Genomic DNA, 115,343 nt, shown 5'->3' on the forward strand with positions numbered 1-115,343 from the left:
CAAATCAGCGGTGCCGGTCCAGCATATCGGGAGCTGGCGGCGTGTGACTGCCCGGCAAGTTCGGCACGGATTATCGCCTTCGCCTCGGCCACGGATGGTGCTTCGGATTCGGCTACGATGTCATCGCCCACAGCGGGCACCGGAATCACGCGGGCAGATGGGTCGAAATCGGCGTGGTGCAACACCGGGGTCAACAGCACGAATGGCAACCCATAATGTGCGGCCACGTGCGGGTAAGTCATCGTGGTCAGCGATTTGCCGATGAGCAGCAGACGCGGGCCGGATTGATTGGTGGAATCCGACGAATCAGCAGCGTCCCTACCGACATTATCGTTGGAGTATTCGCCGGACTGATTTCCGCGCACTGGCTCCACCCACCCGTCAATCGCCTGATTGAGCACCGGAATCACTGTGGACAAATCATCGGAAGCATTGCGTACGTTCATGCGATCGACACGCCACCCGGCCTCGACCAAGGCTTGTGCAGACCAGTACAGCAGCGGACGGTCGCAGTTGTAGCCAGTGCCTGGCATGAGCAGTACGCGGCCGTATTCCTGACCGAACTTGACGACGTTCTTTTTCCATGAGGTGATGCTGACTTCGACGGCCGGTTTCACTGCGCGACTTCCTTCCGCGGCACTCTCTGCGCGTTCCTGTATATGTATTGCCGCAGTCAGTCTACCCCGGCCTGTTCACGTTACCTCCACAAGCTATAATCGGCCACGGTTCTGATTGGATGCGTAGCGCCTGACGTGCGTTGGGCAGGTCAATCAGGGCGAGTCGCAATTCTCGCCGGGGCCAACCGGGTCACCCACAGGTGGCATATGGCCTCGCACAACCCAAGGAAGTAGAGAGTATATGGAGAAGTTCTTCCATTTGAAGGAAAACGGCACGACCGTCTCGACTGAGATTCTGGCCGGTCTGACCACGTTCTTCGCAATGGCCTACATCATCGTCGTCAACCCGCAGATTCTGTCGCAGACCGGTATGCCATGGGGCGGCGTGTTCCTGGCCACTATCATCGCGGCCATCATCGGCACCCTGGTCATGGGCCTGTTCGCCAATGTGCCGTACGCGCAGGCCGCCGGCATGGGCCTCAACGCATTCTTCACCTACACCGTGTGCTTCGGCCTCGGCTTCAGCTGGCAGCAGACCATGTGCATGGTATTCCTGTGCGGCTTGATCAACATCATCATCACCGTCACCAAGATCCGCAAGATGATCATCATGGCCATCCCGGAGTCCCTGCAGCACGCCATCGGCGGCGGCATCGGTCTGTTCGTGGCCTACGTAGGCATGCTGAATGTCGGCTTAATCAAGTTCACTCCCGGCGATCCTAAGGCCGCCGCTAAGGGCGGTGCCGTGGCCGCAACCCCGGGCCTGGCCAACTTCAATGACAAGGTACTGTGGGTATTCCTCATCGGCCTCGTGCTGGCCATCGTATTCACCGTGATGAAGGTCAAGGGCGGCATGCTGCTGGCCATCGCCGTCACCACCGTGATCGGCATCCCGTTCGGCGTGACCACCTGGTCCGACTCCCAGTCTCTCGGTCAGACCTTCTCCGAACTGCCGCAGACCTTCGGGGCGATCTTCTCCGCCGAAGGCTTCCCGGCCTTGTTCTCCGACCCGGCCAAGCTGCCGCTGGTCATCGTGACCATCTTCGCCTTCTCCATGTCCGACACCTTCGACACCCTGGGCACTTTCATCGGCACCGGCCGTCGTACCGGCATCTTCTCCGCTGAGGACGAGAAGGCCCTCGAGAACGGCCACGGCTTCTCCTCCAAGATGGATAAGGCCCTGTTCGCCGACTCCATCGCCACCTCCATCGGCGCCATCTGCGGTACTTCAAACACCACTACTTACGTGGAGTCCTCCGCCGGTATCGCCGCTGGTGGTCGTACCGGCCTGACTTCCGTGGTCGTGGCGATCTGCTTCGCCCTATCCGTGTTCTTCGCCCCGGTGATTTCCGCCGTGCCGTCCGCCGCGACTGCTGGCGTGCTGGTCATCGTCGGCTGCATGATGGCCGCCTCCCTGAAGGAAGTCAAGTGGAACGATATCGCCGAGGCCATCCCGGCATTCTTCGCCGCCGTGTTCATGGCCTTCTCCTACTCCATCTCCTACGGCATCGCCGGTGGCTTCATCATGTACTGCATCGTGAAGACCTGCAAGGGCAAGGCCAAGGAAGTGCACCCGATCATCTGGATCGTATCCGCACTGTTCATCCTGGACTTCGTGTGCATGGCGATTCTGTGATGTTGGTTTGATGACGGCGGTGAATCACGTCGTTCTAGGCTGATTTGCCGTAAGCCGTAACTTATCTAGGGCCGGGCTCGAAATGAGTCCGGCCTTTGTTATTGCAGATATTTAGGTACTAGTTAGCAGCGTTGCAGGTATAAAGGAACTTCTTAGAGCCGTATTTGCCTCCTTCATAGGCCCGAAATACCTGCAATCTACTTAATGTCGTCTTTATACCTGCAAATTCGCGTCATAAATCGACCTGAGATACCTACAAATCTTATGGATTATGGCGGATGGCCGATATTCGCCCTGCAAATAGACCCAAAATGCCTGCAACCTATTTATGATTAGGCAACCCGAAAATCCATTGCAGGTATTTTGGCACTATTTGGCACTATTTAGGATAGTATGCAGGAAATCTCGATACGAAAAGTCCCGGTAAGCAGCTTGCCTACTGAGACTTTCGACAAATAACGGGGCTCTCTGGCCCAACAACAAACAAAAAAGACCCACCTTACGACGGGTCTTACTGTTTTTTCTACGCACAAACCACTACGCTGCGCGCAAGGAACAAATCTTCTCCGGTCCAGCAATTTCGAACCGGCCGGAGGCCGGACTCAAACCTTCGCTCAGCTATCGCTTCGCTCACGGATCAGCCAAAACGACCGGAGATGTAGCGCTCGGCTTCTTCGTTCTGCGGGTTGTTGAACATCGTGGTGGTGTCCGCGAAGTACTCGAGGTGGCCGGGCTGGCCCACAGCCTTCAGGTTGAAGAAGGCGGTGTAGTCGGCGATACGGGCGGCCTGCTGCATGTTGTGGGTCACGATCACGATGGTGTAGTCGCTCTTAAGCTCGTTGATCAGATCCTCGACAGCCAGGGTCGAAATCGGGTCAAGGGCGGAGCAGGGCTCGTCCATGAGCAGCACCTGCGGGTGGACGGCCACGGCGCGAGCGATGCACAGACGCTGCTGCTGGCCACCGGACAGACCGATGCCGGGGTTGTCAAGACGATCCTTGACCTCTTCCCAGAGGTTGGCACCGCGCAGAGCCCACTCGACCAGATCATCGGCGTCGGACTTGGCCAGGTGGTGGTTGTTCAGGCGCACACCAGCCAGCACATTCTCGCGGATGGACATGGTCGGGAACGGATTCGGGCGCTGGAAGACCATGCCGACGTCGCGGCGCACGGCCACCGGATCCACATCCTTGTCGTACAGGTTCTTGCCCTCGAGCAGCACCTCGCCCTCGACATGTGCGCCGGGGATGATCTCGTGCATACGGTCCAAGGTGCGCAGCACGGTGGACTTGCCGCAGCCGGACGGGCCGATGAAGGCGGTGACCTTGTTCGGCTCGATGTTGATATTCACATCCTCCACGGCCAGGAAGTCGCCGTAGTAGATGTTCTCGTGGTTGACGTCAATACGTTGTCCCATGATGTTTCCTTATATTTCCTTGTATCTTTAAGTCTAACGGCTCGCTCAGCGATCGGTCTTCACGGCGAAGACCTTCGCCACGATTCGACCAATGAGGTTCAGCAGCAGCACGACAATGATCAGCACTAGAGCGGCGGCCCACGCACGTTCCATAGGAATCGTGGTCACGCAGGTGGAGGCAGCGTTAGGCGGGCAGTTGGCGCTCAGCTTCGAGTACTCCTGATAGACGAACACCGGAAGGGTGGTCATCTGGCCGGAGAACAGGTTCACATTGGTGTTGACAATGTAACCGGCGGTCATGAGCAGAGGGGCGGTCTCACCAATCACGCGGGCGATGGCCAGAATGGCACCGGAAACGATGCCCGGCAAAGCGGTACGCAGCACGATTTTGGTGATGGTGCGCTGCTTGGTGACGCCCAAGGCCAGGGATGCCTCACGCAGGTCATTCGGCACGATCTTGAGCATTTCCTCGCTGGACTTAACCACGGTAGGCAGCATCAGCAGGGAGAGGGCCACCGAGCCTTCAAAACCGTTGATAGTACCGGGACCGAGCAAAATCGTAAACATCGAGAAGGCGAACAGGCCGGCCACAATGGACGGGATGCCGCTCATCACGTCGACGAGCAGGGAAATCGTGGTGGCAAGCTTGCTGCGGTTCGCGTACTCGACCAGGTACACGGCGCACATCAGGCCAATCGGGATGGAGATGACCATGGCACCCGCGGTGATTTCCAGCGTACCGATAATGGCGTGCAGCACACCGCCGTAACCACCGGATGGAGTCTGGCTGCCACCAACCACACCGGTCATGTTGTAGGTCAGGAAGTTGAGGTTCAGACGCTTGATGCCGTTGACGATAGTGGTCCACAACAGGGAAACCAGCGGCACACAGGCGATAATGAACGCCAGCGCGATAAGCACCCACATGAAGATATCCATGCTCTTGCGGCGCTGCACGGAGGAACGGGTGGGGCGGAAACGATCGAAATCGATCTTGGGAGCACCGTCCATCGGAGTCTTTTCAGTATTCTCAGCAGCAGTCATCACGCAGTCGCTTTCTCGGTGATCTTGCGGGCAATGAAGTTGACCACAAAGGTGATGAGGAACAGAATCAGACCGGTTCCAATCAGCGTGGAGACGCCCAGCTCGTTGGCTTCAGGATACTGTGCGGCAATGTTCGCAGCGATGGTCTGATTCTGCGAGGCCTGCAGCAGTTTGATGGAGTAATTGAGTCCCGGGGACAGAATCATCAACACGGCCATGGTCTCGCCAAGCGCACGGCCAAGGGCCAGCATGGAGGCGGACACAATGCCGGACTTGCCGAACGGCAGCACAGCCAGGCGAATCATCTCCCACTTGGTGGCGCCAAGCGCCAGAGCGGCTTCCTCATGCAGACGCGGAGTCTGCATGAAAATGTCGCGGGACATGGAAGTAATAATCGGCAGAATCATCACGGCGAGCACCACGGCCACCGTGGCCACGGTACGCGACGGGTTCGCAGCAGGGCCGGCGAACAGCGGGATGAAGCCCAGATGATTGGCGACCCAATTCCAGAACGGGTAGATGGCCGGCACCAAAATCAGGCCACCCCACAGACCGTAGATAACAGAAGGAATGGCGGCAAGCAAATCGACCACATAGCTCAGTGCGGTGGCGAGCTTCTTAGGCGCATAGTGCGAGATGAACAGCGCGATGCCGATGGAGACGAAGAAGGCAATAATCAGAGCCAGCACAGAGACCAGCACCGTGCCGAACAGCAACGGCAGCACATAGCCCCAAAAATTGTTGGCCTTACCGCCGGTGAAGCTGGACACGGTCTTGCTGTTGGCAACCTGATCGCCGCCAATCAACGGCCAGGCACGGAAGAACAGGAACAGGAACACAGCGGCAAGAACAACCAGAATCAGGATGCCGCAGGCGTATGCCACACCGCGGAACACCTTATCGGCGGTTTTGCCGCCGACTGGCTGCACAGCCGTTTTGTCTTGCGAACTCACGGATTCTCCTTATATAGGATGGTTATCAAGTATTCAAGTGGCACGGTTTTCGTCGTCAAACCGTTCGGCCCCTGACCCGCTTTAAGCCGCAGCCGTATGTGTTTACGACTGCGGCTTAAAGATTTCGGGCTATTACAATTTCAATAGTCTTGTATTCAATTATCGTTTCAGGTCAGTGGTTCAGCAACCCTTTGCGGGTCGGCCGCTCACTTGGTCTTGATGGCCTTGATGGACTTGGTGATCTCGGACTTCAGGGAGGAGGGCAGCGGAGCGGTGCCGGCGGCATCCTGAGCGGCCTTCTGGCCTTCGTCGGAGGTCACGTAGGTCAGCCAAGCCTTGGCGAACTCAGCCTGCTTGGTGTCCTTGTATGCCGGGCAGACGATGTCGTAGGATACCAGGACGATCGGGTAAGCGCCCTTGGCTTCGGTGGCGTGGTTGATCTTGATGACGATGCGGTTGTCGCCCTTCACAGTGTCGTCCTGCTTGGAGTCCTCGATGACCTTGGAGCCGGCCTCAGCGGAGATCTCGTTGTAGGAGTCGCCGACCTTGACGGCCACGGTGCCCAGGTCGCCGACCTGGGAGAAGTCGGCGTAACCGATGGTGCCATCGGCCTGCTTGACGGTGGAGACCACACCAGAGGTGCCCTTGGCGCCCTGGCCAACCTCGTTCGGCCAGTTCTCGGACAGGTCGTAGGTCCAGGAGTCAGGAGCCTGATCCTTGAAGTAGGAGACGAAGTTCTGGGTGGTGCCAGACTTGTCGGAACGGTGAACCACGGTGATCGCGGTGTCAGGCAGGGTCAGGTCCTTGTTCTGATCGGCGATGGCCGGATCGTTCCACTTGGTGATCTTGCCGTCGAAAATCTTGGCGATGGTGTCAGCATCCATGTTGATGTGCTTGCCAGCGTCGGAGACACCCTTGAGGTTGAAGATCACGGCGATCGGGGAGACGTAGACCGGCACGTCGAAAGCAGTGCCATCGGCGCACACGGACTTGGACTGCTCGACCTCGTCATCGGCGAGGGCCTTGTCGGAACCGGCCCATGCGGTGGCACCGGTCAGGAAGGTCTGCACGCCAGCGCCAGAACCGGACGGGTTGTAGGCGATCTTGGCGTCCGGGTTGGCGCCCTGGAAGCCGGCAATCCAAGCTTCGACGGCGGACTGCTGGGAGGAAGCGCCAGCGCCCTGGAAGTTACCGGAAATCGGAGCGGTCTTGGAAGCGGAATCAGTGGAGGAGCTGTCGGTCGTGGAAGCGGTGTTATCGCCGCAGGCGGCCACGGAAGCAAGCATCACAATGCCGGACAGGGCGGCAATGGAGCGAATGAGGATGTTCTTCTGCATGATTATTTCTTAATCCCTCTATCAACTATTCGCGGGCGGCTCTTGCTGCCCGGTCAACTCATGACAACTACAAGATTATTGGTGGTTTTGGGGTCTCGAAACCGAAATCAGTAAACAGAAGATGAACAGTTGGATGTTTGTGGGTCACCTAACCGCTACGTAGTTTTTATCACCCTGACCCTTCGCGGGAAAGAGGCCATCATACGAAAAGGCGACCTCGAAAGGTCGCCTTTCATCATCCGGCAAACGCCCTTTACTCCACCGGGGCGTCGATCTTGTAGCCAAGCCCGCGCACGGTGGTCAAATACTTGGGGTGTGCCGGGTCTTCCTCGATTTTGGAGCGCACGCGCTTGACGTGCACATCGAGCGTCTTGGTATCGCCCACATAATCCGATCCCCAAATGCGGTCAATCAGCTGATGCCGGGTCATCACACGGCCCTTGTTCTGCATCAGGTATTCGAGCAGCTCGAATTCCTTCAGCGGGAAGAACACGGTTTCGCCGCGCACCGTGACCTGGTGCTGGCCGACCTGCATGGCAATGTCGCCGCACACCAGCGGAATATCGTCGTCCACCGTGCCGGAAGCCTGCGCCGTGGCCTGATTGCGGCGCATCACCGCACGGATACGAGCCAGCAGCTCGCGGAACGAATACGGCTTGGTCACATAATCATCGGCGCCAATCTCCAGGCCTACGACCTTATCAATCTCCGCACTTTTGGCGGTGAGCATGATAATCGGCACGCGGCTTTGCTCGCGGATACGGCGGCACAGTGCGGTGCCGTCGATGCCCGGCAGCATCAGATCAAGCAGCACCAAGTCAATGCCTCCCTTGGTGAACAGCTCCAGACCTTCCTCACCGGTGGCAGCAGCGGACACGTCATACCCCTCGCGTGTGAGCTGGTACACCAGCGGCTCGCGGTAGGATTCCTCGTCTTCGACGATGAGAATGCGCGTCATAGTGGCCTTTCTTGGATATGTTCCCGTACGCATCGGTGCAAAAGTATCAGACACTATCGTAACCATGAGTTCTCCATTACCCTGTTGTTTCCTGGAAGTACGTAATTGCGGATACGCGCTACGCGCCCTGCACGGCGGTAGGTTCCTCATCTGCAGGAGCGGCCGGCAGCTCGATGGTGAACGTGGAGCCCTCGCCCTTGCGTGACCACACCGAGATCCGGCCACCATTCTCCTGCACGCAATGTTTGGTAATGGCCAGGCCCAAGCCCGAGCCACCGGTTTCTCGCGAGCGGGCTGGGTCAACGCGGTAGAACCGTTCAAAAACGCGATCCAATGACTTCTCGGGAATGCCAATACCCTGATCGACCACGCGAATGGTCACTTTGCCATCGCGCTCCCCCACACCGACCGCCACAGTCGTGTGCTCAGGCGAGTAGTGAATGGCATTCTCGACCAGATTCTTGACAGCGGTTTGCATGGCATCCGCATCAGCCATAATCATCAGCTCTGTTTCGCTCGGCTCATCATCGCCTTCGCCAGCCGAAATCGGCACGGGTTTGCCGTTGACATTAAGACGAATATCAATATAGCGGGCATCGGCCTGCACCTGATTGTCATTGATGGCCGCGCGGGCTACAGCAAGCGCGGAAATGCGCTTGACATCAATCACGCTACCTTCGGAAGATTGCGCCTTCTGCAAATCGATGAGGCGACGCACCAATTCGGTCAAACGCGCGGATTCCTTGGAAATACGACCGGAGAAATAGCGCACGGCGTCCGGATCGTCGGCGGCATCGGTCACAGTCTCGGCAAGCAGCGAGATCGCGCCGGCCGGAGTTTTCAGCTCGTGGGACACGTTGGTAACAAAGTCGCGCCGAACCGCCTCGAACCGACGCTGTTCGGACATGTCATTGATAAAGATGGCGTACAGGTCATCGCCAATATCGCCAATGCGCACGCGCAAATACAGCATGTTGGATGGCATCGACTGCCCCGCTTCAAGCCCCCGGCCGTTTGAGGAGGGGAAGACGCTACGATTGACCGGCATCTGCACTTCGCGCTCTCGCACACCGCCGTCGGTGGCGGCTTGGGTCAGAATATCTTCCACTTCGCGAGAGTTGAGCCGGTTGCCGGAAACCAAGCCAAACGGCACCGAACCGGGGCTGGCATATTGCACTCGACCATTACGGTCGGTGACAATTAACGCTTCGGGCAGCACTTCAACCAATCGACGCTCCGTAGGACGTACGGGAACATCGTCGCCAAACAGACACAGTGCGGTCTCGTCAGATGCTGCAGCTTGTTCGGCGGACACACGCCCGGAAACACGGCCCTTGTTATAAGCGATAATGGCCACCCACGCCACTACCAGCGCGGCAAGCACCACAAACACGATGATCTGCCAGATATCCATGGTTTCCAGAGTAAAACGTGCAAGACGTAGCTTAGTGCCCAAACTACGTAAGTTCGCCTATTGTTCATTTTTGGCAGGGCGAATATAGCAAAGCTCCCGCTGACGGGAGCCAGCGGGAGCACAACATCGGGAGCAATTTACAGCTCGTAGTCCTTGTCCTTGCCTTCCTTGATCAGGAACAGAGCAAGCAGGGCGAGAGCCGCCATGATGGCCATGTACCAACCCACACCGGCAACGCCGAACTTGGAGTTGACCAGCGCCTGGGCGATGGTCGGGGCGAACGCGCCACCGAAGATGGCGGCGAGGTTGTAGCTCAGGCCAGCGCCGGAGTAACGCACGTGGACCGGGAACAGCTCAGGCAGGTAAGCACCGCAAGGTCCGAACAGACCGCCCATGAGCACGAAGCCGATGCAGAGGAACACGAGAATATGTGCGGCGGAGTGCACCAGCAGGAACGGGGTGAAGAAGCTGAACACCAGCGTGGCGGCAGTCACGGCAAGAAGCACCTTCTTGCGGCCCACCTTGTCGGCGTACACGCAGGAAACCACGATGAAGATGGCGAAGAACACCACGGAGACCATTTGCAGCAGCAGGTATTCGCTCTGCTGGAAGCCCAAACCCTTAACGCCGTAAGACAGCGACCAAGTACCAAGCACGTAGAACAGCGTGTAGGTGATGCCCATGGCCACAGTGCCAAGCACGACTTCCTTCCAGTACGGCAGCAGGTCGCGCAGCGGGTGCTTGGAGGTGCGCTTTTCTTCGGAAGCCTTCTGGAACACCGGAGTCTCAGACATACGAGCACGCACGTAGAGGCCGATGATGACCAGCACAACGGAAGCAAGGAACGGAATACGCCAGCCCCAGGCGCCCATCTGCTCCTGACCAAGATGAGTGGTGAGCAGCAGGTTCAGGCCGTACGCGCAGAAGAAGCCGATCGGGGCGCCGAGGTTCGGGAAGGAACCGTAAAGGGCGCGCTTGGAAGCCGGAGCGTTCTCGGTGGCCACCAGAGCGGCGCCGGACCATTCGCCGGCGAGGCCCACACCCTGGCATGCACGGCACACACACAGGATGACAACAGACACGCCGCCGACCTGCTCATAACCGGGCAGGCAGCCCACCAGGAAGGTGGCGATACCCATGGTCAGCAAAGCAATCACCAGCGTCTTCTTGCGGCCCATCTTGTCACCGAAGTGACCGAACAGCATGGAGCCGAACGGACGAGCCAGGAAGGAGACAGCGAATGTGGTGAACGCCATAATCTGAGCCAGTGCCGGATTGGTGACGTTGGCGAAGAAGATCGCGCCGAAGTAGCTGGCGGCTGCGATGGAGTAACAGTAGTTGTCATAGAACTCGATGGCAGTACCCACCATCGAAGCGGCGATGATCTCAGGAACCGAATCCTTCTTCACGGGTTCCGTCACGGCCGCAGTTGTACTTGCAGGCATAATCCTTTTTCTCTCCTCACGCTGCGCATAAACCTCAACGCAGCACATGCATTGCATGTTCAACGCTTCGCGACAGTGTTGCCATCGCTCAAAGAATTGAGCACAGCGACCGGCATGCGGGAGAAAGACTGGTTATGACTTGTGGCCCCAGCGATGAACCCCCACACATCGCTGTGCCGCACACTGAGTATGGCTCAGCTGATGAGCCGAGGGCTTGAGAGCGTTCACATAGTGAACGCGTCTTATGGGTCGGACTGCCTAACGCCCCTACAGACGCTTGACGATATCGACGGCGAGACGGGCGGCGGTATCGGCATATTCGGAGATGTCGAATTCCTTGAACACCTCATAGTCGGTGTCGGCATTGTCAGAAAGCGCGCGAACCACCAGAGCAGGCACGTCATTGCGGGCGGCCACCTGGGCCACTGCGGCACCTTCCATTTCCACGGCATCAGCACCGGTAAGACGGACGACTTCCTCGACCTTTTCAGGCGTGTCCACAAAGTAATTGCCGGAGGCGATGATACCCACGATGTGGGTGATGCCGGCCTCGGCAAGCGCCGCGTCAGCAACCTCCAGCAGGTGGTCGTCGGAGTGGAATTCCTCAACCGGGGCATCGGCAGTGCCGGGCTTCCACTGGCCCACGAGTCGCATGTCGGTGTCGAGGTAGCGCAAGGTGCCGCCGAGCACCACGTCATTGATATGCAGATGGGTGTTGAGGTTGCCGGCAATGCCGGTGAAAATCACGGCATCCGGAGCGAACTCGTCAATCAGCAGCTGCGTGGTGGCGGCTGCATTGACCAGCCCCATACCGCCTACCGTTGCGGCGACCTTAATCACGTCGGATCCAAAAGAATCCACGGTGCCGGAGACGATGTCAAGGCTGCCCTTGGCGGTGTGGGTCACGTGCGTGAGCGATTTGGCAATCAGCGCCACTTCCTCGTCCAGCGCGCCGATAATAGCCACGGTCTTCATACCCATACGTAAGTTCCTTTCATACAGGCTCCCGCTGGCGGGGGCTGTCGACGTAGTCGACTGGGGTGGTCGTTAAGGTGTCTCGCTCAAACCACCCCCAGTCTCGCTTCGCGAGCCAGCCCCCGCTAGCGGGGGCATAAATGGCTCAGTGCCACCGCCGCGTCGCCACGGCTTCGGCAAGTTCGCGCAGTAGCGCCTCGGTGTCCGGCCAGCTAATGCATTTGTCGGTAATCGACTTGCCGTACACCAGCTGGTCCAGTGGCGCGGCCTTCTGATTGCCGCCCTCAATGAAGCTTTCCATCATGATACCGGTGATGCCTTGTTCCCCAGCCGCAATTCGACCGGCGATATTGCGCACTACTTCGGCCTGTCGATGCTCATCCTTGCCGGAATTGCCATGCGAGCAATCGATGATAAGGCCATGGGACGCAGCCGATTCGGCGGGCATTTCGGCACGCACGTCACCCATGGCCTTAGCCACGGATTCGGCATCGTAGTTCGGGCCGTACGCGGAACCACGCAACACCACATGGCAATCCGGGTTGCCGAGTGTCTCGACTGCACAGGCACGGCCCAAGTGGTCAATGCCGAAGAACGTGTGCTGTTGGGCAGCGGCGAAGCAACCGTTCACGGCGGCCTTGACCGAGCCATCAGTGGCGTTCTTGAAGCCCACCGGCATGGACAGGCCGCTGGCTAGCTGTCGGTGAATCTGGCTTTCCGTGTTGCGCGCGCCGATGGCACCCCAGCTCACCGCGTCCGAGATGAACTGCGGGCTAGTAGGCTCCAGAAATTCCGTGGCAGCGGCCAAGCCCTCATCCAATACGCCGAGCAAAGTCTTGCGCGCCAGCAACAGGCCCTTCTTGATGTTGTGGCTGCCGTCGATATCCGGATCGTTGATCAGGCCCTTCCACCCGACGGTGGTACGTGGCTTTTCAAAGTACACGCGCATGACGATAAGCAGCTGCTCGCCGAGCTCATCCTTCAGCGCAGCCAATCGATGAGCATAGTCAAGCGCCGCCTGCGGGTCATGAACCGAGCAAGGGCCAACGATGACCAGCAGCCGGTCATCTTGACCGTACAGACATGCACGAATTTCGTCGCGCGAATAGGCGACAATCTCCTGAGCCTTATCGGTCAGAGGAAGTTCGGCAAGTACCTGAGCCGGCGTGGGCAGCGGCTCAAGCTCCAGCACCCTGCGGTTGATGATGCGGCTGACACCTACCTGGTCCTCCCAGCGCGGCACGTCCGTGGCGATGAGCGGGTTCTTGCCCTCTCCCATGGCCTGACGAATCGCGCGAAGCTCCTCCGGCGTATTCAACGGCTGCGGGCCGACCTGCAACGGGTGCGTGGCCGTGGCGCTGCCATCCTGCTGCTGCATAACATCTCTCCTTGGATTATTATCTTTCCCAAGGATAGGGTGTCACGGGAACAAACCCAGATTGTCAGCGATGGAGCGCGCGGCGAGTCGTGACGGCGTCGGCCAGCGTGCGCAAAAGCTCGTTGGTGCGATCCCACGGCACGCAGGAATCGGTGACGGACTGACCGTACACCAGTTGATCGAGCGGGGCCGGCTTCTGATGGCCTCCCACCAGGAAGCTTTCCATCATCACACCGGTGATGCCCTGTTCGCCGGCCGCCAAACGTTCGGCAATCTCTTCGATGACCCCGGCTTCACGATTCTCATCCTTGCCGCAGTTGCCATGGGCGGCATCAATGACGAGGCCATGCTGGCTGGGGCCGGACGCCTTGGATGCCTTCAGATCCTCGAGCGCCTGACGCACGGATGCGGCATCATAGTTCGGACCATGGCTGGAGCCGCGCAGCACCAGATGGCAGTCCGGGTTACCTTTGGTCTCGGCGGAAATCACACGGCCATCAAGATTGATGGATAGGAAGTGGTGCTCAAATCCTGCGGCATAGCAAGAATCAGCGGCGGCCTTGATGGAGCCGTCGGTGGAGTTCTTGAAGCCCACCGGCATGGATAGGCCAGAAGCGAGTTCGCGGTGAACCTGGCTTTCGGTATTGCGCGCGCCGATGGCACCCCAGCTGATCGCGTCGCAGATGTACTGCGGAGTGATGGGATCGAGCCATTCAGTGGCCGTGGGCAGACCGAGGCTCAGCACGTCGGTGAGCACCTTGCGGGCCAACCACATGCCTTTGCGAATATTGAAGCGGCCATCCAGATCAGGATCGTTGATCAAGCCCTTCCAACCGATGGTGGTACGCGGCTTCTCGAAGTACACGCGCATCACGATGACGAGACGGTCTTCGAGCTCACGCTTGACGGCGGCAAGCTTTTCGGCGTATTCGTGCGCGGCCTTGGGATCATGAATAGAGCAGGGGCCCACAATGACCAGCAAGCGGTCGTCGCGACCATTGAGCACGTCACGAATCTCCTGACGGGAGTGAAGCACGAGCTCGCTCATCTCATCGGTGAGCGGCTGCTCCTTGAGGAAGGCGCGAGGTGCGGGAATGGGGTCGAGCTGGCGAATATTGACATCCACTGTCTCGGGAAAGACCGCTTGCTCCCCCAAACGACGTTCGTCCTCTGAACTATCAGGGCCACGCAGTGCTGCCATTGCTCGACTCCTTTCTTCTTCTACGACTATAAGTTAGGCCTCCGTGCGTGTTGCACGAAGGCCTAACTATAGCAGTTTGTTTATGCTCGCGCTCTCCGAGCCCCACAATTACGGACTCGCCTTTCAGCTCCGTCCTGCTGGCCGAGAAGCCGGGAAAACAGTCCACTGGACAGTTTTCTATTTCCGGCTTCTCACATTGGCCGCCGCCCGCTTCGCGTGCTACTTGGCCAATGCGCCCATCGGATCCCAAGCCGGAAGCATGGTGGCGGGCTCTTCTAAAGCCTTCTGGTATTCGGCTGGGAGCATGCTCTTCGGGACGGCGACCTCGTAGACGTACTCAGTGAACCAGTCGTCGGACATGGTGAAGTAGCCCTTGTCGGCGATCTTGGCGCCCCAGGAGTTCTCCACGCGCCAGCGGCGGGTGGTGCCATCGTCGGCAACGTCCACGCCGGCGAATGCCATGGCGTGGTTCATGGCGGAATCGCCGAAGCGTACGCGGGCTTCCTTATCGAGGTCGAAGTCTACGTCGTATACCTTGCCGTACTCGAACAGATCGGTGGCCCAAGCGCCGGATTCACGATCCATGAACGGGTGGCAGTCGGCACCGAACCACACCGGAATGCCCTGCTCGACCAGAATCTGCTTGACGCAGTCCTTCATGAACTGGTTCGGCACGTTGAGGTACTCGGTGGCGTCGCCGCCGGCCACGTTGCCGAGGTGCTCAATACCGATCTTCTTGCCCTTGGCGTGCTCGGCGCGCGGGTCATCCACCAGGCACACGTAGTCCTCAAGACCGGCAGGCCCCACGTACTTCTTCCAGAACTCGACCGGCGTAATCTCGCCGTCGCGGTGGAATTCGCCGTCCGCGTCAGTCCACTCCCAGTCGAAGGAGACCGGCGGCTCGCCCAGGTGGATGGTCAGGATACGGTGGCCAGCAGCAGTGGTCTCGGCAATGATCTGCTCGACCTTGGCGGTGTCGCCTTCGGCAGCGTACATGTGCGCCACGGCGGTGTGCAGCAGGTGACGAAGCTGGGTGTTCATCTCGCCGGTGTTCTTGGAGGATTCGGTCTCCGGGAACAGATCCTTGGGCACGGCACCGTACTTCTTGTACACGTTCATGGCCATGGTCCACTGGCCGCCGTCGCCCATCACGTCGGCGAGCAGGTGCTGGATCAGGCGGGAGTCAGCAGGATCGCCGGCCTCCACCAGAGCTGCCACATCCTTGAGGAAGTAGTTGACGCGCTCCAGCTTGTCGTAGTACATCGCGTAGTTCTGGGAGAACTCGAACTCCTTCAAGTTCATGTTCTTCTTGGCGATGAAGCGGGCCACGTTCAGGGAACTGAACAACCAGCAGCGGCCGGAACGATCCTGATGGGTGGCCTCGCCGTTATCCACAGTGGTGGAGAAGCGACGCTGCAGCAGACGGGCGCGATCATAGTTGCGGGCCACCTTGTCGATTCCAGCGGCGGTCACCGCGTTCATGGCCAGGCGGCTGGTGCCGTCGGCGTCAAATTCGCTGCGCAGAGTGTTCAGCGCTTCGCCAGTCAAAGGCGTCAATTCACTCATGTCTATTCCTTCTTTGGGTTCGGTACGCTTGTGGCGCAATGTTCACAACGATTACGGCACCTGGCGCAGAGCACAGGTGCCGTATATCTTGCCGTTAGTAGTCTAATCGATGGCTTGTCATTCAGTCTCGGGCTCAGACGGTTCCGACTGGCCGGCCTCGTCGCCCTGTTCGGCGCTTTGTCCATCGGTTTCGGCGCCATCAGGCTGCGCCTGTTCGTCATCCGATTCCTGCTGCTGTTCCGGAACCGGGTTGACCACCGGCAGCGAGGCAGCGGCATCGCCAGAATTATCGGCGCTGAGACCGAAGCCGGAGAATGCCTGGGCGAACATCGCACGCAGTTCGGAAACGCGCTGGGTAATAGTGGCCTCACGCGACTGCAATTCGGCAATGCGCTTGGCCAGCCCGTCAAGCTCGCTTTGAGCCGCGTTACGACGCTCCTGAATCTGATTGTCGGCGTCCTCACCTGCCTTGCGCACGATCTCAGCCGCCTGTTCGTCGGCCTCCTTACGCTTATCGGCCGCATAGGAGTCGGCCTCTTCACGGGTGTTCTTCGCCTGGCCAACCAGTTCATCGGCCTCCTGCTTGGCGGCAGTACGGCGCTCCTCGAGGTTGGCGAGCAACTCGTTGACTTTCTTGGTGGCCTCATCCTGCTGAGCGGCAATGTCGGCACGAATCTGTTCGACCTCGGCAGTGACCTGGCTCATCGTGTTGGTGCGGTTGACCTCGGCCTCGTCGGTGATCTCCTGAGCCTTGGCCTTGGCAGTATCGGTGATCTCGCCGGCCTTGCGCTGGGCCTCGGTCATCATCTTGGACACCTGCTCGCGTACATCGGCCAGCTTCTTGTTGGCATCGGCGAGCGCCGCTTCGATCTGGTCATTGGAATCGGACTTGAGCTTGGCGATTTCCTCGTTGGCGTTCTTGCGCAGCTCGGCGGTCTGCCTGGCCGCTTCGGCCCTCATCTCGGCGATTTCGCGCTCTTGCGTAGAGCGTTCGGAGGCAAGCTTCTTATCGTGTTCCTCACGGGTGTTGCTGAGCTCAAGTTCAACGGTCTGACGCTGCTCGGTGACGTTCTTGGCGGTCTCAGCGCGCAGCTGGGCGGCATCCTCGTTGGCGGCAGTGGTGATTGATTCAGCCTGATTGTTGGCATCCTGCAGGATGGAAGCAGCCTTGGCATTGGCATCATCCACAATGTGCTGCGCGTCCAACTTAGCGTTGTTAATCAACGTCTCGGCTTGAGCTTGCGCGGTCATGCGCGTGGAGGAGGCGTCCTGCTTGGCGCGTTCGAGCAGCTCGGAACTGGTCTGCTCGGCGGAAGCAAGCATCTGCTGAGCGTTGGCGCCGAGCGACGCGAACGTGTTGCCCTGCGACTTCTTATTGCGCTCCTCCTGCAATTGGGCCTGCAATTGCAGAATGCGATCATCATCCGCGGCAATCTGCTCTCGCATGTTGGCCAGCGTGCGATGGGCCTCGTTCACGCTATCTTGGGCAACCTCGAATGCCGCGTCCACCTTCTCTTTATCGTATCCTCGCAGCACCACCGGGAAACGGTCCACCATGTCTGTCCGTCCTTTCACATACGCAACTTGGCTCGTCCTCAAGCACTGTAGCGCATGGAAGCATGCCGAAGCTGGGGACGGCGAACATCGTTACAATGCGTGCGAAACGTGTTCGGTTTTGGTGCGTCGGGGTGAGACTCAGGCAATGAGGATATCGGAGCTGGAGGGCTTGAGATAGTAGCGCACAGCCTCGCGCACCACGTCTCGCCCAGCGGCAATCTGCTGTTCCAGCGGCAATCCGTTCTGGCTGGAATGCGCCGGCCCTACCAATGGGAAGCTCACGAATCCTCCCAGCACACGTTCCTGAGTGGCGGTCCAATTGAGCAAATTGTAGAACAGCGAGTTGCATACGAATGTGCCGGCATCAGAGCTTAAGGTGGCCGGAATCGAATCGTCGGCAAAGTCATTCAAAATCGAGCGCAATGGCAGACGCGTCCAGTAAGCGGCCGGGCCGTCGGGATCGATGGGCTCGCGACGCGGAGTCACATTGTCGGCGTCAGGTTTGGCCGTATCCATCAAATTGGTGGCGCAGCGTTCCAGCATCACACCACGGGCCGAATGCTTGAGCCCAGTGGCGATGACAATGTCAGGCCTCGTGGCCTCGATGGTCTCTTTGAGTGTGGGCCAGGCTTTGGCGAAACTCACCGGAATGCTGACCACATGAATGGTCACCTCAACCTGATCCAACGGGTCGTCCGGACTGGAGGCAGGCCCCAAACCCTGCTCGGCAATGGCCTTGGGCACCTCGATAGCCGGATTAACGTCCACACCGTCATAGTGGTCGAATCCGGAAATCACAACATTGAGTTCACGCATATTGGTAAGTCTAATATCTCTTCACGGGTTTGGGGAGGTCAGCGCATCTGACCTGCGGCTTGGGCGAGGAGCGCATGCATGCGGGCGCGCGCCTCTTCCTTGGGATCGCGTCCCTGAATTTCCTCGGCGATATGTTCGGCGGTGGGCACATCTTCCAGCGTGGTGATTTTGAGATTCGTCTCGCTGCCGGACACGATGGCAACCGGCTCGTCAGGCAGATAGTCGACCACTACCCGAGTGTCATCGGTGGGGTGGAAATCCGGGTCGGATGCGGCCAGTTCGTATGCACGGCGAATCGTGGCGAATCGGAACGACTGCGGTGTCTGCGCACGGAACGTGTTCGGGCGGTCCGGCACCGATTTGACCACTTTCACATCGCCGAGATCCTCGGTCAGCAGCACTGTATCAGTGGAAGCATATGCCACTGTTGCGGCGGTGAACTGGTCGAGCGCGTCAATCGACCCCTCGATGGAGGACTGCTCCACAAACGGTCGGACGGCATCATGAATCAGGATCTTGGCATCATCGGGAATACCGGCGGCCGCCAACGTGTCAAGCGCGGCGGCGGTGCTGTCCACACGTTCGGCGCCACCGTCGATAATCACGCGCACTTTGGTGTATCCCATATCGTCAATCAGTGATTCGACCGCCGAACGTACCTTGGGATTGACCACCACCACGATGTCACTGACACGCCCGCAATGCTCGAACGCCTCGATGCTCCAGCACACGATGGGCTTGCCGCCCACAGAGACAAGCTGCTTGGGGTTGTCGGGGTCAAAGCGGGTACCGAAGCCGGCCGCCAGCACCACGGCCACCACCGGCGCGGTCTGTGCGGGTCGGGCGGCTGCGGTTTCAGGAATATCGGAGTCTCTCTCAGTCATAGCCACCACCGTAAGGGGAGGTCCGGCCGTTCGTGACCTGCCTCACAGCTTTCTCCACGGAATGTGCCCGCTATTGCCGCACGATGAGAGCCAGCAAGCGGCCTTCATGGGCTTTGTTGGCAAGCGAGGCACGGCGGTGGGAGTACCATAGCGGATTCTCGAGCGTGCACATACTGTGGTTGATGTTGCCGATGCGCTCCGCAAGCTCGGCCGGCCCCTCACCGTCGGTGCGGCACAGTTCAGCAAGTTCAGGATCCGCCTCGAGGTATTCGGTCGCAGCATGGACGCGCGGCATGGAATCAACCACCTGATGGACACCGGCAAAGGCGAGGTCAATCATTGCGGCTTCGGCGATATCAATGCCGGCACCGCCGAAGCGTGTCTGCGTTTTGGTCAACGGGAAACGCTTGACGAACTGGTCGGCGACCTCATCGCCCACCTCGTAGCAATCACCGCAGATACGCGGGCCGAGTGTAGCAATGATGTTCGTCGGATCGGCCCCCTTGAGCTTCATCAGTTCCACGGTGGATTCGATGATGCCGCGTTCAAGGCCACGCCGTCCGCAATGAGCCGCGCCGATGACGCCGGTGACCGGGTCAGCGAGGAGCACCGGCAGGCAGTCAGCCGCGAACATACCCAGGGCGATGCCGGATTGTGAGGTGACTTGCCCGTCTGCCTCGATGACCTGCGACACATTCTCAGCTGACCCAGTGGGTTCGGTCGGCTCGTGCTTACGACCATCGGCATCGGTCTCCATGCCACGACCCGTCTGATATTCCTCCACACTCCGGTGGGTGCCGGATACATCGAAACCAAATGGGGTGTTGACAACGAAGGAATCATCCACATCCACAGCCACGCCGGAATGCACCTGCGAGACCAGCGACAGGCGTGCATGCACTGCTTCAGACAAGGCAATGCGGTTCGACATCACGGCCTGTGGATTGTCGCCGGATTTGCCACCGAGGTTCAGATTGCCGTAATCACCGGCGCTCAGCCCTCCCAGCCGCGTGGTGTAAACCACCGTGATACCGGGAGCTAGCGCAATCGGAATAGTCACCGGAATCGGGCGACCCTCCTTATCAGTGGAGCTGATCTGGTTGGAGTCGAGAATTTCGTCACTATATTCAGGCATGTTCGTTCCTTTATTCGGCTTTGAGGGTGGGCTTCTTGGTACGCGAACGGATGGCGGCGTTGATGGGCACCTGATGCGGGCAAGGCATCGAAAACACATGCGCCGGATTATTGATGGCGGGCACCGGTGTGCCGTCTGCATCACGCAGACCGTCTTCCGGCACAATGTATGCCAGCGGACGCTCACCGGGCAGGAGGAATTCGACTTGCTGGCCGGGTTCGATTTTGTTGCGGCTCATCAGTGTGACGCGGCCGCCTTCGTCTGCACTCCAGCTGAGCACTTCTCCGACTACCAGCCAGGAACGGAAATAGGCGGAGCGGTCAGTGTTCTGCGTGACTTTGTGCTCGGGGTAGTAGAAGCCGGTGGAGTAGTCGCGGTGCGCCACTTTGTCGGTTTCTTCGAGCAGCCATTCGGGCAGTTCGACGTGCGGGGCCGGGCGGACGGCGGCATGCTTCCAGTCGGTCTCAATCTGTTCGATTGCGGTGTTGGATTTGCGCCGCGTGGAACGGGCATGCGAACTCATGCCGTCGGGCTCCGGCGCATCGGTCGTGTTGTATCCCTCATCGGCCACACCGGCGAATGCGGCGTCGGCATTGCGCATTACCTGATCTTCGGTTCCCTGGCCGTAATCAGGGTCGGACGGGCGGATCACGCGGTCGTGGAACGGCAGCAAGATATTGCCGTCAGCATCTTCAAAACCGCGCTGAATCATGTATTCGTTGACGGCGGTCTTGTAGGCGTTGGTCATCGCGGCGATGTAGTAGGCGCTTTTCGCACGGCCTTCGATTTTGAGGCTGGTGGCGCCGGAATCGATCAGATCGTCGAGGTGGCCCAACATGTTCATGTCCTGTGAGTTGAACAGGTAGGCGCCGTTTTCTGTCTGCTCGATCGGGAAGTACTGTCCGGGGCGTTTCTCCTCCACAATCGAGTACTTCCAGCGGCAGGGCTGGGCGCATTCGCCGTGGTTGCCGTCACGGCCGGTCAGGTAGTTGGAGAACAGGCACCGACCGGAGAACGCCATGCACATGGCGCCGTGCACGAAGCATTCAATGTCAAGGTCATCGGGAATGTTGGCGCGGATATCGCGCACAGCCTGCAAGTCCATCTCGCGGGCCAGCACCACACGGCGAGCACCGAGCTCATAGAACGCGTTGGCGGCCTGGTAGTTGGTCACACCCGCTTGGGTGGAAACATGCAGTTCGAGGTTCGGAGCCACTTGGCGGGCCATCATCATTACGCCGATATCGGAGACGATGAGCGCATCCACGCCGGTGTCTTTGAGCTGGCCGATGTATCCGCGCATGGCTTCGATCTCGTTGTTACGTGGCAGCACATTGCACGTCACATACACGCGGGCGCCGCGCTCATGGGCGTAGCGCGAGCCCTCCTCGAAGTCCTCAAGACTCAGGTTTTTGGGGGCCGAGCGCATGCCGAACGCTTTGCCGCCGCAGTAGACGGCGTCGGCACCATAATCGACCGCAGTTTTCAGGCCGCGCAAGTTGCCGGCCGGAGACAGCACTTCGGGCTTCTTGCGTGTGGGGATTCTCATCGTCGTATTCATCACCGCAATAGTGTAGTGGTGGCCGTGTAATGCGGGCGGGGCTACCGTTAGGCTGGGGAACATGAAAATCGATATCGTGAGCGTGTTTCCCGAGTATTTTGAGGTGATGAACCTGAGCCTGATGGGCAAGGCCCAGGCCAAGGGGCTGTTGGAGATCAAGGCGCACAATCTGCGCGACTGGACCCACGACGTGCATCATTCGGTGGACGATACGCCGGTGGGCGGCGGCGCCGGCATGGTGATGAAGCCCGAAGTGTGGGGCGAATGTCTGGATGAGCTGCTGGGACTTTCGCAGCAGTCTGACTCGGTCCCAGCTCCAGGTATTGCAGCTGACTCTGACGCCGATACGAACCAATCCGACGATCCGGTCTCCGCTGCCAACACGCAATCGGCATCCGTCAACGTTCCCGTTTCTTCTGACGGCTCTCCTGCCGAAAGTGACATGTCCGCCCAGCTAAGCGCACCAGTGCTCATCTTCCCGAACCCGTCGGCCCCGCTGTTCACTCAGCGCGACGCCACGGAACTCAGTCATGCCAAGCATCTGCTGTTCGGCTGCGGCCGGTACGAGGGGTACGATGCGCGCATTCCCGACTACTACCGTTCGCAGGGCATCGATGTGCGCGAGTATTCCATTGGCGATTATGTGCTCAACGGCGGCGAAGTAGCGGTTTCGGTGATGCTGGAGGCCATTACCCGCCTTATGCCGGGCTTCATGGGCAACCCGGATTCCATTGTCGAAGAGTCCTACACCGGCGAGGGTGCGCTGTTGGAACACCATCAGTACACCAAGCCGGCCGTATGGCGCGATATCGCCGTACCGAATGTGCTGCTTTCCGGAGATCATGGCAAGGTGAATCGCTACCGCCGCGATGAGGCGCTGGCCCGCACCGCCGAGATTCGCCCGGATTTGATTGCGGCGCTGGATTGCAAGGCGTTGGATAAGGCCGACCGCAAGACCCTGATGGCTTTGGGTTGGGAGGTCTCCGCCGCCCACCCGCGCAAGTTGGAGTAGGCTACGCCTCCGGCTCAATCGCCTCAATATAGAACACAGCGGTTTCGCCGTAGTTGCGACTTTCGGTGATTTTCCAACCCTCAGGGGCCTGCGGATCCTCCGATCGCACCGAACGTTCGAGCATAATCACCGTGTTGGTGTTAGTGGCGCTGCCCGCCGCCAAGTCGGCCAGAAGCTGGTTGCATTCGTCGGTTCCGTAAGCGTAGGGCGGGTCGATAAAAATCACATCGAACGGCTCGCCAAAACCGCCAGTCACCTGCTCGGCCTTTTTAGTGAGCACACGGGCTTTCAGCGAGGCGTCCCAAGAACGGTTTTTCTGCAGTTGCGCGAACGTCTTGGCGATAAGCGCCGCCGCAGGTCGGGAACTTTCCACGGCCACCAGTTCACGTGCGCCGCGGCTCAATGCCTCGATGCCCAGTGCGCCCGTACCGGCGAACAAATCCAGCACACGGGCGTCGCCCAGCACACCCCATGAATCAAGATGGGAGAAAATCGCCTCTTTGGTGCGATCCGTGGTGGGCCGGGTGCCGGTTTTCGGGGTGGCGAGTGCCGCACCCTTGAATCGTCCAGAAATAACGCGCATGTCTACCAGCCTAGCGGCTGCTCGGAACCATCGAACTCGTTAATACGGCCTTTGCAATATTCTGACTGACGGCCGGCTTCCCCGCGGATCTCTCATAATTGAGGCAATCAAGGCACAACAATCGTCAATCTGGCCTTCGAGGGGCTGATTGGGGCATTTCAGGAGGTCTATCTCCGTTTCAAGGGGCTCCTCAAGCACGAAACATCGAGTATAAACGGTCTAACGATAACGTCATTCCGCCGTTTTGTGTCCATGTCTACTCAGCCACCAGCCCCTTGAAACGGAGATAGACTTCCGGGCAACCGGTGTATCTGCCCCTCGAAACCGAGAAGGCCTCAGCTGGAAGTCAAAAACGTCTCGTTGCCTCGGGTAAAGTCGAGGACCGCTCCGGCAAGCTGGACTTCGCCGGCCAGTTCGGGGTCGGCTTCGAGCAGCTGCTCAGCACGGGTACGAGCGTCGGCGATCATGTCGGCGTCCTTGACCACGCGCAACAGCTTCAGACTGGACTTGCCACCGGATTGGGCATCTCCCAACACGTCGCCGGCACCGCGGAATTCCAAGTCGGCCTGTGCGATTTCGACCCCATCAAGCGAATTGTGGATGACCTCAAGGCGCTGCTCGGCGGGCGAGCCCGGCTCGGCACGGGAGATGAGGAATGCCCACGAATTGGTGCCACCGCGCCCCACACGACCACGCAGTTGGTGCAACTGGGACAGGCCATACCGGTCAGCATCGAAAATGACTATGCAGCTGGCCTGCTTGACGTCCACGCCAACTTCAATCACCGTGGTCGAGACCAGAATCGGAGTCTCGCCGCTGGCGAAGTCAGCCATGACTTGGGTTTTGACATCATCCTTGTCTCGACCGGTCAATGTGGCGAAACGGATGCCGGCAAACTGCGGGAGCTTCTGCAATCGATCTGCGATTTCGGCTACCGAGTGCAACGGCGGGCGGACTACCGTCTCACCATTGTCGTCGAAAGTCTCATACGGATCATCAATGCCAATGTCATCGGCCGATGCGCGGGATGTCCGCGAAGAAGCCGCCCGACTGGATCGCCCGCTTGAACCCGCTGAAAGCCCTCGCGAACGCCGCGCGGAATCCGCTGCCGACACGCCGCCGTCATCTTCATCATCCGTATCGATGCGCGGGCAGATGATATAGGCCCGCTCCCCTGCATCTACACGCGCACGGATATGCGCGAACATACGCCCCATCGTGCCCGCGTCAGCTTCGTTAACCACCACCGTGCGAATCGGTTTGCGGCCACCAGGCAGCTCAGTGAGCCAGGAAATATCAAGATCGCCGAACCAAGTCATGGCGGCGGTGCGCGGAATAGGCGTTGCGGTCATCACCAGCAGATGCGGCGTGGTGCCGTCATCGGTTTTGGCATTGAGACTTTCGCGCTGTTCCACACCGAATCGGTGCTGCTCATCAATGACCACCAAAGCCAGATGTGGTGCTTGGAACGTCTTGGAGAACGCCGCATGCGTAGCCACGATAATGCCCGGCTCGCCACTGGCCGCAGCAGCAAGAGCCTTACGCCGGGCTGCGAGTTTCATGCCGCCCGTTAGCAACGTGACAGGAACATTGAGGTCAGCGACCATCTTGCCAATAGTCTCAAAATGCTGTTCGGCGAGCACCTGAGTAGGAGCCACAAGCACCGCCTGATACCCCGCGCCGACCACTTGCAGCATGGCGGCGAGCGCCACCACGGTTTTGCCGGATCCGACTTCACCCTGCAACAGGCGTTGCATAGGCCAGTCACGAGCCAAGTCAGCGGCAATATCTTCAACTACCTGATGCTGACCAGCAGTCAGTTCAAATGGCAAGGATGCGATGAACCGATCACGCAAATTAGTTACGTCCATCGTGCTGGCTGCGCCGGTTTCATTATCGCCGTTCAACAGGCACGGATGAGCAGACGACTTATGAGCATGTTGGCGGGCCTTCAGTAGCGAGGCCTGAGAGACGAACGCCTCCTCGTAGCGCAACGTCTCAATGGCCTCTTTGAATCGCACGGTGGAGTCCGGGTCATGAATGGCCAAGAACGCCTCCGCCCTGTGAAGCAGGCCCTTGGCCGCGCGTATGGATTTAGGCAGAATATCCGGGATGGACTGGGCGAGTGTGGCAACCTTGGACTCGGATTCCTCGCCGTCCTGCACCGCGATGTTGTCGATGGAGGGCGCGACGAGCTCGGCGGGCATGCTTTGGCTTTCAGGCACAGATGATGTGCGCGCACCCATCATCCACAGCAGTCCCAGAATCGTCTCGTGAATATGTTCGGACGAGATGCGTGAGCTGGCGTGGTAGATCGGCCGGGGACGGCAGACGCGAGTCAGGGCATCGGGCACGGTATCGGCATCGTATTTGAGCGTCGGAGCGGACTGAGATGAAGCGCCAGCGTATGGGGCGCCACCACCTGCCCGTGCAGTCGATGCGGTTGGGGGATCTCCTCTCCCGGTCACTGCCACTGTGCCGGATGCAGCAGGTGCAACGGTGAGCAAGTCCGGATGGGTGAACTGCAGCTGCCCCATATATTCGCTGGGCATACCGGAGACCACCACGGTCGTGCCAGCACGCAATCGCGTGCTCACCCAATCGACGTACGATTTGCGATAGGAGAAGAATGTGAGCCGGGCAAGACCGCCAGCCATATTGCGCGACCGGGCGAAGGCAGCATCATCGACCGTGGCCTCAAGACGATAACCCCGGCGAGCGTTCATTGGTATTACGCGCATATCCCGTATGGTGGCAGCGAATGCCATAGTCTGGCCGGGAACAGCCTCGCGAATCGTGCGCAGCGGCACAGGCTCAGTGACGCGGAAAGGATAATAGGTGAGCGCTTCACCCACAGTGGTGACGCCCAGCGATTTGAGCGCGGACACGCGGCGCTTGTTAGGAACCAACGAAGCGAGTGCGGTGTCCATGGTGATACTCATAGCGCTCCATTCTATCCGTAAGCCCTCGAACGGCATCACCTACAACAAAAACCCGCCGAGCCGAAGCTCAAGCGGGTTTTGCAGACGTTAGTACGTTAGTACGCGATTCACGCGGCCACGCGCTGAACCTTGCCGGCCTTGAGGCATTTGCCGCACACGCGCAGGCGAGTGTTCTCGCCGTCGATCGTGGTGCGCACGGACTGCAGGTTCGGGCGGAAGCTACGCTTGGTACGACGGTGCGAATGGGAAACGGTGAAACCGGTCTGCGGTCCCTTGCCGCACACTGCGCAACGAGCTGCCATGATGGACTCCCTTAAACCTTGATGTGTCAAGTCTTTCACGTATCCGGTCGCTGGTTTTACCCGGCAGGCCGAACACACAACTTCACAAATATATAGCTCAATACCGACAACCGCAACTCTTGCGTGTATCATAGCCCGACTCATCATCGCGGCAAGCTCTGTATCAGGCTCGTATGAAGCCTCTATTCGCCGCCATCCCGCGCGCTACGCCGTCCGCGAATCGCCGGCAGAACAGTCATATTATCCAATACAACACGCCACCTTGTCTATTCCCCATCCAGCAAACTCCCATATAATTTCGGTATAAGAGATGGCACGGGAACGAAGGGGGTTCCCCGTATTCGCGGCATACGCATTGCCATTGCTACGACTACGACCGCAACTCACAACGAAGGAGGTTGTCATGTTGAATCTCAGGCGAGGCATCGGCACTCATGAGCCAAGCGTGATCTCGTTGGGCCAAGTGTGGGTAGACATCATGCTGGATGTGGACGAGATACCGGAACAGGGCGGATTCGCTGTGGCCGACCATCCGAAGCCCACCATCGGAGGCAGCTACCGAGTGCTGCAAGCGGCCAGCCGCATGGGTGTGCCGACCGAGCATGCCGGCATTTTGGGCAACGGCCTGTGGGCGCACTTCATTCGTCAGTCGTTCCAAGACAACGGCATCACGCATATCGGTCAGGATCGACTTGATGAGGATTCCGGCTTCCGTGTGGTGCTGACCTCCGGTTCCCCGAAGAAGACCTTCATCGCCTCCTATGGCGCCGAAGCGCACGGTGACGCCGATACGTTCAGCACACTCGAGCCGCAGGCTAAGGACGTGGTACATATCAGCGGCAACACGCTGATGGACCACACAGCCACCGGCGTGGACGGATTCCTGCTGAAGGCCGGCACCGATCCCGCCAAGCGCGATTACACGCTGGTCATCAACCCCACCAATACGCTGCGCCTGGTCAATGACCACATGCTCGAAGATCTGGTGCTTGCGCGCCCAGTCTGGTCCTGCAACCGTCAGGAAGCCATGACGTTGGCCGAGCGCTTGGGCGCTCCGATCGACGACAGCAAGGTGACCATCGGCGGCGGTCTTGACGATTTCATGCATCAGTTGTGCGATGGTCTGGGCGCCACGTTGCGCGCGCCATTGGTGGTGCGCGTCGGCGCTCGCGGCGCCTGGATACGCGAGCCGGGCGGCGAGACGACACACATTGAAGGCTACCCCACCAAGGCCATTCATACTCGATCGGCCGGCGGCTGCCATACCGGTGTGATGTGTGCGATGTTGGCGGAGGGCCATAGCTTGGCCGAATCGGTCAAAATCGCGAACGCAGCGGCTTCAATTGCCATTCAGCACAGCGTCAACGGTGTGCCGCAGTGCCCTGATTATGATGAGGCCATTGCACTGATTGGAGAATAGTGTTTCTCTGGCTCCCCTCAGTCACCTGCGGCTGAGGGGAGTTTTTCGTACGGGCCTTGCCCAGCATTATTCACGTACCGTTCAGCTGAATGGGCCCTCTACCGCTTTGAGCACTCCTACGATAGATTGAGTTGAATACTGCCGAGGAGTGACATGACCAATTCCACGAATATCCACGAGCCCACCGGGGCCGAGAGCCAATCCACCGTGCCGCCAAACGGCAAGTTGACCGCCCGCGAGAAGAAGTGGATCGTCTACGATGTCGGCAACTCGGCATTCGTGCTGCTCTCCACTGCAGTCATCCCCATCTACGCCAAATCACTCATGCCGGCGGACGGCAACATCGTGTCCGCCTGGGGTTATGCGCAAACCATCGCATCGCTGGTCATCGCGCTGCTTATGCCGCTGCTCGGTTCCATCGCCGACGTGCAAGGCATGAAAATCAAGTTCTTCCTCGGTTTCTTCGGCACCGGAGTGGTTACCTGCTGCGCGATGGCCCTACCGCTGACCTGGCTGCCGTTCCTCATCGTCTACATTCTGGCGACCATCGGCCTGAACGGCTCGCTCACGTTCTATGATTCGATGCTTATCGACACCACCTCGAACGAGCGCATGGACAAGGTCTCCTCGCACGGCTACGGCTGGGGCTACATCGGCTCCACCGTGCCGTTCATCTTCTGCATCGCGCTGATCTTCGGCGGCCCGTCGCTCTTCGGCTGGTCCACGGTGGCTTGCACGCGCGCCTCGTTCATCATCACCGCCATCTGGTGGGTGGCATTCACCATCCCGCTGCTTACCAGCTACCGCCAAGTGCACTATCGCGCCACCCGTGACCAGCTGGGCTCGGCCGTGCGCGGCACGTTCAGCGAGCTGGCGGGCACATTCGGCAAGATCGTGAAGAACAAGCCGTTGTGGATGTTCATGATCGCGTTCTTCTTCTACATCGACGCCGTGAACACGGTGATTTCGATGAGTACCTCCTACGGTGCCGAGCTTGGCATCGACTCCACCCAGCTGGTGGTGGCGCTGCTGGTCACGCAGTTCGTGGCCTTCCCCTGCGCGATTCTGTACGGCCGACTGTCCGGCCGGTTCGGCAGCAAGACGATGATCACGGCCGCAGTCGTGGCATACATGTGCATCGTGTTCTTTGCCGCGTTCTTTCTGAAGTCGGCCGCGGAGTTCTGGATTCTGGCGATTCTGGTCGGCATGTTCCAGGGCGGCATCCAAGCGCTCTCCCGCTCGTACTACGGCAAGATCATTCCCAAGGATCACGCCAACGAGTACTACGGCTTCTACGATATCTTCGGCAAGACCGCGAGCATCCTGGGCACGTTCCTCGTGGCCACCACCACGTCGATCACCGGCAACGCCTCCCTCGGCGTGCTTTCCATCGCCATCCTGCTGGTGTTGGCGTTCGTGTTCCTCCTCCTGCAGAAGGACCCAACGCAAGCGTAATGTCACCCATCAATCAGCAACAGGAACGCCGAAGCAGCAATAAAACGGCAGATCCTACCGCCCGAGCCGCGACCTGAAACAATTTAGCCCTGCACAACGCACATATTTTGACAGGGCGGTAGTTGTTGCAAATTCTGCGACAACTACCGTTGGTGAATCGAACGCTATAATCAGAAACTTTCAGATGCTGAGTTCCATGCAGTGCCCCCTGTGACCGCAATGCGGGCAGGTAAGCTTGCGTGTCTTGGGCGTGTGTGCGGCGAATACGAACTCTCGCATACCCGGCTGGAAGGTCTCATGGCAAGCCGGACATAGGTACTGCACGCGGGAGCGATAGTACTTCGTCGCCGCAACGGCGAGCGCAATCGCCAGCAGAACGGCGACCGGCAGCGGCCACCATACGTCTGTCATCACACCGATGACGAGGCATGCAATTTGCAACAAAGTCGCGGGCAATGCGATTGCCAGCATGACCAAATATGTGGTGCGCAGGGAATGAGTGGTTGTGGTGTTCATAACGGTTGCCATGTCGGTTAATGTTGACGATACGAAGTCAGACGCCGAGACCGTCAGTGCTTTGCGCAGCTGCAAGCAGTCATCAAGACGTTGCTTCTGCTCGGCGATACCCGACTGCAAGGATGCCGTCTGCTGATCCAGCAAATCAACCAGCACCCGTTCCGGCCGCTCGTCCGACAGAATCGAGCGAATCCGCTCCAGCTTGAAGCCGAGTCCTTTGAGAAAAAGGATGACCCGCATCCGCTCGACCTCTGCAGCCCCATACAGCCTTCGGCCGCCGTCGCTGATCTCATTGGGAATCAACAGACCTTTGGCGTCGTAGTACTGCACGGTTCGCACACTCACACCAGTGAGTTTGGCGATGTCCCCTGTGGTGTATCGGCTGTCCGTTTCATCGTCCATCGACATGGCCTAACCTCCTTTCACCAAGCAATATGCCGCATTACGCAACGTCACAAGCAACATATGACGCAACGTCGACCACAAAACCTTCACATATAAGCAGACTGTAGAAAGACATCCGACCATCGCAATTGCGCACTGGTTCACAGTGAGCACCCCGAACCAGTTAGACGGCAGAACAGCATTACAGCCACACCTGTTCTTCAGGCTTTACCTCGCCGACCGCATTGGCCACACGTATGGCATCATTCCGACTCAATCTACCGGTGAATCCCTGTAGATCCGACCGGAGGAACCGCACTAGCTGCGCGCAGCGAGCGGTCGTCAGATGGATAAGCCCGGCATGCTCATACTCGGGCAGTTGCACATCGCCCGCCCTATGCCAGGTTGGATTGCTGGTCAGTTTCACAGCCACTCCACCGTCGTCGTCGGCTTGTATGACGATGGCGGCCACATAATGGTTGCGTGATTTCGTCGGATCATCATCGAACCGCACCTGCATGCGATACACGTCGAAGACATGCAATTGCTCCGGAACCGGCATCAATTCCGGAATATCATGATTATTCGCCATCGCGCCACGCCTTGGGCAGTACGGCAACACCATCGGCGCCCCGGCTTGGATTCAACACCATGGCGTTCGGCACTTCGACCACCGGATATCCCCGTTCGTCGACCCCACGGTACGTAACTCCATTGGCGGCAACATGTCCCGCGCGAGGCAGCACGGGTTCAGGCGCCTTCACCTCGAACGGAATACGACGCTGCGACACCAACTGCACGCTGGCCATATTCACGAACGTATTGAAATTCAATCCCATGGAATCAAGAATGGCGTTCACTTCAGCTTTGAGATCATCATCCATGCGAACAGTGGTAGTGCTCATAATGAATCCTTTCCAAAGCCAATTGTATTACTAATGACTTCTTTTCTCAATATAATCCGTAGGATGCTTAACGCTTTTGCATCATGACCTTGACATCGGGACAATCCCGCGTGAAACCAATCTCTGCCTTTGCGCTCATCAGCTGGGGAGCTCACGGTCACACTCATGCGTCGCAGACCACGAGCCTCACGCGCCTCCTCATTCCACATCTGTGTTAACAACATGTGTTAATCGCATGCATCGCCACCATGATTCCCCAATGATTTCGAGGGTTCCCCGGTCTCACTATTGTTTCTTCCCTAAGACCGCCTCAATCATCGGCACCTTCCTGGTAGCCACCACCACGTCCCTGACCGGCAACGCCTCGTTCGGCGTGCTCTCCATCGCCGTCCTGCTCGTCGCGGCGCTGGTCTTCCTGCTGCTGCAGAAAGACCCGACGCGAAACTAACTAATTTGCGACGCGCAATCAGCGCTCGCGATAATCCTTGAACAGTTGGATGGCGGTGGCCGCGATTCCGCACAGCACGCCGCCGATAGGCCATGCGACCCAGAACATGCTTGTAACGCCGGTCGACCAATCACCGCGCAGAGCAGCTGGGCTCAGGAACAGCAAGCACAGGCCAATCAGCGTGGCTATCATCATGATGATGCCGCATACCGCGCCGGTCAGTTTGGCGTAGAAATCCTGCTCGCCCGCATGCTCCTTGCGGTCGTCCTCGGCCGCTTTGTTGTATGCGTTGATATTGAGCAGACTGTATCTCATGCCGCAGTAGACAAACCCGAAAACACCGGGCGCACAGAGCAGCAGAAAAATTGCGTTGGGCCAGCCATCGGAGACGCCGAGCATGTCATCGGCATACACCGTCACCGCAATGCCAATCAGAATAGCCGAGATGCCACCGACGATGCCGATTACCAGCAGCCGCAATTCTCGGCTGCGGTCCTCCCCGGTGTAGAAATCTTCTACGTATGGGTGACGCCGTTTGAAGTCAGTACGCGACAGACCTCCTGGAATCAGCATCGCCAGCCCCGCAATCACACCCACACAGACGCACAGAAACGTCAGAAAATCGTTGAGCGGCGTCGCTCCGAGAATGGAATTGCTGGAATCGAACAGGTTGCCGATGCCAACCCCGGCGATAATCGCCGCGACACCGCCGGCAATCAGCAGCGCGAATCGGCGGCGATGTTCATCATAGCCAGTGATATCCTGCGCAAGCTCCGCGATAGGAGCGATTATGCCCGCCGTTTTGGAAGAAGCGGCTAAAGGCGATGCCGCCTCAGCCGAGGAGTCAACATTCGACGAACCGGCCGCAGAAGCCGACGCGGCAGGCCGACTCACATCGCCAAGTACCAGATCATCAAGCGTGCAGCCGAACAGGTCGCAGATCATAAGCAGCTTGTCCATCTCGGGATAGGCCTTTTCGGATTCCCATTTCGAAATGGCCTGACGCGAGACGCCAAGCAACATGGCCAATCGTTCCTGGGTCAGGTTGCGTTGCGCACGTAGGTACTGCAGGTTAGCGCGAAAACTCATTGGAATGTCCCTTCATACGTAATCTTTATCATGTCATGTTCGGCCGATGGGCTCACTATGGCATGCCGTCCATGTCACCCGCCACCATCTTTGGGTTGCAATCGCCGGTTATTCGAGCGCAACCACAAGTTGCATCGGCGGAATTCCGCCATTCCGTTGACCTGAGCAGCTTTAACATCGCGCTCCACGAGACCGAAGCTTTTCCAGCCATGCGAGGGCAGCTTGTCTCACCTGCCACCACGAATCCGCTTCGACCCACGTACACATCTGTGTACAGCAGCGCTCGCAATCGGTTACCTACGACCCATATGATTTGCTGAGCGACCGCAAAACACGCAATAGCCGAGACAACACCGTCAGCGTTAAAGCTTAAGGCGACTACTTGCCCAATAGTCCGGAAATCTGGCCGATGATGCCAGCGGGCAGTCCTGCTTGTTCGGCAATGGATCCGAGGTCCAGATTGGCACCCTGCTCCTGAATTGCGCCAGCGACCTGACTGATCTGGTCGGCGGAGATGTTTTCCTCCGCCAGCGCCTGCAGCTCGTCAAGTCGGTCGGCGTTCAAATGGTCGCCAACGACCTGTTGATTTCACCCAACTGATCGGCATTGAAATGCTCACCGATTACCGCCGGCAAATCACCAATCGAACCGAGATTGAAATCCCCGCCAAGCACATTGCCTAGATTGTCTGCGGCAGAATTTTTCAGGCTATCGAACAGTCCCACATGTGCCGCTGGTACTGCTTGTTCAGCAACTGCTGCAGAGCATCGCACAGACCCTGCATCAATCGCCGCTCTTCGGCAGACAAGTCCCGCGTCTTACGCATCACAGCCCACGCCATCAGCCGCCGAAAAACTGGCATTGGTATCAGCTGAAGCCGCCGCTTCCACGTGCGTTGATTCTCAACCATGCCCATCAATTCGTCGCGAGCCTCTTGACCCATATCCCGAGCCAGCGAACACGTATTGGACAGCACCAGTCCCTCGATGCGTTCGGGATGGAACTTCGCCACGATTTGCGCGATCACGCCACCCAGCGACTGCCCAACCAGCCACACATGCTCATCCAACCCGTCCAGCAGGCTAGCGACGGCCCGCGCAAGCTTGGCGTTCATGGTGAACTGCTCCTGATAATCAAACGTAATGACCGAATAATGCTCGGCGAATCGCTCGAAATGCAGATAGAACAGGTCGGGCAGCCCGATGCCGCCTGGCAACAGCACAACCGTAGCGCGGGCGACGGGATTGCGATAGTACCGATATGAGAATTCCGCGCCGCCCGGCAATTGCATGGTTTGTTGCGAGTATCGCGCGCAGAACGAGGCAAGATTACTCATTGCCGATATCCCTTTCGATTGGGGCCTCACACAAAATCGCGTCTCTCGCTAATTGCGTGAGCCAACATGACTCCGATTGCGGGAGCGCAACACCGGTAGCGCCACTAATGCAGACATAGGCGTCCGGCAAATGGGCCAGATGGGCAAATGAGCACAACAAAAAAACTCAGCGTACGTTCTTCCAGACATCGCCGAAAATAGTCCGGGAAATCGTACGTTGAGGGACCGAATGCCCAAGGGGAAGCAAAAACGCTCGCAGTATATAGCTAGCGAGCGCGAATCTCAGGTGGGCGATGTAGGAATCGAACCTACGACCCCTTCGGTGTGAACGAAGTGCGCTAGCCGCTGCGCCAATCGCCCGAGGCAGTGATGAAAAAACCGGCAGTCACCTGCCGGCAATCCATCAAGTGGGCGATACAAGATTCGAACTTGTGACCCCTTCCGTGTCAGGGAAGTGCGCTACCACTGCGCCAACCGCCCGGGTCATTCTCCAGCCGAATCAATCGCGATTAATTGGCCTTTCGAGAGCGGACAACGGGACTCGAACCCGCGGTCTCAACCTTGGCAAGGTTGCGCTTTACCAACTAAGCTATGTCCGCATTCGTCACCCTTACAGGCAACAGATGTTAAAGATACGCGCTCCGTTGGAGAAATGCACCTGCCCTGCGTGTCCCGCGGGTTTTCGGGCTTTGCGGCCAATCACCGAGTCCGCCCATGAACGTAGTTCGCCGTAGCCGCATACAGCAGCCATGCGGCGGGCATGGTCAGCATGGACAACGGATAGAACCATTGGATCGGCGCATTGCCGTACAGCAGTCCGCCAACAATCGGCCCCAATGACATGCCCAAATCGATGCCGGCGTAATACGTGCTGTTGGCGATGCCGCTGCACGCAAACAAGTGGCCAAATGCGACGTTGGCCACGATTCACTGAGTAATGAGCGTGTTCCACGCCCGCAGCCACCGATTCTTCGCTTAAGGCGAAGTGGTTGTCAGCGCGGCAACTGCACAATGAGAACGTTACCAACAACCAATGCAAACCCGCCGGCAGCCGTAGCCTCCGCCCGCAAGGCCGTGGTTGAGGCCGACGGCGTGTGGATCTTCTCCCCCGAATACAACTACAGCTACCCGGGCGTGCTCAAGAACCTGCTCGACTGGCTGTCCCCGCCCGCTGGAGCCGTTCCCGGCCGAGTCCGCTTCCGTGATGGTCGGCAAGAAGGTCGCCCTGTCCGCTGCCGCCGGTCAGTCCGCCGGCGCCGGCACGCTCGCCAAGCTCAACGAGGTGCTGGGCTTTGGCAAGACCGAACTGCTGCCCACCGACAAGCAGGTCGGAGTGGCTCTGGCTCCCGAGGCTTGGGGCACCGGCAAGCTCACCCTGTCCGATGAAGACGAGGCGCGTCTGGCTGCCGAGGCTGACGCCTTCCTCGCGCTCGTTGCAGAGTAGTTCATACTCGCAATAGCCGAGCCCAATAATCTTTCAGAACGTAAAAATCTCTCCGGTTCCTCTGACCGGAGAGATTTCTTATACGTCATCGATTACGCATAGATTCAATGGCGGCAATGTCACCGCCGCCAAGGGTTAGCTCATGCGATAATCAATACCCTCCGAGACAGTGACGCCCAATCACGACGTGAAATTGCGAGTTTTTCTTTAGCGAGAGACATCTCAGCCTGATCAAGCGACTGGACACATGCCCATCTTCGTTCAAAGAGGTACATTTGAGACTTTGCAGAAAGCTATCTGCCTTCAAAGGGGTATTGAAACTCTGATATCGCAAGTATGAGCGTTGATATTCCAACGAAGATACTCGCGGTCTCGCGGTCTAGGTACCCCTTTGAAAGCAGATGACATTCTGCAACTTCTTTGGAAAGCTGATTTAGAGGTCTGAAAATATCTATCTCCATTTCGAGAGGCGGATGCGAACCGTTCCGAAGGTCTAATTCCATTTCGAGGGGCTGATTTGAACCGTCCCGAAGGTCTATCTCCGTTTCAAGGGGCTGATCATCCTATGCACCACGAGTATCAATGGCATAACGTCAACGCCATTCCGCCGTTTTTGCGTCTTGTCTACTTGGGCAACAACCCCTTGAAACGGAAGTAGACTTCCGGCGAATGTCAAATCTGCCCCTTGAAGTGCGAGAAGCCCCTCCTTCACGGAGGGGCTTCTCGCACTTTGTTAATTTTTATCTCACTGAGGCTGTGTCAGTGAGAAAAATATGCGAGGCAGCTCCCCTCAACCGAGGGAAGCCAGGGGATATCAGGCCTCGTAGTAGCCGTCGGCACCGAGACGGGCGTCCGGGTTGAGGAGCATGGACTTTTCGACCTCATGGTGGTCGTAGCCGCGGTGATCCTCGTGGAAGCGACGGTTATCGATCGGCTCGTAGAGCGCGGCGCGACCCATCATGCCTTCCTCGAGGTGACGCTGGCCTGCAGCCAAGCGCGCGTTGGCACGCTCACGCCAGGCTTCCAGCGCGGCCTCGCCATCGGCCTTGGCCACGGCGGCCTCGAAGGCACCGGGGTGAACCAGCGCCACGAAGCCGGAGACGTGTCCGAAGCCGAGCGAGGTGGCCAGACCGGCCTTGACCGGGCGACCAGCGGTCTCACGACCGAACTCGTCCTCGCCGCCGCCGATGCGCAGGGGCTTCCTGACCCAGACCATATGGTCGTCGCGCTGGAGTTTCGGATCCACGCAGTCGAGCGACGCGTTCGCCGGAATCACGCCGGACTTGAACAGCTGCGTCAGACCGTTGACCTGGAAGATGCAGGCACCACCCTTGGCGTGGCCGGTAAGCGTCTTCTGCGAGATCACGAACAGCGGGTTGCCGTCGGTGCGGCCGATGGCGTGGGCCAGCGTGTTGTGCAGCTCGGATTCGTTCGGGTCGTTGGCGTTGGTGGACGTGTCGTGCTTGGAGACCACGGCGATGTCGTCGGCTGAGACGCCGAGCTTAGCCAGGTCGTGCACGAGCTTGGAGTCCTTGCCACCGAGTCCGGCAGCCAGGGCACCGAGGCCCGGAGCCGGAATCGAGGTGTGAGCGCCATCCGCGTAGGAGTGGATGAAGCCGACCACGGCCGCAACCGGCAGGCCGAGCTTTTCGGCGATGTCACCACGGGTCACAAGGATCGTGCCGCCGCCCTGGGATTCCAGGAAGCCACCACGGCGACGATCGTTCGCGCGGCTGAAGAAGCGCGCGTCGATGCCCTTGCCGTACATTTCCTCCGAGTTGGCGGTGGCGTTCATGTTGCCGAAGCCGATCACGGATTCCACGCCGATGTCGTCGATCGCACCGGTGACCACGAAGTCGGCCTTGCCGAGGGCGATCTTGTCGACGCCCTCTTCAAGGGAGACGGCCGCGGTGGCGCAGGCGGAGACCGGCTGGATCATGTTGCCGTAACCGCCGATGTAGGACTGCATCACGTGAGCCGCGACCACATTCGGCAGGGCCTCCTGCAGGATGTCGGTCGGAATCTCGTGATTGAGGAAGCGGTCGAGGTACAGCTTGCGCATCGACATCATGCCGCCGAAGCCAGTGCCCTGGGTCGAAGCCACCAGCGAGGGGTGGATGGACTCGAGGATTTCGGCCGGGGTGAAGCCGGCGCCCAGATAGGCGTCCACGGTGGTGACGATGTTCCACAGGGCGATCTTGTCGACATCGCCGACCATCGAAGCGGGGATGCCCCAACGGGTCGGGTCGAAGCCCTTCGGGAACTGGCCGCCGACCGTGCGGGTCATGGTGGCGCGGCGCGGCACGCGGATCATCGAGCCGGCGTGGCGGGTCACGTTCCATTCGCCGGATTCCTCATCCGGGGCGATGGTGGTGTGCGCCTCGTCCAGCTTGACGTATTCGGCGGCGACATCGCGGGTCGGCACGGAGAAGGTGACGTCGTGGTCCAGGAAGACCTCGGCTTCTTCTTCATCGGCGCCGTCCTTGTAGTCGTCGCCCATGCCTTCCTCGAACGGGCGGATGCCGGAGCGGGCCACGACCTCGTCGTGGTAGCGCTCGGCGATGTCCTCTTCGGGCACCAGGTTGCCGTCGGTGTCGTACCAGCCGGGCTTCGGGCTGTCGGCCCAAGTCAGCAGGCCCATGTTCCATGCAAGTTCGAGCACTGCGCCGGCAGACAGATCAACGGTGCCGTCCGGGTGGATGCCGAGTTCGGCCTGGGTGCGCGTACGACCGGAACCCCACGGGCCCAGCTCGCCAACGGAGACGATGACGATCTCGTCTTTCGGCTTGGCGGTGACGTTCTGCCAATCGGCAAGGTCGACCGAGGCCTGCTTGGTGACAATTGGGGTGGGCAGAGCCTTGAGAGTGGAGCCTGCGGCGCCGCCCTCCGGCTTCTCTCCCTCAATCGCAACCTTCTCAGAGGAAGCTTCCTTCTCCGCATCGGCCATGGCCTCCGCGCGCAACGCCTTGATGTCGATGGGCTCGGAGCCGAGGCCACCGGTCAGATCCACGTCGAGCGGAGCCTTGAGGGCCTGCTCGCGCGATTCGGTGGTGCACAGGTCGAGCAGTTTGGCCGCAATCTGCGCGGTGGAGTAGGTGTGAATGCCGTGGCGCTCGACGACGGCGACCAGCGGGTCGTTGCCGCCCATAAGGCCGGTGCCACGCACCCAGCCAATCTTCGGGTGAGCGAAAGTGACGCGGCTCGACCACACCTTTTCGGCGCGGGCGCGGTTGACGATGGCGTCGAAGGCGCTCTTGACCTCGCCGTAGGCACCGTCGCCGCCGAACACGCCGCGGTTCGGGGAACCGGGCAGCACCACATGCAGCTTGTGCTGCACGTTGGTGTCGGCACCGATGTGGCTGAAGCCGGCGATGGCGCGTTCCACGCCCCACAGCATCAGTCGGGCCTGCGACTCGAACAGGTCGCCGGAGTCGGCAAGCGTGCCGTGAACCGGCGGTGCGGCGAACGGGAAGAACAGGGTCGGCTCCCACGCGGGCTTCAAGATCGTGGTGGTGGCACCAGAGGTCTTCTTCTGCTCGTGGCCCACCCAGTCGACCAGCGCGTCAACGTCGCGATAGCTGGAGAGGTTGGCCGGAACCAGCCACAGCTTGGCGTTGCCGGTGGCGTGCTCGCGGTACGCCTGCTTCGCCCAAGCCTTGATGGACGGCTTGAAGCTGTGCGAGGTGGCCACCACGGTGGCGCCGCCCGCGAGCAGGCCTTCGACCACCTGAGCGGCGATGGAGTTCGGGCTCACACCGGTGACAATGGCGATGTCGTTCGCGTAGCGGGAGGCGTTTTTGTCGGAAGTAACGGATTCGAGGGCTTCAGAAGCGGCCTTCTGGAAGGCGTCCTTGAGCTCATCGTTGTCCGACTTGTCGGCGAACCACTGGGCTTCGGCGGCGATGGTCTTGCCAAGGCCAATGAAGCTGCCGTTCAGAGCGGCGGGGTCGTTGTCGTAGTAGGCGCGGGCGAGGTCTTCGCGGGCGGAGGCCCAACGGTCATCGAAGAGGATGGCCTTGTTGGCATCAAAGCGTGGAGCGACCTGCTTGGGCCAGTCGGAGCCGAGCTCGGCTTCGACCGCGGCCACCACGGCGGCATTCTCGTCCTCGGATTCCTCCGGAGCCGGAGCGGCCACGCCGAGCTCGTTCAGCACGAAGCGGGCGGTGGCGGCAAGCACGCCGTTGGAACCGGTGACCTTCTCGGCGAAGGCGTCGAGTGCGGCGGAATCGACCACGGCACCGCCAGCGGCACCACCGGCGGACGGCAGAGCCACGGCAACGCCCTTAAGCTGGGCGACCACTTCAACAGCGGCGTCGATCAGCTTGTCGGCTTCCGGCTTGTTCTGCACGGCAGCGGTCGGCAGCTTGGCCAGGTCACCGCCACGGGAGCTGGAGCCCTCGCGGGTATCGAGCAGCAGTGCGGCAAGCACGCTGGCCACCCAGCCTTCGCCGAGCTGCCACACGTTGGCCACACGGTCGCGGATGTACTGCTGCTTGACGCCGGCGGCACCGAACAGCGAGCGCAGACGATCGCGCAGTGCCTCGGAGAGCACGGCACCGAACGGCTTGTAGTTCGGGGCAGCCTTGTTGACGATTTGGGCGAGCTTGTCGAGCGTCGCCTCGGCGGCACCGTCCACGCTGGCCACGCCCAGCTCGGAGCTGATGTCCATGAGCAACTGGTTACGGCGAGAGGAAACGCCGTTGGTCAAGGTATCGGTGGTGTCGTTGCTGCCGATCTGGTCAAGACGAACCTTGGCGGCGTATGCCATGAGGACGCCGATGCCATCGGAGGCTTTGAAGGGCAGGTCGGCGACGGCGGCACCGGACGGGGCGCCGGCGGGAGCGGCAGAAACCGGAGCGGCCGGTGCGGGAGCAGCGGCAGCAGCCGGCGCTGCGTCAGCGGCTGCGCTCGAGCCAAGCTTGGCGACGGCGGAACCGCCGGCGGGAGCGGTTTCGACCGGAGCCGCGGTCTCTTCCGGCTCGTCGTCGGGAACCAGCGAATCGGTGTCGGTCATGTAGACGCGGCCCTCATCGCGGCCGACGTTGTAGACCACCGTGTTGTTGCCGGCGAACTCGGGCAGACGCAGGGTCTTGGCACCGAGGTTGGCGAGCGTCGGGGCGTTGCCGAGGCCGACTTCGACGTACTCTTCGACGCCGAGGCCGCCCTGTTCACGCTTGCCGAACAGCAGTGCCTGGGTTTCGATCCAACGCACCGGGGAGGCGAATTGCCAGGAGAGCAACTCAGTGAGCAGCAGTCGGCCGAGCTTCTGGTCATCGGCGGCGTAGGAATCCCACACGGCCGGGTCGTCCAGTGCGGCCTTGATACGCTCGGAAGGCACGACTTCGAGGATCTTGGCGGCGAATTCCTTTGTCATCTCGAACGGCGAAGCCACGAGGTTCGGGATGTAGCGGTCCACCAGACGGCCACGGTAGTCGATGTAAGCGGGAAGCAGCGCGTCGAGCTTGTCGCGGAATTCCGGCACGCCCTTGCGCAGCAGCGTGGAGTGGAACGGCACATCAATGCCGGGCACCAGCATGAACGCGGGCTTGCCGCCGAATGCGGCCACGCGGCGGGCGGAATCGGCCTTCAGGGCCTTGAGTCCGGCGATCGTGCCAGCGATGGCGTACTGCTGGCCGGCGAGGTTGTAGTTCACGATCTCCAGGAATTCGCCGGAGGCCTTGGCCACGGATTCCACGTATTCCTTGACGTGAGCGTCGTCCACACCGAACTGGTTCGGGCGCAGGGCACCCATGCGGTAGTTGGAGCGGCCCTGGGCGTCACGCTCGATGAGGTGGTGCATGGTGGAACCACGGTGGAACACGAGCTCCAGTACGGTTTCCAGCGGAATCACGTCGGCGAATGCGGACAGCGCGTTGTACTCGCCGAGCGAGTGGCCGGCGAAGTAGGCGGGCCAGACGTCGGCGCCGGCTTCGCGCAGGCGCGCGGTCTGGGCAAAAGCAACCGTCGCGAGCGCCACCTGCGTGAACTGCGTCAGGTTGAGCAGGCCTTCGGGGTGACGGTAGGTCACGCCGTTGGCGGTGAGCTCCTTCGGGTTATCGCGCACAAGACCCAGGATCGAGAAGCCGAGCTTGGCGCGGGTGAGCTTGTCGGCGCGCTCCCACACGTCGCGGGCGGCGGCGGACTTGGCGCGCTCGTCCAGAACCATGCCCTGCTTCTGAATGCCCTGGCCGGGGTAGACGAAGGCGGCGCGAGGCGCGCGGACCAGTGCAGTACCGCGGGAGACTAGCTGGCCGTCGATACGGCAGGTGACTTCGAGGGTCATGCCGCCGTGGCGCACCTTGCCGACGCGCTCCACGGAGATCTCGACGGTGTCGTCGAGCTGGACCATGCCGTACATGTTGTAGGTCCAGCCGGCGATCTCGTAGCGGGCGCCCTTCTCGTCCAGTGCCTGCACGGCGTGCTGGGCGGTGGCGGACAGCCACATGCCGTGCACAAGCGGGGCGGCCAGACCGGAGATGCGGGCGCCGCGCGTGGAGGTGTGAATCGGGTTGAAGTCGCCGGAAGTGCGAGCGAAGGCGGTCATGTCGTGCGGAGCGACGACCTTCACACGGCGCAGCAAGCGGCGCGGCGTCGGAGCGACTTCCGCGTGCTCGGCATCGCCGAATTCAGGAGCGTCAGCCGGCAGAGCGTCAGAGTAGACGCGGCCACGAATGGCGAAACGCTCGGTTTCGCGGGCGAGCAGCGTGCCATCGGCAGCGGTATGAGTCACGTGAATCGTGACCACACGGCCGGAGGCGGACTCGAAGTAGTCCTCAGCCCAAGACTTCAGCGTGATGGTTTCGCCAGTGTGCTTGAGCAGGTCCTCCTCGTTCACCTCAAGTTCGATGAGGTGGTCGAGGTGGACGGCGTTGAGCAGGCCTTCGATAACCGGGTAGCCCTTGACGTACACGGAACCGAGCGCCGTGTAGATCGCCGGCCAGGCCGGGCCGACCAGTGCGTCGGGAGCGATGCGGCTGGGCTGCAATGCGGCAGGCAGAGCGGCACCAGTAGCTGCCTCATGGTCAAAGCCGAGGTTGGCGGACAAGGTGTAGGTGGCAGTGGCGGTACCGAACGGCCTGTTCTGAGCGGTCTCTCCCTCAGTCACGGCATTCGCCGTGACAGCTCCCTCGTCAGAGGGAACAGACAGGGTGGGCATCGCGGTGAGCTTGTCGCCGGTGATGGCGGTATTGCCAATGCCGGCGGTGGCGGCGAGCATTGCGTACACGTCCGGAATCAGACGCTCGCGATCCACGACCGGCACTCGGCCAGGCTCGGTTCCTTCCACGATGAGCGGAATGACGATGTCACGAACGGCGTGCTTGGAGGTGCCGCCGTCCGGATCGTTGTCCCAGTAGGTGTCGAGGTGGATATCCAGATCGTACTTGCCGGCTGCGGCGTCAAATGCGCGAATCTCGTAGTACTGGTCGCCCAGAGCGGTGCCGTAGGCGGGATTGTCGGCGATGTGGCCCACCCAGGAGATGTTCGGAGACTTGCGGATGAAGTCCTCGGCAGAAACGGCCTCGCCGAGAGCAGCGAAGTCATTGCTTTCAGAGGCATTCTGCTCGGCCTTCACGCGCTCGATAGCGGCGTTCTCGAAACGACCGAGGATGTCTGCGATCGGCTCGTCCACGGTGGTGATGCCGGCCACGGAAATCGGGCCGGGGATGGCGCGCACGGAATCGGCGGAATAACGCTGATCCTCGGACTGCCAGAGCTGGTCCTGCCCCCACCAACGCAGCAGATCGTTGTCGATGACCGGCACGAACGGCATGGGTTTGGGGTATTCGCGCACGAGCACCGGGAACCAGGCCACATCGGCCGGGACCACCTTGAGTTCGGCGGTCTGCGGGTAGGCCAGAGCGAGCTTTTCCAGCGCGGGGGCAGGATCGGCGAGAATGCCGTCGCGGGTCAGCAGGCCGGCGGCAGCGGCCTCATCGGCAGAAACGCCGTCGGCGGCGAACAGCTTGGAGGTGAACTCGCCGGAGTCGGTGTCGTTCGCACGGGCTTCGATGCGCTGCAGCAGGTGCTGGAATCGGTCGGCGTAAGTCGGGTCGGCCCATGGGAAGGCGAGTTCGGCGAAGCGCTGTGCCCACTCGAGGTAGGTCATGGAGGCCAGATCGCCGAAGTAGGGCTTGGCGGTCTTGTTCAGGGCCTCGATGATTTCCTTACGGCGGGAGTCGAGCTCCTCAGGATGCTTCATGACGCGTACAAGCAGGCGGCCGCATTCGGCGGAGTCGTTCTCGAGCTCATAGATGTCAGCGTGCAGGTGGCTCAGGCCTGAGGACATGCCACCGACCGACTTGCCGGACGGCACCCAGTGGGCGGCCTGCGGGGCGAACACATCATCGGACTTGGCGTCGGCCGGAATGCCGGGCGTCTTGACGAGCATCTGCTTGACTTCGGGGCTGGTGTGGGCTTCCTTGGCGGTCATCGCAGCGGTGCCGATAAGCACGCCGTCGACCGGCATGTCCGGCAGACCGTAGGCGTGGGCCCACTGGCCGGAGATGTAGTCGGCCGCGCGTTCGGGGGTGCCGATGCCGCCGCCGGCGACCAGCACGAGGTTGTCGCAGGCGCGCACTTCGGCGTAGGTGGCGGCGAGCAGGTCATCCAGGGCTTCCCAGCTGTGGTGGCCGCCGGCCTCGCCGCCTTCGACCTGAATCATGATGGTGGTGGGGGCCACGGCCTTGGCGATGCGCACGACCTGACGAATCTGGTCGACGGTGCCGGGCTTGAAGCTCACGTACGGCAGACCATCGGCCTGCAGGTTCTTGATGAGTTCCACGGCCTCGTCCAGCTCGGGGATGCCGGCGGAAACGACCACGCCGTCAATCGGAGCGCCGGAAGCACGCTTCTTGGGCACGATGCGGGAGGAGCCGAACTGCAGGTTCCACAGGTAGCGGTCCATGAACATCGCGTTGAATTCAACCGTGCGGCCTTCCTCAAGCTCGTCTTCGAGGGCGGCGATGTGGCGGTCGAACACTTCGGCGGTCACCTGGCCGCCGCCGGCGAGCTCGGCCCAGTAGCCGGCGTTGGCGGCTGCGGCCACGATTTCCGGCTCCACGGTGGTGGGGGTCATGCCGGGCAGCAGCACCGGCGGCTTGCCGGTGAGCTTGGAGAACTTGGTGACCAGCTTGGCGCCGGCCGGGGTTTCGATGACGCGCGGCGCGAGTGCCTTCCAGTTCTGGGTGCGCTCGGGCTCGCTTTCCAAAGTGGAGAGAGCGGAGCGCTCGGCCAACGTGGTGGCTTCGACCACGCCGATGCCGGTGCCCTGCACCACGTTGCCGATCAGCTTGCCAAGCGTGTTGCCAGGGCCGAGGTCCACAATCCACAGCTTGGCCGGGTCGGCGGCGTTAAACAGCGCCTTGACGCGGGCATTCCAGTCCACATGGTTGAGCAGCACTTCCTCAGCGAGTGCGCGGGTGCGATCCTGGTCAAAGCCGCAGGCGCCAGCCCAAGACACGGTCTGCTCAACAGCTTCGGCCATGAGCGGAGAATGGAAGGGCAGGGTGACTTCGAGGTATTCGAGAGTGGGGTTGAACACAGTGCCGCCGTGGAGCTTCTGTTCACGCAGCTTGGCCTGGTGCTTGTGCTCGCGCTCGGTTTCGAAGGCGAGTGCTGCCAGGTCTTCCGGGTAGCCGGAAAGCACGTGGTGGTTGTCGGAGTTGGTGACGGCGATGGAGATCGGGCCTCGGGCGTTGTTCACGCGCTTGACCAGAGCCTCAACCTGTTCGCGGGTGGCGCCCTTGACGGAGAGCATCGGGCTGGCCTCGCCGTACTTGGGGTTCAGGCCCAGTTCGCGCACGCGGCGAGTGCCGGCTGCACCGATCAGGGCGGCGACGGCCAGAATCTCGTCGAGGGTCTTGCCGGCGGCTTCGATGGAGCCGGCGGCCTCGATGGCACGGGTCATGTGCACGGCGAGCACGCCCTGGGAGTGGCCGAGCACGGCAACCGGCTTGGCGGCGGCCACACTGTAGCCAAGGTGTTCCAAGTCGAGCAGGGCGCCGAGCTGGGTCAGGGCCACGCCTTCCACGGATGCGGTGGCGTCGGCTGCAGCGCTGAGGTGGGCCGGGTTCGGGGTGAAGCCGAACAGGTCGACCGGACGACCGGTGGTGGCCAGCAGGTCAGCGGCGGCCGGGGAGAGCAGTCGGTTGGCTGCGGCGACGTGGCCACGCAGGGCCTCGTCAAGACTGGGATCGGTGGTCTGGTCTGCCAAGGCGACCGGCCACGGGGTGGACTGGCCGGCGAAAGCGAGCGCATGAGGCTCGGTGGTCAGGCGGTTGAGGAAGAAGGTGGACATTACTTTCCTTACTTGTGTTTTGGTTGACGTCTTCAAAAATCAAAGTGGCTGGTTGCCGTGGTGTTTGGTGGTGCGCTTGATGCGGCGCTTGGTAGCAAGCGTGGCCAGCGATTCGACGATCACTTCACGGGTTTGTTCGGGGTCGATCATGCCGTCGATCTGCCCGATTTCCAGCGAGAGGTTCGCGTTGACGGTGCTGGTCTCGTACTCCTTGATGTACTTGGCCCGCAGCGCATCGACGTCCTGTCCGGAGGCTTTGGCCTTGGCCAGGTCATGGCGGTGGATGATGTTCACCGCGCCGGCCGCACCGAGCACCGCGATCTGGGAGGAGGGCCACGCGAAGTTCAGGTCCGCGCCGATGGCTTTGGATCCCATCACGATGTACGCGCCGCCGAACGCCTTGCGCAGCACCACGGTCACCATCGGCACTTGCGCGTTGGCGTAGGCGTAGATCACCTTGGCGCCGCGGCGGATGATGCCGGCGTGCTCCTGGTCGGAGCCGGGCTTGTAGCCGGGCACGTCCACGAGGGTGACCACGGGCAGGTTGAACGCGTCACACAGTCGCACGAATCGGGCGACCTTCTCGGACGAGTCGACGTCCAGGATGCCGGCGAGCACGTTCGGCTGGTTCGCCACGATGCCGACCGGCTTGCCGTCGATGCAGGCGAAGCCGACGAGCGCGGAGGCGCCGAACAGTTCCTGCACCTGCACGAATTCGCCGTAATCGACGATGCAACGGATCACTTCGAGCATGTCGTACGGCTGGCGTTCGTTGGCGGGCACGATGGTGGCGAGTCGCTTGGCGGTTTCGCGTTCGGCGCGGGTGGCGGCGTAGGCGTAGACCGGCGGCTTGCTTTCGCTGTTGGACGGCAAGTAGGCGAGCACGGTGCGCGCGTAGTCGATGGCATCCGATTCGTCCTCGCCGAGGTAGTGGGCCACGCCGGACACCCGGTTATGCACTTCGCCGCCGCCGAGGTCGGCCATGGAGATGGTCTCGCCGGTCGAGGCTTTGACCACGTCCGGTCCGGTGACGAACATGTTCGAGTTCTCGCGAGTCATGATGATGAGGTCCGTCAGTGCCGGGCAATAGACGGCGCCACCGGCGCAGGGGCCGAGGATCAGGCTCAGCTGGGGCACGAAGCCGCTGGCCTCGCAGGTCTTGCGGAAGATGCGGCCGTACTGGGTCAGGGCGGCCACGCCTTCCTGGATGCGGGCGCCACCGGAGTCCACGATGGCCACGATCGGCACTTTGAGGTCGATGGCCATGTCCATCAGTCGGCAGATCTTCTCGCCTTCGGCGGTGCCGAGGGTACCGCCCTTGACGGAGAAGTCCTGGGCGTAGACGGCGACTTTGCGGCCGTAGACCTGGCCGAAGCCGGTGATGACGGCCGCACCGGCGTTGCCGCCGGCGATGTTGCCGCCCTGGAAGCGGCCGATCTCCTCAAACGTGCCAGTGTCGAAGAGCAGGTCAAGGCGTTCGCGCGCGGTTTTCTTGCCTTTGGCGTGCTGTTTGTCGCGGGCGCGCTCTTCGGCGGCGCGAGCCAGTTCGGCGGCCTTGACCACGGCGGTGCGCAGCGGCTGGTGAGCCGGAGGCTGGGAGGCGTTGGTCGCCGAGGTAGCAGTCACGGCATTGACGGCCGGCGAATCCATAATGTCAGTCATTGCCGCCCTCCTTCTTGGAGTCCTCGGCCTTGGCCACATCCAGCGTGACCAACGTGTCGCCGGCTTCCACACCATCGGCTGGACCGACGAAGATCTTCTTCACTTCGCCTGCGGCCGGCGCGTACACGTAGTTCTCCATCTTCATGGATTCGAGCACCACCAGCAGGTCGCCCTTGGCCACCTGCTGACCTTCGGACACGTTGATGCGCGTGACCACGGCCTGCATCGGGGACGCGATGACGCCGGATTTGGCGCCATCGTTCGCCTTGGCGGCGCCGGAGGCCACATTGTGCAGGCCTGCGCCGCGCAACGGCTGAGTGGGTCGCTTGGCACCGCGGGCGCGGGCCGATCCGGTGATGTTCTCCACGATGTCGAGTGGCACGGTGAGCTTGACGCGGCGGTTGTTCATCTCGATGACAAAGGTTTCGGACGTGGACTTGTCGGGCGCGGCAGGAGCTGCGGCACCAGCCAGCGATGCCGGCTGACCCGAGCTGGCGGAAGCCGGTGTGCGGTTCAGGTACGTGCGTTCCAGCCACTTGGTGGACACGGAGAACGGGTGACCGTTCTCGGCGGTGAAGTCGTCGTTGCGGAAGATCTCCTTGAACAGCGGAATCGGCGTGGGCACACCTTCGATCACCAGCTCGTCCAGCACACGGCGCACTCGGGCCACGGCGTCAAGGCGGTTCTGGGCGGTGACGATGACCTTGCCCATCATCGAGTCGAACTTCGGGGAGATGGTGTCACCCTGCTCCACACCGGTGTCGATGCGCACACCGGGTCCGGCCGGCCACTGAATCTTCTCGAGGGTGCCGGAACCAGGGGTCAGGTTGGTGGCCGGGTCTTCGCTGGTGATACGCAGTTCGAAGCTGTGGCCGCGCGGCTCAGGGGCACGGGTGAGTTCACCGCCCGCTGCAATGTTGAGCTGTTCGCGCACCAGGTCAAGGCCGCTGACCTCTTCGGACACGGTGTGTTCCACCTGCAGACGCGGGTTGACTTCCAGGAAATACACCTTGCCATTCGGGGTCACCATGAATTCGCAGGTGCCCAAGCCCACATAGCCGACCGTGGTAAACAGGCGGCGGGAGTACTCCTCCAAAGTGCTGACGATTTCCTCGGGCAGGAAAGGCGCGGGGGCTTCTTCCACAAGCTTTTGGTTGCGGCGCTGCAGCGAGCAGTCACGGGTGGAGTACACGGTGAAGTTGCCGTGCGAGTCGCGTCCGGACTGGGTCTCGACGTGGCGTGCCTTGTCCACGAACTTCTCGATGAAGTATTCCTTCAGATCGCCGCCTTGCAGTGCGTCGTGGTTCATGTAGAAGCGGCGCAGTTCCTCGTCGTCATGCACCACGGTGATGCCGTGGCCGCCACCGCCATCGGTGCGCTTCATCATGATCGGGTAGCCGTGGGTGTGTGCAAAGTCGAGCAGGGTGCGCACATCGGTCACCGGTTCGGACAGACCTGGCACGGGCGGTACCTTGGCACGCAGGGCCACGCGGCGGGCGGTGATCTTATCGCCGAGATCCACGAGCGCGGTGTGGTGCGGGCCCACCCAAATGGCACCGGCATCCTCGACCTTTTGCGCAAAGCTCGGCACTTCAGACAGGAATCCATAGCCGGGGTGCACGGCGTCCGCACCGGTTTTGTGCAGGATGTCGATCAGCAGATCCTCGTTGAGGTAGGTGTCCTTGTAGGTGTCGCCGGAAAGCAGGTATGCTTCGTCGGCCATGTCCACATAGCGGCTGTTGCGATCCTGTTCGGAGTAGACAGCCACGGTGGAGATACCCATCTCCTTGGCCGTACGCACTACGCGAAGCGCAATCTCGCCTCGGTTCGCGATCAGCAGTTTTTTGACAATATGAGCCATAACGTCAAATTGTGCCCTTGATATGAGGTATGGGGCAAGCTGAGTTCGCACAAAACATATCATCGGCTTTTGTAGGCCATGAACAAACGAGTACGTAAGTTTCGGGAGCGCAACCGCATGCCCACGCACCCCTTAAGACTTGGAACATCAGGGTTTTTGGCGCTATCGACCAAGCACGCCGGAAGTTGACGCCATTCATGTATTCGTCAACTTGCAACAAACCAGAATCGGAAAATTTGTGGGTTATCACGAAATCGCACGAAACCGAACACTCCTACGATGGCAACCGTAAGTTCGGGGGAAGGCTCAACGTACAGGCGGATACAGCCAATGGATCAGCACTCGATTCGGCATCAACCGCCTCGTTCCGCAGTCGATGGTACGCATGCCAAGCCGTCCGCAATATGGACGGCTAATGCGCATCAAGGCCACATAAGGCCACGGCACTCCCACTCCATCGCATACCGCCTGCCAGTAACGGCGATAGCACACAACATAGGGGTTATTCATCATGCAGACTTCACACACCACCTCATCCACTGCGGCCACCGCATCACTCGGTCGCCGCATCGTCGCCGCTTCGTGGAAGCCGGCGTTGTTCGCCGTACTGATGTGGCTGTCCGCAGCCGCAGGCGCAATCCCGATTCCGGGCACACCGGTACCGATCACCCTACAGACTTTCGTGGTGATGCTTGCTGGTCTGATGCTGCCGTGGCGTCAGGCGGGTTCCGCCGTCGCCGCTTACCTGGCAGCTGGTGCAGTCGGTCTCCCGGTGTTCGCGGGCGGCGCTTCCACCATGGCTCTGGTCGGCCCGAGCGCCGGCTTCCTCTTCGGATTCCTGCCTGGCGTGATTGTTATCGCGCTGCTGCGCGGTAAAGCCAACACCTCGTCCGCTTCCGCCGCCGCTCTCACCGCAGGCCGCTACCTGCTGACCGCTCTGGTTGGCGGCGTCGTGGTGGTGTACGCCCTTGGCTTCGTCATTCAGTCCGCGCTGACCGGCGTACCGATCGCCGCCGTGGCCTTGGCTTCCATGGGCTTCGTCGCCGGCGACGCCATCAAGGCAGTCGTCGCCTCCTTGGCCGCAGCCGGTCTGTCCAAGCTCGGTCGCTGACCTACAGCACTCCTACATCGGCGGTGCGGACCGTATGGTCCGTGCCGTCTTCTGTTCTTAAGATCAATGAGGCATCTTCATTAAGCCCGATTGCCTCACCAATCAGCGTGGTGCCATCGGTGAAGTGCGCCTCGACCTGACGGCCGCGCGCCCAACATACCGCCTTCATCTCTTCACGCAATGCCTCGGCCTGCCCGTGCGGATCCGCAATGAACGCTGCCAAGCGCTCTCGGAAGCCCTCAACCTCACGTTCGGCCACCGCGTCACGCATCTCGTTGAACGACGGCAACCCCGAAACGTGCAGCTGCAGCGAAGTCGACTGCGGCGTCGGCAAACGGCTCGCGCCCAACGCCAAATTCAGGCCGACCCCGAAGACGACGACAACATCATCATCAGCTTCCCCGTCCGGCAACAACACCAGTTCAGAGAGCAGTCCGCCGAGCTTGAGCCCGTGGCAGAACACGTCGTTTGGCCATTTGAGCTCCAAAAAACAATCCTGCTTATTCGGAGCGGCGCCATATTCCTTAATCATGCCGTTCAGCGCATCGAGCGTGACCAGGCCCGCAATCATCTGCAGCCAGCCGTTCACCGATTCGTCGGTGGCGATCGCGCGAGGAATGCGCACGGCATAGGACATCGTTGAGCAACGGCCAGGCTGACTGATCCAGGTATGACCATTACGCCCTCGTCCGGCGCTCTGCCAATCGGTGACGACTACACCGACGGCAAGCGTGCCGCCCTTGCACTCAGGCAGCGTCAACGACCCGTCACCTATCATGCGCGCAGCCAACGCGTTGGTCGAATCAGTCTCGCCCACGGCGACTACTTGATCTGCAACGGCTTTGGTTCTCGGTAGCTGCGGCGTTGCAGCTTGCAAAGCAATCATCATGGGAACTACGTTACCCCGATTTGCGCGACCAGATTCCCGATGTCTCGCGAAAAAGCGCACAAAACCGCCCATTTTCGGCCAATACCGCGGTGTGAACGCTCACACGTGAGCAAAGTCACACCATGCAGATGGCCCGCATACGATTGCAGTCATAGCGGCCTTACCTGCGTCTGCAATCCACCGGTGAGACGGCGACCATCACACATCTGCATCCGTTGACCTGTGCGGCTACCATAGACTGTCATGACGTCACCAGCCTCTTCACTGCCTGCTGCCGCAGCCCACCCGCGCCTTGCCCGTGTGGGCGCTGCTGCACGGTGGACGCTGGCCGTACTGGCTTGCCTGTGGCTGGCACTATGCACAGCGGTGGGACCGTTGTACTGGGATTTTGAAAACGGCACCATCGCCAATTGGAATTGGACCAATACCGCATTCTTTGTGCTGTCGTTTGCCATCTACCTTGGGCTCATCGTGATTATGGTGCGCTTTGCGGCGGGACAGCGCGTGCTGCCACGGGCGATCAGCGGGAGACTCAGCCGGGCCGGGCAGCAGCACAGCAATCAGGATCTCAAACCATCGCAGTCCCAGTCCGTCGTCGCCGACTCCAATGTCTCCAAGCGTCACGCCACCGCTGCGTCCCGCTTCGCCACCTTGGGCCGTTGGATCACCCGCGGCACGAATCGGTTCTGGAAGCTCGCACTCGTGTTCTTTATCGGTTGGCTGTGGGTGCCGACCACCCTGCTGTCCGCATTCGGCGCGGATATCCGCTCGCAAATCCGCGAATTCAGCTGGGCCTGGAACCAATGGACCGGCCTGCAACAGCCGTATATCGGCTTCTTCTCCTTCGTGCCAATGGACATCTACCCCACCGCGCACTATATGTGGCCGCCTGACTCCACTTATCTGACCGACCAGCATAACGTAGTGCTCACTGTGTTCTACGGTGCGGTGGCCGCATTCTCGCGATATCTGACCGGCTCGAACGATGCAGGCATCGTGGCGCTTGCCGCTGGACAGATGCTGCTCGCCGTATTCTGCTGCGCCGCAACCGCCAACCGATTCCTCAATCGACCGTGGATGGGCGTGGCTCAGTCAACCAAGGACAAGAACGGCTCCAGCACCAGCACCGGCAGCGTATCCTCGACTACCAGCGCGCGCATCGCACAGGATTCCGCACCCCAGCTTGCCGGGGGGCGTGCCCGATTCCTGATTCTTGTGTTCTTCCTGTGCTGCCCGCTGGCCGTGTTCGCCACGATCTCCATCACCAAATCGCCGCTGTTCGCCTTCTCGTTCGTCTGGTGGTTCGGCATCTGGTATGAGCTCACCCAGACATGGAAGCCCGCGGGAAAGCGCAAAGGTCTGACTGCTACCGCACCCATCCGCTTACCACGTCATAGTTTTGTTGCGTTCGTTCTTTCCACTGCAGTGATGCTGATTTCCGCGAAGTACGCCTGGTACATCATCGCCCTACAGATCGTGTTGGCGCTCATCGCCGACCGCCGTCGTTGGACAACCTACGTCGTGGCTCTGCTTATCCCCACCATGCTGATTCATGGCGGCATCTCTCTTGCAATCTCCTCCGGGGCGATTATCGGCGGCGACCCCATCGAAAGCCGCGGCGTGCAGTTGCAAATGATCGCCCGTGTGGCCAGCCGCAATCCAGAAGGCATCTCAGAGGAAGCCAAGAAGAATCTCTCTGACGTGTTCAATCTGGACCAAATGGCCGACGCCTATTCCCAGCAAGATGCTGACCCGGTGAAATCCTCAGGTATTCAAGCCAAGAAAGTCAGCTACAAGTGGCGCACGGTGACGCCCGAGGACATGACCAATTTCAATAAGGCATGGTTCGAAATCGTCAAGGACAATCCGGTTATCGCACTGGATGCATTGCTGGCCAAGTGTTTCGGCTACTTCAATGTGACCGACCAGCCATACGTGTCGATGGACTACTACGTGACCAGCGACTACGTGCAGAAGAACTCCACATGGATTAAGAGCTACAACCACAACTGGCGCGAGCGAATTACTGGATTCACCCGGAGCTGGGGCAAGATCCCGGTGATCGGCTGGATTACGCACGGCAATTTCTATGTGGTGATGACGCTGCTGATCGGTGCCGCCGAAGTGATTCGCCGCCGCTGGCTCACACTGATGACCCATATTCCACTACTGTTGCTTATGGGCGTGATGATTACCGCACCGGCCAACAACTTTGAACGGCACATGCTTCCGGTGGCGTTCGTGTTCGGTTTCGTGGTGCTCACCTATTGGCGTGAATCCTTGGCCGAACGTCGGATTGCTCGGCAGGCACAATCTTCAGCATCGACGACAACGACCCTGCCGCAATAGTTGCGTAAAACGATTGACAATGTGATGCCGGCAGAATCGTTGTCCAGTGCCGGTACCGCCAACGCTAGACTGGTATATATGTCAGATTTTCTCGAACTACTTGCCGCCGACGCCGCCAATTCGTCTGATTTCACAGACCGTTCCGGCATCTCTGCGACCGACCGTGCACGCACTGTGCTGTTCGAGTGCCTGTTCAATCATCTGGCCGACGACCGCGTGGCCTCGCTCTTCACCATCCTTGGCTTCGAGCATGATTTTACCTGCTACGCCATTGCCGGCTACCCCGCTCGCTCCGCCGCCCGCAGCCGTGTTGACATTGAAAAAATCGTGGCCGATTTTGGCGGAACATGTCTGACTGCCGAACGTCCGATAACCGGACTCACAGGCGCTGACAATGGTACGGGCCGTACCGCTGTTGTGGCCCTGATTCGTCCGGTCGGTGCGGCCACACCGGAAATCATCTGTAACACCATCGCCCCGGCTTTCGACGCCGACCGTCCTATCGCCTTGGGACCGCAACGTACCGGCGCCGAAGGCGCCATGCGATCCGTTCAGGCCACGCTGTACTGTCTGAAAGCCGCTCCGGCCTTGGCTGCCACCGCGCAGTCCCTCCCCCGCCCGCTGCGCACCGATGACGCGCTGCCAGAACGCGCGCTGATTGGCGACGAAGATGCTCGCGATGAGCTGATCCGTGTGGTGTACGGTAGCCTAACCGCTGCAGGACCGGATGACCCTACATTGCTGACTGTCTCGACGTTCCTGAAATACGGGGGATCACTGGAGACCTGTGCCAAGGAACTCAATGTGCACCCCAACACCATCCGGTACCGTCTCAAGCGTGCAGCGGAATCCACCGGTTGGGACGCCACCGACCCGCGTGAGGCGTACGTGCTTATTACGGCCATCGCTCTAGGGCGTATGGCCACAGCGCAGTAAATCGTTTTTTCGTGCTCCCCGCTGGCATGCGCTGAATCGTATCCCATACCAATTCAGCCTATGACGCGACAGCCTCATCAGACAAGGCAGACGAAGGCCACTGCGGCTATTGCAGGGCGTTGTCTCGTACAGTAGGACTGAGCCGCCCCCAGCCGGCTGTTGCCGACATGCAGCGTGAAATCACCCAACCCAACAACCAACCTGCATATAGCAAAAGGCGGCTCCCACCACAGTGGGAACCGCCTTGATTAGCTACTCGGAGCTAAGCCCGATCAGGCCAGGGTGTTCGGATCAACCGGAACGCCCGGGTTCATCGTGGAGGTGATCGTTGCCTTGGTCAGGTAACGGCCCTTCACGGTGGACGGCTTCAGACGCTTGACTTCGTCGGCCACGGCCTTGAAGTTCTCGTCCAGAGCGGACTCGTCGAAGCTCATCTTGCCGATGAGGAAGCTCAGGTTGCCGTTCTTGTCGACACGGAACTCGATCTTGCCGCCCTTGATGTCCTTGACAGCCTTGGTGACGTCCATGGTCACAGTGCCGGTCTTGGGGTTCGGCATCAGGCCACGCGGACCGAGCACACGACCCAGACGGCCGACCTTGCCCATCATGTCCGGAGTGGCAACCACGGCATCGAAGTCGAGGAAGCCGCCCTGAACCTTGGCGATCAGGTCGTCATCACCGACGATGTCGGCGCCGGCCTCGGTGGCCTCGGTGGCCTTCGGGCCACGAGCGAACACGAGGACCTTGGCGGTCTTACCAGTGCCGTGAGGCAGGTTGACGGTACCACGCACGAGCTGGTCAGCCTTGCGCGGGTCAACGCTCAGACGGAACACAGCCTCGACGGTCTGGTCGAAGTTGTAGGAGGGCATGCTCTTGAGCAGAGCAATGGCCTCGTTGGCGGTGTAGAGGTTGTTGCGATCGACGCGCTCAGCGGCTTCGCGGTACTTCTTGGAACGCTTTACCATCTGTCCTTCTCCTTATCAGTCCGTAACCGTGATGCCCATCGAGCGAGCAGTGCCCTCGATGATCTTCATGCCGGCTTCGATATCGCGAGCAGACAGATCTTCCATCTTGGTCTCAGCGATTTCGCGAACCTGCGCCTTGGTGACAGAACCGACCTTGTGGGTCAGCGGGTTCTCGGTACCCTTCTCAATGCCAGCAGCCTTCTTCAGCAGAGCTGCAGCCGGCGGGGTCTTGAGAACGAAGGTGAAGGAACGATCCTCGTAAACGGTGATCTCGACAGGGATGACCTGGCCCATCTTGTCCTGCGTCTGGGCATTGTATGCCTTGCAGAAATCCATGATGTTCACGCCGTGGGAACCCAGAGCCGGGCCCAGCGGCGGGGCCGGGTTGGCCTTGCCAGCCTGAATCTGGAGCTTGATCAGCGCCGAGACTTTCTTCTTGGGAGCCATAATATGGTTCTTCTTTCTATAACGCGGTTCAAATGGTCGCCGTCCGTGTCCATCCATTCAGCCCAATCGGTCTTGACTCATTAGGTATCCGATTGTGCTCAATATTTGGCCGCGGTCGGTCTCCTCCCGCAACTTATATTGCTGTGCTGTGCTAGCGGGTCTTCCCTCCAGACACAAGCTTTCCCATTATGTCGTCTCACCCGGACAACAACTGGCCATAAGTCCGCCCCGGTTCTCGCCATCGGCAGCATCATCCACAGTTGTTCTCATCATCGGACTGCGTCATCCACAATCGCCACCCACCTAACGACATCAATGCACCGCCCCAGCGTCAGAAATTTAGGAAAAGAGCGGCTTCGTCCTAAAATTCTGTCACTGAGTCAAAGCCAATGACAGATATTTAGGAAACCAACCCCAATCTCCTAAAATCCTGTCACTAAGACTCACTTAGCGACAGTAATTTAGGACGACTGGGATAATCTCCTAAAATCCTGTCGCTAAGCATCCACCGCACCATATTCAGCCGATGATTTGCCCTGGCATATCCACAGGAAGCTGGAACCACATAGGTCGTTCTGGCTTGCATATCCCAGAGCACCCGGTTTAGTTTCAAACAATGAAGACGCACAAGGAAGTAGCCGCATTATTGCAAACCGCACAACGAGAACAACGCTGCGCCATTGGCGATGGAGGCAAACTCTACACCGCCTTGAGACGGCGGACAAAGATCGGAGAAGTTGTCTCTCCTTATCCCAATCTGTTTGCAGCCACGTCATATTGGAAATCATTAAACGTTGAGCAACAGTCAATGCATCTCATCCGCGCATTAGCCAAAGTCCACCCGACATGGACGTTCGCGGGATTGAGCGCCGCCTGTGTCTACCAGTATGAACACTCATACTCTCTGCATAACGGAACGGTGGATATCGTCTCGCCAAAAGGTGCAAATTGCGGTGGGGCAAGCGGACTGAATCGCATATACATGGCAAGATGTTCACAATATCGATGTCAGGGCATACTCGTTACCTCACCGGCCCGAACACTGATCGACTGTGCTTCGCTTCCTTTCGATAAAGCTCTAGCTATCTACGATTCTGCACTGCGACTTCAACATGTAACTAAGCTCGACGTCGAAACCCTAATCGTTCAAACTGACTGCAACGAAACGAACGTAAAAAGGCTGCTACGTTACGCTAATCCCTTACGAGAGAACGGCGGCGAGTCATGGGCCTATGCACGTATCAGGCAGCTTGGCTTCGCCGAGCCTTTATTCCAGACTGAGTTTGATAATCCCGCCAATCCCGAAATGCCGTATCGTGTTGACTTTTGCTGGAAGCTCCACGACGGACGCATCATCGTGGTTGAATATGACGGCATTGCCAAATACAGGGACACCAGTAATCCAAACCGCGCTAATCTCATGGCAAAATTTGAGTATGAACGGCAGCGAGACACCAATCTCAAAACGCAAGGAGTCACCAGCATCAAGCACCTGTTCTATGAAGACGTCTCCGATCTTAAACGACTGAATGCGCTACTCACCGCCATCGGCATACCCAAAATTCGGTAATAAACGACAAACTCATACGGTGACTACGGCACCGTCCATACATTTGTCTGGAACAACATCACACCGGCGATGCTCCACAATGCTGCGTCCTCGTAGTGACAGAAATTTAGGAAAAGAACCGCTTCGTCCTAAAATCCTGTCACTGAGTCAAAGCCAATGACAGATATTTAGGAAATCAACCCCAATCTCCTAAAATCCTGTCGCTAACGAACAGGGGATGCCCTAGGAACTACAAAGTTACCGGTTACGACTGCAATTACGGTTTGCGACTACGGTCACGATGCGACGAGATGCCCGATGACTAACAACAACAAAAAGCCCGACCGTGATGGCCGGGCTTTTGCTATTAAACCTATTAGTCGAGCTTCTGCACCTGGTGGAAGCCGAGCTCCACAGGCGTATCGCGACCGAAGATGGACACGAGCACGGTGAGCTTCTGGGTGGTGGGTTCCACGTCGGAAACGACAGCGGCCATAGTGGCGAAAGGACCATCGGTAACGGTGACCTGGTCACCCACGGCATAGGAGACCTCGACCTTGCGCTTCTTGGCGGCAGCGGGCTTGTCGCCGGCGGCCTTGAGCGCTTCGGAGGCAATCATCGGGGCCATCATGGCCACGACTTCCTGACGGGAGAGCGGAGCCGGATCCTTGGACGGACCAACGAAGCCGGTCACGCCTTCGGTCTCACGCACGACACGGCGAGCGTTCTCGTCCGGCCACATACGAATCAGCACGTAGCCAGGAACACGCACGCGGGTGATGACCTTCTTGCCCTTTTCGGTGTGCTTCTCGACCTCTTCCATCGGCACCTCGACCTGGAAGATCTGATCTTCCATGCCGAAAGAAGCCACACGGGACTCGATGTTGGTCTTCACCCGCTTCTCGTAGCCGGAGTAGGTGTGCAGCACGTACCACTTACCGTCAAGGGTGCGCAACGACTTGGAGAACTCATCAACGGCCTTCTGGCCGGCATCGGTTTCCTCAGCCTGCTCGGACTCGTTGACTTCGGATTCTTCTTCCGCAGACTCAGCCACGGTTTCAGGGGAAGCCACAGGAGCCTCGGCAACAGGTTCGGCAGACTCAACGGCCTCGGCCGGAGCATCAGCTACAGGAGCCTCATCGGCCGCCGCATCCACGTTCTCCAGAGCAGCGTCGAGGTTCTCGAGATTCAGTTCATCACTCATGCGTTGTCATTCACCTTCAGGTTATGCGTAAATCAGCCGAAAATACCCAACGTGGCCTTGCCCAGACCGAAGTCCATGCCGGTAACGAGGGCCATCAGCAGCAACACGAAGATGAACACAGCCAAAGACCAGAAGAACAGTTCCTTGGCAGTAGGGGTAACGACCTTGCGAAGCTCATCAATGATCTGCTTGATAAACAGACCAATACGCATGAAGACATTCGGCTTGACTGCCTTTTCGTTTGCGCTCGTCTTAGCCATTCCGTACCTCGCATCAGCTGCTTGATTATTGAAGAAACTTGGCAGGGAAGGCGGGACTCGAACCCACAACCTACGGTTTTGGAGACCGTTGCGCTACCAATTGCGCCACTTCCCTAGGTGAAGTTCACCTCGGCTGACGTTCCGTAGAGAACGCTTCGCCATGGCGGAAACCGCCAAATCGCTATAGTAACGGCTGGGGTGGATTAAGGCAAATCGCGTGTCGGATAAACTGCAAAATCGCCTCCAAAGACGACCAAGGGGAGCCGGGCTCAACGCGCCCAAAACTCCCCTCAGGATGCGCTCCCCTCTTCGGAGGGGAAAGGAACGGTTTACTTCGCCCAGTCCTTGAAACGCTTCATGCCCTCGGCCAGATCGTCGTCGGCGAGAGCATAAGAGAAGCGCAGGTAACCGGGAGCGCCGAAGGCTTCACCGGGAACAGCGGCCACGTGAGCTTCGTCCAACAGAGCAGCGGCAAAATCGGCAGAAGTGGCGCACACCGTGCCGTTGGAACCCAGCGGCTTGCCCAGCAACGCGGTGATATCCGCAAATGCATAGAACGCACCGGTCGGAGTCGGGCAATACACGCCCTCGATGTCGTTCAGAGCCGCAACAATCGCACGGCGACGCACATCAAAAGCCTTACGCATCTCGTATACCTCATCCAGAGGGCCGGATACGGCGGCCAATGCGGCACGCTGAGAGATATTGGCCACATTCGAAGTCATATGACCCTGCAGCTTGGTGGCAGCCTTGGCCACCTCAGCCGGGGCGACCATCCAGCCGACACGCCAGCCAGGCATCGCGTAGGTCTTGGCCACACCGTTAAGCACCAGTAGCTGGTCGCGGCATTCCGGCACGGCAGCACCGATATATGTGGTGCGCGCGTCGTCATAGTTCAGGTGCTCATAAATCTCATCGGAGATAATCCAGATGTGGTGCTCAACAGCCCAACGTCCGATGGCTTCCACAGTTTCCGGCTTCCATACGGCACCGGTCGGGTTGTTCGGCGAGTTGACGATGATGGCCTTGGTCCGCTCGGTGCGGGCGGCCTCAAGTGCCTCCAGCGACGGCTCAAAGTTCACGTCGGCACCGGCAAATACCTCTACCGGCACGCCATCCGCCAGCTTCACGGCCTCAGGGTAGCTGGTCCAGTACGGGGTGGGGATGATGACCTCGTCACCATCGTTGAGCAGAATCTGGAAAGCCTCATATACGGCCTGCTTGCCGCCGTTGGTCACCACTACCTGGTCAGCGCTTACCTCGTAGCCAGAGTCACGCAACACCTTGGCCGCGATGGCCTCGCGCAGCTCGGGCAAACCCGGAGTGGGCGTGTACTTGTAGTTCTTCGGATCAAGGCACGCATCGGCAGCGGCCTTGACCACGTTCGCGGGAGTCGGGAAGTTCGGCTCACCGGCACCAAAACCGATAACGTCAAGACCGGTGGCCTTCATTGCCTTGGCCTTGGAATCCACGGCGAGCGTAGCGCTCGGTGCCACAGTGTTGATACGGTCGGAAAGAATCTGCCATTGCGCCATAGTCATGGCTCTTACGATAACCCCAACGCACGATGTTTGGAAGTGTGTTGTAGGTCTCAACAAAACTGGACATCCGCATAGGGTCTGTGGTGCAATGGAGCTGCGCGCAGCAGGTTGGGAAAGCGTGCCGGAGGAGAGATTATGGCAAAGCATCACGAAAGCCATGGCAGTCGTGGGACTCGCCGCAGCACAGTCGAGCCACGTGTGGCGTACAGCCGCCATGCCGAAACGCATAGCGCTCATGGCAGCCAGTTGCACTACGGGCAACACGCCAGCCACCGTTCCGCTGCCGCAATCGCAGCACAGCGCACGCGGCGTATCGCCGTATTGGTGGTAGCAGCCGTGGTGGCAGTGGCCTTGGTAATCACCGTCGGTGTCGTTGCGCATGGGTGGTTCGTCCGGCAGTCTGCGCCATCCATGCAACAGCAGCTTCCGACCACCGCGCATAAATCACTTACCCGTAAAACCGTGCCGCAGTTGGATCCCGGCAACATCGTCATCGGTGTCAACGGCAGCGAAACCACCTATGTGCTCAAGGGTGAGCAGTATGTGGAAGGCGGCGCACATGCCATCGAGCCGGAAGACGGCGTACTGACCGGCAACATTGTCACTACCGGCACCGTAGACACGAACACTCCCGGCGATTACACGGTGCAATACACGGTTCATGATTCAACCGGCCATGAGGCATCCGCCACGCGCACGGTCAAAGTAGTGGACACGATGGATAAGCAGACCGGCGGTATTCCCGTGCTGATGTACCACTATGTCTACGATCCGGCGAATCCGCCTGCAGACGTTGACGCGAACTGGATTCCGACCACGTCACTCGAGCCGCAGCTGCAATACCTGACGCAGAACAATTTCTATTACCCGTCCTGGCCCGAGGTCCGCGCATTCATCGATGGCAAGCACAGCCTGCCCAAGAACAGCATCGTGATGACTTTCGATGACGGCGAGCCGCACTTCTTCCAGTACGGCTCCCCTCTGCTGGCCAAGTACAAGGTGCCGGCCACGTCGTTCATCATAGGGGCCGATGGCGAGGCACTGAACAAGATGAAGACCTACGCCACGCCATATCTTGAGTATGAATCGCATTCGTTCGACATGCACCGCGCCGGCGGCACGGTCGGCCACGGCGGACGCATCAGCGCAATGAGCCATCAGGAGATTGTGGATGATCTCAAGCAGTCGGAACAGGTAACCGGCTCCTTGCAGGCATTTGCCTATCCGTTCGGCGATACCACGCCAGACGCGATTGAGGCGGTCAGGGAGACCGGCACATTGGCCGCGTTTACCACTCAGTATGGCTGGGCCGATGTTGGTGCCGATCCCATGAACTTGCCACGCGTGCGCATTCAGGGCACTGGCTCGCTGGATACGTTTATCGCGGCGATTCAGTGAATACAGCGAGTGGATGAGGGCAGGCTCTGACCTCTCACAGTTCTCTCACTACGCCTATCAGCTCCCTCATCAGAGGGGAGCTTCAACGCAATGACTCACACCAGTACAAGATTGTCGCGGTGCACAAGCGGATGCGCGTACTGATCGCCCAGGAATCGCTTGAGCTGAGCCGTATTGCGACCGAGCGTCTGCGGAATCTCCTCGGAGTCGAAGCCGGCCAGACCACGGGCCAGATGCGTGCCGGATTCGTCATCGATCCATACAGGATCGCCGGCGGAAAAATCGCCATGCACATCGAGAGCGCCGGCGGCCAGCAACGATGCCCGACCACCACGAATGGCCTTGGCTGCACCCGCATCAACCACAATCGTGCCGCGCGGTTCAGCCGCAAAACCAATCCATAGGCGGCGCGAAGATCCACGGGCCTTGACCGGGGCAAACACCGTGCCCACCGGATCGCCCATCATTGCGGGGCCTGCATTCGAAGCGCACGTCAGCACGGTAGGAATACCGGAAACGGCCGCCACACGAGCAGCCTCAAGTTTCGTGACCATGCCACCGGTACCGACTTTGGAGCCCGAGCCGGACACCTGGATATCGCCCAGCGCGTCGATTACGTTGGGCACATATTCCACGCGGCGCGATCCGGGCTGAGCAGGCGGTGCGGTGTACAGCGCATCCACGTCGGTGAGCAATACCAACGCTTCGGCACGCACCAGATTGGCCACCAAAGCAGACAGCCGGTCGTTATCGCCGAAACGAATCTCGTTGGAGGCCAGCGAGTCGTTCTCATTGATAATCGGCACCACGCCCAGATCGAGCAGCCGATCCAACGTACGTTCCACGTTGCGGTACTGGGTGGCTCGAATCGTGTCTTCCGCGGTGATCAGAATCTGTCCCACCCGAATACCGAACCGGCCGAAGGCAGCTTCATAGCGGGCCATCAGCAGGCCTTGTCCCACGGCGGCGGTGGCCTGCTGGGTAGCCACATCAGCCGGTCGCTCATCAAAGCCCAACGGGCCAAAACCCGCGGCGATAGCACCGGAAGAGACCAGCACCACACGGGCACCCATCAGCCGTACCTGCGCCAATGCGGCGGTAAGAGCGTCGAGCTTGTCAGGGTCGAGGTGCCCGCTCGGCTGGGTCAGGGAGCTAGATCCGACCTTGACGACGATAGTGCCGGCAGCGGCGATCATGCGCCGTACCTCGGCCTGACTTGGTGTGCTCATTTGCTTTCCAATTCCGCCTCCGACGGTGGAGCTGTCAATCTGCAGCCGACCAGGACTACCCCGTCTCGCTGTGCTCGGCAGCTCCCGCCGGCGGGAGCAACTTCATTATTCTTCCGATGCGCTATCGTCGGCGGATTCGCCGTGACCAAACAGGCTGGTCTCATCGTGGCGATCATCATCGACGGTCGGGTCGGCCCAGTGGCCGGCCTTACGTTCAGCCATCATCGCATCGCGCACAGCCGCACGGGCATCCATCATCTCGTGGTACTGGGCACGACGTTCGGCATTGGAGCGGCGGTGAGCGCGCGGATCCTGCTCTTCAAGACGCAAATCCTTGCCGCGTGCACCAAGGTTGGAGCCGTCGAGCATTTCGGCACCGGCGGAGATGGTCGGATCCCAGTCGAATTCCACCATGCGATCGCCTCGTCCGATGCGGATCTCATCGCCTGGACGGGCACCTTTGCGGCGCAGTTCGTCTTCCACGCCGAGCTTGGCCAGTCGATCGGCCAGATAGCCCACGGCCTCGTCGTTGTCGAAGTTGGTCTGCATGACCCAACGCTCCGGCTTGGCACCACGAACCTCGTAGAACACCTCGCCGTTGCCGAGCTCACGGCGTTCCACGGTGAAGTCGAGTGCGTTGCCGCCCTCGTCAGCGCGGCGAGGACGACGACCGGTCCTTTCAAGAGGCTTGATGACCACGCGGGCTTCTTCTTCGGCCTCCTCGCGGCTGGCCACTTCCTCGCGCATCTCATGCACCAGTTCAGCCAAGGCGAAGTTCAGCTCCTTCAATCCCTCATGGGACGCGGTGGAAATCTCGAACACCTTCAGTCCGAGCTTCTCGAACTCCGGACGCACGAATTCGGCAAGTTCCTTGGCCTCGGGCACATCGATCTTGTTCAGGATGACGATACGCGGACGCTCGGGAATCGGAATCGCACCCAGCGGCAACTCCAGCTTGTCGGCGTAGAGCGCAAGCTCGTTTTCCAGCGCCTGATAGTCGGACATCGGGTCGCGATCAGGCTCCAGCGTGGCGCAATCAATCACATGGGCGATGATCTCCGTGCGCTCGATATGGCGCAGGAATTCCAGACCCAGCCCCTTGCCTTCTGACGCACCCGGAATCAGGCCGGGCACGTCGGCGATGGTGTACCGGGAATCGCCGGCGATAACAACGCCGAGGTTCGGCACCAGCGTGGTGAACGGGTAGTCGGCGATCTTCGGCTTGGCGGCACTCATCGCCGCAATCAGGGACGATTTGCCGGCGGATGGGAAGCCCACCAACGCCACATCGGCGATGGACTTGAGCTCCAGAATCACATCGCGCTCTTCACCCAGTTCGCCAAGCAGGGCGAATCCAGGAGCACGACGGGTCTTGTTGGCCAGTGCGATGTTGCCCAAACCACCGGCACCACCTTGCGCAACGACAACGCGGTCGCCCTCATGGCGCAAATCGGCAAGCTGCTCGCCAGGATGTTTGGTCTTGCCCTGCTCGCCGCGCGCTTCAAACACCACAGTGCCGCACGGCACGGGGAGGATCAGATCCTCGCCTTTGGAGCCATCCTTGTTGTCACCCAGACCCATCGTGCCGTTACCGGCAGTGCGATGTGGCATGAACCGATAGTCAAGCAGGCTGGTGGCGTTGCGGTCGGCCACGAATACCACGGATCCGCCGTCGCCACCATTGCCGCCGTTCGGCCCGGCCAACGGCTTGTACTTCTCGCGACGAATACCGGCCGAACCGTTGCCGCCGTCGCCACCACGGACATGGACGGTTACTCGATCCACAAAATCACTCATATTGATTACCTTACAAAAAAGCCGCGTCCTTACGGGCGCGGCTTGAAAAGCTTAACGCTATATCGCTCAGGCAGCGATGACGTCGACGACCTTGCGGTCACGGCGCACACCGAACTTCACAGAGCCATCGGCGAGGGCGAACAGCGTGTGATCCTTGCCCATGCCGACGTTCTGGCCCGCGTGGAAGTTGGTGCCACGCTGGCGGACGATGATGTTGCCGGCCACGACGGCTTCGCCGCCGAACTTCTTCACGCCGAGGTACTGAGGCGACGAATCGCGACCGTTACGAGAGCTGGACGCACCCTTCTTATGTGCCATGATTCATGGTCCTTTCTATAACTCAGGCAATCGCCGTGATCTTGACGATAGTCAGCGGCTGACGGTGACCCTTGCGACGAGCAACGCCAGTCTTGTTCTTGTACTTCTGGATGTTGATCTTCGGGCCCTTGGCCTCGTCGTTCACAACCTCAGCCTTGACGGACACCTTGGCCAGATCGGCGGCAGCAAGGGTCACCTTGGCGCCATCGACCAGGAGAGCAACCGGAAACTCCACGGTATCGCCCTTCTTGGCGTCGAGACGGTTCACGAGGATGGTGTCGCCAACCTCGACCTTTTCCTGATGGCCACCGGCCTTCACAATCGCGTACATATTCGTTCCTTTTATGTTTTGGAAAGCTACCTTGCCCAACACGCACCGAGCCTGCGGTCAGACACCGAGTTTCGAATTTACACCTACACGCGGACTAAAGCAAATGGTTTTTATCTGCGTGTCAAGCACGACACACCCCGGCTTTTCGCAACCGAGGGTATGCCCGCATGAAACATTTGTCTAATGCTACTCCTCCTCGGTGTTGTTGGCGGCCACGGCAGCAGCTGCAATCTGGGCCAGTTTGGCCTTGACATCAGCGCTGGAGCCGGCCGGTTCCGGAGCTGGGGCAGTGCCTCGACCATGCTTGTTGGTCTTGACGAACGGATCACCGCCGCGCAATGCGTACGGGTCATCGTAGTCGGCGGAAACGGTCGGCTGATCGTGCAGGATAAAGCCACGACCCTTGCAAGTCGGGCATTCCTCGGAGAACGCCTCGACCAAGCCCTGACCGATGCGCTTACGGGTCATCTGCACCAGACCAAGCGAGGTGACCTCGGCCACCTGATGCTTGGTCCGGTCACGCGCCAGGCATTCGACTAGACGGCGCAGCACCAAGTCACGGTTAGCGGGCATGACCATATCCACATAGTCAATCATCACCATGCCGCCGATGTCGCGCAGTCGCAGCTGACGTGCAATTTCCTCAGAGGCCTCCAAATTGCAACGCGTCACCGTCTCCTCAAGGGACTTGCCCTTGCCGATGAAGCGGCCGGTGTTCACATCAATGGTGGTCATGGCTTCAGTGCGGTCGATGACGATCGACCCACCAGACGGCAGGTAGACCTGACGCTCCATGCCCTTTCTGAGCTGGGAGTCGATCTGCCACTTGTCGAACACGTCCTTGCCCTCATGCTCGGCCGGGTCCCACTTCTCCAGCTTATCCTTCAAGTCGGGGGCCATGGTGTCGAGATACTCCTCGATACGGCCGTAGACCTTGTCACCTTCGACGATGAGCTTGCCGAAGTCATCGTTGAAGATGTCGCGCACCACACGGATAGCCACATCGGGCTCGCCCTGCAGGAGCTTCGGGCGCTTGCCATGCCAGAATTCCTCACGCTTGGCGTTGATGCGCTCCCACTGGCGAACCAAAGACTCAAGATCCTTGACGATGGCTTCCTCGGAGGCGCCCTCGGCTGCGGTACGGATGATGACACCCATATCCTTCGGGGCGATCTTGGAGACGATGCCCTTGAGCCGGCTACGTTCGCGTTCGGAGAGCTTGCGGCTCACGCCGGTCATGCCGCCGGACGGCACGAGCACCAGGAAGCGGCCGGCGAGCGTGACCTGAGAAGTCAGGCGGGCGCCCTTGTGTCCGATCGGATCCTTGGTGACCTGCACGAGCACCGGGTCGCCGGACTTGAACGCCAACTCGATGCGGCGCGGCTGGCCTTCGAGACGCGCGGCGTCCCAGTTGACCTCACCGGCGTAGAGCACGCCGTTACGGGCCTGGCCGATGTCCACGAAAGCGGCTTCCATGCTGGGCAGCACGTTCTGTACACGGCCGAGGTAGATGTTGCCCACGGTCTGCACTTCCTGGATGTCGGAGACGTAATGCTCGACCAGAATGTTGTCTTCCACCACGGAAATCTGGGTGTGATGTTCCTTCTCGCGCACCACCATGAGGCGATCGACGTTCTCACGGCGTGCGAGGAAATCCTGCTCCATGAGCTGGCTCTGGCGGCTACGCTCACGACGATTGTCACGGCGTCGCTGTTTCTTGGCCTCAAGACGGGTGGAGCCTTCCACATCGGTGATCTCATCGATGTACTGCTGCTTGCGGGAGCGGCGAGTCAGCTGCTGATCGTCCTGCTCATCACCGCTCTCGGCATTCTTGCCTCCGCGGCGGCGACGGCGACGGCGGGTAACGGTCTGCTCCTCGTCATCATCACGGTCGCGCTCATCGCGATCATCGCGACGGCGACGGGAATCGTCACCATTGTTCTCGGAGGACTCGCTGTCGTTGTTGGAAGCACCGGACTCGTTGCGGGAGCCACGGCGACGGCGACGGCGGGAACGGGTGCGGGTGGAGTCGGACTCTTCGTCGTTCTCCTCTTCAGCAATCGGCGAGTACGTAATGTCATCCAGCTCGAGGTCTTCCTCAATCTGCTCGACTTCGGCGGCAGCACGGCGCTCCTGGGCGTTCAGGCGGCGAGAACGGCGAGAACGGCGAGAATCGGACTGGTCATCAGCGTCGAAATCATCCTGAGCCTCATTCCGGCGACGGTTATTGCGGCTGTCATCGCGGTCATCGTGATCATCGCGGTCATCATGATCGCCGTGATCGCTGCGGTTCGACCGGCGGGAACGAGACGGGCGTTCCTCGTAATCGGCCTCATCCTCACGGGCGCGGGAGCGACGAGAAGAGCGGGAACGCTGTTCGCCATCATCTTCCTCATCATCACGATCATCACGTCGCATGTCCGGGAGCACCGGCTCTTGGAACAGCAGGGAAGTCATCGGCTTGCCACGACGGGCGGATTCATGCCCTGCAGGCAGCGCATCAATCACATCCAGCACGCGCTCATCGGGGTTTTCTTCGCGCGCGTCTTCCGAAGAACGGCGGCTGCGAGTACGACGGGCCGAGCGGGGCTCGTCATCGCGGTCATCGCGGTCATTCGTAGTGGAACGACGGCGACGCACCGGACGATCGCCATCCTCATCGGAGTCGTCGACCGCAGTACGGCGGCGAGATGAACGCGGCGCATCATCATCTTCGAGATCGTCAATCACAGAGCGACGGCGACGCACCAGACGATCGTTATCTTCATCAAAATCATCGGATGCAACGCGACGACGGCGAATCGGACGCTCATCGTCTTCCTCGAGATCATCGGACACCGTACGGCGACGGCGCACCGGGCGCGGCTCATCATCGTCATCAGCCACAGCACGACGCCGAGTCGGACGGTCCTCATAATCGGCATTATCGGCAGAGCGGCGGCTACGGGTGCGGCGCGCCGGGTGCTTTTCATCATCGGAGGCGTTATTGTCGGTAGTTTCGGCGGAAGCGGACGCATCGGCATCAGGCAAAGCGGGTGCCTCAAACAGCGGGGCGGCGTGTTCCTGGACTTGCAGCTCAAGGGATGCGCCGGCAGCACCGGTGCCACGCACTACACGACGGCCACCGCGACGGCGGCGAGTCGGCTGCGATGCTTCGGCGTTCGGCTCGGAAGCTCCCGAAGCCTGTGATTCGGTATTGGATACGGTTGAATTATCGGTTTCGTCACCGACGAAACCTTCACGGTTCTCAGTGGGCACAATGCTCCTCGCGGCACGCTGCATCGCGACGCCATCCAGGCCTGTACGCTCGTCTCACACCATGCTCTCACCATGGCCGCGCAAATCCTTTGCGCCGCGTAAAGGCAACTTCGTCTCAAGTCTGTCCTGCGAACGGCGGACACCGGCGCTTACGTTGTCTCGTTCTCGAGAGCCGTAAGGGGATCAACGCCATTACACACGCTGATGGTTATGCAGAACCACCGTCTTTCAGTATGCCACACTTTTTGCACGGGCGCGCCCAGCGCTCTGGCACACCACGACCTATCTGGCTCCCCTTACACACGGATGAGCCCTATCTTGGCTCTCCTCTCTGAGGGGAGCCTGGATTCAAGCCGAGCACTCCCCTCAGTCACCTACGGTGACGGCTCCCCTCAAAGAGGCTGAGCCGAAAAATCTCACACCAGCCAGTCTTCGAGGATTGCGGCCATAGCAGTCAAATCAGATTCGGGCACTTGCTCGTCGTGCTTATGCGCCAGTAACGGGTCTCCGGCACCGAGGTTGACGGCCGGAATCCCGAGCTGAGAGAAACGTGCCACATCGGTCCAGCCAAGCTTGGCCAGCGGATCGCGACCAGTGCGCTCCTTGACCAGACGAACCAGTTCCTGCGCAAGCGGCGCGCTCAGGCCGGGGCGTGCAGAAGGGCTCTCATCCTTCATCTCGATGCCATAGCCCTCAAACACGCCACCGGTGGCCACATGTTCGCCGTTACCAAGTTCAGCACCTGCATCCGCACCCATCATCAGCGCCTTGGCCTCAGCCAGGTTCTTGTCCGGAGCGAAACGGTAGTTGACATGCACACGGCATTCGTCGGGAATCACATTCGTGCCCTTGCCGCCGGAAATCAATGTGGCGTTGAGACCCTCACGGTAGTCGAGCCCATCCACATTCACAGTCGCGGTTTCATAAGCATTGAGTCGGTTCAGAATATCAGCGGCCTTGTGGATGGCGTTCTCTCCCATCCAGGCGCGGGCAGAGTGCGCGGCGACTCCGTGCGTGACCACATCGAAACGGATCGTGCCGTTGCAGCCGCCTTCGATGCCACTATTGGTGGGCTCACCGATAATGGCAAAATCACCGGCAATCCAGTCGGGGTGCGTTTCGACCACCTTACGCAGACCGTTCTTTTCGGCGGCGACTTCCTCGTGGTCGTAGAACACATAGGTGAGGTCGACTTTCGGAGTGGTTCCCGATGTGAGGCCATCAAGTGTAGCGGCGAGATACAGCATCACCGCATCGGAGGCCTTCATATCCGTGGCACCACGGCCCCACAGCACACGGTCTGTGGGATGGGATTGGGAGATTTCCTCGCGAATGAGCGGATCACCAGGTTCAAGCCACTTCGGAGGGAAGTTGTCGATTACCGGCACGGTGTCGAGGTGACCGGCCAGAATCACGCGATTCGACTTGCCAAAATCGGTGCCGGCCACCACCGTGTCGCCGTGACGGCGGACGGTCAGATGCTTCTGTTCATTGAGGAAAGCCTCAACCTCATCGGCGAGCGGGCCTTCATGATCGGAGACAGAAAAGTTCTCCATAATCTGGGTGAGCAGGCTGTTCAACTGCTCAGCAGTGGAATCGTTGCGGTTCAATTCAAGCGTCATGAGTACAGAGTACCGCGTGACAAAGCGCACAGTTCACCCACTACATGAGATTTTGTCGCCGAATACATATTTATGTGTCACACTAGGGTGGCGAAAGGGAGGAACATGCCAGGTCTCATCAGCGCCATGCAAGGCTTCTGCGTTATCGGCATCGTGATTGCGGTGGGATATGTCGCCGCTCGAATGCGCATCGGAGGCCCGTCCGCTCAGATGGTGCTGAACCGCTTCTCTTTCTTTGTGTCCAGCCCGTGCCTGATGTTTGCGATTCTGTCCAAGGAACCGATTTTCGACATCTTCCATCCATCAATCATCGTGGCGTTCTTCTCTGCGGTGCTAGTGGGCGTGGCGTTCCTGGTGCTCAATCAGATGTTCTTCCACCTGAATGCCCCGGATGCCACCATCGGCGCATTGAACTCGCTGTATCTGAACTCCAACAACATCGGTTTGCCGATTGCCACCTATATTCTGGGCAACCCGGCGCTAGTGGCACCGATTCTGGTTATGCAGCAGGCCATCTTCACGCCGGTGGGCCTGACTGTGCTTGATGTGACCACCAAGGGCAAGGTCTCCGTCAAGGAGATCGCCAAGCAACCGCTGCATCAGCCGCTGCTTATCGGCTCGCTGCTGGGCATCGTGGTCTCTGCCATCTCCGCAAAGATCGGCTGGTTCCCGGTGCCGAAGTTCATCTTCGACCCGATTGACATGATCGGAGACTCTGCGGTGCCGATGATTCTGATGGCGTTCGGCATGTCCTTGCACGGCACCAAGCCGTTGCAGCAGAAGGGCGATCGTCCGGCCGTCTTCACCGTAGCGGTGCTCAAGAACGTGATCATGCCGATCATCGCGTTCCTGCTCGCCTACTTCGTGATGGGCTTCCGCGGTTCCGAGCTGTATGCCTGCGTGGTGCTCGCCGCCCTGCCCACCGGCCAGAACGTCTACAACTACGCGGCTCGTTACAACGTGGGCCTCACTTTCGCGCGCGATGGCATTCTGATGAGTACCATGACCAGCCCGGTGTTTATCGCGATCATCGCGGCGCTGCTGAGCTGAGCCGGCAACTGTAATCACCGTAAAAAAACTTCCGCGAAATCCACCGTAGGATTCCGCGGAAGCCTGAGATATACGCTACTTGAGAATCGCCTTAATCGCCTCATACTGCTGAGCAGTGAGTTGCACCGCTGGCTCACGGATCAGGGTGGAAATGTTCAGTCCCTTGGCCTTGACCGCACCCTTGATGGCGGAGATGAACAGGTCGGTCTGATCGTACAGCGCCATCAGGTGGCTGATGCGTTCGGCGGCCTCAATTGCGGTGCCATAGTCGCCGGCCTCATATGCACGGTGCAGCGTAACGAAGGTCTCCGGCTCCACATTGGTCATGCCGCAGATCACGCCATCGCCGCCGGAGACGCGGTTGACGAGATAGTACTCGTCGAAACCGGAGAACACCGCAAACCGTGGATTCACGGCCTTGACCGCGCGAATCACCTTGCGGGTGTGGCTGATTGTGTCGACCGTGTCCTTGATGCCGACGATGTTCGGGTGCGCGGCGGCAAGCTCGGCCACGAGCTCCGGGGTCAAGTCGCTGCCGGTGCGCGGTGGGAAATTATAGAGGATCACCGGAAGATTCGTCGCTTCAGCGACCGCGCCGAAGTACGCCTTCGCGCCTCCCGCAGTAGGGCCGAAGTAATACGGCGAAACGACCACGAGCGCATCCACTCCACTTGCTTCGACTGCCCGCGCGAAGTCGATCACATTGTTCAAGTTGGTATCGCCCACGCCCGCGAACACCTTGATGCGCCCGGCGACATGCTTGGCCACGAAGTCGACCGCCTGCTTCTTGACGTCCAGAGGGAAGGCATAGAACTCGCCGATGCTGCCAAACACCAGCACGCCGTTGATACCGGCCTCGATCAGATGATCGAGATGCTGCCCCCAACGTTCATAGTCGATGTCACCGTCGTCCTTGGTGATGGTGATGGATGGGCAGATGATGCCTGAGAATTCGGCGCTGCTTGTCATGATTGTTCCTTTCGTTACGGAATAGGGGTGCCGCACAAGCGGCACCGGGTTTGCGGCCTCTCCCCCAGTCGTCCTGCGGACGATAGCCCCCTCATCAGAGGGGGCTTGGGTTTAGTCGATGTTGTAAGCGCGGCGGGCGTTGTTTTCGAAGAAGTCCTCGTCCTCGCCGAACGTGTCCAGCATGAGTTGGAAGTGCGTGGCAAAGGTCGAGTTGAGTTCCACGACCGGCCAGTTGGAGCTGTACAGCACCTTCTTCGGGCCGAATGTGTCCCGCACGTATTTCACGATGTCCGGGTCCACCGGGTTGTCGCCGGAAACCTTGATATACGAATTCGGCAGTTCGGCCAACGCTGCGAGCGCGGCGCACGATTCCTCATCAAGCCCGGGCACGTTGCCGAGATGATCGATGATGACCGTCACTTCAGGAACCTGCGAGAACGCCTTGGCCATGTCGCCCAACTCCGGGCCCCGGTTGCACAGCTCAAAAGGCATTCCCTTGACGGCCATCACACGTAGGCCGGCGATGAATTCGGGTTCGAGGGCTCGGCCCCGTGGCTCGGAATCCACATGCAGCGGCTCCCTGATGCCATCGGCGTTGATCGGAACACGCATCCATGGGCTTACCCGCCCCTGCAGCATGCGCTTCAGGATCAGAGGGCTGGCATTCTCGTACAACAACCGGTCCTCGAGCTCGTGATCGGCCGCGTCGACCTCCACATATACGCCGCCGAGGAAGTTCACGCCAAACTTGGCGTACTGTGCGGCTAGGTCTTCAATCGTGTACTTGTGTTGCAGCGAGGGCAATCCTGCCAGCCATGGCAAATCCTGCGCATCCGGATCCCAGATATGGAAGTGGGAATCGATTACGTTGAGTGTCATGTCAGGCCTCCTTCAGACCGATCTTGGAACCCCAGAATGCGTACCATGCCACGAACAGGAAGCCCGGGACCATCACCAGGATGGCGATCTCGATGCCTGCCGCATCCTGAATCACACCGAGCAGCAGCGGAATCAACGCGGCGCCCACAATGCTCATCACCAAAGCCGAGGAACCGGTCTTCGCCGCGGAACCCTTGATACCTTTCAGCGTCAGGGAGAATATGGTCGGGTATCCGATGGAAATGAACAGATACGCCACCATGAACGCGATGACGGAGACCTTGCCCAGGCCAAGGAATACCACGAACATCAGCACGGCTGAAATGGTCATGTATACGCCAAGAATCTTCGCGGGATCGAATTTGGCCATCAATGGGGTGGTGACGAAGCGTCCGATGGTGAACAGCAGGGAAAGCACGGAAAGCATCATCGCTGCGGTGCCGGCTGTGATGCCCGCGCCCCAGTGCTTGAGCGCGTAGGCGGAGAAGACCGCCATGCCGGCCACTTGCAGGCCGATGAAAATGAACTCGGCAAGCACGCCCAATGCGAAGTGCGGGCGCTTGAGCAGGCCGAAGAAGGAGCTGTTCTTGGAGGAGGCGCCGCCCGCGGCCTCCTCTTCGTCTCCCGGAGGCGTGGGCAGCTTGAACAGCGCGAACACGGCGAGCACCACGACCAGCACAACGCCGATCACAATGTATATCGTGCGGGTATCATTCAGGAACTGCGTCTTAGCGGCGTCGAAGCCGGACTCGCCTGATGCGACGGTGGTGCCGAGAATCTGGCCAAGAATCAGCGGGCCAACGATGTTGCCGACGCCGTTGAAACTCTGCGCCATGTTGATACGGAACGATTCGCCCTTTTCATCACCCAGCTTGGTGATATACGGATTGCAGTTGGTCTCCAGCGATGCCGCGCCGAGCGCGATAACGAACATGGCGAACAGGAACAGGCCGTAGCTGGCCATGCTGGTGGCAGGGATCACCATGAACGCGCCCAGAGCGAACAGGAGCAGACCGGAGATGACGCCGCCCTTATAACCGAAACGCTTGGCGATCAAGCCGGCCGGAATGGCCATGACGAAGTATGCGCCGTAATAGGCCACCTGCAGTAATGACGCTTCGGCGCTGCTGAGTTCTATGTAGTTTGCGAACGGCGAGTTCAACGCGTTCACGAGGTTCATGGTCAAACCCCAGATAAAGAACAGTGAGGTCACCAGCACAATGGCGATGGTCGCCTTGGAACCGGTTGTGTTTTTGGATGTCATCATTGACTCCTTAGTGATACGAGTTTCCCCGATATTGCCTAGCGAGAAGTGGACCACCCTGGGCCATGTTGGTAAACGGATGACCCAGGGCGCGGGTGATACGGGCGGCATACGCGGATACGGCGTACGGATGGAGCAATGATCAAAGCTCCGGAATTGCCGCGCGAATATTCGGGAAAGGGCTGCTTGTCAGCTCAGCGCACGGTCAAGGTGGACATAGCCGCCATCGACGTACACCCACTGACCGGTGGTGTGGCTGGAGCGGTCGGAGAGCAGGAATGCCGCTTCATTACCGATCTCTTCGGTGGTGGTCATACGATGTTCCAGCGGAATCTTGTCGGTGATCACCGACAGGCGCGCCTGCTGGGCCGCTTCATCGCCAAAGGTCTTGATCCAATCGGCATAGAGCGGGGTCCAGCACTCGGAGACGACTATGGCGTTGACACGCACGCTATCGTGCACCAATGCGGCGGCCCATTCACGGGTCAGGCCCAGGATCGCGCCCTTGGCGGCCGCATAGGCGCTGGTCTTGCCTTGGCCGGTAAGCGCGGTCTTGGACGAGATGTTCACGATGGATCCGCGGCTTTCCTTGAGATACGGCACGGCCGCGTGGACCAGCTCGTAATAGTGAGTCAGGTTGCCGTGAAGCGATTCCTCGAACTCACGCCAAGTAGTGGTCTCGAGATCCTTGTTGTCGTTCTTTCCGGCGTTATTCACAATGCCATCGATATGGCCGTACTTCTTGTATGTTGCTTCGACGACGCCGGCGATCTTGTCGGTGTCGTTGAGGTCAAGCAAGTGCACATCATAGGTGGTGGTGTACTGCTCGATATCCTTCTTGAACTCGTCGAGAGCGCTGTCGGGTCGATTAATCACCACCGGGATGGCCCCCTCCTGGGCCAGTTGCAGCGTGATGCCTTTGCCGATGCCTTTGAAACCGCCGGTGATGATGATGACTTTGCCTTCGAGATGCAGATCCATGGGAACTCCTTCGTCCATCCTTATTCTGCGTTTCATGGGTGTTCCATGTCACGCCCGGCCGGGGCTTCGGCGCCCCAGCCGGAGTGGTTGTGTGTTGTTGTGTTGAGTTGTGTTGTTCAGTTATGAATTTCCAATTGCGGTCAGCAGCGATACAGGTACTTCTCGGCCGTCTCCAGCGTCATTTCGGTACCGTTGCCCGGAGCGGTCGGAGCGACGTAGTTGCCGTCCTTGATCTCAGTCGGATGAACGAAATGTTCGTGCTGATTATCGACATATTCAATCATTCGGCCATCCATCGTGCCGGATACCGCCACATAATCGAACATCGCGAAGTGACACACGGCCTCGCACAGACCCACGCCGCCGGCGTGCGGGCAGACGGGCTTGTTGAACTTCTTTGCCAGCAGGTATTCGAGCACGATCTCCTGCGGACCGGCCACTCGGGTGGCGTCAATCTGCATGATGCCGAAGGCGTTGGCCTGCAGGTACTGCTTGTACAGAATGCGGCTCTGCATCTGTTCGCCGGTGGCGACCTTGATGGGATTGATGGCGCGCGCAATCGTGGCGTGGCCAATCACGTCATCCGGGCTGGTCGGCTCCTCGACCCACGCCAGATCGAAGTCGTGGAACTTGTTGATCCAGTCGATGGCGGTGGGAACATCCCACACCTGATTGGCGTCCACGGCGAGGCGCACGTCGGGGCCGATGGCCTCACGGGCCTTGGACAAGCGGCGCAGATCGTCATTGATATTCTGGCCGACCTTAAGCTTAATCTGCTTGAAGCCCTTGACCTGGGTCTCCTCCTTGGCGAGGGCCACCATCTTCTCATCCGAGTAGCCGAGCCAACCGGGAGCGGTTGAATAGCCGGGGTAACCGACCTCCAGCAGATGCTTGATACGCTCGGCCTTGCCCTTCTGACCCTCTTTGAGAATCGCAACGGCTTCCTCAGGGCGCAGGGCGTCGGTCATGTAGCGGAAATCGAGCGTGGAGACCAGCTCCTCCGGCTCCATCTCGCCCAGCAGCAGCCACAACGGCTTGCCCGCACGCTTGGCCTTGATATCCCACAACGCGGAGAGCACCGCGCCGATGGCCATATGCTCCACGCCCTTTTCAGGGCCAAGCCAACGCAGCTGGGAATCATGCACGAACAGGTCCCATGCAATGCGCATGTTGTCGAGCAGTTCCTCGGTGTTGCGCCCAATCAGCACCTGCGACATCGATTCGATGGCCTTGCAAACCACGTCGTTGCCACGGCCGATGGTGAACACGAATCCCACACCCGTGATGCCGTCGTCGGCGCTGGTGGAAATCTCCACGTACGCAGAGGAATAATCCGGATCGGGGTTCATTGCATCCGAGCCGGAAAGCGTCGTTGAAGTGGGGAATCGGAAGTCATACGTCTTGACTTTGGTGATGGTACTCATGTGTTCGGGCTCCTTCGCCTGGTGTGAACCAACGGCTATATCGTACGTCCGAATAAAGAAATTTGCAAGCCTATTTGCGAAAATTTTTATTCAAGGCCGGACAAAGGGCAAGAAAACACGGAATTGTTACGGCACAATGCGCCATAATGGTGGGAACATCGACGAAATCATCTCAGTAATTAAACGGCGAATATCCAAGGGGGAAGCACCGATGGCTAACGATACATCCACCCACAAGCTCAAGGTCGGCGAGCTCGCAAAAATCGCCGGCGTATCCGCATCCACTGTTTCCAAAGTCATCAATGGCAGGCCAGGCATTTCCGACGAGACGCGGAGACAAGTCGAGCAAATCCTCAAAGATCACGGTTACTCAAGGCCTCTGGTCAACACCAAACTCTCCCCCACCATAGAGCTCGTCGTCGAATACATTGAGCACAACGGCACGATGGAACTCATCAAATACGCCTCATACTGGGCGCAGCAGGCGGGCCTCGCCATCACGGTCACCCAGACCAACCATGGCGATGCCACGGAAGACTGTTTCCGCGGCATCATCGATAGAAATCCCCAAGGCGTGATTATGCAGCAGATGGGCGGTCTGACCACTCAAGCGAAGTCTTTGTTGAAAACGCGCAGTATTCCCGTGGTCATCATCGACCCAATCGATACCGTCGATTCGGATGTGATGAGCGTGTCCATCGATAACTGGACCGCAGGATACCAGGCCGGCAAACACCTGCTGTCGCTCGGCCATCGACGCATCGCCGTTATCCGGGGGCCGGCGAACCTACAGACCAGCATCGCGCGCTATAGCGGATTCACCGCCGCTCTGCAACAGGCCGGGGTGGATCTGCCGGAGTCCTATATCGAACAGGGCGACTACTTCCCCGCCGAAACAAGCTATGAAGCAGCCTGCCGGCTGCTGGAACTCACCGACCGACCCACCGCGATTTTCTGCTGCAACGACTTATCTGCGGTAAGCACGTATCGTGCCGCACGAGAGCATAAGATCGCGTTGCCAAAGCAATTGTCCGTCATGGGGTTCGACGACATTTTCCCCGCCGGCCAACTCATGCCCTCCCTGACCAGCGTGCATCAGCCGTTCAGCGAAATAGCCCAACGCGCCGTGCAGATGATCATCGACAGCCGCAAGGGCAATCAGGGTGATATGCACGTCATCCTCCCCACCAGTGTCGTCACCCGGGAAAGTACCGTACCGCCTCAGTCATCGGCCCGATAATCGGCCAGATTCAAGCTGGCGGCCACCCGATTGGACGCGAACGCACCCACCGAAACCAGCGCATAGCACAGCACAAGCCCGCCGAAGAAGCTGGCCAGCGTGGCCGGTTCGGTCATCGAAGCGGCGAACAGAGGGGCCATAAGCAGCATGGAACAGCCGCCGGCCACGATCACCACGATGTTGAGCGGGGTGAGTACCTCGATGAATCGCGCACGGTTCAAGGTCTTGACATCAGTGCCCTCCAACACCAGCATGCGATATTCGCCGGCCTGATCGTACACGCTGCCGGCCTGCATCACACCGGAGCTGACCGCGGCGAGCACAGCGGCGAACACGAGCGTCAGAATGCCGCCGGCGCCGATGTCGCGAATGAACACGGTGAACGGGTCGTTGGCGTCACCGACCACGGCGGCCGATCCGAAGAATCCGCAGATCGAGGTGATGCCGGCGATGAACACGGCCAGTGCAATGCCGGACACATTGCGCCACGCGCGCTTCGGATTGTCGAGAATACGGCGCATGGCAATCATCGTGGCCGCGTCCTTGGGCCGTTTGGCCTTGGCTTTGGCGCGGGCGGTGACCACCCAGGAGCCCACGAGGTTCACCAGCGCGAAGCACAGCAGCATGAAACCGATGATCACGCCGTACATCACTACTTCACCGGCCTGAGCCAGCACCATCGGATTCTTGAACAGAAGAACGGCAATCACCATGATGACGGCGAACACCACCACACGCCAGCCGGACGGCAGCGTAGTCGCAACGCGTGAAGTGACGCCGAGTGGCGTGATGGCCACGCGCCGAAGCGTGACCAGCGAAGAGATCAGCGCCAACACGGTCACGCCAACAAGCGTAATGATCAAGGCAATCGGCCCCACCCACAGTTGCTCGAACGTAAACGTCTGATTCTGGAAATGCAGCAACATAATTAGGGGGATCAACACGCAGTACCCCGCGATGCCAATCAGCGCCCCCACCAAGGCCTGCCCAGCCGCATCAAGCGCCGTAAGGCGAATAACTTGCCCCGTGGTCGCGCCTGCCAAGCGCAGGGATGCGAGCCGAGCGTCACGACGGGACGCAGCCAATCGCGCGGCGGAACCGGCAAGCGCCACGAACGGCACAATCAGCAGCAGGCAGGCAAAGAACGCCAGCACGACGTATGCCGTGGCGTATTGATCCAGGCTGTGGGGATTGGCGATACGCTGCTTCCAGATTTCCGCTGTTCCGGGTTTGCAAGCGTCGAGATTGATTGCGCATCCAATGGTGTGGTCGGCGGAGGCACGCCACATGAACCCATGCACGCCGCCCAAAACGGTGAGAAAGATAGTGGTGGCTGCGGCAAAAGCAATGATGGCCAACACCGAAGTATGACCCGCACTGCCACGCGAGCCGGGGCGATGGAACAATCGCCACAATGCGAAAGCGCTCATCGTACGCCTCCCAGCTGGCCGTCCTGCATGGTCACGGTGCGCGAGCAGAACGAAGCGACGTTGGGGTCGTGGGTGACGACGACCACGGCGGAACCGTTGTCCCGCGCGGCGGCCATGAGAATGCCCATGACCTCGCGGCCGGTGGCTTGGTCGAGCGCGCCGGTCGGCTCGTCGGCGAAGACCACGGCAGGTTTGACGGCGAGCGCACGGGCGATGGCGATGCGCTGCATCTGTCCGCCGCTCATCTCCCCCGGCCGGTGCGTGGCGAGCGCGCGCAATCCCATGCGTTCCAGCCACAGGATCGCCGTGTCGGTGGCGGTGCGGTAGGGCATGCCGTCAAGCATCATCGGCAGGGCGATATTTTCGACCGCCGGCAGTTCGGGCAGCAGCTGGCCGGATTGGAAGACGAAGCCGAAGGCGTTGCGGCGCAGTTTGGTGCGGCCGGCATCGCTCATGGCATCCAGATTCGAGCCACGGAAGGTCACTGTGCCAGCGGTCGGCTTGATGATGCCGGCGAGCGCGTGCAGCAGCGTGGACTTGCCGGAGCCAGACGGGCCCATGACAGCAACCGTCTCACCCTCACCCAATGCGAAGCTCACGTGGTTCAGGGCAAGTGTGTGCATGGTTGGCATGGCGAAACCGGGCTGACCATTGGCAGCGGGAACCGCAGCACCTGTTCCGGCCGGAATCACACTGGTAACGCCATGACCGGCCTGCGCACGGGCCATACTGGCGGTGTAGTCCATGACCAAGTCATGTGCCTCGATCACCGGAGACCACTGCTGCCGTGCGTCCTGTTGTTGCACTGCTTCCGGTGCGGTCTGAGTCTGCTGAAATTGCTGTGTTGCTGTATTCATACTCCCGAGAGTACGGATCGAGCAGAAGCCTGACCATCAGGCTGCGGTATGAACCTTTTCAACCGCCCCACCCACCTCTCATCCGCAAGGATTAGAGATTCGCAGTCGATGCGACAATACTTTTATCAATGGCAATGTGGATAACTTCGGAAGCTGGAACCACATAGGTCGATTCGGCTGGACATGCGAATCACGCGAACGGTATGTTCATGGAATCAGCGTGCTGCACGCTCGCAAATCGGACATACCAAGCAAAGGAGCTCACGTGGCCATCGCAATCGATATCCCAAACATATCAATTTCGTCCGTACAAAAGCCGTACAATAGGGGTATGACTACTGAGAACAACAAGAACAGTCGTTTTGAGATGAGGCTCACTCAAGAACAACGATCCAGAATCGATCAAGCGGCCGAGTCCAAAGGCCTGACTGCGTCGCAATGGGCATTGTCGAATCTGCTCGCCGCCGCAGACAGGGATATCCATGAAGCTCACATCATTCGACTGAACAATCAAGCGTGGAATGATTTCACCGCCGCATTGGACGAACCCATGGGACCACGTCTGACTGAATTGTTGGAAAGCGATCCGATATGGACGTGATCAACTTCACCAAGCCCCGACGCCTGACTGCAAACGACGACATCTCCGGTTTCGATTGCGGTCTGTCACTGGTCAATGATTGGCTGGCAAGACATGCCGCCACGGCGGGTAGACAAGGCACTGCCGTGGTCTATGCCACCTTCACCAAGGACATCAATGGCACTGATATGCTGGCTGGATTCTACACACTGAGCGCATACAGTATTGAACACTCGGGGGCTTCCGGCTGGCTGAAACGCAATAGCCCGAACCCCATCCCCGCAATCTTGCTAGGCATGATGGGCGTGGACATCAGATTTCAAACTATGCATGTCGGCAGTCAACTACTCCGAGATGCGGTACTTCGTTCCATGAACGCCGCCGCCATCATTGGAGCGCGAGCGCTACTTGTAGAACCTGCCACCGACCAAGCAGTTGCATTTTACGAACGATATGACTTTCGGCACATCCCCAAATCATCCAGAATGTTCACCCCACTCAATATCCGCAATCACCGATGATGTGCGATCGGTAACCACTATTCAGCGCCGGTCATTATCAGAATCGCATTCAGGCACCGCACTCATCCTTGCGCGGCGGCCAGCTCATCCAGACGTGCGGCGAAACGGGGCCAGTCGGTTTTCATGGCGGTGAGGAGCTTGCGGTTGGGCACGTCGGCAATCGGCACCCAGCAAACTTCCATACTTTCGTCGTCGTTGGCCTTGGGCTCAACGGTGTAGCCGGACTTTTCGAAGGCGAACACGGTGGTGTATGCCCACGGACCATGATCTTCGCGGTAGGAACCAACCACCTCAATATCCTCGGGCGTGATATTCGCCTCCTCATAGCTCTCGCGCAGCGCGCCCTCAATGGGTGACTCGCCATCCGCCGTGGCACCGCCAGGAATGCCCCATGTGCCACCCTCGGCGCTCCATGCGGCGCGATGCTGCATAACCACATGAGTCACCTTGCCGCTCGCAGCATCGCGGCGAGCCAGCAAAATGCCGGACGCGCCGTTGGTGCCCCAATGCTTGCGACCGCATGCGCAATCCACCCAGCCGTCGCCAGGCTGGTGCACGTTCTCCACCGGCGGCAGAATGCCGGCGTGCTGGTTGCCCGAAGCCTTGCTCTCCGGCGCCAGCTCACCACGGTCTACGTTCCACAGGTCAGTCCATTTGACGCCTAATTCACCAGCCAAATGCCGAGCCAGCGGCAAGCTGAGGCCGATGATACCGTGCGGATCGCCCTCGATGCTGTCAATGAACGCACCACCGAAGCCCTCGAGCGTGAACGAACCGGCGACTTCCAGCGGCTCGCCAGTGGCGATGTACCGCTCGATGTCATCGTCGGTGAACTCACCGAAATGCACTTTGGCGTGACTTGCACCGCGCACAGTACGTCCGGTTGCAAAATCGATGAGGCAGTGGCCGGTCCACAGTTCGCCGGTCGCGCCGCTCATACGCTTCAGTCGTTCGCGGGCCACGGCTTCGCTGTGCGGCTTGCCGTAGCATTCGCCGTCCAGGAGGAACATCGAGTCGCAGCCAAGAATCAGCGGGCCGACTGTCGCCTCGGTCAGTCCCGACTGTCCGGCAATAGCGGTGGCGATGGGTTCGGTAACGGTCGGCATATCGATGCCGGAGAAGTCGCGCGTGGTGGCGATTTCCGCCTTGGAATAGTCAATGGGCTTGCCAGCGGCGGCTTTGCACAGATCTTCGACGGCAGCTTCGCGTTCCGAATCCTTGATTTCCTTGGCCTTGAGCGGGTAGGCGATCACGCGGTCACCGGTCGCGGCGGCGGCAGTATCGGCCACATCACGATACGCACGATGAACGGCCTCGGCCTTGGCCGTGGCCAGAATCATCACGCGCTGCTTGATGCTCAGATCGTCGACGGTGACGCCTTCTTCACGGGCGGCCGCTTCCAGCGCAGCAGGCTCATCCACGTGCGAGACGCGAATTGTGGGACAGATACCCGCCGAATACAGCACGTCACGGCGAGGCTTGGACTTGGAAGCAAGAATTAGCGGAATGGACATGACTTAAGTCCTTATGCTCCCGCTGGCGGGAGCTGTCGAACGAAGTGAGACTGAGGGTGGTCTCTGCCGGTATGGGGGGACCACCCTCAGACCGCCGGCGGCGGCCAGCTCCCGCCAGCGGGAGCCTTCTCCTCGACTTAGCGACGCTCGATTTCGACGCCGGCGGTGTTGATGGGCAGGTGAAGCACACGCCAATGGCCGGAAGCAAGCTGCTCCGATGCGATCTGATCGATGGCTTCGCGGGCGTTGCCGTAATGCAGCACGAGCACGCAGGGGCCGGCACCGGAGACTGCGGCGGCATAGCCCTTGGAGCGGAAGAGCGCAATGAGCTCGGCGGACGGCGGCATCAGGGCACCGCGATACGGCTGATGCAACTTGTCCTGCGTGGCGGTGAACAGCAGCGCGTTGGACTGGGCCTGAGCGGCCGCAAGCTCGTCAGCGAACGCCGATTCACGGGTTCCGCCAGCGCAAGCGCACGCATCGGCATCCTGAGCCGGAGAAGCGGCGACGCCGGACTTGCCCTGCTGGGCGGCCTGGGCCAGCACCACGGGATTCATCGCAGCGGGCAGCAGACCCACGCGAGACACGTTGTAGACGGCGTCCTTGTATGGCAGTTCCCTAGGCAGCGCCTGACGGGCCTTCTCAGTGGACAGCTCATAGTCGGGCACGAACACGGCGGCGGTGATGGACGGGTCCACCGGGTAGTTGACGGCGTGGAATCCGCCGTGCAGCGGTTCACCACCAGGAACGGCGACCGAGCCGACGCCTTCCGCGGTTTCGAAGTCCCAGGAGACGGTCAGGCCACCGAACACGGCCGGGGCCACATTGTCCGGGTGTCCTTCAATCTGGGCGGCCATATCGAAGACGGCAGGACGGTTGAGGTCACCGGTCTGGGCGAAGGCCGCGGCGGCGGCGATGCCGGCCACAATGGCCTCGGCGGAAGAGCCCATGCCACGAGCCTGAGGGATGTTGTTGGTCGCTTCCAGCGTGAAGCCGAGTCGGCCGAGGCCGAACGTGGCACAGGCACGGCGGAAGGTGGAGACCACGAGGTGGGTTTCGTCACGTGGGAGGGTGTCGGCACCCTCGCCGTGGATGATCACGCGGGCAATGCCGTCGTTCGGGTCGTCGTTGAGCGTGAAAGTGAGCTCGTCATGGTAGTCGAGCGCCAGACCCACGGTATCGAAGCCGGAGCCGAGGTTGGCGGACGTGGCGGGCACGCGCACGTGAACGCTATTGCAGATTGGATTCATGGTTGTTCCTTAAAAAGGAGCTCCCCTTGTCAGGGGAGCTTGGGTATTCAGCTTGCACCGTTCGACCGCCTCATCAGAGGGAGCCTAGACGGTGTCAGTCCAGCACGCGCAGGATGGACGGCTCACCGGTCACGAAGTCGAGGGACTGCACAGCCTTGACGGTGTTGCGCAGGGTCTCTTCGTCGGTCAGGTGAGTCACCACGCGCAGCTGCTGGATCTCACCGTCATAACCGGGATCGGTCATAGTGGGCTTCAAGTCCTGGTTCACGCCGTTGATGGAGACGCCGTTCTTGGCGAACTCGGCGGCGATGGCAGCCAGCACACCCGGCTTGTCGTGAATAAGGAAGCGCACGGCAAATGCGGCCTTGGAAGCGGTAATCGGAGCCTTCGGCAGATTCTTGTACAGCGGAATGGAGGGGCCAGTGCAGCCAGCGGCAATGTGACGGGCTTCGGTCACCACGTCGCCTACAACGGCGGAAGCGGTCGGAGCGCCACCGGCACCGCGGCCGTAGAACATCAGATCGTCAGCAGCCTCAGCCTTGACGAACACGGCGTTGAAGGAGCCGTGTACGGAGGCCAACGGGTGGCTCTCGTCAATCAGGGCCGGATAGACACGAGCAGAGACGCCGGCTTCGCTATTCTCGACCACGGCAAGCAGCTTGATGACCTTATGCTCGGCGGTGGCGGCGGCGATGTCATCAGCAGTGATCTTGGTGATGCCTTCAACGGACACATCGTCGATGGTCACGGAGGTGTGGAAGCCGAGGGTGGCCATGATGGCGGCCTTGTTGGCAGCGTCGTAGCCCTCGATGTCGCCGGTCGGATCGGCTTCGGCGTATCCCTTGGCCTGAGCATCCTTCAGAACATCATCGAACTGAAGACCCTTGGTGGTCATCTCGTCAAGAATGTAGTTGGTGGTGCCGTTGACGATGCCGAGCATGCTGGTCACCTTGTCGCCGACCAGGGACTCGCGCAGCGGGCGCAGGAACGGAATCGCACCGCCCACAGCAGCCTCAAAGTAAATATCAACGCCCTTGGCCTCGGCGGCCGCATAGATTTCCGGGCCATACTTGGCCAGCAGCGCCTTGTTGGCAGTGACCACGGAAGCGCCGGATTTGATGGCGGCAATCACAAACTTGCGAGCCACAGTGGTGCCGCCGATAAGCTCGATGACGATGTCCGAGTTGGTGGCCACGCTCATTGTGTCGGTGGTGACGATGGACTGATCAATCCACGGGAACGCTTCGGTTTCCTTCGGATCAAGGCAGGCGACGCCGGTCAGTTCAATCGGTCGTCCGATTCGGGCTGACAGCTCGCTCTTCTGTTCCACGATCAGTCGGGCAGTCTGAGATCCGACGGTGCCCGCTCCCAAAAGTCCAACGCGAATAGGGCTTTCATTCAGCTGTGCCACAAGGTTCCTTCCTATTGATGCCACATCATCCGCCAAAGGCCGCGGCGGATGTCCGCTTACTATCCTACGTAAGGAATCCGACACGCCGTGGCGGAAAATCTTCATCGAAGCGCATGCGGCCAATATCGATTGAATCTTTCCAATCGCCAGGCTCACTGGTCTGTCGGTGGCCATCGCCGCAGCAATGGACTGGATGTCCGGCTTCAACTTCTCGGCCGGTTTGGTCGACTTCGTTCTAGGCTGGCCGCTGGCAACAAAACCTTACATGCTCATCGTGCAAGGCCTGGTGTTCGCAGTCATCTACTACTTCGTGTTTGACTTTGCAATCCGCAAGTTCAACCTGATGACCCCGGGCCGCGAGGCCGAGGAAGTCGCTGCTGTGGACGAGGCTCCGGCCGCCGGCGAAGACAAGTACATCACCATGGCCTCCCGCATCTACGCGGCGCTGGGCGGTGCTTCCAACGTCAAGTCCATCGAAAACTGCACGACCCGCCTGCGCTTGGTGGTGAACGACACCTCGCTCGTCGATCAGGATGCCATCAAGAAGACCGGCGTTCCGGCCGTCAAGGTGCTCGACAAGACCAACCTACAGGTGATCGTCGGTACGGATGTGCAATTCGTGGCTGATGCGATGAACGACATCGCCAAAGGTGTGACCGTTGGAGGCGACGCGGCCCCAAAAGCGTGACGGCAGCACCCGCTGCCGCCCCTAAACCCGCAGGCACAGCTTCCACAGCCACCGTGCTTGCCCCGGTCGATGGCACAATCGAGCCGATTGACCAGGTGCCCGATGAGACCTTTGCCGAGAAGCTCCTCGGCGACGGCTTCGCGGCGATACCGAAGTCAGGCACGATCGTCGCACCGGTGTCCGGCAAGGTGTCCACAGTCGCCCAGGCCAAGCACGCCGTCGGTATCACCACCGACGCAGGTCTGGAAGTGCTGGTGCATATCGGCATCGACACCGTGCAGCTCAATGGCGACCCATTCACCGTGAAGGTCACCGAAGGCCGGCAGATCACCGCAGGCGACCCGATCGTCGAGGTGGATTGGAACGCGGTTCGCGCTGCAGGCAAGGCCACGGATGTGATTGTTGTGTTCACCAACCCGGCGTTGGTGGATGCGCTGGCCATCACAGCTGCCGGAGCTGTTACCAGCGGCTCTCCGGTCGGTACCGTGACCACCAAGTAAGCAACTGGTTCCACATAGAGGGCCTCCCGTCTCGCGGCGGGAGGCCCTCTCGTATGCGTTATTGGACGGCATCGAACAGCTATGCCGCTTTGTCGTCAGCCTTGATCCAAGTCCAGCAGGTCATCGATGGTCTGGCGGCGCAACATAACATGCGCGCCCTGCTCAGACACGGCGACCACAGCTGGAATCAACGCCTGGTTATAGTTGCTGGCCATAGTACGGCCATATGCTCCGGTGACCGGCACGGCAAGAATGTCGCCGCGCTTCAAATCTGCGGGCAAACGCACCTCATGGACCACGATATCGCCGGATTCGCAATGCATGCCGCACACGCGGGCAAGCATCGTCTCAGTAGAGCCGGTTCGGTTGGCCAAACGTGCGGTGTAATCGGCTCCGTACAGTGCCGGACGGATATTGTCGGACATGCCGCCATCCACAGACACATACACACGCTCGCCAATCGGGTTGCCGGCACTGTCTTTGGCATCGCTCAGGTGCACATGCTTGATGGTGCCTACACGATACAGGGTCACGCCGGCTGGAGCCACGATGTAACGGCCGGGCTCGAAGCTGATGGCCGGGGCGGGCATGCCCAGAGCACGGTTTGTGTCGCTGACCGAGCCGGCCAGACGAGTGAGCTCCACATCGATATCCATGGAATCTTCGCCGTCGGTGTAGGCCACGGAGTAACCACCGCCGAGATCGATTTCGGGCAGGATGTAGGCGTCGGTGGCCCACAGGGTCTTGCGCAGCAGCATCATGCGCTTGGCGGCGTGGATGAAGGCATCCGCGTCGTGGATGTTGGAGCCGATATGCGAGTGAGCACCGACCAGTTCCAGCACATCCTGATTGGCCAGGATGGTCTTGAGCACGGCAATGGACGGACCGTCTGCGATGGCTTCCATAGCGGCGGCAAGTACCTTATCCGTATCGGAGACTTCCTCATGGCTCAGGTCGTACGGATACTTGACGTCATAACGCAGTTCGCGTGCCGGTTTGCCGCTCCCGCTGGCGGGAGCTATCGGCGCAGTCGACTGAGGGTGGTCATTGCCAGCATTAACGTCCGACTCCGCAATACGCGCGTTGGTCGCGGCAGGTGTCACGTCCGTCAGGTTGTTCAGCACGTCGAGCACTGCGGCGTCGGCTCCGGCCGCCAGCAGCGGGACGCCGAACTTCTGATCCTCGTGAGCGGTGGAGATGTATTCGTGACCACCGGCATGCACGCCGACAGTGACACGCAGCATCACGCGGGCACGCTTGCCGAGTTTACGGGCGATGGCGGCGATGCGCTCCGGCTCATTAGGCTCATCGACCACGATTTTGGCGAAGCCCTGTTCGATGGCCAGCGCGATTTCATCATCGGACTTGTTGTTGCCATGCAGCACTAGGCGGCGGCCGGGCACACCGGCAGCGAGGGCGATTCGCATCTCCCCCATCGTGCAGGTGTCCACAAACATGCCAGCCTCGGCGACCAGTCGCACGATTTCCTTGGACAGGAACGCCTTGCCGGCAAAGCTCACGTGCGTGGTGGAGGTGTTGAATGCCTCGGCTGCAGCGCGTACGAAGTGCTTGGCACGGGCCGATACCTCATCGGTATCGATGAGGTAAAGCGGCGAGCCAAACTCGTCCAACAGGGATTCGGCGGTGCGGCCATGAAATGCAATGGCACCATTGGCATTCACGGCCGTGACGGCCGGCCAAATTGGAGAAATAGGCATAATCACATCTTTTCGGGGGCGGTAACGCCGAGGAGGTCAAGACCGTTGGCGATGACCTGCTGGACGGCGTCGTTGAGCTTCAGGCGGGCGGCGGCGCGGGCCGGCTCCGGGTTCTTGGCGATTTCCAGGGCCTTGCGGGCCTCGTTGTCACCACGGGTTTCCGGATCGGTCAGGGCCATCGGCACCACGCGCTCCACGTTGTACCACTTGTGGTAGGTGGCGGCCAGCTCTTCGAGGTAGCGGGCCACCTTGTGCGGCTGGCGGTCGTCGGCCGCGGTGGCGAGCACGCTCGGGAACTGGGCGAGGGCGGCGAGCACTTCGCCATCGGCCTCGGTGTCCAGCAGGGACAGGTCGGCGCCCTCGTAGCTGATGCCGGCGGCTGCCGCGTTGCGGTCCACGTTCTTGGAGCGGGCGTGCGCGTACTGCACGTAGTACACCGGGTTGTCGTTGGTGTGCGAGGCGAGCAGAGCCAAGTCGATGTCGAAGTTCTGGTTGTAGTCGGATCGGGCCAGCGAGTAGCGGGCGGCGTCCACGCCGACCACGGAGACCAGGTCGTCGATGGTCACGACGTTGCCGGCGCGCTTGGACATGCGTACGGGCTTGCCGTCCTTCATCACGTTGACCAGCTGGCCGATGAGAATCTGCATGTTCTTGCCGGGTTCGTCGCCGAAGGCCGCGCACATGGCCATCATGCGGCCGATGTAGCCGTGGTGGTCGGCGCCGAGCATATAGATGGCCACGTCGGCCGGGTTTTCGGCGCGGTGGCGCTTGTCCCAGTAGTAGGCGATGTCGGCGGCGAAGTAGGCGAACTCGCCGTTGGACTTGATGATCACGCGGTCCTTGTCGTCACCATGCTTGGTGGATTCGAACCAAGTGGCGCCGTCCTTGTCGTAGATATCGCCGTGAGATTTGAGCTCTTCGATGGCGGCTTCGACCTTCTTGTCGGCGTAGAGGCTGTTCTCGTGGAACCAGACGTCGAAGTTCACGCGGAAGTCCTTCATGGACTTCTGAATCTCGTCGAACATCATCGGCACTGCGCGCTTGCGGAATTCCTCGCGCACTTCGGTGTCGTCCTCGCCGAGCGGTTCACCGTCATCGTTCAGGCCCTGATCCTGGTGGGCCAACGCGGTCAGGTTCACGCCGTCGGCCTTGGCTTCGGCTTCGACGCGGGCGGCGATCTCGTTGATATAGGCGCCCTTGTAGCCGTCGCACGGGGTTTCGGTCTGGTAACCGGCGCCGCCAAGCTTGTTGGCCTCGGCCCAGGCGGCGACCAGTGATTTGGCGAAGCGGTTGATCTGCTCGCCGTGGTCGTTGAAGTAGTATTCGCGCACCACCTTGGCACCGTTGGCCTCCAGCACACGGGCCATGGCGTCGCCCACCGCGGCCCAACGGGTGCCGCCGATGTGAATCGGACCAGTGGGGTTGGCGGAAACGAACTCGAGGTTCAAGGTCTGGCCGCCCAGATGGGCGTTGCGGCCGTACTCGTTGACCTTGTTCAGGTGCTTGTCGCCATCGACCGCAGGGGCCGCGGCAAGCACAGTGTCCACCACGGCGGCGGCCGAGGCGGAATCAAGGGTGATGTTGATGAAGCCGGGGCCGGCAACCTCGACCTTGGCGATGCCGTCGGCTTCGGCCAGTGCGGCGGCGAACGGCTCGGCCAGATCGCGCGGCTTCATGCCGGCCTTCTTGGCCAGCTGCATGGCGATATTGGAGGCCCAATCGCCGTGCGCGCGGTCCTTCGGGCGCATGACGGCGAGCTTGTCGATGGGCGGGATCAGCTCGTCGGTCAGCTGGCCGGCCTGGCCGGCTGCGACGAGGTTATGGGCAATGTTGGAAATCAGTTCACTTAAGGCTTCAGGGCTCATTCTTCTAAGGATACCGAGAACGGCGACACTTGCGGTCCGGTATGCCTATAGATCGCCCCCGCAATGTTCCGAAACATACCAAGCGAAAATCGGCCACCAGCAATCCCCCGAAAACGTTGGGGGCTCGCCGGAACCGCTATACATACCGTCAGTCGGTATCTATAGTGATCGGCAACGCCGCATACCGCATACCGCAGGGAGGCCAGCATGGCACGTAACGCGCACCCCGAGGTGACGCGCAATCGCATTCTCGACGCCGCGCAACAGCTGTTCATAACCAAAGGCTACGAGCACACCTCCATCCAGAACATCGTGGACGAACTCGGCGACCTTTCCAAAGGCGCGATCTACCATCATTTCAAATCCAAGGAAGACATCCTCGAAGAGCTCATCAACCGGGACAACGACGTGCAGGACGACTTCAACGAATCGGTGATGGGCCGCAGCGACCTCACCGCTCTCGAAAAGTTCCGCATATTGTGGCACTATTCGATAACCGCACAGGACCATGTGCAGATCATGCGCGCCGCCATGCCCATGCTGAGCGACCCGGTTTCGTTCGCCGCAAACATGCGGATCTGGAGCAAGCACCTGCCCGAACGGTTCCTGCCGCTGATTGAAGAGGGCGTCAAGGACGGCTCCATCCCCACCGCATATCCGCGAGAGGCCGCCGAGCTGCTCTCGCTCCTGCCCAACTACTGGCTGATGCCGTATTTCTATCCGGCGAGTTTGTCCGAGATGGAGCACCGCGTACGGTGTCTGGCAGCCATGCTCAGCGCGATTGGCGTGCCGATTTTCGACGACGAACTTATCGAAATGACCGCCAAAGGCATGATGACGTTCGACAGACTCCCCTCAGCCGCCTGCGGCGACAGCTCCCCTCAGAGAGGGGAGCCAAGGAAAGGCTCACAATGAACACAGCAATACAACGCAAGAACGACAACAGCCCCCAGCGCCCGCCGCGTTCCCGCGACTTCGTGCTGTTGGTCGCCGGCCAGGGTATTTCGCTGTTCGGCAATATGATGCTGCGTTTCGCCATGTCGATGTGGGTGCTGGACGAAACCGGCTCGGCCACCATCTTCGCCTCGATTCTGGCCGTATCCATCGTGCCCACCATCCTGCTCTCCCCGTTCGGCGGTGTGCTGGCCGACCGCGTCAACCGCCGCACGATCATGGTGGCACTCGACGCCATCTCCGCCACGCTCGTGCTGGCGAGCGCCATCGTTTTCGCCACCGCGGGCTTCAATATCGCGGCCATCGCCACCATGCAGGTGCTGCTCGCCGTACTCGGCGCGTTCGAGACGCCGACCGTACAGGCCGCGCTCCCCCAGATGTTCCGGCAGTACGGCCCTGCCACTATGCGCCAAGGCATGGCCGTGATCAATCAGGTTCAGCAGTTGAGCTCCCTGCTGCCAAGCTTCCTCGGCGGCGTGCTATATGCCATGTTCGGCATTCGCCTCATGATGATCATCACCATCGTGAGCTTTGCCGGCGCGGCCGCGCTCGAATGCTTTATCCGTCTCAGCGCACCTGACCGCGGAGACGAAGAACTACCGACACCAATCGAAGACCTCAAAGCCGGCATACGATTCCTTGTGAAAGACCGTCCCAACGTGTTCAAACTGTTGTTGTTCTCAGCCGCACTGAACTTCGTTCTCATCGGATACTCCGGCGTCGGTTTCCCCTACACGATTCGCACCGTGCTGGGCTTCAATGCCACCGTGTATGGCATCGCCGACGGTCTGATTGGCGTTTCCGGAGTAGCAGGCGCCTTCATCGCCGGCCTGTTCGCCGCAAAACTCACCATGCGCTGGTTGCCAGGATTGATGGCCGCACTCGCGTTAGCCATGGTTCCACAGGGCATAGTATTCCTGCTGCCGGTCGGCGCATGGACCAAGCTCATGATACTCATCATCTTCACTTGTGGCACAATGATTGCCAGCTGTTTCACTAACCTCATCGCCGTGCCCACCATCCAACTCAATACTCCTGAAGCGATGACCGGCAAAGTGATGTCCATGGCCACGGCTGTGAGCATGTGCGCCCAGCCGCTCGGCCAGATGGTGTACGGATGGGCCTATGACCGGATGCCGGTAGCAGCAGTGTTGTTCATCTCCACCGTATTGTTCGGAATAATCACGGCGATGCTCGTGCCGCTGTCCAAACAATTCGAGGACTAAACGGCTCAATACAGTCCTGGCTTCTCTCAATGAGAGAAGCCAGGAAGATCAGTCGAAGTCGGCGCCGAGCGCCTCGAGCTTGCCACGGAAGTCGGCATAGCCACGGTCAATCAACGAGATGCCATGCACATCGGACGGACCGGATGCAGCCAGCGCAGCAATCAGATGCGAGAAGCCACCGCGCAGATCCGGCACGTCAATATCGCGGCCGGTCAGCGGGGTCGGACCGAAAATCACAGCGGAATGCTTGTAGTTACGCTGCTGGAAACGGCAGGGCAGGGAGCCCAGGCATTCGCGATAGAGCTGAATGGTGGCACCCATCTCGACCAGTGGCTTGGTGAAGCCGAAACGGTTCTCGTACACGGTCTCGTGCACAATCGACAGACCATTCGCCTGAGTCAAAGCCACCACGAGCGGCTGCTGCCAATCGGTCATAAAGCCGGGGTGCACGTCGGTTTCGATGGCCACGGGCTTCAAGTCACCGCCCGGATGCCAGAAACGAATGCCCTTATCGGTCACCTCAAATTTGCCGCCCACCTTGCGGAACACGTTGAGGAAGGTAATCATCTCCGGCTGGGTGGCACCCTTGACGAAGATGTCGCCGCGCGTGGCAAGCGCCGCAGACGCCCAAGAGGCAGCTTCAATACGATCGGTCAGCGAAGTGTGCGTGTAGCCTTGCAGCTCCTTGACACCTTCAATACGGAACGTGCGATCCACATCCACGGAAATGATGGCGCCCATCTTCTGCAGCACGCAGACCAAGTCCATAATTTCCGGCTCAGTGGCGGCACCAGAGAGCTCAGTCTTGCCTTCCGCGAGCACAGCGGCCAGCAAAGTCTGCTCAGTGGCACCTACAGACGGGTACGGCAGGTGAATCTTCGCACCATGCAGACCATTCGGCGCAGTGATGTGAATGCCGTCCTTATGTTCCTTATCCACGGTGGCGCCGAGCTTGCGCAGGGTCTCCAAGTGGAAGTCAATAGGACGGCCGCCGATTGCGCAGCCGCCGAGGGCCGGGATGAACGCCTCACCCAGACGGTGCACCAGCGGGCCAGAGAACAGAATCGGAATGCGGGAGGAGCCGGACAGCGTATCCACGTCGGCCACGTCGGCCAGCTGTACATGGCTGGCGTCGATGGTCACGATGCCCTTCTCGCCGTTCACGTCCACATCCACGCCGTGCAGTCGCAGCAAATCGGAGACCACATGCACATCGCGAATCTCCGGCACATTCTTCAGCACCGACTTGCCCGGCGCCAGCAGTGCGGCGACCATGGCCTTGCTCACGAAGTTCTTTGCGCCACGCACCTTGATCGTGCCATTCAGCGGCTTACCGCCCTCGACATGCAGCACGTCATCCGGATTCTCAGCCACGCCACTCTCCTATATACAAGCAATTCAAAAAACGCTATCGTCCAGTTTGCCATAACCCATGTGCTGACTCCGTGAAATGCGCCTGAAGCCGAACTCCGGCTTGGCATAACCGACTCTTTCATACCCCCTTTTGTACCCCCTTCTAATACCCCCTTTCGACTGCAGGACGAAATCTTCCGTTTTCCGATAAACGTGACCTTCCTCACAGCTGAGCCCACGGTGTTCCTCATGCTTCTACGCTACGATTCAGGGCAATGGCACCTGACGCCATGGCCACAAGCAAAGGAGCATTCATGACCACCGTCGCCGTTATTGGCTGCACACACGCCGGCACATTCGCCGCCACCTCAATTCTCGCCGAACACCCCGATTGGACCGTTCACGTTTTCGAGCGCAACGGCACGCTCTCCTTCCTTTCCTGCGGCATCGCCCTGTGGGTGGGCGACCACGTGTCCGACCCGAAGAAGATGTTCTACTCATCTCCCGCTGCCTTGGCCGAAGCCGGTGCGACCATGCACATGCGCACCGATGTGACCGACGTGGATCTTGACGCCAAGACTCTCACCTACCGCTCACTGGAAGACGGCGACGCGGCGACCGAGCAAACCCTCGCTTTCGACAAACTGGTCGTAACCACCGGCTCCCGCCCCGTAATCCCGCCGATTCCCGGCATCGATAGCCCGCACGTACTGTTGTGCAAGAACTGGGATCACGCCATCGCCATCAAGGAGAAGGCCAAGACCGCCAAGTCCGCGGTGGTCATCGGTTCGGGCTACATCGGCGCGGAGATCGCCGAGCAGTTCAGCGTCACCGGCGTCAAGACCACGCTGGTGGACGGGCTCGACCGCCCGCTAGCCAATAATTTCGACAAGACCATCACCGATCAGGTGGCGGCGGCGTTCGAAGAGCACGGCGTAACGCTCGCGCTCGGCCAGAAAGTGGTGGAATTCCACGACAACGACGACAATACGGTCACCGTGGTCACCGAAAAGGGCGAATACACTGCCGAGATGGCAATCCTGGCGGTCGGCTTCCTGCCGAACACCGGCCTGCTCAAGGGCAAGGTGGACATGCTGCCGAACGGCGCGATCGTGGTGGACGACTACATGCAGGCTTCCGTGCCGGACGTGTATGCCGCCGGTGACTCCGCCACCGTGTTCTACAACCCGACCGGCCAGCACGATTACATTCCGCTGGCCACCAACGCGGTGCGCCAGGGCCTGCTAGTCGGCCGCAACATTGAGGCGCCGACCGTGAAATACCTGGGTACGCAGGCCACGTCCGCCGTGCAATTGTATGATCTCTCGCTCGCCGCCTCCGGCCTGACCCGTGCGGGCGCCGAACGCCGCGGGCTCACGGTCCACGAAACCTCGCTCACCGAGGATTACCGCCCGGACTTCATGCTCACCACCACACCGGTCACATCAATCCTGACCTGGGATCCTGAGACTCGTAAGGTCAAGGGTGGCCAGTTCTGCTCCAAGGCCGACATTTCCGGCGCGGCGAACGTGATTTCTATGGCCATTCAGGCCGGCTTCACCATCGACCAGCTTGCCAATGTGGACTTCCTATTCCAGCCCAACTTCGACAAGCCGGTCTACTACGTCGGCGCCGTGGCCATGAAGGCGGCGGCTGAGTAAAATCCATCGATCTGCCTGCATCCTGCACGATACGTGAGCTGTCGGCAGCGAAAGCGTCCGTAAGTATGCGAGGGTCTCGTCGAGCCGCATACTTACGGACGTTCGTTCTCTTGCCGCAGCTCCCGTCCACCGTTTCAGTCAAATATGCAACATAACTACCTGTTATGCACATTAGGTATTGATTTCCAATTACAACTCGACTATCATGGAACTTTCGCCATTTTTTGCGTATCAGTATCCCTTGGTTTCATTGACGTTGAGACATCGTTATCAATAATCTCTATAAGCAATAGTGATAAACGGCTCCTTTCCAGCGTTTCACCGCTATACACTATTGCCCGTTGCTGCAATAGATACCACCGCACTTTGCATACGGTGAGGTCCTGCACTGACACGTAACACTGGAGAACATGGTTAGATAGAGAGGGGCCACCTCCAAATGAACTCATACTCACTGAAAAAGACGGCGGTAAAAGCTCTTGCGGCCGTCGTCGCGCTGAGCACTCTGACCGGTTTGGCCGCCTGCGGTTCCGCGCAAGCCGCTGATAGCGGTGAAAAAACACTGAAAGTCGCACTGGTCGTGCCGAACAAACCGTATGCATACGCCGAAAAAGACGGTAGCCCCGCAGGCTTTGAATACGAAGTTCTGAAGAAAATCGACGATCAGAACAAGAACATCAAGCTCGAGTACTCGACTCTTGAATACCAGAATGCACTTATTGGCCTCAAGGAAGGCAAGTACGATCTGGTCAGCGGCACCTTCTTCCGCACGCCGGCTCGTGAGAAGGACTACCTGGTCACCAAGCCGTACAACTACTACTTCCTGAACCTCATTGTGAACCCGAACAGCAAAATCAAGACCATGGAAGACCTCAACGGCAAGTCCGTGGCGCCGATCGAGTCCACCGATGGCCGTTACGTTGCTTTCCGCGATTGGCAGAAGAAGCACCCGAACGTCAAGATCAAGATGGAGGCTTCCTCCACCCAGCCGACCTTCACCGACATGATCCAGCAGGTGCACGACGGTACATATGACGCCGTTTACCTGTCCAAGGACCAGTTCGATGGCGTCAAGGACAGCCTCGGATACCCGATGAAGGTCACTGATGCCGTCGACGGCCGCGACACCGTCTTCCTGCTCAACAAGAAGAACCAGGACGCGCAGCAGCAGGTGAACAAGTCCATCGAGACCCTCACCAAGGACGGCACCTTGGCCGGTCTGACCAAGAAGTGGTTCAAGCAGGATAACTTCGCCCTTGCCGAGAAGCTCGGCATTGCCGACAACGGCTGATCTCAGTTGTATTTCGCTTGAGATTCGCTGAATAACTATACGAGGGGCCATATGGATTCCGGATTGCAAATCATAGTGAATGTATTGCCAGGCATGCTTCAATACGTTCCGATGACGTTGGTGTACACGCTGGCGCCCAGCATCATTGCCGCGATTTTGGCAGTGTTCATCTGCCAAGCACGGCTTCGTGGCACTGGCGTCGTGTACTGGCTGGTATCGCTGTTCGTGTCCTTTTTCCGAGGCACTCCCCAGCTGGTACAGCTGTTTCTGATTCTGTATGGCCTTCCTCGACTGCTCCTCATCATTGGCATTGATATCAATGATTGGTCGGCAGGTACGTTCTACATCATCGCCACCACACTGAACCTGTCATGCTTTGTGGCTGAAGCGTATCGTGGCGGATATCTCGCTATGGATTACCGCCAGATCGAAGCTGGCTACAGCATTGGTTTCAGCCGTCTGCAATGCTTCTTCCATGTCATTGTGCCGGGAACGCTGCAGAATGCTGTACTCAATTTGAAGAATCTTTCCATTGATGTCCTGAAAGGTGCCTCACTGGCCTACACTATCGGCGCAATTGAAGTCATGGGCTATGCGGATCGCATGATTGGCTTGAATTCCGGCGTAGGCAGGCTGTGGGTGCTCGGCGTCGCCGCAGTTATCTATTTCGTACTGGTTGCGATTCTCGAGTTGCTATTCAATCTGGCTGCAAAGCACTACCAGCGTTACGGGAAGGCGTGAGACTATGACTTTGGATTACGAATTCATGGGGCAGGATATTCCGGTCCTGCTGCGCGCACTGCCCGCTACTATCACACTTACCTTATGGTCGATGCTTGTGGCGTTGCTGTTCGCCGTCGCCTGCGGCGCCTTTATTCTGGTACGCATCCCCGTACTCAAGCAACTGGTCATCGTCATCAATACGTTTATCAAGGGCGTGCCGCTGGTCATTCAGCTGCTGTTCTGCTACTACGCGGTGCCCATCGTGGCCAAAGGTCTCGACGGATTCCTCGGCTATCATTTCGACCCGCGCAACCCGCCGTATTTCCCGGCCGCGGTACTGGCACTGGGATTGAACTTCGGCGCATACATTACCGACGTAGTGGTTTCCTCGGTTCGTGCCATTGACCACGGGCAGATTGAAGCGGGCAAGGCATGCGGCATGCGCCGTCGAGAAATCATCTGGCATATTCTGCTGCCGCAGGTAGTTGTGGTGTCTATCCCCGATATGGGCAATTACTTTATATGGCTGCTCAAGGGCACCAGCGTTGCCTCTCTGGTCGGCGTTGCCGAGCTGTTGGGCACGGCGAAAATCAGCGCCAGCCAGAATTACGATTTCCTTGAAGCGTACTTGGTTGCCGCACTGCTCTACTGGGTGGTATGCGTGGTTGCCGAATGGTTGCTGAACCTGCTGTACGCCAGACTCGGCAAATTCAATATCAAGGAAGATGATGCCATGCAACAGTTCTCGTTCTTCTTCTTAAGCAAGCAGGCGAAATCCAAGTTGCGCAGAAAGGTATCTGTCATCGCCTGATGACATACACGCAGTAGCATCGCATCGAACAATAATTTCCAGCAGTACAAGTAGTTCAAGCAGTTCCACATCCTAGGGAAGGAAATCTCATGGCATTCGAAAACAATGTTCCGAGCATCGTCAACCCGGTGGTGGACGGCCTTCGCGACATTTCCGCTCGTCGCGCCGCAACCATCAGCAACATGATTGACGAGGCCGCCAAGCACGGCCTGGACGATCAGTTCGCCTATGACGCCGTATGGACGTACGGTGCCGACAACGGTAAGGAATTCGCCCAGCAACTTGGCGAGCATCCGACCTTCCGCCAGTTCGCAGATGATTTCGGCCGCGATCACAACGAGCAGATCTATGAGATGAAGCGTGTGGTCGACAACGACGACGAGCTGGAGATTCATTTCCACTACTGCCCGTACGTCACCGAATGGGTAAAGCAGGGCAAGAATCCTGAGCAGATTGCCCGTTTGTGCGACGTTGCCATGGCCGGAGACCATGCTTTTGCACAGGAATTCTCCTGCCTGGATTTCACGCTTGAAGGCACAATCGCCAAGGGCGACCCCGTGTGCACCTTGCGCTTCGTTCGCCGCAAGGACCACGAACTGGCCAAAGACGGCCAAGGCTTTATCAAGACCAAGAAGGCTGCCTAAGCGTGGCGCAATCCCGTAATTAGGCGCTAATACATAGGATCAAAAAGGAACGTCATGGAATACGCCATCAGCGTCGAAGACCTACATAAATCCTTCGGCGACAAGGAAATCCTGAAAGGCATTTCCTTGCATGCTGCCAAAGGTGAGGTAACCGCCATTATTGGCCCCAGCGGGTCAGGCAAGACCACCTTGCTACGCAGCATGAACCTACTGGAGACCCCGGATTCGGGTGTCATTACCATCGGTGGAGTCAGTGTTGATTGCGGCAAGAAAATCAAACATGCCGATGCACTGGCACTTCGCCGTCAAACCGCCATGGTGTTCCAGGACTACAACCTGTTCAAGAACAAGACCGCGTTGCAGAACATCACGCAAGGTCTACGCACGGTAAAGAAGAAGTCCACGGCCGAGGCTGACGAAATCGCCCGCAAACAACTGGAATTGGTCGGCTTGTCTGATTTCGCCGACTATTACCCCATTCAGCTTTCCGGTGGTCAGCAGCAGCGTGTTTCCATCGCACGAGCACTGGCTTTGAACCCGACCGCGATCCTGTTCGATGAACCGACTTCCGCGCTTGATCCGGAATTGGTGGGCGATGTGCTAGAAGCGATTGGCACAGTGGCCAAGCTGGGCATCACTATGGTGATTGTGACGCACGAGATTCGTTTTGCGCGTAAGGTTGCCGACAAGGTGATTTTTGTGAACCAAGGCGTCATCGTGGAAGAGGGCACTGCCGAAGAGGTTATCGACCACCCGACCCACGAACGCACCAAGGCATTCCTGAGTCGCATCAACGATAAGTAATCGGCGTCCGGCCAACGTGAAAATGGGTGTGGCCTGTACGTGTACATGCATTACGAACAATGCCATGCGCATACAGGCCACACCCGTTTTCACGTGTTCAGCAGACCGTAACGCCTTGCCGTTATTTGATACTGGACTTAATCTTGCGGGCCAGTTCGGCATCCCACATCGCGCCGGTGGCGGACATCACCGAGTCCGCACCGGCGTTTCTGTATGCCTGATAATCGGCGGGCGAAACCACGCCGCCTACACCGTTGATCTCGAAATCAAGACCGAGCTTCTCGCGGATCGCGGCCAGACGAGCCACCATGTCGAGTCCGGCGCCGCGAATCGCGTTGCCACACACGCCTGAACGGTCGCGGCCCGCGCCGGGCAAAGCCTGATTGCCGTCCGCGTCGACCAGTTTGGCGGAAATCGTGTTGATGGTGCTGAAGCCCTGCACGGTACCGTGGCCCACGGTGGAGCGCACCATGAGTTCCAGGTCATCATCGCTGGGGATGTAGGCGAGCTTGACCATCAGCGGAATATCGCCGATCTCCTGCTTCACGGCTTCGGTGATGCGCCCTACAAGCAGCGGATTATGGCACAGCAGTCGATTGTGGCCTTCGTTGGGGCAGCTGGTGTTCATTACCATGAGCTTTGCACCGGTTTCCTTGATCAGCCGGGCGGTGGTGGCGTGGTCGGCGATGTATTCTTCCTCGCTCATGCCTTCCACGCGCGAGCCTTGGAAACTTGGCACCAGCACTTGGCCGAGACCGGCGGCGGCGATGGCCGCGCGCATATCCGGCTGCCAGACGTCCGGGCTTTGCGAGGGTACACCGAAGCTGTTGGAGATGGAGATCGGCTGCTCATAGTCGGTGTCGGCGAGTACGCCCTCGTCCAGTTCTGCGCTGCCCGGGGTCAGCGAGCCGTCCGCCGACTTGGGATGCACGGCGAGCACGTTCGGGAACGGATTGCAGCCCCATGCCCGCGAGCGCACGGTTTTGTAGGTAGCCAGATCGAAGCCCATGCGGAACGCGGCCGTAGTGAACCGGCTGTTGAGCAGCGGCCCCGCCGGAATGCCAAACGGCAAGTTCACCGGCTGGCCAAGGAAGGCAGCGGATCCTGGCTCCCCCACTACACCATCTGACGTCTTTTTTTCTAGCTCCCCCTCATAGGGGGAGCTGTCACCGGAGGTGACTGAGGGGGTCGCCTTCAGCGCCTCGGCGAACGCCCCAAACGGCCCTTGCTCATAGTTATCTTCATAGCTATGCTTCACATCGTAAAACGGCTCAAAATCACTCATAGTTCAACGATAAGCCACGCCCGGCCATCACACGCACAAATAGCGCGCTTACCCCTGCACGCCTATACCCAGCACAATGAACACCGCAAACCACAACGGTTGCATGCGCCCACCACCGTACTGGCTGATACGGCCGAGCTGATTGGGCTCACCATAGCTGTCGACGTGTGGGCCGCCGAGCCAAACGCCACCAGGGACCCAAGCATCAACAGGTTCAGCACCAGCGTTGCCGCAAACACAATCAGCGAGTACTGCGGCAGTGTGATCTCAACCGGAGCTGCAGCGCTGGAGCCGATCGCGTCGTCCTTGGTTATATCGTTCAGCGCGTCAATCGCACCCCGAATAATGCTGCCACCCACCGATGCTGATTGCGGCATCGCGAATCCGAGAGCATCCAGCACGGAATAAGCCAGTGGTACAGCGACCGCGACGCGTTTGGTAAACACGTAACCGACTGCCAAAAACACCGTTACCAACGCAGTGCCACCAGTAATCCACCAACCTTGCAGAGGCAGCAGAGCCGCGGCCAGACAAGCTGCAACCCCAGCCGCGCCGGTTCTCATCATGCACGCGGCGAACTGATAACGAAAGATTCGGAATCCACAGCACCAGCTCAACAACAATCGCGGCATTGTCCATGAGATTGCTCAGGGGCGAATCGATGATATCCGAGCCGTTGCCGAACGAATAGCCCATCAATGAGCCGATGCCGCCGGAGATGATGCCGACTGCAGCCGTCAACAGTATCGTGAACAAATGCACCCACCAGTATTCACCGCATGAGGCACGGCCGTGAAAGATGAACGTCTTGCGGAAGAATCGCACGATTAGTTACGGCGCAATCCATGCCATCAACAGCACTTCGCCGTTATATCTGCAACCATTCGGCGTAGTGCAGCTCACCGTTTCAGCGGCTGGTGCGGACACGGACATCCGGCTGGACGCGGTACCCGGTACCTTGCAGCTGGAGCGGTGTCGTGAAACATCTCGTGAAACACTGCGTGGAACATCTCGTGAAACAATCAATCTCCAGTGCCCTGACGCATCCACGCAACAGGAATCCGCACTTGAGCAACCTACAAGCCAAAGCCGACGCCGGCCTCCGATACAACAACTGCTTTGGAGGCACAAGACAGCTCCGAAACGTACGCATCTGAGACGAACGCAGCCGCTAACGTTTATATCGCGCCGCTTCCCCACCGCATCACCGTCACGGGAGCCAACGGACTGGCACAGTTCGTACTCATCACCCGCCGCACCCAGGTACAGTCGGTCACCCGCTCGACCACCCTGTGGCGTGAGCCGCACGGCATCGAACGCATCACCATGCCCCTGTTCGTCACCAACGGTCTCGACACCCTCCGCTTTCTCTTCCTACACCGCGCAGACGCCGATATCCTGAGCCATTGGGCGGACGGTCCGACCGAAGTATGAATTTCAAAGGTCTCACTGGTGAGCAGCCAGTGAGACCTTGTTTATGCGATGGAGAGAGTTAGATAATGCCGCGGTCGGCCAACGGGCCCGTCCAATTATCTTCAGGCTCGCGGGCGGACTCGATTTTTTCTTCGGGCCAGTGCTTGGCGGGGATGGTCTTGGGCTTGAAAGGGAACTTTTCGGCGCGCATCTTTTCATAGGCGGCGATGTCGTCCTCATGCTGGAGCGTCAGGTCGATATCGTCGTAACCGTTCATCAAGCGCCAACGCACGTAGTCGTTGACCTCGAACGGCAGGGTCACATCGCCGCAAGTGACAGTGCGGGTCTCCAAAGACACGGTCATCTCGCGGCCAGGCTCCTCCTCCAGCAGCTTCCACAAGAGTTCAACGGACTCCTGCGGCATAATCGCGGCCAGCACACCGTTCTTGGCGGTGTTGCCGTAGAAGATGTCGGCGAAGCTGGGGGCGATGACCACGCGGAAGCCGTAATCGTGCAGCGCCCACACGGCGTGCTCGCGGGAGGAGCCAATGCCGAATTCGGGGCCGGCTACCAGAATCTGGCCCTTGCCGGCGTACTCCGGCTTGTTGAGCACGAAGTTCGGGTCGCGGCGCCATGCGTAGAACAGGGCGTCGTCGAAGCCGGACTTGGTCACGCGCTTCAGAAACACGGCGGGAATGATCTGGTCGGTATCGACGTTGGAGCGGCGCAGCGGCACGCCCACGCCGGTCAGGGTGGTGAGTTTTTCCATGGATATCAAGCTTTCAGTTCTTGCCCCCACTGGCGGGGGCTGTCAGCTTTGCTGACTAGGGGTGGTCGCCGGCATACAGCGTCTCAAGACCACCCTCAGTCAGTCTTCGACTGACAGTCCCTGCCAGCGGGAGCCAGTGTGCAGTATTTACAAATCGGCGGGGGACGAAATCGTGCCGCGAATAGCAGTCGCTGCGGCCACGGCAGGCGACGCCAGATGCGTACGCGACCCCTTGCCCTGGCGGCCTTCGAAGTTACGGTTCGAAGTGGAAATCGAGCGTTCGTTCGGCACCAGCTTGTCCGGGTTCATGCCCAGGCACATCGAGCAGCCGGCGTTACGCCATTCCGCACCGAAGTCCTTGAACACCTTGTCAAGCCCTTCCTTTTCCGCCTGCAGACGCACGCGGGAGGAGGCCGGCACCACGAGCACGCGGTGAATGTTCTCCGCCTTGTGATGTCCCTTCATAATCGCAGCGGCCTGACGCAGATCATCGATACGACCATTGGTGCACGAACCGATGAACACCGTGTCCACGGCGATGTCCTTGATCGGCATGCCCGGCTTCAGACCCATGTACGTAATCGCGCGTTCGGCGGCGGCACGCTTGGTGGCGTCGGCGATCTTGTCCGGTTCCGGTACGGAGGCGGTGATCGGCAGACCCTGACCGGGGTTGGTGCCCCAAGTCACGAACGGGCCGAGCTTGGTGGCGTCGATATCCACTACCTTGTCGAACATGGCATCGTCATCGGTCTTCAACGTCTTCCAATACTCGACCGCACGATCCCACATCTCACCTTCCGGCGCATGCGGACGGCCCTTCAGGTACTCGAATGTGGTCTCATCGGGCGCAATCATGCCGGCTCGCGCACCGGCCTCAATGGACATATTGCATACGGTCATGCGCTCATCCATGGTCAGGTTGCGAATCGCTTCGCCACGGTATTCGATGACGTGGCCCTGGCCGCCGCCGGTGCCGATCTTGGCGATAATCGCCAGAATGATGTCCTTGGCGGTAGCATCCGCAGGCAGCTTGCCGTTGACGTTGACGGCCATGGTCTTGAACGGCTTCAGAGACAGCGTCTGCGTGGCCATGACGTGCTCGACCTCGGAAGTACCGATGCCGAATGCCAGTGCACCGAATGCACCGTGCGTCGAAGTGTGCGAGTCACCGCACACGATGGTCATGCCCGGCTGGGTCAGGCCCAGAATCGGCGCGAATGCATGGACTATGCCCTGATCGGCGTCACCCAACGGGTGCAGTCGCACACCGAATTCCTTGCAGTTCTTCTCCAAAGTGCTCAGCTGCAGAGCGCTCGTTTCATCCGGATTCGGACGATCGATGTCAACAGTAGGAGTGTTGTGATCTTCGGTGGCGATGAGCTGATCCACGTGACGCGGCTTGCGACCAGCCAGACGCAGACCCTCAAATGCCTGCGGGCTGGTGACCTCATGCATAAGCATCAGGTCGATGTACAGCAGGTCGGGCGCACCGTCGCTGCCCCTGCGCACCAGATGATCGGCCCAGACCTTCTCGGCCAGTGTCGTTCCCATAGCGTTTCCTCCAAAAATCCCGCGCGAGGTATTGTGTTCGCGCCTTGTTCGTGGTATTAGCCTATGTGGTGACGTTTGGCCCGGCCACAAGCAGGCCGGATATTGAGATACGCCCCCAATTCCCCCATGGCCACCCTGTGAGACGCTTCCCCGATTTGGTATTTCACTATGTGAGATGGCATAATCGCACGTATTATGACTGATTCCCAAGAAGAACCACTGAACAACGGTCTGACCAACTCTGAGCCAGCCGAGACCACCAACGAGACTGTCGCAAAGGATGGCGGGGAAATCCATTCCGGCGTCGGCGTTCTTGATAAAACCGTAAAGATTCTTGATGCGCTTGAATCCGGCCCGTCTACGCTCGGCCAACTCGTGGCCGCCACTGGACTAGCGCGACCGACCGCTCACCGTCTGGCGATCGCCCTGGAGCGCCATCGTTTTGTGCTGCGTGATCAGCACGGCCGCTTTGTGCTCGGCTCCCGTTTTGCCGAACTGGCCGCCGCCGCCGGCGAGGATCGATTGCTCACTGCCGCTGGCCCGATTCTGCAGACCCTGCTCGACCGCACCGGCGAATCCGCGCAAATCTACCGCCGCCAGGGCGACCAGCGTGTCTGCATCGCCGCCATCGAGCGCGCTTCCGGCTTGCGTGACTCCATCCCCGTGGGCGCCATGCTTTCGATGGAAGCAGGCTCCGCCGCTCAGATTCTGCTGGCCTGGGAGGATTCTGACCGCCTGCACCAGGGACTGCGCCACGCCAAGTTCACCGCCACCAAGCTGGCCGCAGTGCGCAAGCGCGGTTGGTCTGAGTCCGTGAACGAACGCGAAGAGGGCGTGTGCTCGATTTCCGCGCCGATTCGCAACGCTTCCGGCCAGGTCATCGCCGCGATTTCGATTTCTGGCCCGACCGGCCGCATGGGTGCCGCCCCCGGCCGCCGTTACGCGCCGCTGGTCATGGCTGCCGGCAAGTACCTCACCGAGGCTCTGGTCAAAGCAGTTCGCTAGTCATCACATACATTGCCCCCGCCGGCGGGGGCTGTCCGGCATGGCCGGACTGGGAGTGGTCAGCATCACCGCTCAAACCACCCCCAGTTGACTCCGTCGACAGCCCCGCCAGCGGGGGCAGTTTTGCTATGCGCTACCTAAACAGGCCGGACAGCTGGCTCCACAGCGACGGCTTACGCAGCAAATCATCACCCTCGCCCTCGCCCGGAGCGGCCTGGTTCACTGCATACGTGTAGGCGCGTTTGGAACTGGGTTTACCCACCAATTCGCCGAATTCCAGCAATTGCGTGCGCGGATCATAGGGATGGCGAATATCGAATTCAATCAGCCGTGTGGCACGCTTGGCCGGCGCCGGTCCGTATGTATTGAAACCACAGGTAGGCGTGGCCATCAATAGCAGCCCCTCATATTCACCTACGAATCCGTTGCGATGGTCATGGCCCGCCGCCACACCGATATACCCCTCGCGCAGCGCCTCAAACTCGTCCGACTCATCCGGGCAGGAGATGCCCTCCCCCAGATACCCGCCGGCTTGGGTGCGATCCTCGTCCAATACATAGTAGGTATCCGCGTGCTCGCGATAGCCCTGCATGGCGAAAGCCGCGTTGGCAGCCACCGGTCTGAGCACCTGATAATACTCCGGCAGCGGCATGTGCTGGAACACCATTGATTTGGCCCCGATGCGCTCAGGCAAGGCCTTGAGGAAAGCCAAGGTCTCTGGCGAAGGTGAGCCGAAGCCGCCTCCATGCGCATAATCACCGGAGTTTACCAGCACCAAGCCAAGTACGTTGCGCGTGCAGTCCACATCCATCACCGGCAATGCGAAGGTGCCGGGAGCAGCAGACGGGTACATCGCGGCGGAACCACTCGCCGAGGCATCAGCCGACCCATCAGCGTCTTCGCCATTGAGCGTCTCAGGCGAGCCGTCTTCGCGACACATATATATGGTCTGCTTGGCCAGCGCATCGTTCGGCGGATTGATGCATCCGGGGAACTCTCGGTAGATCTCATCAAGCTCGGCATCGCTCAGACCGCACTGGAAATCATGGTTGCCATAGGTCACCGCCCACGGGATGCCCCGCGTTGCCAAGGGAGCGGTGAATTGGCCGATGGCCTTGCGCACCAATTCGCGCGTGTGGCTCAATGCAGACTCAGGAATCGCCTCTTCGCACCAACGGCGTTTGCGGAAGCTCTTGGCAAAAGCCGGATCATAGCCGGCAATCTGGTTGCCGGAAAAAATCACTATATCGGGGCGAGTGGCATCAAGACTGGCTTCGATCAGAGACACCGTATCTTTGGATACCTTGGCACCGTCTTGGATATCGGCAATCTGCAGCACGCGAAACTTACCGGAATGATGGAATTGCAGACGCCCCAAACGCGCGGAAATGGAAACCGGGCGATGGTCCCCCACCTCGGCCGGCTTGATTCTGGGCTTGGAGAGCAAGCCCTCTGGCGCACGCTGTGTTTCCGTCATGACCTCCACTGTACACACAAACGAAAAGGCCCGCCGGAGCGGGCCTTTTCTACAAGTCCAACTACTGGAGCAGAATCTCTGCACAACATCATCGTTGCAACGGTAAGTCTTTCCAATGCCCGTCCAACGTAACAGTCCTCGTGACCATACACTATTTGTGGGCTCTGCTCTGTTCAGTTGTTCTTGTACCTCATAATTTATTCACGCCTGCCGCTTCCTGCAAGTTGAAGACGGCAGTTGTGCTGTTTTTATCACAAGTGTTCAATTGAACTAAGAAAATCCGGAAAAACGAATCAAAACGTTCGTTTCAAACCCGCCCGATGTTTGATTGTGTTCTGTTCGCTGCAGTTTACGGCGTGTCGCAACGGCCACCAACCCCACTACCACATGTTCAATTGAACATGACTCATTCACATAAACGAACATCCGACAGGAGCTCCCCACCGACTCCCCGCAAACCAACGTGAACACCCGCTGAATTTTGGCGAGTTCAGTAGCTTTCCGGCCACTCCAGAGCTTACGATGTAAGTTATGGCACAGATATTTGACGCACCCTCGAAGGCAATCCTGCGCAGTCAGATCGCAGAGCATATTGCCGAGAACGACAACAACGACCGCCGCGTCGACCAGGAAGGCGAGACACCGCTGCCCAAGGACCGCTTCTTCGACCGCGAGCTCAGCTGGCTGAAGTTCAACCAACGCGTGCTCGAATGCGCGGAGAACGAAGACATGCCCCTGCTCGAGCGCGCCAACTTCGCCGCGATCTTCGCCTCGAACCTTGACGAGTTCTTCATGGTGCGCGTCGCCGGCCTGAAGCGCCGTATCGACTCGGGCATCGCCGTGCCGTCCGCAGCCGGCCTGAGCCCGCGCCAGCAGCTGCGCGCCATCAGCGAAACCGCGCATCGTCTGCAGAATGAGCACGCACATTACGCGATTGACACGATTCTGCCCGAGCTGGAAAAAGAGCACATCGTGCTGCTCACGTGGGACAAGCTCACCTCCGCCGAGCAGGAGCGACTCTCGCGCTACTACCGCCAGCAGGTGTTCCCGGTCCTGACACCGCTCGCCGTGGACCCGGCCCACCCGTTCCCCTACATTTCCGGCGGTTCCATCAACCTCGCCGTGATCGTGGAGAACCCGGCATCCGGCAAATCGCACTTCGCCCGCGTCAAGATCCCGGGCAACCTGCCGCGACTGGTGCCCGTGGACGACATGACCGACGAGGAATCCAAGGACGAGCGCTATGGCTTCATCGCCATGGAAAAGCTCATCGCCGCACATCTGGAATCCCTGTTCCCCGGCATGATCATCAAGGAAGCCCGATCCTTCCGCGTGACCCGTAACGAAGACATCGACGTGGAAGAGGACGATGCCGAGAACCTCCTCAACGCCATGGAGAAGGAGCTGCTGCGTCGCCGCTTCGGACCGCCGATTCGTCTGGAAATCACAGACACCACCAGCCCGTTCCTTTCCCAGCTGCTCGCGGACCAGCTCGGTGTGAGCCAGGACGAGGTGTACCGTCTGCCCAGCCCGCTGGACCTCACAGTGCTCTTCGAACTCGGCGGCGTGGATCGCCCCGACCTGAAGAACCGCCCGTTCGTGCCGACCACGAACCGCCAAATCGCCGAGGTCGAGTCCTCCCGTGCGCAGGACATCTTCGCGGCCATCCGCGAGCGCGACATCCTGCTGCATCACCCCTATGACTCCTTCTCCACCTCCGTGCAGGCCTTCCTTGCGCAGGCCGCCGCGGATCCGAAGGTGCTGGCCATCAAGCAGACCCTGTACCGCACCAGCTCCAACTCGCCGATCATCGACGCCCTGATTGACGCCGCGCACGCGGGCAAGCAGGTGCTGGCTCTGGTGGAGATCAAGGCCCGCTTCGACGAGGACGCCAACATCGCCTGGGCTCGCAAGCTCGAGCGCGCCGGCGTGCACGTGGTGTACGGCATCGTGGGTCTCAAGACCCACTGCAAGCTCATCGAGGTCGTGCGTCAGGAAGCCGACGGTCTGCGCCGCTACTGCCACGTGGGCACCGGCAACTACAACCCGAAGACCGCGCGACTCTACACCGATCTGGGTCTGCTGACCTGCGATCCGGTGGTCGGCCAGGATCTGACCCGACTGTTCAACCAGCTCTCCGGTTACGCGCCGAAGTCCAGCTTCCACCGTCTGCTGGTGGCCCCGCGTACCGTGCGCACCGGCCTGATTCAGCGCATCCGCCGCGAGGAGGACGCCGCACGCGCCGGTAAGGAAGCGTGGATCAAGATCAAGGTCAACTCCATCGTGGATGAAAAGACCATCGACGCCTTGTACCGTGCCTCGCAGGCCGGTGTGAAGATCGACATCGTAGAGCGCGGCATCTGCGCCCTGAAGCCCGGCGTTCCCGGCCTGTCCGAGAATATTCGCGTGCGTTCGATTCTTGGCCGCTTCCTGGAGCACTCCCGCATCTACGCTTTCTGCAATGCGGACGGCCCGCAGATCGGCGAAGGCCCGGCTTCCGGCCCTGAGGTCTACATTGGCTCGGCCGACCTCATGCACCGCAACCTTGACCGGCGCGTTGAGGCTCTGGTGCGTATCACCGCTCCTGAGCAGATTGACGAGCTCATTCGCTACGTGGACCTGCAGATGGCTGATTCCACCATGAGCTGGCATATGCAGCCTGACGGCACGTATGTGCTACACACCAAGGACGACGAGGGTCGTCCGCTGGTCGATAGTCAGGAATACCTGATTCGCAAGCACCAGCGCCGCCCTAGCTCGCATAACTGATTCCACTCGATGCTCCCGTTGGCGAAAGCTGACTGAGGGTGGTTAATGATGCCCGGCTCCTCTTGTATGAGGTTGCCGGGCATCGTCGTTCAGAGAACAAAACTACGTAGCGGCAGTCGATTGCCCTACAATACAAGGGATGGGTACGAACAGCATGAGACGAATCGTGGAGGCCGCCGGTGGCATCCTCTACCGATGGAAAGACAACGTAGAGCCCGAGCAGGCATCGTCTCCGTCAGCGAATGCCAACATCGCCACCGATGGCACGATCATCACGAACGCCGCGCATGCCACGAATACGGCAGACGATGCTGCGTCATCCTCCGGCGCATCAGACGCAGCCCCCTCCTCAACAGGGGCCGACGCTCCCCTGACCGGCACAATCGGACAAGCGACGCACGTCGATTCGGCCGGCTCTTCAGCCAAGGATGCGAACGACCCAGCTTCCGCCGACAATGTGCTCAATCACATCGAACTCTGCGTGGTGCATCGCCCAAAGTACGACGACTGGAGCTGGCCGAAAGGCAAAGTCGATCCGAACGAATCTCACCGTCATGCTGCGGTTCGCGAAATCGGCGAGGAATCCGGCCTGCCTGTGCAGCTTGGCCCCTATCTTGGCGATATCGAATATCCACTGTCCGAGGAAGGCAGCAAACGGCGCCATACCAAGGATCGCACGGTGGACACTAAGCACGTCCAGTTCTGGATGGCCACGCCAATCAGTGCGATTGACAACCTGCGCCGCACTCACGCGTTTGGCCCGGTGCATCGGGCGGATATCGGCGAAATCGATGAGGTTGTTTGGCTCACCCCGGCTGAGGCACGCAAGAAACTCAGCCATTCCACCGATAAGGACATCCTCGCGCTGTTCGTTGACCGGGTGCAGGAGGGTGCGCTGGATGCCGTGCCGGTGATTATTGTGCGCCACGGCAAGGCCGAGGCCCGCAAGCTGTGGAAAGGTTCGGACGCCAACCGACCGATTACGCCGAAAGGTGCGTCTGCCGCGTATGCGCTGAACCGTGAGCTCGCCTGTTTCAATCCGACCCGCCTGGCCACCTCGCCGTGGGTGCGCTGCCAGGAGACGCTGGAAATGTTCGCCTGGCAGACCGGGCGCGACATGGTTCATCTCGACCCGCTCACCGAAGACGCCTTTGCCGCCGACCCCGATGTCGCATGGGAATGTCTGCTCAGTGAGATTGATTTTGCGCTGGAGCGTCGTCAGCCCACAGCGATATGTATGCACCGGCCGGTGATTGGCGGTATGTTTGAACATCTGCGCAAGATGTGCGCTTCGACGGCTTTGAGCAAACGCCTGATCGCCAAGACACCGTTCATGCCGACCGGTACGGCGGTGGCGTTGTTCGTGATACCGGGCAGCTCAAATGCCACGGGCAAGACTGGTGACGGCAACAACGCTGCCAGTCTTGGCGCTGAAGTTTCGGCTTCTGCCGAACAGGCCAATTCGGCTGGCCACAGCAGCTCGCCTAATCACTCGGACAGTGCTAATCAGCCGCTTTGCGCCGACGTAACCATTATCGATATTCAGAAAGTGCAACCGCTTGTCTACTAGGCCCGCATTCCCCGATTCCTCCAATTCCTCGGCTGCCGCCGCAGCCGCCCACGCCGCGCATAATGGTACCGCCGGCAGCCTGGGCCCCGGTTTTGGTTCTTTGCGCGCGGCGGGCGCAGCGTTTGGCCCGGCTCGCATGGGCTCCGGCCGTCCAGCCCGCCCTGCTCAGCTCGACCCAGCCGTAGCCGATGGCCTGGCTGGCGGATTGGATCCGCAAGCGTTGAGCGAGATGAGTCATCTGTCTGCCGCAGCACTGCTGGATCGCGTGCGGCATAATGAGGACCCGGAAGTCGTGCATCGCGTGCTAACGCTGGTGGAGACCGTCGGCGTGGATGAAATCGCCGAACTATGGAGTGACGCCGAACCCGATTCGTTGCCCGGTGTGCTGTGGCGGCTGTACATGCTGCGCACATGGATGCGAACGAACCGCGACTCGATTGCCCACCTATGGCGCGTGGGTGAACCGGTGGCCACCACCGCGTCCGCCATCGCCGGCGTGGATCAGGCCCCCACCGAAGACGACATCGTGCGACTGGCTGATTCGATTCTCTCCGGCGCGTTTGTGGGCGATTTCGCCGTGGCGCTGGAGCGTGCGGCCGCGTTTACCGACGTGGTGGCATTGGGCTTGCGCGTGGAGACACGGCGCATGGTCGAGCGAGCAACGGCTAATGGCGGCATTGCTTCACCCGCTGACGAGAAGACCGCACGCACCAAGGCAGCACGCCTCATGCACACCTCCGCCAGCCTGCTCTCCACCACCAAGGACTTCCAGCACGGTGCTAACCTCTGGCGCCGCGGACGGCTGGAGTAATAGCTTGTTTATCTCCCCTGATGGGCCGAGCCGCAGGGGAAATGCAGGATGCGTTGCCGGGCGAGAATGATAGTCGAGCTAATGGATTGGCCGAAGGCTCTGATTGCAGGACGAGGTGTCCATCAGAGGGGGCGGCATTGCTTTGCAACGAAGCCCCCTCTGATGGGGGAGCAGTCACGGGCGATGCACGTGACTGAGGGAGAGACCCAATCCATCACTTCAACATCAACCATCAGCTGACATCGGCCTTCCCCGGCGCGCCACGGCTCATCGCAAACTATACTGAATATCCGCGTCGGACCGTGCTTAAGCCCCGGGCTCCATTTTTTGCCGCCGCGAGCGGCCCTTGCGCCGACAGGCGCTTTCGCGGTTCGGCGCTTTTCTTCTTTCCATCACTCGGGACACTCCTTCATGCAATTGCAACAGCATCCCCATCATTCTTTGCGCCATCAGCGGGGCAAAACCGCGATTAAACCCAAGAGCCACCCCGCTGAGCAACCAAAACGGGACAGCACTGCGATTCAATCGCAGAAACACCCCGCTGAGCACGTCTCAGCGACGTAAAACCACGAGTTAACCATGAAATCGCTCCGCTAAGCAATCTAAGCGAGGTAAAACTGCGATTAAACCGAAGTATTGCCACACTGAGTTCGACTCAGTGAAGCAAAATTGCGAGTTAACCGACGGATTGCCACACTAACAACCACTAAGCGGGGCAAAACGGCGATTAAACCGAAAGACCACCCCACTGAGCCCGTCTCAGCGGGGCAAAACCACGACCGAGTCAACGGTTCGCCCCGCTAAGGTCGGCGCGCAACGGCATAACCCCAATCCCGCCGAATAATGCTCCATTTCAGTTCCGATTCAGCCGCAATCCTCGAGCCAAAGGAGACTCAGATGGAGTCGGCTCCGTAGAACAGGGCTCCAGCCCAAGCAACAACGACAGCACCGATACGGAAGAGGCCGCCGACCACGCCTGCGGATGGCAAGCCGCAGGATACGGAGAGGGACTGTTCTCCCCCGAATCACCTGAGTACAATTCCGGAATCTGGTAGTCGAAAGCATCGGCAGCGCGAACCAGTCCATCAGCCACGCGCAGTGCCTCCGCCTCATAACCTTCTGCACGAAGACCATTCATCACGATGGCACTGTCATGGGCCCACACCGATCCGCAATGATAGCTCTCAGGCCAGTACCCACCAGCCAGTGTGCTCATGGTACGCACGCCATAGCCGCTGAGCATGTCATCGCCAATCAAACGGGCCACCACATCGCGCACACCCTGTTCATCAAGAATGCCCGTGCCAAGCAGATGCCCAATATTGCTGGTCAAGGAATCAACCGGCTTCTCGTCTCGATCCAGCGCAATCGCCGGATAGCGGCCATTGCCGTCATCAACCCAGAAAACCTCGTTAAACCGGGTCTTCAGCCGCTTGGCCCATGCGCGCCAATCCTCAGCTCCAGGACGCCCGAATTTCTCCAGCACATCCGCGCCGAGTATGGCCGCCTGATAGGCATATCCCTGCACCTCGCACAAGGCGATTGGGCCGTCAGCAATGCGCCCATCATTCCAGCGCACGGAGTCTCCCGAGTCCTTCCAGCCCTGATTGCTCAGACCGTGGCCAGTGCGATCGATGTATTCCAAGAATCCATCACCATCGCAATCGCCCCAATCACGCAGCCAGGCAAGTGCGGCCTCAAGGTTCGGCAGCAACGCCTCAATCTCCTGCTCAGGCGCACCCCAGCGCAAGGCCTCAGCAAGCAGAATAATCCACAGCTCGGTGGCATCGATTGTGCCGTAGTACAGCGGAGGCAAGCTGGTGCCGTCATTAAATGCACCGGTCTGCACCAACGGCTCAGCACGCAGTTCATGCATGATTTTGCCGGGATCAGCATTGGTCTGAATATCGGATTCAGTAGCTTGGAAGTGCGCCAGAGTACGCAGTGCGCCCATCGCGGTACGAGTCGTCAGCGGCAACATGAAACGTGCAGCCCATAGGGAATCACGACCGAACAGGGTGAAGAACCACGGTGCACCGGCCGCCAAAAACTCATCGTCCGGCAAAGCCGGAATCGACATCCGCAAACCATCGAGATCCCTCAAAGAGGTATTCACCCAATTGGAGACACGATTATCGGCGGCCTCCACCTGAACATCGGCCCACGGGCAATCGGCATTCGCCGCGATAACGGCATTGCGCGGCGAGCTCACCGCAATATGCAGACCGACTGAAGTCTCCGCGCGAGCAGGAATCGTAACCTGCCAGGAGATCACGCAATCAAGACCATCAAGGATGATTGACGGCACCCCACTACCATCCTGCGGCTCCG

Annotated in this window: 91 protein-coding genes, 4 tRNA genes and 2 pseudogenes (2 of these 97 only partly in view); 31 read left to right on the forward strand and 66 right to left on the reverse strand. The window is 59.8% G+C overall.

Annotated elements, in window-relative coordinates:
- A protein-coding gene (locus BBBR_RS08600; RefSeq protein WP_003829832.1) for a hypothetical protein crosses the window boundary here: on the reverse strand, nucleotides 1-617 show its 5' portion. Its footprint begins 175 nt before the window's first position; 617 of the gene's 792 nt are visible here — the first part of the coding sequence; it begins with the start codon at nucleotides 615-617; the stop codon falls past the left edge of the window.
- A gap of 241 nt (nucleotides 618-858) precedes the next feature.
- Here BBBR_RS08600 and BBBR_RS08605 point away from each other — a divergent pair, with 241 nt between their 5' ends.
- Nucleotides 859-2,253, forward strand: coding sequence for an NCS2 family permease (locus tag BBBR_RS08605; RefSeq protein ID WP_003829831.1), 1,395 nt, complete (start codon nucleotides 859-861; stop codon nucleotides 2,251-2,253).
- A gap of 637 nt (nucleotides 2,254-2,890) precedes the next feature.
- Here the strand turns inward: BBBR_RS08605 and pstB are convergent.
- From pstB to BBBR_RS08685, 16 genes are all read right to left on the reverse strand, one after another.
- On the reverse strand, nucleotides 2,891-3,670 hold the full coding sequence (gene pstB / locus BBBR_RS08610; RefSeq protein ID WP_003829830.1) for a phosphate ABC transporter ATP-binding protein PstB: 780 nt from the start codon (nucleotides 3,668-3,670) through the stop codon (nucleotides 2,891-2,893).
- Between the two features lie 45 nt (nucleotides 3,671-3,715).
- Nucleotides 3,716-4,714, reverse strand: coding sequence for a phosphate ABC transporter permease PstA (gene pstA / locus BBBR_RS08615; RefSeq protein WP_003829829.1), 999 nt, complete (start codon nucleotides 4,712-4,714; stop codon nucleotides 3,716-3,718).
- Nucleotides 4,714-5,667, reverse strand: coding sequence for a phosphate ABC transporter permease subunit PstC (gene pstC / locus BBBR_RS08620; protein ID WP_003829828.1), 954 nt, complete (start codon nucleotides 5,665-5,667; stop codon nucleotides 4,714-4,716). Before pstC ends, pstA begins: the two co-directional genes overlap by 1 nt.
- Before the next feature lie 206 nt (nucleotides 5,668-5,873).
- On the reverse strand, nucleotides 5,874-7,004 hold the full coding sequence (pstS, locus tag BBBR_RS08625) for a phosphate ABC transporter substrate-binding protein PstS (RefSeq protein WP_003829827.1): 1,131 nt from the start codon (nucleotides 7,002-7,004) through the stop codon (nucleotides 5,874-5,876).
- A gap of 253 nt (nucleotides 7,005-7,257) precedes the next feature.
- Nucleotides 7,258-7,962: a response regulator transcription factor gene (locus BBBR_RS08630; RefSeq protein ID WP_003829826.1), complete on the reverse strand. Its 705-nt coding sequence runs from the start codon at nucleotides 7,960-7,962 to the stop codon at nucleotides 7,258-7,260.
- A 118-nt stretch (nucleotides 7,963-8,080) separates the two neighbouring features.
- Nucleotides 8,081-9,376, reverse strand: a complete 1,296-nt coding sequence (locus tag BBBR_RS08635) for a sensor histidine kinase (protein ID WP_003829825.1) — start codon at nucleotides 9,374-9,376, stop codon at nucleotides 8,081-8,083.
- Between the two features lie 137 nt (nucleotides 9,377-9,513).
- Nucleotides 9,514-10,821 (reverse strand): MFS transporter, encoded by a 1,308-nt coding sequence (locus BBBR_RS08640; protein WP_032738296.1) that lies wholly within the window; start codon nucleotides 10,819-10,821, stop codon nucleotides 9,514-9,516.
- A 267-nt stretch (nucleotides 10,822-11,088) separates the two neighbouring features.
- Nucleotides 11,089-11,802 (reverse strand): 5'-methylthioadenosine/S-adenosylhomocysteine nucleosidase, encoded by a 714-nt coding sequence (gene mtnN / locus BBBR_RS08645; protein WP_003829823.1) that lies wholly within the window; start codon nucleotides 11,800-11,802, stop codon nucleotides 11,089-11,091.
- Between the two features lie 139 nt (nucleotides 11,803-11,941).
- Nucleotides 11,942-13,174 carry a 3-deoxy-7-phosphoheptulonate synthase gene (locus BBBR_RS08650; RefSeq protein ID WP_003829822.1) on the reverse strand — a complete coding sequence of 411 codons (1,233 nt, stop codon included), beginning with the start codon at nucleotides 13,172-13,174 and terminating at the stop codon, nucleotides 11,942-11,944.
- A gap of 64 nt (nucleotides 13,175-13,238) precedes the next feature.
- Nucleotides 13,239-14,375 (reverse strand): 3-deoxy-7-phosphoheptulonate synthase, encoded by a 1,137-nt coding sequence (locus BBBR_RS08655; protein ID WP_003829821.1) that lies wholly within the window; start codon nucleotides 14,373-14,375, stop codon nucleotides 13,239-13,241.
- A gap of 219 nt (nucleotides 14,376-14,594) precedes the next feature.
- Nucleotides 14,595-15,941 carry a C1 family peptidase gene (locus BBBR_RS08660; protein WP_003829820.1) on the reverse strand — a complete coding sequence of 449 codons (1,347 nt, stop codon included), beginning with the start codon at nucleotides 15,939-15,941 and terminating at the stop codon, nucleotides 14,595-14,597.
- Between the two features lie 117 nt (nucleotides 15,942-16,058).
- Complete coding sequence (locus BBBR_RS08665) at nucleotides 16,059-17,498, reverse strand: hypothetical protein (protein ID WP_003829819.1); 1,440 nt, start codon at nucleotides 17,496-17,498, stop codon at nucleotides 16,059-16,061.
- Between the two features lie 138 nt (nucleotides 17,499-17,636).
- Nucleotides 17,637-18,314, reverse strand: coding sequence for a pyroglutamyl-peptidase I (locus BBBR_RS08670; RefSeq protein ID WP_003829818.1), 678 nt, complete (start codon nucleotides 18,312-18,314; stop codon nucleotides 17,637-17,639).
- 38 nt (nucleotides 18,315-18,352) lie between these two features.
- Nucleotides 18,353-19,198, reverse strand: a complete 846-nt coding sequence (locus BBBR_RS08675) for an IspD/TarI family cytidylyltransferase (RefSeq protein WP_003829817.1) — start codon at nucleotides 19,196-19,198, stop codon at nucleotides 18,353-18,355.
- 70 nt (nucleotides 19,199-19,268) lie between these two features.
- Complete coding sequence (locus BBBR_RS08680; protein ID WP_003829816.1) at nucleotides 19,269-20,333, reverse strand: polyphenol oxidase family protein; 1,065 nt, start codon at nucleotides 20,331-20,333, stop codon at nucleotides 19,269-19,271.
- A 10-nt stretch (nucleotides 20,334-20,343) separates the two neighbouring features.
- A complete protein-coding gene (locus BBBR_RS08685; protein ID WP_025263267.1) occupies nucleotides 20,344-21,882 on the reverse strand; it encodes a peptidase U32 family protein in 1,539 nt (512 codons plus the stop codon).
- Between the two features lie 133 nt (nucleotides 21,883-22,015).
- On the opposite strand from BBBR_RS08685, the gene trmD reads away from it, so the two are divergent.
- Entirely contained in the window at nucleotides 22,016-22,906 is an 891-nt protein-coding gene (trmD, locus tag BBBR_RS08690) for a tRNA (guanosine(37)-N1)-methyltransferase TrmD (protein ID WP_404801535.1), read from the forward strand.
- Between the two features lies 1 nt (nucleotide 22,907).
- Here trmD and rsmD read toward each other — a convergent pair whose 3' ends face one another.
- From rsmD to rpmB, 3 genes are all read right to left on the reverse strand, one after another.
- The gene (gene rsmD / locus BBBR_RS08695; protein WP_003829813.1) at nucleotides 22,908-23,489 is read right to left on the reverse strand and encodes a 16S rRNA (guanine(966)-N(2))-methyltransferase RsmD; all 582 of its coding nucleotides are present in this window, start codon (nucleotides 23,487-23,489) and stop codon (nucleotides 22,908-22,910) included.
- Nucleotides 23,490-23,824: 335 nt separating this feature from the next.
- Entirely contained in the window at nucleotides 23,825-26,431 is a 2,607-nt protein-coding gene (locus tag BBBR_RS08700) for an ATP-dependent DNA helicase RecG (RefSeq protein ID WP_032738295.1), read from the reverse strand.
- A gap of 107 nt (nucleotides 26,432-26,538) precedes the next feature.
- Nucleotides 26,539-26,733 (reverse strand): 50S ribosomal protein L28, encoded by a 195-nt coding sequence (rpmB, locus tag BBBR_RS08705; protein ID WP_003829811.1) that lies wholly within the window; start codon nucleotides 26,731-26,733, stop codon nucleotides 26,539-26,541.
- Between the two features lie 403 nt (nucleotides 26,734-27,136).
- Here rpmB and BBBR_RS08710 point away from each other — a divergent pair, with 403 nt between their 5' ends.
- Together BBBR_RS08710 and BBBR_RS08715 are read left to right on the forward strand one after the other, a co-directional pair.
- Nucleotides 27,137-28,153, forward strand: coding sequence for a carbohydrate kinase family protein (locus tag BBBR_RS08710; protein WP_015439235.1), 1,017 nt, complete (start codon nucleotides 27,137-27,139; stop codon nucleotides 28,151-28,153).
- A gap of 153 nt (nucleotides 28,154-28,306) precedes the next feature.
- Nucleotides 28,307-29,608: an MFS transporter gene (locus BBBR_RS08715; RefSeq protein WP_003829809.1), complete on the forward strand. Its 1,302-nt coding sequence runs from the start codon at nucleotides 28,307-28,309 to the stop codon at nucleotides 29,606-29,608.
- Between the two features lie 180 nt (nucleotides 29,609-29,788).
- Here the strand turns inward: BBBR_RS08715 and BBBR_RS08720 are convergent, their stop codons facing one another.
- From BBBR_RS08720 to BBBR_RS08730, 3 genes are all read right to left on the reverse strand, one after another.
- Nucleotides 29,789-30,532 carry a MerR family transcriptional regulator gene (locus BBBR_RS08720; protein WP_003829808.1) on the reverse strand — a complete coding sequence of 248 codons (744 nt, stop codon included), beginning with the start codon at nucleotides 30,530-30,532 and terminating at the stop codon, nucleotides 29,789-29,791.
- A 178-nt stretch (nucleotides 30,533-30,710) separates the two neighbouring features.
- Nucleotides 30,711-31,100: a hypothetical protein gene (locus tag BBBR_RS10970; RefSeq protein WP_003829807.1), complete on the reverse strand. Its 390-nt coding sequence runs from the start codon at nucleotides 31,098-31,100 to the stop codon at nucleotides 30,711-30,713.
- The gene (locus BBBR_RS08730) at nucleotides 31,090-31,413 is read right to left on the reverse strand and encodes a type II toxin-antitoxin system RelB/DinJ family antitoxin (RefSeq protein ID WP_032738294.1); all 324 of its coding nucleotides are present in this window, start codon (nucleotides 31,411-31,413) and stop codon (nucleotides 31,090-31,092) included. Before BBBR_RS08730 ends, BBBR_RS10970 begins: the two co-directional genes overlap by 11 nt.
- 259 nt (nucleotides 31,414-31,672) lie before the next feature.
- Here BBBR_RS08730 and BBBR_RS08735 point away from each other — a divergent pair, with 259 nt between their 5' ends.
- A complete protein-coding gene (locus BBBR_RS08735) occupies nucleotides 31,673-31,861 on the forward strand; it encodes a hypothetical protein (RefSeq protein WP_003829805.1) in 189 nt (62 codons plus the stop codon).
- A gap of 18 nt (nucleotides 31,862-31,879) precedes the next feature.
- On the opposite strand, the gene BBBR_RS08740 is transcribed toward BBBR_RS08735, so the two are convergent.
- From BBBR_RS08740 to BBBR_RS08775, 8 genes are all read right to left on the reverse strand, one after another.
- Entirely contained in the window at nucleotides 31,880-32,950 is a 1,071-nt protein-coding gene (locus tag BBBR_RS08740; RefSeq protein ID WP_003829804.1) for a helix-turn-helix transcriptional regulator, read from the reverse strand.
- Nucleotides 32,951-33,328: 378 nt separating this feature from the next.
- Nucleotides 33,329-33,514 (reverse strand): hypothetical protein, encoded by a 186-nt coding sequence (locus BBBR_RS08745; RefSeq protein WP_003829802.1) that lies wholly within the window; start codon nucleotides 33,512-33,514, stop codon nucleotides 33,329-33,331.
- Complete coding sequence (locus tag BBBR_RS08750; protein WP_003829801.1) at nucleotides 33,511-33,675, reverse strand: hypothetical protein; 165 nt, start codon at nucleotides 33,673-33,675, stop codon at nucleotides 33,511-33,513. The genes BBBR_RS08745 and BBBR_RS08750 overlap by 4 nt, the downstream gene beginning before the upstream one ends.
- On the reverse strand, nucleotides 33,654-34,286 hold the full coding sequence (locus tag BBBR_RS09945) for an alpha/beta fold hydrolase (RefSeq protein WP_003829800.1): 633 nt from the start codon (nucleotides 34,284-34,286) through the stop codon (nucleotides 33,654-33,656). The genes BBBR_RS08750 and BBBR_RS09945 overlap by 22 nt, the downstream gene beginning before the upstream one ends.
- 287 nt (nucleotides 34,287-34,573) lie before the next feature.
- Nucleotides 34,574-34,646 (reverse strand) — tRNA-Val (locus tag BBBR_RS08760).
- Between the two features lie 48 nt (nucleotides 34,647-34,694).
- Nucleotides 34,695-34,766, reverse strand: a tRNA-Val gene (locus BBBR_RS08765).
- A gap of 46 nt (nucleotides 34,767-34,812) precedes the next feature.
- A tRNA-Gly gene (locus BBBR_RS08770) sits at nucleotides 34,813-34,885 on the reverse strand.
- A gap of 100 nt (nucleotides 34,886-34,985) precedes the next feature.
- On the reverse strand, nucleotides 34,986-35,210 hold the full coding sequence (locus BBBR_RS08775) for a hypothetical protein (RefSeq protein ID WP_003829799.1): 225 nt from the start codon (nucleotides 35,208-35,210) through the stop codon (nucleotides 34,986-34,988).
- 87 nt (nucleotides 35,211-35,297) lie between these two features.
- On the opposite strand from BBBR_RS08775, the pseudogene BBBR_RS11155 reads away from it, so the two are divergent.
- Both BBBR_RS11155 and BBBR_RS11160 read left to right on the forward strand, forming a co-directional pair.
- Nucleotides 35,298-35,393, forward strand: a pseudogene (locus BBBR_RS11155) (NADPH-dependent FMN reductase); the annotation flags it as partial.
- A 97-nt stretch (nucleotides 35,394-35,490) separates the two neighbouring features.
- Nucleotides 35,491-35,730, forward strand: coding sequence for a hypothetical protein (locus tag BBBR_RS11160; RefSeq protein WP_003829798.1), 240 nt, complete (start codon nucleotides 35,491-35,493; stop codon nucleotides 35,728-35,730).
- Nucleotides 35,731-36,544: 814 nt separating this feature from the next.
- On the opposite strand, the gene BBBR_RS08785 is transcribed toward BBBR_RS11160, so the two are convergent.
- Genes BBBR_RS08785 through BBBR_RS08795 form a run of 3 tightly spaced genes read right to left on the reverse strand, consistent with a single transcriptional unit; the run spans nucleotide 36,545 to nucleotide 49,550 of the window.
- Complete coding sequence (locus BBBR_RS08785; RefSeq protein ID WP_003829795.1) at nucleotides 36,545-46,027, reverse strand: type I polyketide synthase; 9,483 nt, start codon at nucleotides 46,025-46,027, stop codon at nucleotides 36,545-36,547.
- Nucleotides 46,028-46,066: 39 nt separating this feature from the next.
- On the reverse strand, nucleotides 46,067-47,689 hold the full coding sequence (locus tag BBBR_RS08790) for an acyl-CoA carboxylase subunit beta (protein ID WP_003829794.1): 1,623 nt from the start codon (nucleotides 47,687-47,689) through the stop codon (nucleotides 46,067-46,069).
- Nucleotides 47,682-49,550, reverse strand: coding sequence for an ATP-binding protein (locus BBBR_RS08795; RefSeq protein WP_025300055.1), 1,869 nt, complete (start codon nucleotides 49,548-49,550; stop codon nucleotides 47,682-47,684). The genes BBBR_RS08790 and BBBR_RS08795 overlap by 8 nt, the downstream gene beginning before the upstream one ends.
- A 511-nt stretch (nucleotides 49,551-50,061) precedes the next feature.
- Here BBBR_RS08795 and BBBR_RS08800 point away from each other — a divergent pair.
- Entirely contained in the window at nucleotides 50,062-50,661 is a 600-nt protein-coding gene (locus BBBR_RS08800; protein ID WP_003829790.1) for a biotin transporter BioY, read from the forward strand.
- Between the two features lies 1 nt (nucleotide 50,662).
- On the opposite strand, the gene BBBR_RS08805 is transcribed toward BBBR_RS08800, so the two are convergent.
- On the reverse strand, nucleotides 50,663-51,550 hold the full coding sequence (locus tag BBBR_RS08805) for a biotin--[acetyl-CoA-carboxylase] ligase (protein ID WP_003829789.1): 888 nt from the start codon (nucleotides 51,548-51,550) through the stop codon (nucleotides 50,663-50,665).
- Between the two features lie 243 nt (nucleotides 51,551-51,793).
- Between BBBR_RS08805 and BBBR_RS08810 the strand changes: the two genes are divergently transcribed.
- The gene (locus BBBR_RS08810; protein WP_032738293.1) at nucleotides 51,794-53,899 is read left to right on the forward strand and encodes a DUF6020 family protein; all 2,106 of its coding nucleotides are present in this window, start codon (nucleotides 51,794-51,796) and stop codon (nucleotides 53,897-53,899) included.
- A gap of 78 nt (nucleotides 53,900-53,977) precedes the next feature.
- Nucleotides 53,978-54,835, forward strand: a complete 858-nt coding sequence (locus BBBR_RS08815; protein ID WP_021649514.1) for a PucR family transcriptional regulator — start codon at nucleotides 53,978-53,980, stop codon at nucleotides 54,833-54,835.
- A gap of 272 nt (nucleotides 54,836-55,107) precedes the next feature.
- Here BBBR_RS08815 and rplA read toward each other — a convergent pair whose 3' ends face one another.
- Nucleotides 55,108-55,800 (reverse strand): 50S ribosomal protein L1, encoded by a 693-nt coding sequence (gene rplA / locus BBBR_RS08820; protein WP_003829786.1) that lies wholly within the window; start codon nucleotides 55,798-55,800, stop codon nucleotides 55,108-55,110.
- Between the two features lie 15 nt (nucleotides 55,801-55,815).
- Nucleotides 55,816-56,247 carry a 50S ribosomal protein L11 gene (gene rplK, locus BBBR_RS08825; protein ID WP_003829785.1) on the reverse strand — a complete coding sequence of 144 codons (432 nt, stop codon included), beginning with the start codon at nucleotides 56,245-56,247 and terminating at the stop codon, nucleotides 55,816-55,818.
- 616 nt (nucleotides 56,248-56,863) lie between these two features.
- Here rplK and BBBR_RS08830 point away from each other — a divergent pair.
- On the forward strand, nucleotides 56,864-57,817 hold the full coding sequence (locus BBBR_RS08830) for a hypothetical protein (protein WP_003829783.1): 954 nt from the start codon (nucleotides 56,864-56,866) through the stop codon (nucleotides 57,815-57,817).
- A 355-nt stretch (nucleotides 57,818-58,172) separates the two neighbouring features.
- On the opposite strand, the gene nusG is transcribed toward BBBR_RS08830, so the two are convergent.
- The 4 genes from nusG to BBBR_RS08850 all read right to left on the reverse strand — a co-directional run bounded on the left by nusG (nucleotide 58,173) and on the right by BBBR_RS08850 (nucleotide 60,795).
- On the reverse strand, nucleotides 58,173-59,000 hold the full coding sequence (nusG, locus tag BBBR_RS08835) for a transcription termination/antitermination protein NusG (RefSeq protein WP_003829782.1): 828 nt from the start codon (nucleotides 58,998-59,000) through the stop codon (nucleotides 58,173-58,175).
- 32 nt (nucleotides 59,001-59,032) lie between these two features.
- Nucleotides 59,033-59,260: a preprotein translocase subunit SecE gene (gene secE, locus BBBR_RS08840; protein ID WP_003829781.1), complete on the reverse strand. Its 228-nt coding sequence runs from the start codon at nucleotides 59,258-59,260 to the stop codon at nucleotides 59,033-59,035.
- A 39-nt stretch (nucleotides 59,261-59,299) separates the two neighbouring features.
- Nucleotides 59,300-59,375 (reverse strand) — tRNA-Trp (locus BBBR_RS08845).
- Nucleotides 59,376-59,589: 214 nt separating this feature from the next.
- Nucleotides 59,590-60,795, reverse strand: a complete 1,206-nt coding sequence (locus BBBR_RS08850) for a pyridoxal phosphate-dependent aminotransferase (protein WP_032738292.1) — start codon at nucleotides 60,793-60,795, stop codon at nucleotides 59,590-59,592.
- Nucleotides 60,796-60,936: 141 nt separating this feature from the next.
- On the opposite strand from BBBR_RS08850, the gene BBBR_RS08855 reads away from it, so the two are divergent.
- Nucleotides 60,937-62,199, forward strand: a complete 1,263-nt coding sequence (locus BBBR_RS08855) for a polysaccharide deacetylase family protein (protein WP_032738291.1) — start codon at nucleotides 60,937-60,939, stop codon at nucleotides 62,197-62,199.
- A gap of 95 nt (nucleotides 62,200-62,294) precedes the next feature.
- On the opposite strand, the gene proB is transcribed toward BBBR_RS08855, so the two are convergent.
- From proB to dapE, 6 genes are all read right to left on the reverse strand, one after another.
- Nucleotides 62,295-63,428 carry a glutamate 5-kinase gene (gene proB / locus BBBR_RS08860; RefSeq protein ID WP_015439254.1) on the reverse strand — a complete coding sequence of 378 codons (1,134 nt, stop codon included), beginning with the start codon at nucleotides 63,426-63,428 and terminating at the stop codon, nucleotides 62,295-62,297.
- 105 nt (nucleotides 63,429-63,533) lie between these two features.
- Nucleotides 63,534-65,225 (reverse strand): GTPase ObgE, encoded by a 1,692-nt coding sequence (obgE, locus tag BBBR_RS08865; protein WP_003829777.1) that lies wholly within the window; start codon nucleotides 65,223-65,225, stop codon nucleotides 63,534-63,536.
- A 66-nt stretch (nucleotides 65,226-65,291) separates the two neighbouring features.
- Complete coding sequence (gene rpmA, locus BBBR_RS08870) at nucleotides 65,292-65,543, reverse strand: 50S ribosomal protein L27 (RefSeq protein ID WP_003829776.1); 252 nt, start codon at nucleotides 65,541-65,543, stop codon at nucleotides 65,292-65,294.
- Between the two features lie 22 nt (nucleotides 65,544-65,565).
- Entirely contained in the window at nucleotides 65,566-65,874 is a 309-nt protein-coding gene (gene rplU / locus BBBR_RS08875) for a 50S ribosomal protein L21 (protein ID WP_014484324.1), read from the reverse strand.
- Nucleotides 65,875-66,060: 186 nt separating this feature from the next.
- Entirely contained in the window at nucleotides 66,061-69,156 is a 3,096-nt protein-coding gene (locus tag BBBR_RS08880) for an Rne/Rng family ribonuclease (RefSeq protein ID WP_032738290.1), read from the reverse strand.
- Nucleotides 69,157-69,548: 392 nt separating this feature from the next.
- Nucleotides 69,549-70,754 (reverse strand): succinyl-diaminopimelate desuccinylase, encoded by a 1,206-nt coding sequence (gene dapE / locus BBBR_RS08885; protein WP_003829771.1) that lies wholly within the window; start codon nucleotides 70,752-70,754, stop codon nucleotides 69,549-69,551.
- A 105-nt stretch (nucleotides 70,755-70,859) separates the two neighbouring features.
- Here dapE and BBBR_RS08890 point away from each other — a divergent pair, with 105 nt between their 5' ends.
- Nucleotides 70,860-71,804, forward strand: a complete 945-nt coding sequence (locus BBBR_RS08890; RefSeq protein WP_014484327.1) for an AEC family transporter — start codon at nucleotides 70,860-70,862, stop codon at nucleotides 71,802-71,804.
- Nucleotides 71,805-71,879: 75 nt separating this feature from the next.
- Here the strand turns inward: BBBR_RS08890 and BBBR_RS08895 are convergent, their stop codons facing one another.
- From BBBR_RS08895 to BBBR_RS08915, 5 genes are all read right to left on the reverse strand, one after another.
- Nucleotides 71,880-72,773, reverse strand: a complete 894-nt coding sequence (locus tag BBBR_RS08895) for a dihydrodipicolinate synthase family protein (RefSeq protein ID WP_003829769.1) — start codon at nucleotides 72,771-72,773, stop codon at nucleotides 71,880-71,882.
- A 111-nt stretch (nucleotides 72,774-72,884) separates the two neighbouring features.
- Nucleotides 72,885-73,652 carry an amidohydrolase family protein gene (locus BBBR_RS08900; RefSeq protein ID WP_003829768.1) on the reverse strand — a complete coding sequence of 256 codons (768 nt, stop codon included), beginning with the start codon at nucleotides 73,650-73,652 and terminating at the stop codon, nucleotides 72,885-72,887.
- 1 nt (nucleotide 73,653) lies between these two features.
- Entirely contained in the window at nucleotides 73,654-74,916 is a 1,263-nt protein-coding gene (locus BBBR_RS08905; RefSeq protein ID WP_013141361.1) for an MFS transporter, read from the reverse strand.
- Nucleotides 74,917-75,105: 189 nt separating this feature from the next.
- Nucleotides 75,106-75,897 carry an SDR family oxidoreductase gene (locus BBBR_RS08910; protein WP_013141362.1) on the reverse strand — a complete coding sequence of 264 codons (792 nt, stop codon included), beginning with the start codon at nucleotides 75,895-75,897 and terminating at the stop codon, nucleotides 75,106-75,108.
- Between the two features lie 140 nt (nucleotides 75,898-76,037).
- The gene (locus BBBR_RS08915) at nucleotides 76,038-77,321 is read right to left on the reverse strand and encodes an enolase C-terminal domain-like protein (RefSeq protein WP_003829764.1); all 1,284 of its coding nucleotides are present in this window, start codon (nucleotides 77,319-77,321) and stop codon (nucleotides 76,038-76,040) included.
- Nucleotides 77,322-77,532: 211 nt separating this feature from the next.
- On the opposite strand from BBBR_RS08915, the gene BBBR_RS08920 reads away from it, so the two are divergent.
- Nucleotides 77,533-78,561, forward strand: a complete 1,029-nt coding sequence (locus tag BBBR_RS08920; RefSeq protein WP_015439258.1) for a LacI family DNA-binding transcriptional regulator — start codon at nucleotides 77,533-77,535, stop codon at nucleotides 78,559-78,561.
- Here BBBR_RS08920 and BBBR_RS08925 read toward each other — a convergent pair.
- Both BBBR_RS08925 and BBBR_RS08930 read right to left on the reverse strand, forming a co-directional pair.
- Complete coding sequence (locus BBBR_RS08925) at nucleotides 78,543-79,991, reverse strand: FtsX-like permease family protein (RefSeq protein WP_003829760.1); 1,449 nt, start codon at nucleotides 79,989-79,991, stop codon at nucleotides 78,543-78,545. The two genes, BBBR_RS08920 and BBBR_RS08925, sit on opposite strands and share 19 nt — an antisense overlap.
- Entirely contained in the window at nucleotides 79,988-80,848 is an 861-nt protein-coding gene (locus BBBR_RS08930; RefSeq protein WP_003829758.1) for an ABC transporter ATP-binding protein, read from the reverse strand. The genes BBBR_RS08925 and BBBR_RS08930 overlap by 4 nt, the downstream gene beginning before the upstream one ends.
- Nucleotides 80,849-81,179: 331 nt before the next feature.
- Here BBBR_RS08930 and BBBR_RS08935 point away from each other — a divergent pair, with 331 nt between their 5' ends.
- Together BBBR_RS08935 and BBBR_RS08940 are read left to right on the forward strand one after the other, a co-directional pair.
- Nucleotides 81,180-81,449 carry a type II toxin-antitoxin system TacA family antitoxin gene (locus tag BBBR_RS08935; RefSeq protein ID WP_003829756.1) on the forward strand — a complete coding sequence of 90 codons (270 nt, stop codon included), beginning with the start codon at nucleotides 81,180-81,182 and terminating at the stop codon, nucleotides 81,447-81,449.
- Nucleotides 81,440-81,949, forward strand: a complete 510-nt coding sequence (locus tag BBBR_RS08940) for an N-acetyltransferase (RefSeq protein ID WP_003829754.1) — start codon at nucleotides 81,440-81,442, stop codon at nucleotides 81,947-81,949. Before BBBR_RS08935 ends, BBBR_RS08940 begins: the two co-directional genes overlap by 10 nt.
- A 62-nt stretch (nucleotides 81,950-82,011) precedes the next feature.
- Here the strand turns inward: BBBR_RS08940 and BBBR_RS08945 are convergent, their stop codons facing one another.
- The 3 genes from BBBR_RS08945 to BBBR_RS08955 all read right to left on the reverse strand — a co-directional run bounded on the left by BBBR_RS08945 (nucleotide 82,012) and on the right by BBBR_RS08955 (nucleotide 86,124).
- On the reverse strand, nucleotides 82,012-83,463 hold the full coding sequence (locus tag BBBR_RS08945) for a Maf family nucleotide pyrophosphatase (RefSeq protein ID WP_003829751.1): 1,452 nt from the start codon (nucleotides 83,461-83,463) through the stop codon (nucleotides 82,012-82,014).
- A 137-nt stretch (nucleotides 83,464-83,600) separates the two neighbouring features.
- Nucleotides 83,601-84,713 (reverse strand): homoserine kinase, encoded by a 1,113-nt coding sequence (locus tag BBBR_RS08950; RefSeq protein WP_003829750.1) that lies wholly within the window; start codon nucleotides 84,711-84,713, stop codon nucleotides 83,601-83,603.
- A gap of 94 nt (nucleotides 84,714-84,807) precedes the next feature.
- Nucleotides 84,808-86,124, reverse strand: coding sequence for a homoserine dehydrogenase (locus BBBR_RS08955; RefSeq protein ID WP_015439259.1), 1,317 nt, complete (start codon nucleotides 86,122-86,124; stop codon nucleotides 84,808-84,810).
- Nucleotides 86,125-86,290: 166 nt separating this feature from the next.
- Here BBBR_RS08955 and BBBR_RS08960 point away from each other — a divergent pair, with 166 nt between their 5' ends.
- On the forward strand, nucleotides 86,291-86,812 hold the full coding sequence (locus BBBR_RS08960) for a glucose PTS transporter subunit EIIB (protein ID WP_003829747.1): 522 nt from the start codon (nucleotides 86,291-86,293) through the stop codon (nucleotides 86,810-86,812).
- Nucleotides 86,809-87,312, forward strand: a complete 504-nt coding sequence (locus BBBR_RS08965) for a PTS sugar transporter subunit IIA (protein ID WP_003829745.1) — start codon at nucleotides 86,809-86,811, stop codon at nucleotides 87,310-87,312. Before BBBR_RS08960 ends, BBBR_RS08965 begins: the two co-directional genes overlap by 4 nt.
- Before the next feature lie 95 nt (nucleotides 87,313-87,407).
- On the opposite strand, the gene BBBR_RS08970 is transcribed toward BBBR_RS08965, so the two are convergent.
- A complete protein-coding gene (locus tag BBBR_RS08970; protein ID WP_032738289.1) occupies nucleotides 87,408-89,030 on the reverse strand; it encodes a diaminopimelate decarboxylase family protein in 1,623 nt (540 codons plus the stop codon).
- Nucleotides 89,031-89,032: 2 nt separating this feature from the next.
- The gene (gene argS, locus BBBR_RS08975) at nucleotides 89,033-90,895 is read right to left on the reverse strand and encodes an arginine--tRNA ligase (RefSeq protein WP_003829742.1); all 1,863 of its coding nucleotides are present in this window, start codon (nucleotides 90,893-90,895) and stop codon (nucleotides 89,033-89,035) included.
- Between the two features lie 207 nt (nucleotides 90,896-91,102).
- Here argS and BBBR_RS08980 point away from each other — a divergent pair, with 207 nt between their 5' ends.
- Together BBBR_RS08980 and BBBR_RS08985 are read left to right on the forward strand one after the other, a co-directional pair.
- Nucleotides 91,103-91,810: a TetR/AcrR family transcriptional regulator gene (locus BBBR_RS08980; protein WP_003829738.1), complete on the forward strand. Its 708-nt coding sequence runs from the start codon at nucleotides 91,103-91,105 to the stop codon at nucleotides 91,808-91,810.
- Nucleotides 91,807-93,075, forward strand: a complete 1,269-nt coding sequence (locus BBBR_RS08985; protein WP_003829736.1) for an MFS transporter — start codon at nucleotides 91,807-91,809, stop codon at nucleotides 93,073-93,075. Before BBBR_RS08980 ends, BBBR_RS08985 begins: the two co-directional genes overlap by 4 nt.
- Before the next feature lie 48 nt (nucleotides 93,076-93,123).
- On the opposite strand, the gene murA is transcribed toward BBBR_RS08985, so the two are convergent.
- Entirely contained in the window at nucleotides 93,124-94,449 is a 1,326-nt protein-coding gene (gene murA, locus BBBR_RS08990; protein ID WP_003829734.1) for a UDP-N-acetylglucosamine 1-carboxyvinyltransferase, read from the reverse strand.
- 293 nt (nucleotides 94,450-94,742) lie between these two features.
- On the opposite strand from murA, the gene BBBR_RS08995 reads away from it, so the two are divergent.
- The 6 genes from BBBR_RS08995 to BBBR_RS09020 all read left to right on the forward strand — a co-directional run bounded on the left by BBBR_RS08995 (nucleotide 94,743) and on the right by BBBR_RS09020 (nucleotide 100,362).
- Complete coding sequence (locus BBBR_RS08995; RefSeq protein WP_014484337.1) at nucleotides 94,743-96,089, forward strand: NAD(P)/FAD-dependent oxidoreductase; 1,347 nt, start codon at nucleotides 94,743-94,745, stop codon at nucleotides 96,087-96,089.
- Nucleotides 96,090-96,528: 439 nt separating this feature from the next.
- Nucleotides 96,529-97,380: a transporter substrate-binding domain-containing protein gene (locus BBBR_RS09000; protein ID WP_003829730.1), complete on the forward strand. Its 852-nt coding sequence runs from the start codon at nucleotides 96,529-96,531 to the stop codon at nucleotides 97,378-97,380.
- 51 nt (nucleotides 97,381-97,431) lie between these two features.
- Nucleotides 97,432-98,121 carry an amino acid ABC transporter permease gene (locus tag BBBR_RS09005; protein WP_003829729.1) on the forward strand — a complete coding sequence of 230 codons (690 nt, stop codon included), beginning with the start codon at nucleotides 97,432-97,434 and terminating at the stop codon, nucleotides 98,119-98,121.
- Between the two features lie 4 nt (nucleotides 98,122-98,125).
- A complete protein-coding gene (locus BBBR_RS09010) occupies nucleotides 98,126-98,914 on the forward strand; it encodes an amino acid ABC transporter permease (protein WP_003829728.1) in 789 nt (262 codons plus the stop codon).
- An 89-nt stretch (nucleotides 98,915-99,003) separates the two neighbouring features.
- The gene (locus tag BBBR_RS09015) at nucleotides 99,004-99,558 is read left to right on the forward strand and encodes an L-2-amino-thiazoline-4-carboxylic acid hydrolase (protein WP_003829727.1); all 555 of its coding nucleotides are present in this window, start codon (nucleotides 99,004-99,006) and stop codon (nucleotides 99,556-99,558) included.
- Nucleotides 99,559-99,612: 54 nt separating this feature from the next.
- The gene (locus BBBR_RS09020; RefSeq protein WP_003829726.1) at nucleotides 99,613-100,362 is read left to right on the forward strand and encodes an amino acid ABC transporter ATP-binding protein; all 750 of its coding nucleotides are present in this window, start codon (nucleotides 99,613-99,615) and stop codon (nucleotides 100,360-100,362) included.
- Between the two features lie 121 nt (nucleotides 100,363-100,483).
- Here BBBR_RS09020 and BBBR_RS09025 read toward each other — a convergent pair.
- Both BBBR_RS09025 and BBBR_RS10495 read right to left on the reverse strand, forming a co-directional pair.
- Nucleotides 100,484-101,461: pseudogene (locus BBBR_RS09025) on the reverse strand (diguanylate cyclase); the annotation flags it as partial.
- Nucleotides 101,462-101,974: 513 nt separating this feature from the next.
- Nucleotides 101,975-102,472, reverse strand: a complete 498-nt coding sequence (locus BBBR_RS10495) for a DUF805 domain-containing protein (protein ID WP_003829722.1) — start codon at nucleotides 102,470-102,472, stop codon at nucleotides 101,975-101,977.
- Between the two features lie 294 nt (nucleotides 102,473-102,766).
- Here BBBR_RS10495 and BBBR_RS09035 point away from each other — a divergent pair, with 294 nt between their 5' ends.
- Complete coding sequence (locus BBBR_RS09035; protein WP_003829719.1) at nucleotides 102,767-103,081, forward strand: hypothetical protein; 315 nt, start codon at nucleotides 102,767-102,769, stop codon at nucleotides 103,079-103,081.
- A gap of 58 nt (nucleotides 103,082-103,139) precedes the next feature.
- Here the strand turns inward: BBBR_RS09035 and leuD are convergent, their stop codons facing one another.
- Together leuD and leuC are read right to left on the reverse strand one after the other, a co-directional pair.
- Nucleotides 103,140-103,829, reverse strand: coding sequence for a 3-isopropylmalate dehydratase small subunit (gene leuD / locus BBBR_RS09040; protein ID WP_003829718.1), 690 nt, complete (start codon nucleotides 103,827-103,829; stop codon nucleotides 103,140-103,142).
- A gap of 147 nt (nucleotides 103,830-103,976) precedes the next feature.
- A complete protein-coding gene (gene leuC, locus BBBR_RS09045; protein ID WP_003829717.1) occupies nucleotides 103,977-105,380 on the reverse strand; it encodes a 3-isopropylmalate dehydratase large subunit in 1,404 nt (467 codons plus the stop codon).
- Nucleotides 105,381-105,575: 195 nt separating this feature from the next.
- Here leuC and BBBR_RS09050 point away from each other — a divergent pair, with 195 nt between their 5' ends.
- Nucleotides 105,576-106,385: an IclR family transcriptional regulator gene (locus BBBR_RS09050; RefSeq protein WP_003829715.1), complete on the forward strand. Its 810-nt coding sequence runs from the start codon at nucleotides 105,576-105,578 to the stop codon at nucleotides 106,383-106,385.
- A gap of 133 nt (nucleotides 106,386-106,518) precedes the next feature.
- Here the strand turns inward: BBBR_RS09050 and BBBR_RS09055 are convergent, their stop codons facing one another.
- The gene (locus BBBR_RS09055) at nucleotides 106,519-107,862 is read right to left on the reverse strand and encodes a metallophosphoesterase (protein ID WP_003829713.1); all 1,344 of its coding nucleotides are present in this window, start codon (nucleotides 107,860-107,862) and stop codon (nucleotides 106,519-106,521) included.
- 531 nt (nucleotides 107,863-108,393) lie between these two features.
- Between BBBR_RS09055 and BBBR_RS09060 the strand changes: the two genes are divergently transcribed.
- The 3 genes from BBBR_RS09060 (at nucleotide 108,394) to BBBR_RS09070 (ending at nucleotide 113,012) form a co-directional block, all read left to right on the forward strand.
- Nucleotides 108,394-110,631, forward strand: a complete 2,238-nt coding sequence (locus tag BBBR_RS09060) for an RNA degradosome polyphosphate kinase (RefSeq protein ID WP_003829706.1) — start codon at nucleotides 108,394-108,396, stop codon at nucleotides 110,629-110,631.
- A 154-nt stretch (nucleotides 110,632-110,785) separates the two neighbouring features.
- Nucleotides 110,786-112,201, forward strand: coding sequence for an NUDIX hydrolase (locus tag BBBR_RS09065; RefSeq protein WP_032738288.1), 1,416 nt, complete (start codon nucleotides 110,786-110,788; stop codon nucleotides 112,199-112,201).
- Nucleotides 112,191-113,012 (forward strand): hypothetical protein, encoded by an 822-nt coding sequence (locus BBBR_RS09070; protein ID WP_015439270.1) that lies wholly within the window; start codon nucleotides 112,191-112,193, stop codon nucleotides 113,010-113,012. The genes BBBR_RS09065 and BBBR_RS09070 overlap by 11 nt, the downstream gene beginning before the upstream one ends.
- Nucleotides 113,013-113,865: 853 nt before the next feature.
- Here BBBR_RS09070 and BBBR_RS09075 read toward each other — a convergent pair.
- Nucleotides 113,866-115,343 carry the 3' portion of a glycogen debranching N-terminal domain-containing protein gene (locus BBBR_RS09075; protein ID WP_003829697.1) on the reverse strand. It continues 547 nt past the right edge of the window, so 1,478 of the gene's 2,025 nt are visible here — the last part of the coding sequence; the start codon falls outside the window, past its right edge; its stop codon occupies nucleotides 113,866-113,868.

Source organism: Bifidobacterium breve DSM 20213 = JCM 1192, assembly GCF_001025175.1.
GTDB classification, from domain to species: Bacteria; Actinomycetota; Actinomycetes; order Actinomycetales; family Bifidobacteriaceae; genus Bifidobacterium; species Bifidobacterium breve.

Coding starts and splice junctions, on each gene's coding strand:
- BBBR_RS08605 (WP_003829831.1), top strand. CDS start 859: ATGGAGAAGTTCTTCCATTTGAAGGAAAACGGCACGACCGTCTCGACT.
- pstB (WP_003829830.1), bottom strand. CDS start 3,670: ATGGGACAACGTATTGACGTCAACCACGAGAACATCTACTACGGCGAC.
- pstA (WP_003829829.1), bottom strand. CDS start 4,714: ATGACTGCTGCTGAGAATACTGAAAAGACTCCGATGGACGGTGCTCCC.
- pstS (WP_003829827.1), bottom strand. CDS start 7,004: ATGCAGAAGAACATCCTCATTCGCTCCATTGCCGCCCTGTCCGGCATT.
- BBBR_RS08630 (WP_003829826.1), bottom strand. CDS start 7,962: ATGACGCGCATTCTCATCGTCGAAGACGAGGAATCCTACCGCGAGCCG.
- BBBR_RS08635 (WP_003829825.1), bottom strand. CDS start 9,376: ATGGATATCTGGCAGATCATCGTGTTTGTGGTGCTTGCCGCGCTGGTA.
- BBBR_RS08640 (WP_032738296.1), bottom strand. CDS start 10,821: ATGCCTGCAAGTACAACTGCGGCCGTGACGGAACCCGTGAAGAAGGAT.
- mtnN (WP_003829823.1), bottom strand. CDS start 11,802: ATGGGTATGAAGACCGTGGCTATTATCGGCGCGCTGGACGAGGAAGTG.
- BBBR_RS08650 (WP_003829822.1), bottom strand. CDS start 13,174: ATGCAGCAGCAGGATGGCAGCGCCACGGCCACGCACCCGTTGCAGGTC.
- BBBR_RS08655 (WP_003829821.1), bottom strand. CDS start 14,375: ATGGCAGCACTGCGTGGCCCTGATAGTTCAGAGGACGAACGTCGTTTG.
- BBBR_RS08660 (WP_003829820.1), bottom strand. CDS start 15,941: ATGAGTGAATTGACGCCTTTGACTGGCGAAGCGCTGAACACTCTGCGC.
- BBBR_RS08665 (WP_003829819.1), bottom strand. CDS start 17,498: ATGGTGGACCGTTTCCCGGTGGTGCTGCGAGGATACGATAAAGAGAAG.
- BBBR_RS08670 (WP_003829818.1), bottom strand. CDS start 18,314: ATGCGTGAACTCAATGTTGTGATTTCCGGATTCGACCACTATGACGGT.
- BBBR_RS08675 (WP_003829817.1), bottom strand. CDS start 19,198: ATGACTGAGAGAGACTCCGATATTCCTGAAACCGCAGCCGCCCGACCC.
- BBBR_RS08680 (WP_003829816.1), bottom strand. CDS start 20,333: ATGCCTGAATATAGTGACGAAATTCTCGACTCCAACCAGATCAGCTCC.
- BBBR_RS08685 (WP_025263267.1), bottom strand. CDS start 21,882: ATGAGAATCCCCACACGCAAGAAGCCCGAAGTGCTGTCTCCGGCCGGC.
- trmD (WP_404801535.1), top strand. CDS start 22,016: ATGGGCAAGGCCCAGGCCAAGGGGCTGTTGGAGATCAAGGCGCACAAT.
- rsmD (WP_003829813.1), bottom strand. CDS start 23,489: ATGCGCGTTATTTCTGGACGATTCAAGGGTGCGGCACTCGCCACCCCG.
- BBBR_RS08700 (WP_032738295.1), bottom strand. CDS start 26,431: ATGAGTATCACCATGGACACCGCACTCGCTTCGTTGGTTCCTAACAAG.
- rpmB (WP_003829811.1), bottom strand. CDS start 26,733: ATGGCAGCTCGTTGCGCAGTGTGCGGCAAGGGACCGCAGACCGGTTTC.
- BBBR_RS08710 (WP_015439235.1), top strand. CDS start 27,137: ATGTTGAATCTCAGGCGAGGCATCGGCACTCATGAGCCAAGCGTGATC.
- BBBR_RS08715 (WP_003829809.1), top strand. CDS start 28,307: ATGACCAATTCCACGAATATCCACGAGCCCACCGGGGCCGAGAGCCAA.
- BBBR_RS08720 (WP_003829808.1), bottom strand. CDS start 30,532: ATGTCGATGGACGATGAAACGGACAGCCGATACACCACAGGGGACATC.
- BBBR_RS10970 (WP_003829807.1), bottom strand. CDS start 31,100: ATGGCGAATAATCATGATATTCCGGAATTGATGCCGGTTCCGGAGCAA.
- BBBR_RS08730 (WP_032738294.1), bottom strand. CDS start 31,413: ATGAGCACTACCACTGTTCGCATGGATGATGATCTCAAAGCTGAAGTG.
- BBBR_RS08735 (WP_003829805.1), top strand. CDS start 31,673: ATGATTTCGAGGGTTCCCCGGTCTCACTATTGTTTCTTCCCTAAGACC.
- BBBR_RS08740 (WP_003829804.1), bottom strand. CDS start 32,950: ATGAGTTTTCGCGCTAACCTGCAGTACCTACGTGCGCAACGCAACCTG.
- BBBR_RS09945 (WP_003829800.1), bottom strand. CDS start 34,286: ATGAGTAATCTTGCCTCGTTCTGCGCGCGATACTCGCAACAAACCATG.
- BBBR_RS11160 (WP_003829798.1), top strand. CDS start 35,491: ATGGTCGGCAAGAAGGTCGCCCTGTCCGCTGCCGCCGGTCAGTCCGCC.
- BBBR_RS08785 (WP_003829795.1), bottom strand. CDS start 46,027: ATGTCCACCTTCTTCCTCAACCGCCTGACCACCGAGCCTCATGCGCTC.
- BBBR_RS08790 (WP_003829794.1), bottom strand. CDS start 47,689: ATGACTGACATTATGGATTCGCCGGCCGTCAATGCCGTGACTGCTACC.
- BBBR_RS08795 (WP_025300055.1), bottom strand. CDS start 49,550: ATGGCTCATATTGTCAAAAAACTGCTGATCGCGAACCGAGGCGAGATT.
- BBBR_RS08800 (WP_003829790.1), top strand. CDS start 50,062: ATGCAGACTTCACACACCACCTCATCCACTGCGGCCACCGCATCACTC.
- BBBR_RS08805 (WP_003829789.1), bottom strand. CDS start 51,550: ATGATGATTGCTTTGCAAGCTGCAACGCCGCAGCTACCGAGAACCAAA.
- BBBR_RS08810 (WP_032738293.1), top strand. CDS start 51,794: ATGACGTCACCAGCCTCTTCACTGCCTGCTGCCGCAGCCCACCCGCGC.
- BBBR_RS08815 (WP_021649514.1), top strand. CDS start 53,978: ATGTCAGATTTTCTCGAACTACTTGCCGCCGACGCCGCCAATTCGTCT.
- rplA (WP_003829786.1), bottom strand. CDS start 55,800: ATGGTAAAGCGTTCCAAGAAGTACCGCGAAGCCGCTGAGCGCGTCGAT.
- rplK (WP_003829785.1), bottom strand. CDS start 56,247: ATGGCTCCCAAGAAGAAAGTCTCGGCGCTGATCAAGCTCCAGATTCAG.
- BBBR_RS08830 (WP_003829783.1), top strand. CDS start 56,864: ATGAAGACGCACAAGGAAGTAGCCGCATTATTGCAAACCGCACAACGA.
- nusG (WP_003829782.1), bottom strand. CDS start 59,000: ATGAGTGATGAACTGAATCTCGAGAACCTCGACGCTGCTCTGGAGAAC.
- secE (WP_003829781.1), bottom strand. CDS start 59,260: ATGGCTAAGACGAGCGCAAACGAAAAGGCAGTCAAGCCGAATGTCTTC.
- BBBR_RS08850 (WP_032738292.1), bottom strand. CDS start 60,795: ATGGCGCAATGGCAGATTCTTTCCGACCGTATCAACACTGTGGCACCG.
- BBBR_RS08855 (WP_032738291.1), top strand. CDS start 60,937: ATGGCAAAGCATCACGAAAGCCATGGCAGTCGTGGGACTCGCCGCAGC.
- proB (WP_015439254.1), bottom strand. CDS start 63,428: ATGAGCACACCAAGTCAGGCCGAGGTACGGCGCATGATCGCCGCTGCC.
- obgE (WP_003829777.1), bottom strand. CDS start 65,225: ATGAGTGATTTTGTGGATCGAGTAACCGTCCATGTCCGTGGTGGCGAC.
- rpmA (WP_003829776.1), bottom strand. CDS start 65,543: ATGGCACATAAGAAGGGTGCGTCCAGCTCTCGTAACGGTCGCGATTCG.
- rplU (WP_014484324.1), bottom strand. CDS start 65,874: ATGTACGCGATTGTGAAGGCCGGTGGCCATCAGGAAAAGGTCGAGGTT.
- BBBR_RS08880 (WP_032738290.1), bottom strand. CDS start 69,156: ATGCAGCGTGCCGCGAGGAGCATTGTGCCCACTGAGAACCGTGAAGGT.
- dapE (WP_003829771.1), bottom strand. CDS start 70,754: ATGACGCTTGAATTGAACCGCAACGATTCCACTGCTGAGCAGTTGAAC.
- BBBR_RS08890 (WP_014484327.1), top strand. CDS start 70,860: ATGCCAGGTCTCATCAGCGCCATGCAAGGCTTCTGCGTTATCGGCATC.
- BBBR_RS08895 (WP_003829769.1), bottom strand. CDS start 72,773: ATGACAAGCAGCGCCGAATTCTCAGGCATCATCTGCCCATCCATCACC.
- BBBR_RS08900 (WP_003829768.1), bottom strand. CDS start 73,652: ATGACACTCAACGTAATCGATTCCCACTTCCATATCTGGGATCCGGAT.
- BBBR_RS08905 (WP_013141361.1), bottom strand. CDS start 74,916: ATGACATCCAAAAACACAACCGGTTCCAAGGCGACCATCGCCATTGTG.
- BBBR_RS08910 (WP_013141362.1), bottom strand. CDS start 75,897: ATGGATCTGCATCTCGAAGGCAAAGTCATCATCATCACCGGCGGTTTC.
- BBBR_RS08915 (WP_003829764.1), bottom strand. CDS start 77,321: ATGAGTACCATCACCAAAGTCAAGACGTATGACTTCCGATTCCCCACT.
- BBBR_RS08920 (WP_015439258.1), top strand. CDS start 77,533: ATGGCTAACGATACATCCACCCACAAGCTCAAGGTCGGCGAGCTCGCA.
- BBBR_RS08925 (WP_003829760.1), bottom strand. CDS start 79,991: ATGAGCGCTTTCGCATTGTGGCGATTGTTCCATCGCCCCGGCTCGCGT.
- BBBR_RS08930 (WP_003829758.1), bottom strand. CDS start 80,848: ATGAATACAGCAACACAGCAATTTCAGCAGACTCAGACCGCACCGGAA.
- BBBR_RS08935 (WP_003829756.1), top strand. CDS start 81,180: ATGACTACTGAGAACAACAAGAACAGTCGTTTTGAGATGAGGCTCACT.
- BBBR_RS08940 (WP_003829754.1), top strand. CDS start 81,440: ATGGACGTGATCAACTTCACCAAGCCCCGACGCCTGACTGCAAACGAC.
- BBBR_RS08945 (WP_003829751.1), bottom strand. CDS start 83,463: ATGTCCATTCCGCTAATTCTTGCTTCCAAGTCCAAGCCTCGCCGTGAC.
- BBBR_RS08950 (WP_003829750.1), bottom strand. CDS start 84,713: ATGAATCCAATCTGCAATAGCGTTCACGTGCGCGTGCCCGCCACGTCC.
- BBBR_RS08970 (WP_032738289.1), bottom strand. CDS start 89,030: ATGCCTATTTCTCCAATTTGGCCGGCCGTCACGGCCGTGAATGCCAAT.
- argS (WP_003829742.1), bottom strand. CDS start 90,895: ATGAGCCCTGAAGCCTTAAGTGAACTGATTTCCAACATTGCCCATAAC.
- BBBR_RS08980 (WP_003829738.1), top strand. CDS start 91,103: ATGGCACGTAACGCGCACCCCGAGGTGACGCGCAATCGCATTCTCGAC.
- BBBR_RS08985 (WP_003829736.1), top strand. CDS start 91,807: ATGAACACAGCAATACAACGCAAGAACGACAACAGCCCCCAGCGCCCG.
- BBBR_RS08995 (WP_014484337.1), top strand. CDS start 94,743: ATGACCACCGTCGCCGTTATTGGCTGCACACACGCCGGCACATTCGCC.
- BBBR_RS09000 (WP_003829730.1), top strand. CDS start 96,529: ATGAACTCATACTCACTGAAAAAGACGGCGGTAAAAGCTCTTGCGGCC.
- BBBR_RS09005 (WP_003829729.1), top strand. CDS start 97,432: ATGGATTCCGGATTGCAAATCATAGTGAATGTATTGCCAGGCATGCTT.
- BBBR_RS09010 (WP_003829728.1), top strand. CDS start 98,126: ATGACTTTGGATTACGAATTCATGGGGCAGGATATTCCGGTCCTGCTG.
- BBBR_RS09015 (WP_003829727.1), top strand. CDS start 99,004: ATGGCATTCGAAAACAATGTTCCGAGCATCGTCAACCCGGTGGTGGAC.
- BBBR_RS09020 (WP_003829726.1), top strand. CDS start 99,613: ATGGAATACGCCATCAGCGTCGAAGACCTACATAAATCCTTCGGCGAC.
- leuD (WP_003829718.1), bottom strand. CDS start 103,829: ATGGAAAAACTCACCACCCTGACCGGCGTGGGCGTGCCGCTGCGCCGC.
- leuC (WP_003829717.1), bottom strand. CDS start 105,380: ATGGGAACGACACTGGCCGAGAAGGTCTGGGCCGATCATCTGGTGCGC.
- BBBR_RS09050 (WP_003829715.1), top strand. CDS start 105,576: ATGACTGATTCCCAAGAAGAACCACTGAACAACGGTCTGACCAACTCT.
- BBBR_RS09055 (WP_003829713.1), bottom strand. CDS start 107,862: ATGACGGAAACACAGCGTGCGCCAGAGGGCTTGCTCTCCAAGCCCAGA.
- BBBR_RS09060 (WP_003829706.1), top strand. CDS start 108,394: ATGGCACAGATATTTGACGCACCCTCGAAGGCAATCCTGCGCAGTCAG.
- BBBR_RS09065 (WP_032738288.1), top strand. CDS start 110,786: ATGAGACGAATCGTGGAGGCCGCCGGTGGCATCCTCTACCGATGGAAA.